Annotated in this window: 105 protein-coding genes and 4 tRNA genes (2 of these 109 cut by a window edge); 45 read left to right on the top strand and 64 right to left on the bottom strand. The window is 60.9% G+C overall.

The genetic code is table 11. The features are described 5' to 3' along the window. Window positions 1-248, top strand: the 3' portion of a protein-coding gene (locus K3136_RS13935; RefSeq protein ID WP_221430886.1) for a hypothetical protein. The gene continues 106 nt to the left of window position 1, outside the view; only the last 248 of its 354 coding nucleotides appear in the window; its start codon lies beyond the left edge, outside the window; its stop codon occupies window positions 246-248. A 3-nt stretch (window positions 249-251) separates the two neighbouring features. Here the strand turns inward: K3136_RS13935 and K3136_RS13930 are convergent, their stop codons facing one another. Together K3136_RS13930 and K3136_RS13925 are read right to left on the bottom strand one after the other, a co-directional pair. Then, window positions 252-1,760 carry a DNA polymerase Y family protein gene (locus K3136_RS13930; RefSeq protein WP_247711493.1) on the bottom strand — a complete coding sequence of 503 codons (1,509 nt, stop codon included), beginning with the start codon at window positions 1,758-1,760 and terminating at the stop codon, window positions 252-254. 71 nt (window positions 1,761-1,831) lie between these two features. After that, on the bottom strand, window positions 1,832-2,614 hold the full coding sequence (locus K3136_RS13925) for a hypothetical protein (protein ID WP_221430884.1): 783 nt from the start codon (window positions 2,612-2,614) through the stop codon (window positions 1,832-1,834). 145 nt (window positions 2,615-2,759) lie between these two features. Here K3136_RS13925 and K3136_RS13920 point away from each other — a divergent pair, with 145 nt between their 5' ends. Further along, window positions 2,760-3,245, top strand: a complete 486-nt coding sequence (locus tag K3136_RS13920) for a pyridoxamine 5'-phosphate oxidase family protein (protein ID WP_221430883.1) — start codon at window positions 2,760-2,762, stop codon at window positions 3,243-3,245. Between the two features lie 69 nt (window positions 3,246-3,314). Here K3136_RS13920 and K3136_RS13915 read toward each other — a convergent pair whose 3' ends face one another. Then, window positions 3,315-4,745, bottom strand: a complete 1,431-nt coding sequence (locus tag K3136_RS13915; protein WP_221430882.1) for a sodium-dependent transporter — start codon at window positions 4,743-4,745, stop codon at window positions 3,315-3,317. A gap of 122 nt (window positions 4,746-4,867) precedes the next feature. Here K3136_RS13915 and panB point away from each other — a divergent pair, with 122 nt between their 5' ends. Both panB and K3136_RS13905 read left to right on the top strand, forming a co-directional pair. After that, a complete protein-coding gene (gene panB, locus K3136_RS13910; RefSeq protein WP_221430881.1) occupies window positions 4,868-5,743 on the top strand; it encodes a 3-methyl-2-oxobutanoate hydroxymethyltransferase in 876 nt (291 codons plus the stop codon). A 15-nt stretch (window positions 5,744-5,758) separates the two neighbouring features. Continuing rightward, window positions 5,759-6,829: a DUF475 domain-containing protein gene (locus K3136_RS13905; RefSeq protein WP_221430880.1), complete on the top strand. Its 1,071-nt coding sequence runs from the start codon at window positions 5,759-5,761 to the stop codon at window positions 6,827-6,829. Here K3136_RS13905 and K3136_RS13900 read toward each other — a convergent pair. The 5 genes from K3136_RS13900 to K3136_RS13880 form a co-directional block, all read right to left on the bottom strand. Continuing rightward, window positions 6,759-7,763: a bile acid:sodium symporter family protein gene (locus tag K3136_RS13900; protein ID WP_221430879.1), complete on the bottom strand. Its 1,005-nt coding sequence runs from the start codon at window positions 7,761-7,763 to the stop codon at window positions 6,759-6,761. The genes K3136_RS13905 and K3136_RS13900 overlap by 71 nt on opposite strands. A 23-nt stretch (window positions 7,764-7,786) precedes the next feature. Next, window positions 7,787-9,154 (bottom strand): PEP-CTERM-box response regulator transcription factor, encoded by a 1,368-nt coding sequence (gene prsR / locus K3136_RS13895; protein WP_221430878.1) that lies wholly within the window; start codon window positions 9,152-9,154, stop codon window positions 7,787-7,789. Further along, window positions 9,154-11,262, bottom strand: a complete 2,109-nt coding sequence (prsK, locus tag K3136_RS13890; RefSeq protein WP_221430877.1) for an XrtA/PEP-CTERM system histidine kinase PrsK — start codon at window positions 11,260-11,262, stop codon at window positions 9,154-9,156. The genes prsR and prsK overlap by 1 nt, the downstream gene beginning before the upstream one ends. Before the next feature lie 213 nt (window positions 11,263-11,475). Then, the gene (locus tag K3136_RS13885; protein ID WP_221430876.1) at window positions 11,476-11,769 is read right to left on the bottom strand and encodes a hypothetical protein; all 294 of its coding nucleotides are present in this window, start codon (window positions 11,767-11,769) and stop codon (window positions 11,476-11,478) included. An 89-nt stretch (window positions 11,770-11,858) separates the two neighbouring features. Beyond that, on the bottom strand, window positions 11,859-13,241 hold the full coding sequence (locus K3136_RS13880) for a helix-turn-helix domain-containing protein (protein WP_221430875.1): 1,383 nt from the start codon (window positions 13,239-13,241) through the stop codon (window positions 11,859-11,861). 155 nt (window positions 13,242-13,396) lie between these two features. On the opposite strand from K3136_RS13880, the gene K3136_RS13875 reads away from it, so the two are divergent. Together K3136_RS13875 and K3136_RS13870 are read left to right on the top strand one after the other, a co-directional pair. Continuing rightward, on the top strand, window positions 13,397-14,995 hold the full coding sequence (locus K3136_RS13875; protein ID WP_221430874.1) for an isocitrate lyase: 1,599 nt from the start codon (window positions 13,397-13,399) through the stop codon (window positions 14,993-14,995). Between the two features lie 20 nt (window positions 14,996-15,015). Then, window positions 15,016-15,198, top strand: coding sequence for a hypothetical protein (locus K3136_RS13870; protein ID WP_006832439.1), 183 nt, complete (start codon window positions 15,016-15,018; stop codon window positions 15,196-15,198). A gap of 115 nt (window positions 15,199-15,313) precedes the next feature. Here K3136_RS13870 and K3136_RS13865 read toward each other — a convergent pair whose 3' ends face one another. From K3136_RS13865 to efp, 7 genes are all read right to left on the bottom strand, one after another. Next, complete coding sequence (locus K3136_RS13865; RefSeq protein ID WP_221430873.1) at window positions 15,314-16,657, bottom strand: amidohydrolase; 1,344 nt, start codon at window positions 16,655-16,657, stop codon at window positions 15,314-15,316. A gap of 124 nt (window positions 16,658-16,781) precedes the next feature. Continuing rightward, on the bottom strand, window positions 16,782-18,581 hold the full coding sequence (locus K3136_RS13860; protein ID WP_221430872.1) for an SLC13 family permease: 1,800 nt from the start codon (window positions 18,579-18,581) through the stop codon (window positions 16,782-16,784). A 44-nt stretch (window positions 18,582-18,625) separates the two neighbouring features. Next, window positions 18,626-19,225 (bottom strand): hypothetical protein, encoded by a 600-nt coding sequence (locus K3136_RS13855; RefSeq protein ID WP_221430871.1) that lies wholly within the window; start codon window positions 19,223-19,225, stop codon window positions 18,626-18,628. A 91-nt stretch (window positions 19,226-19,316) separates the two neighbouring features. After that, window positions 19,317-19,401 (bottom strand) — tRNA-Leu (locus K3136_RS13850). A gap of 41 nt (window positions 19,402-19,442) precedes the next feature. Continuing rightward, window positions 19,443-20,264: an inositol monophosphatase family protein gene (locus K3136_RS13845; protein WP_221430870.1), complete on the bottom strand. Its 822-nt coding sequence runs from the start codon at window positions 20,262-20,264 to the stop codon at window positions 19,443-19,445. A 9-nt stretch (window positions 20,265-20,273) separates the two neighbouring features. Continuing rightward, the gene (locus tag K3136_RS13840) at window positions 20,274-20,627 is read right to left on the bottom strand and encodes a hypothetical protein (RefSeq protein WP_221430869.1); all 354 of its coding nucleotides are present in this window, start codon (window positions 20,625-20,627) and stop codon (window positions 20,274-20,276) included. Between the two features lie 27 nt (window positions 20,628-20,654). Then, window positions 20,655-21,218: an elongation factor P gene (gene efp, locus K3136_RS13835; RefSeq protein WP_221430868.1), complete on the bottom strand. Its 564-nt coding sequence runs from the start codon at window positions 21,216-21,218 to the stop codon at window positions 20,655-20,657. A gap of 140 nt (window positions 21,219-21,358) precedes the next feature. On the opposite strand from efp, the gene K3136_RS13830 reads away from it, so the two are divergent. After that, entirely contained in the window at window positions 21,359-21,721 is a 363-nt protein-coding gene (locus K3136_RS13830; protein WP_221430867.1) for an elongation factor P, read from the top strand. Here the strand turns inward: K3136_RS13830 and K3136_RS13825 are convergent. The 3 genes from K3136_RS13825 to thiE are packed head-to-tail and all read right to left on the bottom strand — an operon-like array spanning window position 21,718 to window position 24,336. Beyond that, window positions 21,718-22,407, bottom strand: a complete 690-nt coding sequence (locus K3136_RS13825) for a M23 family metallopeptidase (protein WP_221430866.1) — start codon at window positions 22,405-22,407, stop codon at window positions 21,718-21,720. The two genes, K3136_RS13830 and K3136_RS13825, sit on opposite strands and share 4 nt — an antisense overlap. A gap of 17 nt (window positions 22,408-22,424) precedes the next feature. Continuing rightward, complete coding sequence (locus tag K3136_RS13820) at window positions 22,425-23,648, bottom strand: L,D-transpeptidase family protein (RefSeq protein WP_221430865.1); 1,224 nt, start codon at window positions 23,646-23,648, stop codon at window positions 22,425-22,427. A gap of 55 nt (window positions 23,649-23,703) precedes the next feature. Beyond that, window positions 23,704-24,336 carry a thiamine phosphate synthase gene (thiE, locus tag K3136_RS13815; protein WP_221430864.1) on the bottom strand — a complete coding sequence of 211 codons (633 nt, stop codon included), beginning with the start codon at window positions 24,334-24,336 and terminating at the stop codon, window positions 23,704-23,706. Between the two features lie 77 nt (window positions 24,337-24,413). Here thiE and K3136_RS13810 point away from each other — a divergent pair, with 77 nt between their 5' ends. Then, window positions 24,414-24,803, top strand: coding sequence for a hypothetical protein (locus tag K3136_RS13810; RefSeq protein WP_221430863.1), 390 nt, complete (start codon window positions 24,414-24,416; stop codon window positions 24,801-24,803). Window positions 24,804-24,821: 18 nt separating this feature from the next. On the opposite strand, the gene K3136_RS13805 is transcribed toward K3136_RS13810, so the two are convergent. Further along, window positions 24,822-25,709 carry a fructose bisphosphate aldolase gene (locus K3136_RS13805; RefSeq protein WP_221430862.1) on the bottom strand — a complete coding sequence of 296 codons (888 nt, stop codon included), beginning with the start codon at window positions 25,707-25,709 and terminating at the stop codon, window positions 24,822-24,824. A 125-nt stretch (window positions 25,710-25,834) separates the two neighbouring features. On the opposite strand from K3136_RS13805, the gene K3136_RS13800 reads away from it, so the two are divergent. Then, entirely contained in the window at window positions 25,835-26,593 is a 759-nt protein-coding gene (locus K3136_RS13800) for a flavodoxin family protein (RefSeq protein WP_221430861.1), read from the top strand. Here K3136_RS13800 and K3136_RS13795 read toward each other — a convergent pair. From K3136_RS13795 to tkt, 4 genes are read right to left on the bottom strand one after another with little or no spacing between them, the layout of a single operon-like run. Further along, on the bottom strand, window positions 26,590-27,231 hold the full coding sequence (locus tag K3136_RS13795; RefSeq protein WP_221430860.1) for a 2OG-Fe(II) oxygenase family protein: 642 nt from the start codon (window positions 27,229-27,231) through the stop codon (window positions 26,590-26,592). The genes K3136_RS13800 and K3136_RS13795 overlap by 4 nt on opposite strands. Before the next feature lie 4 nt (window positions 27,232-27,235). Then, window positions 27,236-28,435 (bottom strand): phosphoglycerate kinase, encoded by a 1,200-nt coding sequence (locus K3136_RS13790; protein WP_221430859.1) that lies wholly within the window; start codon window positions 28,433-28,435, stop codon window positions 27,236-27,238. Window positions 28,436-28,448: 13 nt separating this feature from the next. After that, window positions 28,449-29,456: a type I glyceraldehyde-3-phosphate dehydrogenase gene (gap, locus tag K3136_RS13785; protein WP_221430858.1), complete on the bottom strand. Its 1,008-nt coding sequence runs from the start codon at window positions 29,454-29,456 to the stop codon at window positions 28,449-28,451. Between the two features lie 15 nt (window positions 29,457-29,471). After that, window positions 29,472-31,451 (bottom strand): transketolase, encoded by a 1,980-nt coding sequence (gene tkt / locus K3136_RS13780; RefSeq protein WP_221430857.1) that lies wholly within the window; start codon window positions 31,449-31,451, stop codon window positions 29,472-29,474. 180 nt (window positions 31,452-31,631) lie between these two features. On the opposite strand from tkt, the gene K3136_RS13775 reads away from it, so the two are divergent. The 5 genes from K3136_RS13775 (at window position 31,632) to K3136_RS13755 (ending at window position 34,678) form a co-directional block, all read left to right on the top strand. Continuing rightward, window positions 31,632-31,826: a hypothetical protein gene (locus K3136_RS13775; RefSeq protein ID WP_221430856.1), complete on the top strand. Its 195-nt coding sequence runs from the start codon at window positions 31,632-31,634 to the stop codon at window positions 31,824-31,826. Next, window positions 31,823-32,149, top strand: a complete 327-nt coding sequence (locus K3136_RS13770) for a cell division protein ZapA (protein WP_221430855.1) — start codon at window positions 31,823-31,825, stop codon at window positions 32,147-32,149. The genes K3136_RS13775 and K3136_RS13770 overlap by 4 nt, the downstream gene beginning before the upstream one ends. 257 nt (window positions 32,150-32,406) lie before the next feature. Then, entirely contained in the window at window positions 32,407-32,979 is a 573-nt protein-coding gene (locus K3136_RS13765; protein WP_221430854.1) for a 5-formyltetrahydrofolate cyclo-ligase, read from the top strand. Beyond that, window positions 32,976-33,191 (top strand): DUF2842 domain-containing protein, encoded by a 216-nt coding sequence (locus tag K3136_RS13760; protein ID WP_221430853.1) that lies wholly within the window; start codon window positions 32,976-32,978, stop codon window positions 33,189-33,191. The genes K3136_RS13765 and K3136_RS13760 overlap by 4 nt, the downstream gene beginning before the upstream one ends. Window positions 33,192-33,241: 50 nt before the next feature. Next, window positions 33,242-34,678: an MFS transporter gene (locus tag K3136_RS13755; RefSeq protein ID WP_221430852.1), complete on the top strand. Its 1,437-nt coding sequence runs from the start codon at window positions 33,242-33,244 to the stop codon at window positions 34,676-34,678. A gap of 43 nt (window positions 34,679-34,721) precedes the next feature. Here the strand turns inward: K3136_RS13755 and K3136_RS13750 are convergent. From K3136_RS13750 to thyA, 6 genes are all read right to left on the bottom strand, one after another. Then, window positions 34,722-34,798, bottom strand: a tRNA-Asp gene (locus tag K3136_RS13750). A gap of 335 nt (window positions 34,799-35,133) precedes the next feature. Further along, window positions 35,134-36,438, bottom strand: coding sequence for a dihydrolipoamide acetyltransferase family protein (locus tag K3136_RS13745; protein WP_221430851.1), 1,305 nt, complete (start codon window positions 36,436-36,438; stop codon window positions 35,134-35,136). A 5-nt stretch (window positions 36,439-36,443) separates the two neighbouring features. Further along, the gene (locus tag K3136_RS13740; protein ID WP_221430850.1) at window positions 36,444-37,505 is read right to left on the bottom strand and encodes an alpha-ketoacid dehydrogenase subunit beta; all 1,062 of its coding nucleotides are present in this window, start codon (window positions 37,503-37,505) and stop codon (window positions 36,444-36,446) included. After that, window positions 37,502-38,335 (bottom strand): alpha/beta hydrolase family protein, encoded by an 834-nt coding sequence (locus tag K3136_RS13735; protein ID WP_221430849.1) that lies wholly within the window; start codon window positions 38,333-38,335, stop codon window positions 37,502-37,504. Before K3136_RS13735 ends, K3136_RS13740 begins: the two co-directional genes overlap by 4 nt. Further along, window positions 38,332-39,648 carry a 3-methyl-2-oxobutanoate dehydrogenase (2-methylpropanoyl-transferring) subunit alpha gene (locus K3136_RS13730; protein ID WP_221430848.1) on the bottom strand — a complete coding sequence of 439 codons (1,317 nt, stop codon included), beginning with the start codon at window positions 39,646-39,648 and terminating at the stop codon, window positions 38,332-38,334. Before K3136_RS13730 ends, K3136_RS13735 begins: the two co-directional genes overlap by 4 nt. A 91-nt stretch (window positions 39,649-39,739) precedes the next feature. Then, window positions 39,740-40,702 carry a thymidylate synthase gene (gene thyA / locus K3136_RS13725; protein WP_221430847.1) on the bottom strand — a complete coding sequence of 321 codons (963 nt, stop codon included), beginning with the start codon at window positions 40,700-40,702 and terminating at the stop codon, window positions 39,740-39,742. Between the two features lie 120 nt (window positions 40,703-40,822). Here thyA and K3136_RS13720 point away from each other — a divergent pair. The 4 genes from K3136_RS13720 (at window position 40,823) to K3136_RS13705 (ending at window position 43,616) form a co-directional block, all read left to right on the top strand. After that, window positions 40,823-40,899, top strand: a tRNA-Pro gene (locus tag K3136_RS13720). Window positions 40,900-41,012: 113 nt separating this feature from the next. Then, on the top strand, window positions 41,013-41,486 hold the full coding sequence (locus tag K3136_RS13715; protein WP_221430846.1) for a low molecular weight protein-tyrosine-phosphatase: 474 nt from the start codon (window positions 41,013-41,015) through the stop codon (window positions 41,484-41,486). Then, on the top strand, window positions 41,479-42,810 hold the full coding sequence (locus K3136_RS13710; RefSeq protein ID WP_221430845.1) for an ABC1 kinase family protein: 1,332 nt from the start codon (window positions 41,479-41,481) through the stop codon (window positions 42,808-42,810). The genes K3136_RS13715 and K3136_RS13710 overlap by 8 nt, the downstream gene beginning before the upstream one ends. After that, the gene (locus K3136_RS13705) at window positions 42,807-43,616 is read left to right on the top strand and encodes a fructosamine kinase family protein (RefSeq protein WP_221430844.1); all 810 of its coding nucleotides are present in this window, start codon (window positions 42,807-42,809) and stop codon (window positions 43,614-43,616) included. The genes K3136_RS13710 and K3136_RS13705 overlap by 4 nt, the downstream gene beginning before the upstream one ends. On the opposite strand, the gene K3136_RS13700 is transcribed toward K3136_RS13705, so the two are convergent. Together K3136_RS13700 and recG are read right to left on the bottom strand one after the other, a co-directional pair. Next, entirely contained in the window at window positions 43,613-44,194 is a 582-nt protein-coding gene (locus K3136_RS13700) for a hypothetical protein (protein ID WP_221430843.1), read from the bottom strand. The genes K3136_RS13705 and K3136_RS13700 overlap by 4 nt on opposite strands. Window positions 44,195-44,249: 55 nt before the next feature. Further along, window positions 44,250-46,313: an ATP-dependent DNA helicase RecG gene (gene recG, locus K3136_RS13695; protein WP_221430842.1), complete on the bottom strand. Its 2,064-nt coding sequence runs from the start codon at window positions 46,311-46,313 to the stop codon at window positions 44,250-44,252. A gap of 56 nt (window positions 46,314-46,369) precedes the next feature. On the opposite strand from recG, the gene K3136_RS13690 reads away from it, so the two are divergent. Then, window positions 46,370-46,648 carry an FAD assembly factor SdhE gene (locus tag K3136_RS13690; protein ID WP_221430841.1) on the top strand — a complete coding sequence of 93 codons (279 nt, stop codon included), beginning with the start codon at window positions 46,370-46,372 and terminating at the stop codon, window positions 46,646-46,648. Window positions 46,649-46,684: 36 nt separating this feature from the next. Next, window positions 46,685-50,176, top strand: a complete 3,492-nt coding sequence (mfd, locus tag K3136_RS13685; protein WP_221430840.1) for a transcription-repair coupling factor — start codon at window positions 46,685-46,687, stop codon at window positions 50,174-50,176. Between the two features lie 8 nt (window positions 50,177-50,184). Here the strand turns inward: mfd and K3136_RS13680 are convergent, their stop codons facing one another. Continuing rightward, window positions 50,185-51,495, bottom strand: coding sequence for a bifunctional diguanylate cyclase/phosphodiesterase (locus K3136_RS13680; protein ID WP_247711376.1), 1,311 nt, complete (start codon window positions 51,493-51,495; stop codon window positions 50,185-50,187). Between the two features lie 137 nt (window positions 51,496-51,632). Between K3136_RS13680 and K3136_RS13675 the strand changes: the two genes are divergently transcribed. After that, window positions 51,633-52,415, top strand: coding sequence for an NAD kinase (locus K3136_RS13675; protein WP_221432343.1), 783 nt, complete (start codon window positions 51,633-51,635; stop codon window positions 52,413-52,415). 96 nt (window positions 52,416-52,511) lie between these two features. Then, window positions 52,512-52,586 (top strand) — tRNA-Asn (locus K3136_RS13670). A gap of 465 nt (window positions 52,587-53,051) precedes the next feature. Here K3136_RS13670 and K3136_RS13665 read toward each other — a convergent pair. After that, window positions 53,052-55,667 (bottom strand): AMP-binding protein, encoded by a 2,616-nt coding sequence (locus K3136_RS13665; RefSeq protein WP_221430838.1) that lies wholly within the window; start codon window positions 55,665-55,667, stop codon window positions 53,052-53,054. A gap of 354 nt (window positions 55,668-56,021) precedes the next feature. Here K3136_RS13665 and K3136_RS13660 point away from each other — a divergent pair, with 354 nt between their 5' ends. Next, a complete protein-coding gene (locus K3136_RS13660; protein WP_282099967.1) occupies window positions 56,022-57,104 on the top strand; it encodes an acyltransferase family protein in 1,083 nt (360 codons plus the stop codon). Between the two features lie 37 nt (window positions 57,105-57,141). On the opposite strand, the gene K3136_RS13655 is transcribed toward K3136_RS13660, so the two are convergent. The 9 genes from K3136_RS13655 to K3136_RS13615 all read right to left on the bottom strand — a co-directional run bounded on the left by K3136_RS13655 (window position 57,142) and on the right by K3136_RS13615 (window position 66,369). Continuing rightward, window positions 57,142-57,810 carry an exosortase C-terminal domain/associated protein EpsI gene (locus tag K3136_RS13655; RefSeq protein ID WP_221430836.1) on the bottom strand — a complete coding sequence of 223 codons (669 nt, stop codon included), beginning with the start codon at window positions 57,808-57,810 and terminating at the stop codon, window positions 57,142-57,144. Next, a complete protein-coding gene (xrtV, locus tag K3136_RS13650; RefSeq protein WP_221430835.1) occupies window positions 57,800-58,708 on the bottom strand; it encodes an exosortase V in 909 nt (302 codons plus the stop codon). The genes K3136_RS13655 and xrtV overlap by 11 nt, the downstream gene beginning before the upstream one ends. Further along, complete coding sequence (locus tag K3136_RS13645) at window positions 58,698-59,378, bottom strand: CpsD/CapB family tyrosine-protein kinase (RefSeq protein WP_221430834.1); 681 nt, start codon at window positions 59,376-59,378, stop codon at window positions 58,698-58,700. Before K3136_RS13645 ends, xrtV begins: the two co-directional genes overlap by 11 nt. Before the next feature lie 38 nt (window positions 59,379-59,416). Further along, window positions 59,417-60,739, bottom strand: a complete 1,323-nt coding sequence (locus K3136_RS13640) for a GumC family protein (RefSeq protein ID WP_221430833.1) — start codon at window positions 60,737-60,739, stop codon at window positions 59,417-59,419. Between the two features lie 26 nt (window positions 60,740-60,765). Beyond that, complete coding sequence (locus tag K3136_RS13635; protein WP_247711492.1) at window positions 60,766-61,632, bottom strand: polysaccharide biosynthesis/export family protein; 867 nt, start codon at window positions 61,630-61,632, stop codon at window positions 60,766-60,768. Between the two features lie 10 nt (window positions 61,633-61,642). Continuing rightward, complete coding sequence (locus K3136_RS13630) at window positions 61,643-62,875, bottom strand: hypothetical protein (RefSeq protein WP_221430831.1); 1,233 nt, start codon at window positions 62,873-62,875, stop codon at window positions 61,643-61,645. Between the two features lie 75 nt (window positions 62,876-62,950). After that, window positions 62,951-63,940, bottom strand: a complete 990-nt coding sequence (locus tag K3136_RS13625; protein WP_221430830.1) for a Coenzyme F420 hydrogenase/dehydrogenase, beta subunit C-terminal domain — start codon at window positions 63,938-63,940, stop codon at window positions 62,951-62,953. A 227-nt stretch (window positions 63,941-64,167) separates the two neighbouring features. Further along, window positions 64,168-65,346 (bottom strand): polysaccharide pyruvyl transferase family protein, encoded by a 1,179-nt coding sequence (locus K3136_RS13620; RefSeq protein WP_221430829.1) that lies wholly within the window; start codon window positions 65,344-65,346, stop codon window positions 64,168-64,170. 72 nt (window positions 65,347-65,418) lie between these two features. Then, window positions 65,419-66,369, bottom strand: a complete 951-nt coding sequence (locus K3136_RS13615; RefSeq protein WP_221430828.1) for a peptidyl-prolyl cis-trans isomerase — start codon at window positions 66,367-66,369, stop codon at window positions 65,419-65,421. Between the two features lie 105 nt (window positions 66,370-66,474). Here K3136_RS13615 and welK point away from each other — a divergent pair, with 105 nt between their 5' ends. Genes welK through K3136_RS13595 form a run of 4 tightly spaced genes read left to right on the top strand, consistent with a single transcriptional unit; the run spans window position 66,475 to window position 71,037 of the window. Then, entirely contained in the window at window positions 66,475-67,485 is a 1,011-nt protein-coding gene (welK, locus tag K3136_RS13610) for a beta-1,4-glucuronosyltransferase WelK (protein ID WP_221430827.1), read from the top strand. A 44-nt stretch (window positions 67,486-67,529) separates the two neighbouring features. Then, window positions 67,530-68,507 (top strand): glycosyltransferase family protein, encoded by a 978-nt coding sequence (locus K3136_RS13605; RefSeq protein ID WP_221430826.1) that lies wholly within the window; start codon window positions 67,530-67,532, stop codon window positions 68,505-68,507. 9 nt (window positions 68,508-68,516) lie between these two features. Further along, entirely contained in the window at window positions 68,517-69,824 is a 1,308-nt protein-coding gene (locus tag K3136_RS13600; RefSeq protein ID WP_221430825.1) for a lipopolysaccharide biosynthesis protein, read from the top strand. Between the two features lie 52 nt (window positions 69,825-69,876). After that, window positions 69,877-71,037 carry a right-handed parallel beta-helix repeat-containing protein gene (locus K3136_RS13595; RefSeq protein ID WP_221430824.1) on the top strand — a complete coding sequence of 387 codons (1,161 nt, stop codon included), beginning with the start codon at window positions 69,877-69,879 and terminating at the stop codon, window positions 71,035-71,037. A 20-nt stretch (window positions 71,038-71,057) separates the two neighbouring features. Here the strand turns inward: K3136_RS13595 and K3136_RS13590 are convergent, their stop codons facing one another. The 8 genes from K3136_RS13590 to rfbA form a co-directional block, all read right to left on the bottom strand. Further along, window positions 71,058-72,326: a GumC domain-containing protein gene (locus K3136_RS13590; RefSeq protein ID WP_221430823.1), complete on the bottom strand. Its 1,269-nt coding sequence runs from the start codon at window positions 72,324-72,326 to the stop codon at window positions 71,058-71,060. Continuing rightward, complete coding sequence (locus tag K3136_RS13585) at window positions 72,323-73,903, bottom strand: O-antigen ligase family protein (RefSeq protein ID WP_221430822.1); 1,581 nt, start codon at window positions 73,901-73,903, stop codon at window positions 72,323-72,325. The genes K3136_RS13590 and K3136_RS13585 overlap by 4 nt, the downstream gene beginning before the upstream one ends. Window positions 73,904-74,114: 211 nt before the next feature. Beyond that, window positions 74,115-75,938 carry a right-handed parallel beta-helix repeat-containing protein gene (locus K3136_RS13580; protein WP_221430821.1) on the bottom strand — a complete coding sequence of 608 codons (1,824 nt, stop codon included), beginning with the start codon at window positions 75,936-75,938 and terminating at the stop codon, window positions 74,115-74,117. A gap of 313 nt (window positions 75,939-76,251) precedes the next feature. Further along, window positions 76,252-77,211, bottom strand: a complete 960-nt coding sequence (locus K3136_RS13575; RefSeq protein ID WP_221430820.1) for a sulfotransferase — start codon at window positions 77,209-77,211, stop codon at window positions 76,252-76,254. Beyond that, window positions 77,183-78,229, bottom strand: a complete 1,047-nt coding sequence (rfbB, locus tag K3136_RS13570) for a dTDP-glucose 4,6-dehydratase (protein WP_221430819.1) — start codon at window positions 78,227-78,229, stop codon at window positions 77,183-77,185. The genes K3136_RS13575 and rfbB overlap by 29 nt, the downstream gene beginning before the upstream one ends. Beyond that, window positions 78,229-79,074, bottom strand: a complete 846-nt coding sequence (gene rfbD / locus K3136_RS13565; RefSeq protein ID WP_221430818.1) for a dTDP-4-dehydrorhamnose reductase — start codon at window positions 79,072-79,074, stop codon at window positions 78,229-78,231. The genes rfbB and rfbD overlap by 1 nt, the downstream gene beginning before the upstream one ends. Then, window positions 79,071-79,616, bottom strand: a complete 546-nt coding sequence (rfbC, locus tag K3136_RS13560) for a dTDP-4-dehydrorhamnose 3,5-epimerase (RefSeq protein ID WP_221430817.1) — start codon at window positions 79,614-79,616, stop codon at window positions 79,071-79,073. Before rfbC ends, rfbD begins: the two co-directional genes overlap by 4 nt. After that, window positions 79,613-80,491 carry a glucose-1-phosphate thymidylyltransferase RfbA gene (gene rfbA / locus K3136_RS13555; protein WP_247711491.1) on the bottom strand — a complete coding sequence of 293 codons (879 nt, stop codon included), beginning with the start codon at window positions 80,489-80,491 and terminating at the stop codon, window positions 79,613-79,615. Before rfbA ends, rfbC begins: the two co-directional genes overlap by 4 nt. 332 nt (window positions 80,492-80,823) lie before the next feature. Between rfbA and K3136_RS14105 the strand changes: the two genes are divergently transcribed. The 3 genes from K3136_RS14105 (at window position 80,824) to K3136_RS13540 (ending at window position 82,568) form a co-directional block, all read left to right on the top strand. Then, window positions 80,824-81,315: a PEPxxWA-CTERM sorting domain-containing protein gene (locus K3136_RS14105; protein WP_247711374.1), complete on the top strand. Its 492-nt coding sequence runs from the start codon at window positions 80,824-80,826 to the stop codon at window positions 81,313-81,315. After that, window positions 81,308-81,949, top strand: coding sequence for a L,D-transpeptidase family protein (locus K3136_RS13545; RefSeq protein ID WP_221430815.1), 642 nt, complete (start codon window positions 81,308-81,310; stop codon window positions 81,947-81,949). Before K3136_RS14105 ends, K3136_RS13545 begins: the two co-directional genes overlap by 8 nt. Before the next feature lie 76 nt (window positions 81,950-82,025). Further along, window positions 82,026-82,568, top strand: coding sequence for a CAP family protein (locus K3136_RS13540; protein ID WP_221430814.1), 543 nt, complete (start codon window positions 82,026-82,028; stop codon window positions 82,566-82,568). A 93-nt stretch (window positions 82,569-82,661) separates the two neighbouring features. Here the strand turns inward: K3136_RS13540 and K3136_RS13535 are convergent, their stop codons facing one another. After that, a complete protein-coding gene (locus K3136_RS13535) occupies window positions 82,662-83,255 on the bottom strand; it encodes a PEPxxWA-CTERM sorting domain-containing protein (RefSeq protein ID WP_221430813.1) in 594 nt (197 codons plus the stop codon). A gap of 261 nt (window positions 83,256-83,516) precedes the next feature. On the opposite strand from K3136_RS13535, the gene K3136_RS13530 reads away from it, so the two are divergent. The 7 genes from K3136_RS13530 to K3136_RS13500 all read left to right on the top strand — a co-directional run bounded on the left by K3136_RS13530 (window position 83,517) and on the right by K3136_RS13500 (window position 88,378). Then, window positions 83,517-83,963, top strand: a complete 447-nt coding sequence (locus K3136_RS13530) for an acyltransferase (protein WP_221430812.1) — start codon at window positions 83,517-83,519, stop codon at window positions 83,961-83,963. 102 nt (window positions 83,964-84,065) lie between these two features. Continuing rightward, a complete protein-coding gene (locus tag K3136_RS13525) occupies window positions 84,066-84,242 on the top strand; it encodes a hypothetical protein (RefSeq protein ID WP_221430811.1) in 177 nt (58 codons plus the stop codon). 147 nt (window positions 84,243-84,389) lie between these two features. Next, window positions 84,390-84,629, top strand: coding sequence for an XrtV sorting system accessory protein (locus K3136_RS13520; RefSeq protein WP_221430810.1), 240 nt, complete (start codon window positions 84,390-84,392; stop codon window positions 84,627-84,629). Window positions 84,630-84,759: 130 nt separating this feature from the next. Continuing rightward, window positions 84,760-86,115 carry an AAA family ATPase gene (locus K3136_RS13515; RefSeq protein ID WP_221430809.1) on the top strand — a complete coding sequence of 452 codons (1,356 nt, stop codon included), beginning with the start codon at window positions 84,760-84,762 and terminating at the stop codon, window positions 86,113-86,115. A gap of 203 nt (window positions 86,116-86,318) precedes the next feature. Further along, a complete protein-coding gene (locus K3136_RS13510; RefSeq protein WP_221430808.1) occupies window positions 86,319-86,816 on the top strand; it encodes a CatB-related O-acetyltransferase in 498 nt (165 codons plus the stop codon). Then, the gene (locus K3136_RS13505) at window positions 86,813-87,688 is read left to right on the top strand and encodes a glycosyltransferase family 2 protein (RefSeq protein ID WP_247711373.1); all 876 of its coding nucleotides are present in this window, start codon (window positions 86,813-86,815) and stop codon (window positions 87,686-87,688) included. Before K3136_RS13510 ends, K3136_RS13505 begins: the two co-directional genes overlap by 4 nt. 165 nt (window positions 87,689-87,853) lie before the next feature. Continuing rightward, window positions 87,854-88,378 (top strand): FxDxF family PEP-CTERM protein, encoded by a 525-nt coding sequence (locus K3136_RS13500; RefSeq protein ID WP_221430807.1) that lies wholly within the window; start codon window positions 87,854-87,856, stop codon window positions 88,376-88,378. A 366-nt stretch (window positions 88,379-88,744) separates the two neighbouring features. Here the strand turns inward: K3136_RS13500 and K3136_RS13495 are convergent, their stop codons facing one another. Beyond that, window positions 88,745-90,547: a calcium-binding protein gene (locus tag K3136_RS13495; protein WP_221430806.1), complete on the bottom strand. Its 1,803-nt coding sequence runs from the start codon at window positions 90,545-90,547 to the stop codon at window positions 88,745-88,747. A 999-nt stretch (window positions 90,548-91,546) separates the two neighbouring features. After that, window positions 91,547-92,284, bottom strand: coding sequence for a sulfite exporter TauE/SafE family protein (locus K3136_RS13490; RefSeq protein ID WP_221430805.1), 738 nt, complete (start codon window positions 92,282-92,284; stop codon window positions 91,547-91,549). Between the two features lie 65 nt (window positions 92,285-92,349). On the opposite strand from K3136_RS13490, the gene K3136_RS13485 reads away from it, so the two are divergent. Beyond that, the gene (locus K3136_RS13485; protein ID WP_247711372.1) at window positions 92,350-92,964 is read left to right on the top strand and encodes a GNAT family N-acetyltransferase; all 615 of its coding nucleotides are present in this window, start codon (window positions 92,350-92,352) and stop codon (window positions 92,962-92,964) included. A gap of 28 nt (window positions 92,965-92,992) precedes the next feature. On the opposite strand, the gene secA is transcribed toward K3136_RS13485, so the two are convergent. Together secA and K3136_RS13475 are read right to left on the bottom strand one after the other, a co-directional pair. Continuing rightward, the gene (secA, locus tag K3136_RS13480; RefSeq protein WP_221430804.1) at window positions 92,993-95,755 is read right to left on the bottom strand and encodes a preprotein translocase subunit SecA; all 2,763 of its coding nucleotides are present in this window, start codon (window positions 95,753-95,755) and stop codon (window positions 92,993-92,995) included. Between the two features lie 95 nt (window positions 95,756-95,850). Continuing rightward, window positions 95,851-96,132, bottom strand: a complete 282-nt coding sequence (locus K3136_RS13475; protein ID WP_221430803.1) for a hypothetical protein — start codon at window positions 96,130-96,132, stop codon at window positions 95,851-95,853. A 101-nt stretch (window positions 96,133-96,233) separates the two neighbouring features. Between K3136_RS13475 and argJ the strand changes: the two genes are divergently transcribed. From argJ to K3136_RS13455, 4 genes are all read left to right on the top strand, one after another. Continuing rightward, window positions 96,234-97,460 (top strand): bifunctional glutamate N-acetyltransferase/amino-acid acetyltransferase ArgJ, encoded by a 1,227-nt coding sequence (gene argJ, locus K3136_RS13470; RefSeq protein WP_221430802.1) that lies wholly within the window; start codon window positions 96,234-96,236, stop codon window positions 97,458-97,460. 29 nt (window positions 97,461-97,489) lie between these two features. Next, window positions 97,490-98,254 carry an inositol monophosphatase family protein gene (locus tag K3136_RS13465; RefSeq protein WP_221432340.1) on the top strand — a complete coding sequence of 255 codons (765 nt, stop codon included), beginning with the start codon at window positions 97,490-97,492 and terminating at the stop codon, window positions 98,252-98,254. Between the two features lie 150 nt (window positions 98,255-98,404). Next, entirely contained in the window at window positions 98,405-100,540 is a 2,136-nt protein-coding gene (locus K3136_RS13460; RefSeq protein WP_221432339.1) for an RNA degradosome polyphosphate kinase, read from the top strand. Next, window positions 100,537-102,069, top strand: coding sequence for a Ppx/GppA family phosphatase (locus tag K3136_RS13455; RefSeq protein WP_247711371.1), 1,533 nt, complete (start codon window positions 100,537-100,539; stop codon window positions 102,067-102,069). Before K3136_RS13460 ends, K3136_RS13455 begins: the two co-directional genes overlap by 4 nt. A gap of 9 nt (window positions 102,070-102,078) precedes the next feature. On the opposite strand, the gene K3136_RS14150 is transcribed toward K3136_RS13455, so the two are convergent. The 6 genes from K3136_RS14150 to K3136_RS13430 form a co-directional block, all read right to left on the bottom strand. Further along, window positions 102,079-102,207, bottom strand: coding sequence for a hypothetical protein (locus K3136_RS14150; protein ID WP_282099960.1), 129 nt, complete (start codon window positions 102,205-102,207; stop codon window positions 102,079-102,081). Window positions 102,208-102,283: 76 nt separating this feature from the next. Then, a complete protein-coding gene (gene apaG, locus K3136_RS13450) occupies window positions 102,284-102,682 on the bottom strand; it encodes a Co2+/Mg2+ efflux protein ApaG (RefSeq protein ID WP_221430801.1) in 399 nt (132 codons plus the stop codon). Window positions 102,683-102,769: 87 nt separating this feature from the next. Then, window positions 102,770-104,632 carry a prolyl oligopeptidase family serine peptidase gene (locus K3136_RS13445; RefSeq protein ID WP_221430800.1) on the bottom strand — a complete coding sequence of 621 codons (1,863 nt, stop codon included), beginning with the start codon at window positions 104,630-104,632 and terminating at the stop codon, window positions 102,770-102,772. 92 nt (window positions 104,633-104,724) lie between these two features. After that, window positions 104,725-106,680: an alpha/beta hydrolase family protein gene (locus K3136_RS13440; RefSeq protein ID WP_221430799.1), complete on the bottom strand. Its 1,956-nt coding sequence runs from the start codon at window positions 106,678-106,680 to the stop codon at window positions 104,725-104,727. Window positions 106,681-107,078: 398 nt separating this feature from the next. After that, window positions 107,079-107,690, bottom strand: coding sequence for a 2-hydroxychromene-2-carboxylate isomerase (locus tag K3136_RS13435; protein ID WP_221430798.1), 612 nt, complete (start codon window positions 107,688-107,690; stop codon window positions 107,079-107,081). Then, complete coding sequence (locus K3136_RS13430) at window positions 107,674-108,528, bottom strand: hypothetical protein (RefSeq protein WP_221430797.1); 855 nt, start codon at window positions 108,526-108,528, stop codon at window positions 107,674-107,676. The genes K3136_RS13435 and K3136_RS13430 overlap by 17 nt, the downstream gene beginning before the upstream one ends. A gap of 106 nt (window positions 108,529-108,634) precedes the next feature. Here K3136_RS13430 and K3136_RS13425 point away from each other — a divergent pair, with 106 nt between their 5' ends. Beyond that, window positions 108,635-108,958, top strand: a complete 324-nt coding sequence (locus K3136_RS13425; RefSeq protein WP_247711370.1) for an excalibur calcium-binding domain-containing protein — start codon at window positions 108,635-108,637, stop codon at window positions 108,956-108,958. Here K3136_RS13425 and K3136_RS13420 read toward each other — a convergent pair. Both K3136_RS13420 and K3136_RS13415 read right to left on the bottom strand, forming a co-directional pair. Further along, window positions 108,955-110,160, bottom strand: a complete 1,206-nt coding sequence (locus K3136_RS13420; protein ID WP_221430796.1) for a trans-sulfuration enzyme family protein — start codon at window positions 110,158-110,160, stop codon at window positions 108,955-108,957. The two genes, K3136_RS13425 and K3136_RS13420, sit on opposite strands and share 4 nt — an antisense overlap. A 40-nt stretch (window positions 110,161-110,200) precedes the next feature. Continuing rightward, complete coding sequence (locus K3136_RS13415; RefSeq protein ID WP_221430795.1) at window positions 110,201-110,740, bottom strand: TetR/AcrR family transcriptional regulator; 540 nt, start codon at window positions 110,738-110,740, stop codon at window positions 110,201-110,203. A 67-nt stretch (window positions 110,741-110,807) separates the two neighbouring features. Between K3136_RS13415 and K3136_RS13410 the strand changes: the two genes are divergently transcribed. Together K3136_RS13410 and K3136_RS13405 are read left to right on the top strand one after the other, a co-directional pair. Further along, on the top strand, window positions 110,808-111,197 hold the full coding sequence (locus tag K3136_RS13410; RefSeq protein ID WP_221430794.1) for a hypothetical protein: 390 nt from the start codon (window positions 110,808-110,810) through the stop codon (window positions 111,195-111,197). A gap of 43 nt (window positions 111,198-111,240) precedes the next feature. Beyond that, window positions 111,241-112,512, top strand: coding sequence for a phospholipid carrier-dependent glycosyltransferase (locus tag K3136_RS13405; protein WP_221430793.1), 1,272 nt, complete (start codon window positions 111,241-111,243; stop codon window positions 112,510-112,512). A 3-nt stretch (window positions 112,513-112,515) separates the two neighbouring features. Here K3136_RS13405 and K3136_RS13400 read toward each other — a convergent pair whose 3' ends face one another. After that, window positions 112,516-113,370, bottom strand: partial view of a glycosyltransferase gene (locus K3136_RS13400; protein ID WP_221430792.1) — the 3' portion only. Its footprint extends 237 nt past the window's final position; only the last 855 of its 1,092 coding nucleotides appear in the window; the start codon falls outside the window, past its right edge; the stop codon is at window positions 112,516-112,518.

The following is a 113,370-nucleotide window of genomic DNA, read 5'->3' as shown; positions in this document are numbered from 1 at the left end:
CCGAGCGCTGCGTGCCAGCGACCGCGCTCGTCCCGCCGTTCAACAATTCTCCCGGTGCGCTCGAGCAGTCGCGCGTTGCCGCCACGACGGTAGAGAACATCCGCGATCGTCGCGGCGAGGCCGCGTACCGCGTCTGCGGCAAGAGCGCTGTGGCGCCCGAGCTTTCCGAGATCGAGGGCGTGGAAGAAGAGCCGCTCACCGAAGAGGAAATGCGCGAACTCGACCCCGAAACAGCCCCCGAAGGCTGAGCCTCACGCAGATAGCCCCTGCAGGTACCAGTCGGGTGCGCCGCCGCGCCCGTCGCCCACGATGCCCAATCGGTAGATCCAGTAGCGCCTGCCGCGCTGGTCCTCGATCCTATAGTAATCGCGCAGCCGCGTGGCACCGCGTTCGCGCCACCATTCAGGCGCTATGCGCTCCGGGCCTTCGACACGGTTGACCTCATGCACCTCGCCGCGCCAGCGGAAGCGCTGCGGATAGCCGTCCGGCGTGGCATAGAGCACCGCAATCCGCTCCGCCTTGTCGAGCAGCTTGAGCGGCCGCTTGTGAAAGGCCAGCTGCCCCTGGCTCGCCGGTTCCGGCTCGAGCGGCGGCTGCCAGCGCTGCGCACGCTCGGGGATGTGGCTGGCAAAGGGGACCGGGCGCGTGACGGCCTGTGCGCCGAGGCGCACGGCCAGCCGGTCGACCAGGGCGGACAAGGCAATCCCGTGGGTCTCTGCCGCCGCCTCGATATCCCCCTGGTCCAGCGCCAGAGGTTCGGCCCAGCTGGCCCGCAGGCGCAACATCTCGATGCCGAAGCCAGCGTCGATGTCGTCGAGCTTGCTGGCAAAAAGGCGGACGATATGCGCCGCTTCCCGCGTTGCGGCCGCAAGTTCGAGACGCCGCACGGTAACTTCGCCATCGACGCGCCACAGGCCGATTTCGAGCCTGCGCGCGCCTTCGCCCCGCCCTTCCAGCTCGCGCGCCATGTCGTCGGCAAGATCGGACACCACCTGGTCGAGCAGCTGGCGATGGCGGATCGGTTCGAGCAGGCGGCGCTGGACCAGCGGCATCTGCTGCGGAACCACCGGGAGCAACGGCTCCGGCACGAGGCCGAGCAACTGGTCGAGCCGGATCAGCGGATTGGCTGCGGGCGACTTGCGATTGCGGAAGCGCCGCTGGATCGCATCGCGCCCGATCGTGGTCAGCTCCCCCAGCTTCTTGAGGCCGAGGCGGCGCAGGACGGTGACGACATCCTGGTCGAGCCGGAGCGCGGCCACGGGAAGTTCGCCCAGCCGCGCCTCGGCATCGTCGCAGGCGCCAAGGATCGTGCCCGAGGCGGCATAATGCGACAGCGCCCAGGCCGCACCGGCTGTGGGAGCGATGGCGCAGCGCACTGCCAGCTCGCGCCTTGCGAAAGCGGCTGCGACGTCTGCGACCAGCTTCTCCTCCCCGCCGAAGAGATGCGGCACTGCGGTGACATCCACCAGCAAGCCGTCGGGGGCATCCATCGCGGACCATGGCCCCCAGCGCTGTGCCCAGACGGCGAGTTTTTCGAGGAAGGCGAGATCCCCTGCCGGATCGGACGGGGCAGTCGCGATTTCAGGACACAGCGTTCGCGCGTCGGCAAGCATCATGCCCGCCCTCGCCCCTGCAGCAGCGCCTGCACGATTGGCGGCCTCGATCCGCGGGCCATGCGCAGTGTCGGCGATCAGGACCAGCGGCGTCTCGTCCAGCTGGCGCCGTTCGGGCGCGCCCAGCCGCCAGCGGTCCATCGCCATGGCCGGCAACCAGATCGAGAGAATGCGGCGGGCCTGCGACGGCGGATGGAATTTGCCCGCCGCCCAGGTATTCACGCGCGGCGGGGCATGCGGCGATGCTGCAGCCCCGCTGTCCAGTTTGCGACCGCACGATCGGCATTTTCGCGGGTCTTTCCGGCCGTGAGCTGCGCGTCCTTCTCGGCAAGGATCCATTCGCCCGGCGCGTGGCTGCGTGCCCGGAAGAGTTCGGCCTTCCACGCCGGATCGCCCGGCGCCTGCGCATTCCATTCGGGCGCAGCGGAGGGCGCGCAGGTCACATCCCAGCGCATCCGTGCCGAAGACAGGTCGCGTGTGGCATCGATGCGCAGCAGGAACAGCGGTACACCATGTTTCTGTGCCGTGAGCGTCAGCCGCCGCGAGGCCGTAAAATCGAGCGCCTTGGGATTGCCCGCAACCTCTCCGATCACGAAGGCGAGTTCGCGGCACCGCAGGCCCTCCTCCAGCGCGAAGAGCGCATCTTCCGCCTTCTCCGCCAGCACGTGGATCACCCGCCCCTGCAGATCCTGTGGCAGTCCGGCACGGTAGGGTCGCCCGCCGAGCCGCGCAGCTTCACGCGTCTGCACCCACAACACACCGCGCCGGTCTTCTGCTTCCTGTCCATCGGCACGGGGGGCACAGCGCCAGTCGTCGAGGGCGAGCGCCAGTGCCGCCCCTGCCCCCGCAGCCTCGCGCGATGAGGCGAAGATTTCGCTATGCAGGGCCTTCCCCTGCATTGCCGCCAGCCCCGGACGCCAGCGCGCGCTGCGCCGCGCAGACAGCGTGGCGACGTCTTCGAAGGCCGTGATCGGCAAGGAGGCAAGATCGGGTTGGGTCATGGGGAATCGACTCGTTTGTTCCCATTATGTTCCAACTGCCGATGATTCGCAATTCATCCTTTCACAGCTGCGGTTTGGCGCAGCGATGGAACAGCGGGCCTTCGAAGTCGTTGATCGGACAAACGCAATTCAGAAAGGCACCGACATGAAATACGCCGAAGGTAATCCCGACGCCCTCAAGAAGAAGTTCTGGCTGGCACTCTCGGACTCGCCCTTCCTCTTCCTCGAGCTCGACGGCCGCTCGGACACCTCGGTGCCGATGACCGCACAGCTCGACAAGGACGCCAACAGCTCGATCTGGTTCTTCACGCAGAAGAACTCGACCTTCGCCCAGCTCGGCAAGGTCAAGGCGAGCTTTGCCGGCAAGGACCATGACATGTTCGCGCGTTTCGACGGCACGCTCTCGGTCGAAAACAGCAAGGAGCGTTTCGACCATTTCTGGAACAACTTCGTCGAAGCCTGGTACGATGGCGGCAAAAACGATCCCGATATCCTCTTCCTGCGTATGGACCTCGGTGATGCCGAGATCTGGAGCGGTGACCTCGGCCTGCTCAACACGGCCAAGATGGCGCTCGGAATAACTGTCCACGACGAGGCGGAAGAACGCCACGTGGACTCGGTCGATATTTAACTCGACCCAATAACGACAATATGAGTCGCGAAGGGCCGCCCCCTCACGGGGGCGGCCCTTTTTTTTGCGTCAGTTCGGCAGAAGGCCGGGGAAGATCCCGACGATCAGAATCCCCGTCAGTGCCAACGGGCAGAGCCAGCGCACAAGGAACAGCCAGAAGCGGTGGAGGCCGCCCGACAAGCCGTTCTCGTTGTCGACCAGACGGCGCTCTGCAATCCATCCGATGAAAATCGACACAAGCAGCGCACCGATCGGCATCAAGAGTTTGGACGTCACACTGTCGAGCGCGGAGAAAACGCCCTCACCCGAGAACAGCGGGATAAAACCGAGCGGATGGAAACCCGACAGCGCATTGAAGGAATAGGCCGAAACCACGCCCAGCAGCGCCGCTGCGACCGCAATGATCGTGGCCGTGAGCGCGCGGCCCATGCGGAACTTGTCGATCGCCCAGGCGGTCGGCACCTCCATCAGTGAAATCGAGCTCGTCAGGGCGGCGAACCCCACCATGATGAAGAAGGCCAGGCCGATCAGCGTGCCGAAGGGCATGGACTGGAAGGCATGCGGCAAGGTGTCGAACATCAGGCCGAGCCCGCCATCCGAGCTCAGCCCGGCAGCCAGCACGATCGGGAAGATGCACAAGCCGGCAATCAACGCGACCGATGTGTCGGCGAAAGCGATGGTCGTGCTGGTCTTGGCGAGGTTCACGTCGCGCCCAACATAGGAGCCGTAGGTAATCATGCCCGCAACGCCCAACGACAGCGAGAAGAAAGCCTGCCCAACGGCCGCCAGCATGACCGGACCGGTCAGCTTGGATGCGTCGAAAGTGAAGAGGTAGGCAATCGCCTCTGAAAACGCGCCAGTGAATGCGCCATAAACCGTAATACCCAGAAGCAGGACGAAAAAGGCGGGCATCAGCCATACAGATGCCTTTTCGATACCGCCCGATACGCCGCGCGCCACGAACATGAGCGTGACTGCGACGAAAATGACGTCGAGGACGCTCATGGTGAAGCCGTCCTGTTGCAGGTTAGGAAAGAGCGCCTTGATCTCCTCCGCAGTCATGTTGGTCAGCGCGCCGCCGGTCACTCCGGACTGCGCGATATCGGCCGCGAACAGACCGATGTAGTAGAGCACCCACCCCCCGATCACACAGTAGAATGCGAGGATCATGAAGGCAGAAACCACGCCCAGCCCGGCGATCCCACCCCACCATTGCGATGCTCTGGATTCCGCGGCCATCCGCTTCACGCTTTCGACGGCGCTCGCCTGTCCATGGCGACCGATCAGCGTTTCGGAGAGCAGAACCGGCAGGCCGATCAGCAAGATGCACGCGATATAGAACAGCACAAATGCGCCGCCGCCATTGTTCGCTGCTTCTGCAGGGAAGCGCACGAGATTGCCCAGTCCGACAGCCGCCCCCACGGCAGCCAGAACGAATGCGGAGCGTGAGGACCAGCCCTCGCGCGGCGTGATCCCGTCGGATCCGGTGGTAATCGGCATATTTGTATCCTTGATCCCGTGTCGGCGCTCCCCGCGCCCGATGCGCGCCTTCCTGCAATGATTTCGCGCTCGCGTCGAGTGCGCTTTGCCTTTGTCCCCACAGCGCGCTAGGCGCTTGCCCCATGTCGACGACTTTCCAGCTCGATACGAGCACCAGCCGAGCCAATCCTACGCCGCAGCCGATGAAGCGGCTGACGGTCCCCAAGATCCGCGCGCACAAGGCGGATGGGGAAACCAAGGACCCGCTCGTCATGCTCACCGCATACACGGCGCGGCAGGCCCAATTGCTCGACGCGCATTGCGATCTGCTGCTGGTGGGGGATTCGCTGGGACAGGTGATCTACGGCCTGCCCTCCACCATTCCCGTCACGCTCGACATGATGGCAAACCATGCGGCTGCCGTGGTCCGCGGAAGCTATCACTCGGTGGTCGTGGTCGACATGCCCTTCGGCTCTTACGAAGGCTCCAAGGAACAAGCCTTCGAAAGCGCGGCGCGCCTGCTCAAGGAAAGCGGTGCGGCTGCGGTGAAGCTCGAGGGCGGCGAACAGATGGCCGAGACCGTCTCCTTCCTCAACCAGCGCGGCATACCGGTGATGGGCCATGTCGGCCTCACACCGCAGGCCGTAAACGTGCTTGGCGGCTACATGGCGCGTGGGCGTGATGGCGCAGAAGCGGAAAAGATCGTCGGGGATGCGAAGGCACTCGATGAAGCAGGCGCTTTCGCCATCGTGCTCGAAGGCGTGCTCGAACCCATCGCGATTGAGGCGACCAAGGCGGTGTCCTGCCCCACGATCGGCATCGGCGCTTCTGCGCAATGCGACGGGCAGGTACTGGTCACCGAGGACATGCTCGGCATGTTCGAACGCGTGCCGCGCTTCGTGAAGAAGTACGAAAACATCGCCGAAGTCATCGAAAAGACCGTCGCGCAATATGCCGAGGAAGTGCGCGGGCGCAGCTTCCCTACCGCAGACCAGACTTACCAGCCCAAGAAGGGCTGAGGGACCCCCACACCCATGGAAACCATCCGCAAATATTACACCTTTTCGTTCGCCTTCACGGCGATCTGCTTCGGCCTTGCTGCGTGGTATGGCTGGGCGAGCACGGGTTCGCTTACTGCGACGCTCGGCATCCTCTGGATCGTGCTCGTGCTGTCGATCCTCGAGGTGTCGCTCAGCTTCGACAATGCGGTGGTCAATGCCACCGTTCTGCGTGACATGGACCCGGTCTGGCAGCAGCGCTTCCTGACCATCGGCATCCTCATCGCCGTGTTCGGCATGCGCATCATCTTTCCGATCGCCATCGTTTCGATCGCGGCGCAGGTCGGCCCTATGGAGGCTATCTCGCTTTCGCTGAACAACCCGGCGGAATACGAAAGGATCGTTTCCGATGCGCATATCGGCATTGCCGGTTTCGGCGGTGCCTTCCTCGCGATGGTGGGCCTGACCTTCTTCTTCGAGGAGGACAAGGACGTCCACTGGATCGCCGCGCTCGAGCGCACGATCAACAAGTTCTCGACCGTCCCCGCCGTGGAGATCGGACTGGTGCTGATCCTCGTCTATTCGGTGTCGACACTGCTTTCGCCCGACGACGCGATCACCTTCCTGACCGCAGCCATACTCGGCCTCGTCACCTTCATCGCGGTCCACGCCATTGCCGCGATTATCGAGGCGCGCGAAGCACGCAAGAAAGCGGCCGGAGAGATCGTGAAGTCAGGCCTCGGCGGGTTCCTTTATCTCGAAGTGCTCGATGCCAGTTTCAGCTTCGACGGTGTGATCGGCGCCTTCGCGTTATCGAACAACATGGTGATCATCGCGCTGGGCCTTTCGGTCGGGGCAATGTTCGTCCGCTCGATGACCATCCACCTCGTGAAGACCGGCACTCTGGCGCAGTACCGCTATCTCGAACACGGCGCGTTCTGGGCGATCATCGTGCTCGGCATCATCATGCTGCTGTCGGCGCGCTGGCATATTCCCGAAACGATCACCGGCCTGCTCGGAGCGGTCCTGATCGGGCTCAGCTTCTTGTGGTCGGTGCGGCATAATCGCCGCCATCCCGAAGATGCGTCGCTGACGACAGACGACTAGCCAGCGGCGCTGCCAGCACCAGCTGGAAGAAGTGGTAGAGCAGCAGGGGCAGGACGACGAAGCCTGCCTCTGCCGGTGCGAACAGGATGGTGGCCAGCGGCACGCCGACTGCGGCACTCTTCTGGCCCCCTGCAAAAAGGAATGCGATCCGGTCGCGGCGGGGCAGCCTTAGCGCGCCAGAGGCTGCCCAGGCCCCCGCATTGCCCACACCAAGGAACAGCGCGATGCCGACGGCAAGCATGCCCCATGCGAGCGCATCGAGCTTGCCCCAGATGCCCTGATCCACCGCCCCCGAAAAGGCGACATAAACCGCCAGTGCTATGACCAGCCGGTCGAGCCAGACGATGCGCATCTTGTGGTGGGCCACCCATTCGCTCGTCCAGCCCTGCACCAGCTGGCCGATCACGAAGGGCAGGAGCAGGATCAGCGCGATCCGCTCGATCGTTCCCATGCCGATCGCGACTTCGCCCGTCCCGCCCAGCAGCAGGAAAATCGGCACAGATACGAAGACGCCGAGGATGTTGAGCAGTGCGGCACAGATGACCGACAACCCGACATTGCCGTCGGCCAGCGTCGTGTAGGACGTCGCCGACTGGACGGTCGAGGGAAGCACCCCGAGATAGAGAAAGCCGGTGGCGACCAGCGGCGGCAGGCCGAACGCAACCAGCTTGCTGAGACCCAGGCCAGCGAGCGCCATCGCGCCGAAGACCCACAGGACCATCGGCAGGATAAAGCGCCAGTTGAGCAGCCCGCGCCCGATTTCGGAGCGTGACACGCGCATGCCGTTCAACAGGAACAGCCCGAAGATGCCGACATTGGAAACCGATTGCGCAACACCCGAATGCGCCGCCGGGATCGGCAGGATTGCGGCCAGCATCACTGCTGCAACCAGAAGGCGCAACATCGGGTCGGCAAGGATCGTACGGAGCGCCATCGGCCAAGCTCCTAGCGCGCGTCCTATCCGGGCTGCAAATCGTATTGCTTGAGCAAGTCGTAAAGCGTCGGGCGGCTGATGCCGAGCAGCTTGGCCGTCATCGAGATATTGCCTTGGCTGCGCGCCATTGCCTGCCGGATCATGCGCCGGTCGGCTGCTTCGCGCGCCTGCTTGAGGTTCAGTGCCATCTCTTCCTCCTCGCTCCCGTCACCGAGATCGAGGTCTTCGGCCCCCACCAGCTTGCCATCGGCCATGATCACCGCGCGCTTCACGCGGTTCTCCAGCTCGCGTACATTGCCCGGCCAGTGCCAGGCATCGATGGCCGCCAGCCCGTCGGGCGCGAAGCCCTTTACCTGCGGGTTCATCTCCTTGGCGAAGCGGGCGAGGAAATGCTTGGCGAGAAGCACGCTGTCGCCCGGCCGCTCGGCGAGCGTGGGGATCTTCACCACGACTTCGGCCAGGCGGTAGAACAGGTCTTCGCGGAATTTCCCCTCGCCGATCATGCCCTCGAGGTCCTGATGCGTGGCGCAGACGATTCTTGTGTCGACAGAGATCGGCTTGCGACCGCCGATGCGCTCGATCACGCGTTCCTGGAGGAAGCGCAGCAGCTTCACCTGTAGCGGCAACGGGATATCGCCCACCTCGTCGAGGAAGAGCGTGCCGCCATCGGCCATCTCGATCTTGCCCTCGGTAGTCTTCACCGCGCCGGTGAAGGCACCCTTCTCGTGCCCGAAGAGCTCGCTTTCGAGGAGGTTCTCCGGAATCGCGGCGCAGTTGATCGCGATGAAAGCGCCATTGCGGCGGTCGCTCGCTTCGTGGACACCCTTGGCCAGCAGCTCCTTGCCCGTCCCGCTCGCGCCCAGCAACATGACCGAGACATTGGTCGGGGCGACGCGCTCGATCGTGCGCGCGACTTTTGCCATTTCCGGCGCAGCGGTGATCATCGTGCCGAGCACGGTCTGGTCCTCGCCGACCTTCTCCGACAGGCGGCGGTTCTCGCTCTCGATCCGGCTGAGCTTGAAGGCGCGCTCGACGATCAGGCCGAGCTTCTCGATATCGACCGGCTTCTGGTAGAAATCATAGGCCCCGCGCTCGATGGCCTGCAGCGCGCTTTCCCGCGCGCCATGGCCGGAAGCGACCACCACCTTGGTGTCGGGCTTGATCTGCATGATCGCGTCGAGGACGGCGAAGCCCTCGGTGGTTCCGTCCGGATTTGGCGGCAGGCCGAGATCGAGGGTCACGACCGCGGGCTCCTCGCTGCGCACGGCAGCAAGCGCCTGGTCGCGATTGCCCGCGATGATCACTTCGTAATCGTCATAGGCCCACTTGAGCTGGGCCTGCAGGCCCTCGTCGTCCTCGACGATCAGCAGCTTGGGTTTGGCATCTGCCATCAGGCGGGTTCCTTGTCTTTTGCGGTACCGTTTCCGGTAATGATCGAGCGGGCGGACTTGAGCGGGATCTTAATGAGGAAGCGCGTGCCGAGCCCCTCGCGCGATTCAACTTCGAGGCGTCCTCCCATCGCGCGGATCATCTCGCGCGCTTCGAACGCGCCGATGCCGAAACCGCCTTCCTTGGAAGAGACGAAGGGTTTGAACAGGCTGTTGCGTACGAAGGCGGGGCTCATGCCGACACCGCTGTCGAGGACCTGGATATTGCCCGACAGCCCGTCGCTGAAGGTTTCGACCTGCACTGCCGAACCGTCTTCGCTCGCATCGATGGCATTCTGGACGATGTGGAGGAGAGCCTGCTCGAGCGCTTCGGGCTGGCCGGAAACGATCACCGGCTCGTGGCGCAACAAGTCCACCTGATGACTGGTGGACAACCGCTCGACCACCGCCCCGGCGATGCCGCCAAGGTCGAAATCCTGCAGGTTCTCCACCGAGCCCGTTCCATAACGCCCGAGACGTGCGAGAAGGATATTCAGCTTGTCGGAGCTGTTCTTCAGCGTGACCAGCATGTCCTTGCGGAATTCCGGCTTTTCCGCGTGCTTTTCGGCGTTACGGAGCAGGAGCGACATCTGGCTGGAGAGGTTCTTGATGTCGTGCATCACGAAGGCCATGCGGCGATTGAATTCATCGAAGCGCGAGGCTTCGGACAGCGCTTCCTGTCCTGCCTGCTCGGCCAGATAGCTCGCCAGCTGCTGGCCGACGATGCCGAGAAGGTCGAAATCCTCCCAGTCGAGCTTGCGCTGCTGGAGCGGGCGGGCGAGGACGATCACGCCCACGAGGCGATCGAAGTGGATCAGCGGCACGGCAGCCCAGGCGCGCGTTTCCTCGCGCAGCCACGGGGGGACGAGCGCATTCTCGCCGTGGTAGTCGATCCCCTCGCGGACTTCATCGAGGTCGAGGATCAGGCCCTCACGCTCCATGATGGCGCACAGCTCGAGCGGGAAGGCATCGGCCGGCACCGCCATTTGCGGCCAGCGCCAGTGCGCCGCCAGTTGCAGCGCGCCTTCATCCTCTCCGGACATCAGGAGGCCCGAAGGACTGTCGGTAATGTCGGCGAGCGCCTTGATCACGCGCTGCTGGAGGCTGGCATCGTCGAGACCGGCGCGGCCGATCGTGTGGGTGAAGCGTATCCACTCGTTCCGGTAGTCGTAGCGATGTTTGAAAAGGTGCTTGATCGCCGTCACGCGCAGCCAGCCGCGCAGCTTGTTCGACGGGAGCCAGATCAGCGCGAGCGCTCCGGCGGCGATCACCAGGCCCACCTGCGTCAGCCGCGCTCCGCTGCCCGTCAGGATGTCGAGCCAGCTGGCAAGGCCCAGCATGACGAGAAGGTATCCGCCGATCACCAACAAGGAGAGGAAACGGAAGGTAACCGCTCGCGATGGGCTGAAGGTCAGCCCTGCCGCGCGCTTGGCGAAGCCCAGTGCGAAGGGGATGGCCACCACAGCCAGCGCAAGGCCGCGGAAAGCGAACATTTCCGTCGGATAATCGCCGGTGAGATAGGCGATCGTGTGATAATTCAGGGTGAAGGCCCAGAGGCCCGCAAGCCCGGCAGCATTCCAACGAAGGATCCTGCGGGAAGATGGCGATGCGCCGACGTAGAGGTTGTGCAGGAGCACGAGAGCCCCGATGGAGACGAGCACCCGGAACAGGTTCGACGTCTCGAAGGTCAGCAGGGCAAGATCGGGCGTCACGGCATAGCGTTGCTGGATGATCAGCAGGACGAATTGCAGGCTCTCTACAAAGCCGAGCGCGATTACCGCAGGCCGGACAATTCGCAGGCTTTCGTCCCGGCCATCATTGGCGAACAAGCGGAAGAGGACGTAGATCCAGCCGAGATTGGCAGTCAGTTCGGTGAACTGGACAAGAACATGATCGGCCGAGAAGCTGGCTGCGGCAAAACACCAATTCGCCGTCAGAGCGAGCGCCACGACGCCGGCCCAGCGGTCGGTACGATCCTTGGCCCCGGCCCTTGCGATCCACAAAGCCGCAAGACCGCATACGATCGCGCCCAGCGAATAGGACAGGTAGGAAAGCGAGCTCGCCCAGGCCATCAGGCACGGCCTCCACGTCCGGGCACCACAATCGTCGGGAACTGGTAGCAGGCGCGGGTCATTGCGAGCGTCCGGAAGGTTTATCGATACCCTTCCTTAACTACCCGCAAAGGGTGAACTGTCGGTAAATTTTACAGCATTTGAATGCAGAAAGGGCGACCCTCCCCTAGGAAGCGTCGCCCTGCCTGACAGTTTTTGCCGATTTCGTGTCGATCAGTTCTCGACCGCTTCCTCGACAGCTTCGCCGGCATTCTGTGCAGCGTCGCCAACCTGGTTGGCAGCCTCGCCGACCTGGTCTGCTGCACCGGCCACGGCGTTGTCCTTGGCGATTTCGGCATCGCTCATCTGCGAGAAGACGACGATAGCGCCGATCGCAAGAACGATGAGGATGATAATCAGACCCCAGGAAGTGCCGCCGCTACGCCCATCGTTATCGGTGACCACGGTATGGGTCGTGTGGGTATTGCCAGCGGTATCGGTAGTCTCGGTAATACGTTCTTCAGTCATGAGAAAATTCCAGTTCTGAACCCTTGAATGTGGCAAAAACGCGGCGTCGGGCGTTCAGGTTCCGGGTAAAGAAGGTTAACGCAGAAAAATCATCGCTCGCCGAATTCGAATGGGGAAGTTCCGCGACGCATCCGGTCGAAGTGCAACTTGCGTCCGCTCGGTGGCAGTGAACGCTGCGAACAGCCCTCCCTGAAGCAGGCAGCACAGCCCGGGCCGATGCGCTGGGCGTCATTGGGCCGCAAGGAAAGGCCGCGCGCCTGCGCAAGATCGCTAGCGAGCACTGCTTCTATCCCGATCGCCACCACGAACCGCGCTTCGCCCGGCGCCCCGCTGCCCTCGACGCTGCGCATCATGGTGAGCCAGCCACCCTGCCCTTCGCCGGCATCGTCGAGGCTCACGTATTGGACAACGAGTTCCCCGCCCCTCTCGAACGCGCGATGCGCATCCCAGAGCGGGCAGGATACGTCTTCCCTTGCGAAGCGTGCAGTACTTGCGCCCATGAAGCTCTTCGAGAACTGACCCGCACGGTCGAGCCGGACCATGAAGAACGGCAGGCCGCGTTGCCCCACTCTCTGCAAGGTCGTCAGGCGGTGCGCGAGTTGTTCGAAACTGACCGAAAAGCGCCGTTCCAGGACCGGCAGGTCATAGCCAGTGGCATCGCAGGCCCTCAGGAACCGGCCATAAGGCATCAACAAGGCGGCCGCGAAATAGCCGTCGAGATGGCGTTTGAAGAGCGCGCGGGCGGCCTCGTCCCCGAACTGCGCCCCTTGCGCGATCGACTGGATGTCGTCGGCCTTCTCGAGCTGCGCGATCTGGAGTGCGAGCTGGAAATTGCGCGATGCGGGCCCCAGCATTTCGGAAAGCTGGACCTGGCGTGCGTGCAAATCGAGCCGGCTGAGGCTGTCGGGCAGGACCTCGCGCGGCAGGATCCGGACCGAGAACTGGTGGCGCTCGCGCAGCCTTTCGGTAAGCGCCAATCCGATATCACCGCGCGACAGGCGCATCTCGTCGGCCAGTTCCTCTGCCGCATGGTCGAGATCGGCGAAATGATTGCGCCATTTCTCGATCTCGCGCCGAGAAGCCGCGAGCGCGCTATCTTCTTGCCGCGATGCACTTCCCGCATTGTCATATAGCCGGGCAAAGGCGGCCGCGACTTGCGGCGAGGTGGCGAGAAATTCATCGAGCTCGTCACGGTCCACCGCGAGGTCCGCGAAGCGTTCGTCGGCAAAGCGGCGGGCCAGTCCGTCGAGCCCCCCGATGGCTTCGTCCTCGCGGATGGAGCGCGGATCGAAATCGAACTGCTCGACCAGCGCCATGACCACCCGCGCGCTGACCGGACGCTGGTTGCGCTCGATCAGGTTGAGATAGCTGGGCGAAATGGACAGCCGGGCGGCCATCGCCGCCTGGGTCAGATTCTCGCGCTTGCGGAGCCGCTTGATCGCAGGGCCTGCGCGGACGGCATCTTTGGCCATTTGTAAATTCCTTTACATCTTTACAGCCGGAATACGCCCAACCCGGGCTTTCTGACAAGATATTTTGTAAATTTCCCTGCCCGAATCGCTCCCTGAAGCGCATTGTCACTGCAACAGCCCGCCAATCGCGGGGCGACACGGACAGGAGACTACCCATGACCTACCAGAGCCACATCGCGCAGATGAACGAAACCATCGCCAAGAACGGCGACAGCTGGGCTGCCATCGACGCTGCCAGCGCTGCCCGCATGGCCGTGCAGAACCGCTTCCCGACCGGGCTCGACATCGCGCGCTACACCGCGAAGATCATGCGCGAGGACATGGAAGCCTATGACAAGGATCCGGCGAACTACACCCAGTCGCTCGGCTGCTGGCACGGGTTTATCGCGCAGCAGAAGATGATTTCGATCAAGAAGCATTTCGGCAGCACCAAGCGCCGGTACCTCTACCTCTCGGGCTGGATGGTTGCCGCGCTGCGCAGCGAATTCGGCCCCCTGCCCGACCAGTCGATGCACGAGAAAACTAGCGTGCCCGCGCTGATCGAGGAGCTCTACACCTTCCTCAAGCAGGCCGACGCACGTGAGCTGGGCGGATTGTTCCGCGAGCTCGACGAAGCCAAGGCCAAGGGCGATGCGGTCAATACGCACCGCCTGCTGAAGGAAATCGACGACCACCAGACGCATGTCGTGCCGATCATCGCCGATATCGATGCCGGTTTCGGCAACGCCGAGGCGACCTACTTGCTCGCCAAGAAGATGATCGAGGCCGGTGCCTGCGCGCTGCAAATCGAGAACCAGGTGTCGGACGAAAAGCAGTGCGGCCACCAGGACGGCAAGGTTACCGTTCCGCACGAGGACTTCCTCCAGAAGATCCGCGCGATCCGCTATGCCTTCCTTGAAATGGGCGTTCCCGACGGCATCATCGTCGCCCGCACCGACAGCCTCGGTGCCGGCCTGACCAAGCAGATCGCCTTCTCGAAGGAACCGGGCGACCTCGGCGACCAATACAACGCCTTTCTCGATTGCGACGAAGTCGATCCGGCCGACATCACCAATGGCCAGGTCTTCATCAGCCGCGACGGCAAGCTGCTTGCACCCAAGCGCCTGCCCAGCAATCTCTACCAGTTCCGCGCCGGAACGGGTGAAGACCGCTGCGTGCTCGACTGTATCACCGCGCTCCAGCACGGCGCCGACCTGCTGTGGATCGAAACCGAGAAGCCGCATGTCGAACAGATCGCCGGCATGGTCGACCGTGTCCGCGAAGTGATCCCCAACGCCAAGCTGGTCTACAACAACTCGCCCAGCTTCAACTGGACGCTCAACTTCCGCCAGCAGATTTTCGATGCGTGGGAGAAGGAAGGCAAGGACGTGAGCGGTTACGACCGCGCCAGGCTGATGAGCATCGACTACGACGGCACCGAACTCGCCGCCGAAGCCGACGAGAAGATCCGCACCTTCCAGGCCGATGCCGCGAAGCGTGCCGGTATCTTCCACCACCTCATCACGCTGCCGACCTATCACACGGCTGCGCTGAGCACCGACAATCTCGCCAAGGAATACTTCGGTGAGCAGGCGATGCTTGGCTACGTCAAGAACGTCCAGCGCGAGGAAATTCGCCAGGGTATCGCCTGCGTGAAGCACCAGAACATGGCCGGCAGCGATATCGGCGATGACCACAAGGAATACTTTGCCGGCGAAGCGGCCCTCAAGGCCGGCGGCAAGGACAACACCATGAACCAGTTCGCTGCGGCGTAAGGAGAGGAAGGATGACTACGATGACCGAAGACACTCCGAAGACCGAACCCGGACGCGCACGCGCCCTGTTCTCGACCGCCGATTTCCGCCTCCTGCGCACCGCTCTCACCAGCTACGCGCGCCAGACGGAAGACCGCGAGGAGCTGGCGAAGATCAACGCCCTGCACCACCGGCTCGGCACATACGTCCCTTCGGACGGCTAACCCGAATTTCCGCGCTCAAGCAGCGTAGCGATAGCGCGGAAGATACTTTCTCCTGGGGAGGAGAAACGGCTGCCGGAGTGCCCCAACACTCCGGCAGCCGTCAATTTATCCGGCCTCAGCCGCCGTTCGCAGGCATCAGGTCGAGCGCGGCGCTCGCCATCGCCTCGGCGCCGGTTTTCACCACCGCTTCCGCATCGGGCGCCCAGAAGGGCGAATGAAGCGAGGGCAGAGGCTTGCCTTCCTCCTCCAGCGCGGTGAGCATTTCGGCAGGGGTTCCGCTGATCCAGAAGATCATGGATTTCACGCCTTCGGGATCGGCCCGGCGGAACTGGCTGAAGTCCTCGCCGCCCATCACCGCAGGCCACTGCATGACGCGATCCTCGCCGAAGCGGGCGCGGAAGGCTGCTGCGCGTTCTTCGCTGAAACCAGGATCGTTGAAGGTCGAAGGCGTATAGGGATCCTCGACCGTGATGACCGGCATGAGTTCTGCCGGGAGACCGGCCGTAATCGCCTCGCCCTGAGCCACGCGGCGGATGCCGTCGAGCAGGAGCTTGCGGCTCTCGTCCGAATAGCTGCGCACAGTCAGCTGCAGCTTGGCCTCGTCCGAAATGATGTTGTGCTTGGCGCCTGCATGGAAACTGCCGACCGTGATCACCGCCGGGTCGAGCGGCGATGAGTTGCGGCTCACCACGGTTTGCAGCTTCATCACGATCGCGCTCGCAAGCACGATCGGATCGACCGTCGTGTGCGGATAGGCGCCATGGCCGCCAATGCCCTTCACCGTGATATCGACGCTGTCGACATTCGCCAGCGCATAGCCGGGCGTATAGCCGATCGTCCCGGCAGGGGCCGGTGCCGCCGCGTCATGGAAGGCAATCGTGTAATCCGGCTTGGGGAAACGCTCGTAGAGACCGTCTTCCAGCATGGCGAGCGCGCCCAGCCCAAGCTCCTCGGCTGGCTGCAGGATCATCACCAGCGTACCCTGCCATTCGTCCTTGCGCTCGGCGAGGAGCTGTGCGGCACCGATGAAGCCGGCCATATGCGTATCGTGACCGCAGGCATGCATGACGCCGGTCGTCACACCGCTGGCGGGCGTCGCAGTACGCTTGCTCGCATAGGGCAGGCCGGTCTGTTCGATGACAGGCAGGCCGTCCATGTCTGCGCGAAGCATGACGACCGGGCCGTCACCGTTGCGCATGACCGACACCACGCCGGTCTGGCCGACGCCTTCGGTCACTTCGAACCCGAGCGCGCGCATCCTTGCAGCGAGCTTGGCTGCAGTCTCGTGTTCCTCGAAGCTGAGTTCCGGATTGGCATGCAGGTCGCGATAGAGTTCCATCAGGCCGGGCATGTCTTCTTCGAGACTGGCGCGCAGGTCGTTCGCCTGTGCAGGGCTGGCAAAAGCGATCGCTGCAGCGGCGCAGGCCGTCGCAAGGTATGTAGGACGCAAGTAGGACATCGTCTGGGCTTCCCCCTCAGGATGGAACACATGGAACCTGGTAAAAGGGGAGGAGCCCCCCGCCCCGCTGATCCCGGTCGTTTCGCGCGAAGACTGGCACGGTCACCGCGAATTGGAAAGCGCCCTAGAGGCTGTAAGTGATCGCGAGGCCGGCCGACAGCACCGTCACCATGATCAGCACCAGTGGCACGCCGGTCTTCACATAGTCGCCGAAGTCGTAACTGCCTTCGGACATGATCAGCATGTTCGTCTGATAGGCAATCGGCGTCGCATAGGAGAGGTTGCATCCGAACAGCACGGCCAGCACCAGCGGCTCCGGCGGCAGGCCGAGCTGCGCTGCGACCGCGAAAGCGATCGGGGTGCCGACCGTTGCTGCGGTCGCGTTGGAGGCGAAATTGGTGAGCAGCGTCACGAAAAGCATGATCGCAGCGAGAACTGCTGCCGGGGAAAGGTGGATGAGGCCCAGTGACAGCAATTCCCCGAGCCACCCCGCCGCACCGCTTTGAAGGATGATGCGCCCGATGGCGATACTGGCGGCCACGAGCACGATGACCTGCGCGGACAGCGCGCGGCCGACACGGTCGAACTTCACGCAGCCGGTAAGGAACATGAGGATCGCGCCTGCCAGCGAAGCGATGGCGATCGGCAGCAGTCCGACCGAGGCCAGTGCCACGCTGCCGCCCATGATACCTGCGGCGAGCCATGCCTTGGAGCGGCGCGGAAGCTCGCGGCGCCCTTCGAGCATCAGCAGACTGTCCCCATTCGCGAAGGATTCGAGGTCATGCTGCAGGCCCATGACGAGCAACACATCGCCTTCCCGCATGCGGATATCGCCGACGTCGCTGTACTGGTCTTTCTGGCCGATCAGCGTTTCGGGGCGATGGATGCCGACCACGGCGACACCATAGAGGTCCGCGATGCCTGACGTCGGAAGCGTTCGGCTGATCAGGCGGCTGTCGGCGGTGACCGTCATTTCGACGACCTGGATATCCTCGCCGGTCTCGTTATGGGCGCGATTGATACGTTCGAGCACCCAGCTCGGCGCAGCCTCGCCGCGCATGACCTGGATCCCCTCCTCGATCGCTTCGTGCGTACCCGACACCTTGATGCGTTGACCCGGCCGGAAAAGGCCCGGTTTCACGTCATGGAATTCGATACCGGCGGGAAGGCGCGAGGCGATTTGCGAGAGTTCGCGGCCGTTGAGCAGGCTGTTTTCCGTGACCCTCAGCCGGGTGAAGAACTTGCGCGATTCGTGCACCAGTTCGACGCGGTTGTCGTCGAGCATCTTGGGCATGGCCAGCCAGATATAGGGCAAGGCTACCAGCGCCGCGGCCAGCACGATGGGGGTGAAATGGAACACGCCCATCATCGGCATGCCGAGGTCGACCGCGATCGAAACGACAAGGATATTGGTGGAGGTGCCGATAGTCGTCGCCAGGCCGCCGATCAGCGAAGCGGCATTCAGCGGCATCAGCGTCTTGGAGGCAGGCATTGCCCCGCGCGCCGCCAAGGTCACGAAGATCGGGATTAGCAGGACCAGCACCGGCGTGTTGTTGACGAACATCGACAGCACGAAGGCCAGCACGAGCGAAAACAGCAGGCCGACCTGCAGGTTGAATTTGAAGATCCGCTCCAGGAACCGCGCCGCAGGTTCCAGCGCGCCCGTTACCACAAGCCCCCTTCCGAGGATCATCAGCGCGCAGATGGTGATCAGCGCGTAGTGTCCGAAACCGGAGAAGGCGAGCGCGATCCCGTCTGTCGGTTGGTCGCCTGCCAGCGGGAAGAAATACAAGCCCACCGCGATAACCGCGATGGTCAGGAGCGAAATGATTTCGATGGACATGCGTCCGCGCGCAAAGGCGACGAACATTGCGACTGTGACGGCCATTGCCGCCATCGCGTGATAGGATGGGATCCCGATCATCCGGAGCGGTAAGTCTCACCACTCGGGCGGAATATCAAGGAGTTTCAGCCCTCCGCGGTGCTTTGTCCCGGCAGAAGGAACAGCACGAATGCCAGCAGTGCAGTCACCGCCGTGCCCGCTGCACCCGCTGCGAAAGTCCAACCTTCGGAATCGATCATGGCCAAGAAGGACAGGACGATGGCGGCAAGGCCTGCCGCAATGGCGAAACCGCCGGATGCCCTGGAAACCAGTCCCCCGGCCCGGACGGCCTGGAAACCGAGGATGATTGCTGCGACCCCGAGCAGGAACTTGGCGAGGAAATAGAAGAAGAAGGCGCCGGCGAGGATCGCGAGGAAAAGTTGCGGCACTGCTTCCTGCGCCTCCATCGCGGGCGCGAACATCGACAGGCCCATTCCGACCTGGACGACGTTGAGGATGCCGGCGAGCGTAATGATCGACCAGGCAGCGGCCTGCACCGGGCGCCGTGCAGCCAATGCGAGGGCAAAAACAACGGATGCAGAGAAGGCGAAGAGCTCGGTAAACCACGTCGCCGGGCGGAGGATCTCGTTGGGCGATCCTGACACGACCGTGATGTAGAAAATCTGGCTCGCCACCGTCACGAGGAGTACGGCGGCAAGCCCCTTGATGAGGCCGCGATCGGTCATTGTCAGTCCCTTGTCTGGTTGGTGCAGGATGCACCCTTGAGCCCCAATTCGAAAGGGGGCGGCAAAAGTTACACAGGGACTGGAAAAGTGGTGGTACCCCCGGCCGGACTCGAACCGGCACTTCGTAAGAAACTCGATTTTGAGTCGAGCGCGTCTACCAATTCCGCCACGGAGGCACGTGTTGGAGCGCGGGAGTTAGCCGCGCTCCGGAATTGCATCAACCCTTCAATGCGCCAGCCAGCATCTTGTGGAGGCGCGAGTGAAGCTGGTCGTTGGCAGCGAGCACCTGCTTGGAATGGATCTGCTGCGAACGTCCACGGAAATCGGAGACGAAGCCGCCGGCTTCGCGGACGATCAGGCAGCCTGCAGCCGTGTCCCAGTCGTTGAGGCCGCTTTCCCAGAAGCCGTCGTAACGCCCGGCCGCCAGCCATGCGAGGTCGAGCGAGGCGGCGCCAAAGCGGCGGATACCGGCGACATTGGGGCCGATCGCATTGAAGATCTTGGACCATTCGGCAAAGTCGCCATGGCCGTGGAACGGTATGCCGGTCGCGATCAGTGCTTCGGACGGATTGCGGCGCGACGAAACACGCAGGCGGGCATCTTGCAGCCACGCGCCGCGGGACTTTTCGGCCCAGAAGGTTTCGTCCGTGATCGGATTGTAAACGACCGCGGCCGTGACATCGCCCCAGTCATCGCTGCCCAGCTTGCGCTCCTGCACGGCGATGCTGATCGCGAAATGCGGGATGCCGTGGAGGAAGTTGCTGGTTCCGTCGAGCGGGTCGACGATCCAGCGCGGCATGTCGTCCGCGCCTTCGATCGTGCCGGCTTCTTCCATCTCGAAACCCCAGTCGGGGCGTGCGGCGAGAAGCTCGTCATAGATCGTGCGTTCTGCGCGGAGGTCGGCTTTCGACACGAAGTCGGCGGGACCCTTGCGGCTCGCCTGCAAGTGTTCGATTTCGCCGAAGTCGCGGCGCAGGCGTCCACCCGCCTTGCGGGCGGCCTTTTCCATTACGCGGATCAGTCCGGATATTGCGGCCATTATAGTCTCTTACTCGGTGAGGACGCGGATCGAACGCGCCTGGAGGTGGATGTCGCCCCACTCGCAGGCCATGTCGAACCTGGTGCCCTCGATGTTGAATGTCTGAATCGCAAAGCGACGCTGCATCTTTTCGCCTGCAACTTCGCGGCGGTCGAGCTGGAGCTTGCTGATCCCGGCGAACTTCAGCAGGCCGGGATGCCAGCAGCAGTCCTCGCCTTCCAAAGGTTGCTCGTAATCCTCGTGCTCGGGCTCGAGGCAGAAATCCATCTCCAGCGTAAGCTCGTCGTCGTTGATGATGACGGCACGCAAGGTGCTCTTGGCAATGTCGATATTGTCGAAACGACTGGCGATGGATTTGCCCATGGATGCGACCCTTTTGCTTGACGATGCTTAGCTGGCTTTGCCGACGTAGGTCTGTTCGTAGACGTCGACCACGATACGCGTGCCGCTTTCGATGTGCGGCGGGACCATGATGCGCACGCCATTGTCGAGCACGGCGGGCTTGTAGCTGGACGAAGCGGTCTGGCCCTTCACCACGGCATCGGCCTCGACGATTTCGGCTTCGATGTGCTGCGGGAGTTCGACCGAGATCGGCTTTTCTTCCCACAGTTCCAGTTTCACCTGCATGCCGTCCTGGAGGAACGGGCGTGCATCGCCGAGCAGGTCGCTCGGCAGGGTGATCTGCTCGTAGGTATTCTGGTCCATGAAGACGAGCATGTCGCCGTCTTCATACAGGAACTGGTAGTCCTGTGTATCGAGGCGCACCTTCTCGACCGTGTCGGCGCTGCGGAAGCGGACGTTGGTCTTGCGGCCGTCCTGCAGGTTCTTCATCTCGACCTGCATGTAGGCGCCGCCCTTGCCGGGCTGGGTGTGCTGGATCTTGGCGACTTTCCAGATGCCGCCTTCGTATTCGATGATGTTGCCCGGACGGATGTCCACGCCGCTGATCTTCATGGGAATAAGCCTCGATGTGAAAGAGCGCCACTGCATGCCAGTGGCCGTGTGGAGCGCGCCTTACAGGCTGGCGGTGCCCACGGCAAGGCGGTGGAAATTTTCACCCCTCTCCTCTATATCAGGTGACTGGAGGGTAAGACATGAAACCGGTTCGTTACGCAATCCTGGCAGCTGCGGCCCTCGCCGCTACGCCGTCGCTCGCGCAGGGCCGCCTCGGCCTTCTGCCGCAGGGCGAATATGTGTGTGCGCTGCCGGGTGTTGCCGATGGAGCGGCCTGGAACGAGGTCGAGGGGCACGGCTTCTCGATCACCGGCGCATCCAGCTACACGACCGACAAGGGATCCGGCACCTACCTCCTCGAAGGTCGCCGGGTGACCTTCACCCGCGGCCCGCTCAAGGGACACAAGATGATGCGTGTGTCCTCCGGCCTGCTCCAGGAGCTCGACAGGGACGGCAAGCTTGGCCGCCTGCGCTGCCACCGTGCCGGTCCGGTCCGCGACTAGCGACTGGTCAGCAGCGGATAGGGATTGACCGCATTGGCGGGCTCCCACCATTCCGCATCGGCGGAGGTCTGCAGGATAGCGAAGTGAAGGTGCGGCGCTTCTTCCGAAGCATTGCCCGAAGATCCGACCGTGCCCAGTCGCTGGCCGCGGCGAATCTTCTGCCCTTCCTTCAGGCCCTGTGCGTACTCGTCCAGATGGGCGTAATAGTGGATCGTCTCTCCGTCGTTCGAGCGGACGTAGATCGTCAGCCCGCCAGCATCCGACCGGAACAGCTTTTCTACCGTACCCGGCGCTGCGGCGACTACGCTGGTGCCCTTGGGCGCCATGATGTCGATCGCTTCGTGCAGCCGCTGCCCGCCAGCACGCGAATCGCTGAAGGTATCGGTGAGATCGCTTGCCCTGATGTTCTTGACCGGGATCATTAGCTGGCGCGTCTGTGCATCGCTCGGCGCGGAGACGTCGGACGTGTCCAGCGTGCCCGCATCGGGTACGTCGGTCGCCGCGTCTGCGACGCCGGACGCGGTTTCGCTCGGCGACGGGCTTGGCGCAGCTTCCGCAGGACGGGTAGCCTCGCGCTGGCTGTCGGCAGTGGCGTTTTCGATCAGCGATCCGCCCGCCACGATCCAGATCGCGCTGGTGATCGTGGCGGTGATGACGATGGTGAGCAGTCTGTCGACGAAGTTCATGTCCCCTCCCTAGCCTCTCAGGCCTCGAAAATCACCTGCGTCGACTGGGACACCATTCCCGCAAGGCGGGCAGCATCCCAGTTGGTGAGGCGAACACAGCCACTCGACTGCGCGCGGCCGATGGTCTCCGGGTCCGGCGTGCCATGGATGCCGTAATGCTCCTTGGACAGGTCGATCCAGATCACCCCGACGGGAGAATTGGGTCCGGGCGGCAGCGTATATTCCTTCCCGTCTTCCTTGCCTCCGGAAAGAACTGCGGGATCGTAACTGTAGGGCGGATTATACGCCTCACCCACGATGTCCCATTCGCCCAGCGGCAGCGGGAATTCGCTCGAACCGGAGCTGACGGTGAACAAAGCGACAAGCTTGTCGCCCTGGTAGGCCTTCAGCGTCTTGCCCGCCTTGCTCACGACGATGCGATCGACCTCGGGCTGGTCGCTACCGACACCAAGGCTTGCCAGCGTACGCTGCCAGTCGCGATCGCCGATCTTGCCCTTCTCGATCCGGTCGCCCCCAATGTTGGGTACGCGGATCTGCTGGCCAGCGGTGAAATAGCTCGCCGACTTGTCCTTAGACTGTTCCTTGTCAGGCGTCGGTGTGGCGCTCGGCTCGTCCTGCGCGGAGGTTTCCATCCCCGCCGGACGGCCATCGGGATTGAGCTGCTTCAACACCTCCACGGTCGTATGGAAACGCTCGGCCAGCCGCTCGTCGAGCGATTTGTACCCCATCCGCTCAAGCTCGGCCTTGGCGGCGGTTTCTTCGGGAATGTCGACATATTCGGCTTCAGACCAGCTCGCCGGAATGGTGACCACGCGCGTTGCGGGGATCGAATCCCAGTTGGACAGCGCGGTCTTGGTGGCTTCGTCCAGTTCGCCGGTCACATCGAGACCGTTGGCTTCCTGGAAACCGTTCAACGCGTTCTCGGTGCTCATGCCCATCTTGCCGTCGATGACGCCGGGGCCGAAGCCGATGCGATCGAGCACGACCTGTGCCTGCATCACCGGGCGCTCCTGACTGTCGGGAATATCCTGGTCTTCGCGCGCGACACTGTCGCCCATGCCCTGCGCGTCGTCATTCGAGGCCATCGTATCGGCGAGATTGTTCTCGTCGTAGGTCTCGTAGCCATAGTCTTCGGCAGGCTCTGCCTGCGCGGTGGCGGTGGAGGTATCTTCCTCTGCATCATTGCTGCCACAGGCGGCGAGCGCGAGTGACGAGACGGCGACAAAAATAAAGCTGCGCATTGGGGATCTCTCCTGAATTTCGGGGAGGCGACCCGCCCCGTACAGGAAAGAGAACTCACGCCGAGGCGATTTGCTCCGCAAAGTCTTTGACAACAGCAACTTCGTCACCCGACCAAACCGCACCGGACACGGCAAGGAAGTCCGCGCCCGCATCGATCAGCGGACGACAGTTGTCCGGCGTGATCCCACCGATTGCGACCGAGGGGATCTCGACCATCTCGTGCCACCATTCGAGCAGGTCGGTTTCGGCCTGGTGCTCGGTTTCCTTGGTGTTGCTGGGAAAGAATGCGCCGAAGGCGACATAGTCGGCACCTGCCTCACCCGCTTCCAAGGCCAGATGGCGCGAAGCGTGGCAGGTTACGCCGATCTGCGCATCGCGGCCCAGTTCGTCGCGGGCTTCCTGGACATCGCCATCGCCCTGCCCGAGGTGGACACCATCGGCCCCGAGACGCTTGGCGAGCGCTATCGAATCGTTGACGATGAAGGCCACCTCATGGCGCGCGCAAATTTCCTGCAACGGTTCTGCCAAGGCTGCTGCGTCATGCTGGTTAAGGCCCTTCACGCGGAACTGGAAGGCGGTCAGCACGCCCTTGCCCGCTTCGAGCGCGCGTTCGAGCCTCTTGGGAAAATCACCCGACACGTCGAGCGGCGAGATCAGGTAAAGCTGGGTGGGAATTTCTTCGGCCATATTCGCGCCTTATCGCCTCGTCGCGTCTTCGTCACCCGTTCAGCGATACGAAAGCGCGACACGCGTCTAGCGGGGCCATGAAAACGCTCCTCGCTTCGTTCGCCCTCCTCTCTCTTAGTGCCTGTGCGAACATCCCCGATACGCCGCGGGTCGGGCAGGAAGCTGCTTCGCAAGGAACGGCGGTCGGCCTTGGTAAGGCGGTCTGGGCAGGCGATGTCATCCTGACCCCGCAGGCCGTGAAAGAAGACAGCCGTTGCCCGGCCGACGCGACCTGCGTCTGGGCAGGCAAGCTGACGGTGACGACGCGCATCACGGCGACTCACTGGGCGCAGACCGCACAGATCACACTCGGCGAACCCTACGAGGTCATGGGGCGCACATTCGTGCTCGCCTCCGCCACGCCCGAAAAGCGCAGCGAAGGGACGATCCCATCCGGTGATTATCGCTTCGTCTACGAGCGGCGCTAGGCCGCTCGCAGCCTAAGGTCAGGCCACGCTGGCGGCGTGGATCTGGTCGATCGCGCCTGAAAGCGTGCCGTCGAAGTCGTTGTCGCTCTGCGTTTTGCGCAGGTCCTGCAGCAGGCCGCGGCTGAAGCTGGCGATCATGCCGGGGTTCTTGGCGAGTTCGCTGCAAGCTTCCTCGGTCGAGTAGCCGCCGGACAGGGCGACCACGCGCAGCACCTTGGGGTGCTTGGTCAGGCCTGCATAGAGGCCGGCTTCCTTGGGAATCGAGAGCTTGAGCATGATCTGCTGGCCCTCGGGCAGCGCGTCGAGCCCTTCCTCGATGGCTTCGAGCATGATCTTCTCGCCTTCGGCGCGATCTGCGGCGGTGATGTCATACTCGGGCTCGAGCATCGGCATCAGGCCGCAGCTGAGGATGCGCGCACCTTCGGCAAACTGCTGGCGGACGCATTCCTTGATGCCGACCGGATTGGCCGACTTGATCACGCTGCGCATCTTGGTGCCGAACACGCCCAGTTCCTTTGCTCGGGCGCACATGGCTTCGAGGTTCGCGTTGGGCTTCATCAGCTGCGCGCCTTCACGTTCGTCCTCGAGACCCTTGTCGACCTTGAGGAAGGGCACGATGCCGCGCTCTTTCAGGCGAGCAGGCACGCTCTTGCCGCCGCTTTCGCCTTCCATGGTCTTTTCGAACAGGATCGCGCCGATGACCTTGCCATTGCCGAAGCAGGGTGCCTCGATGATGCGCTGGCGCATTTCGTGGATCAGGCCGAACATCTGTTCGTCGCCTTCCCACTCATTGTCTTCCACACCGTAGCCGCGAAGCGCCTTGGGGGTCGAACCGCCCGACTGGTCGAGTGCGGCGATGAAGCCCTGTCCGGTTGCGATCCGCTCGCGCATTTCATCGAAAGTCATGTGAGAATCCCTTGGGTCGTGCATTCGTATGCGCGGCCCATACAAAAGCCCCTTCGCACCTGCAACAGCGGGGGTGTAACTATTCAGCCCATCGTGCGTATCTCTTGTTGAGCACAGGAGAGACCATGCTGGATGAGACCCAGGAGAAATTGTGTCAGGATAACGAAACGGATTTCTCCGATCTCAGGGCGCTGACCATCAATTGCACGCTCAAGCCCTCGCCCCAGGGGTCGCATACCGACAAGCTGCTGGGCGTGGTCGAAACCATCCTCGTGCGAAACGATGTTCAGCTCGATCAGGTGCGACTGGTCGATCACGACATCGCGCCCGGCGTCTATCCCGACATGACAGAGCACGGCGCGGATCGGGACGACTGGCCCCAGATATGGGAAAAGGTGCAAGCAGCCGACATCCTCGTGGTCGGAACGCCGATCTGGCTGGGCGAGAAGAGCTCCGTTTGCCAGCGCCTGATCGAGCGGCTCTATGGTCATTCCGGCCAAACGAACGACAAGGGTCAGTACGTTTTCTACGGCAAGGTCGGGGGCTGCATCGTCACCGGCAATGAAGACGGCATCAAGCACGTCGGCATGGGCGTCCTCTATTCGCTCCAGCATGTCGGTTATACCATCCCGCCGCAGGCTGATGCGGGATGGATCGGCGAAGCTGGCCCGGGCCCGAGCTATGGCGATGCGAAGGAAGACGGGGACGGATATGTCGGGTTCGACAACGACTTCACCCGCCGGAACACGACATTCATGACCTGGAACCTGATGCACATGGCGCGCATGCTCAAGGACGCAGGCGGCATCCCTGCGTGGGGCAATTCAGTCGAGCTCTGGAAGGAAGGCCGCCGCTTCGACGCGCCGAACCCCGAATATCGCTAGTTCGGCCTTTTCAGCACCGCGACGAGGTTGATCGCGATCGATATCCGCGTCCCCTCGCCCTTGAACGGACGCACTGCATGCTGGAGCCAGCTGGGGAACATCACGATCATGCCCGTCTTGGGACGCAGCGAAACCTCGCTGTGCATCGGCTGGCCGTCGGGCTGCTTGAGCCGGAGATCGGGGGCGCCCATGCGGATCATCGGCATGCGCGGATCCTGTAGCTGGAGCTCACCGCCAAGACCCGGATCGGGATCGCCGTCATAGCCATCGTCGATATAGGCAACCGCCGACCAGAAGCTGCCCGGGTGGAAGTGGTACTGGTTGGCCGCGCCCTTGCCGCTGACGTTGGCCCACATTTCGGGGTGCCAGGTGAAGCGGCTGAATTCCGGGCTCCGGTTGTCGATCGTCTGCTCGTCGGCCATCGTCATGGCCTTGTGCGCCAGCGCCCTCGCCGCCTCGCCGCCCCAGTCGAGCATCTGCGTGTTCGAATGCCAGCCGCCGATATTCGAGATATCGATCCCGGCAGCATCGCGCGCCCTTTCTTCCTCGATCGCATTGCGCAGCATGCGCATCCCCGGCTCGCTCTGCAGCGTGTCGGCGACAAAGGGGGTGGAGAAGAGGTGGCGCGTGGTGGCCATCGGCTCAGGCCGTAAGCGCAGCCACGCCAGGAAGCGCCTTGCCTTCCATCCATTCGAGGAAAGCGCCGCCTGCGGTCGAAACAAAGGTGAAATCGTCCTTCACGCCCGCGTGTGCCAGCGCGGCGACGGTATCGCCCCCGCCTGCAACCGAGATCAGCGAGCCGTCCTGCGTCAGCGCCGCGGCCGTCTTGGCAAGCGCCACGGTGGCAGCATCGAAAGGTTCGGTTTCGAAGGCGCCCATCGGTCCGTTCCAGACCAGCGTGCGGCAGGTCTTGAGCACGTCGCCCAGCGCTTCGACCGCCTGCGGGCCGACGTCGAGGATCATCTCGTCTTCGGCGACCTCATGGACGTTGCAAACGCGCATGCTGGGCGGGTTCGCGGCGAATTCCTTCGCCACCACGACATCGTAAGGAAGGTGGACGGTGCACCCCGCGTGGTCGGCCTGGTCCATGATGCGGTTGGCGGTGTCGGTGAGGTCATGCTCGCACAGCGACTTGCCGACATCGACCCCGCGCGCGGCGAGGAAGGTGTTGGCCATGCCGCCGCCGATAATGAGGTGCTGGACCTTGCCGACGAGGTTTTCGAGCACGTCGAGCTTGGTCGAAACCTTCGCTCCGCCAACAACCGCTGCGACCGGCTGCTCGGGCGTGCCGAGCGCGGCCTCGAGGGCCTTGAGTTCCGCTTCCATTGCGCGCCCGGCATAGGCTGGGAGGTGGTGCGCCAGGCCTTCGGTGGAGGCATGGGCGCGGTGCGCGGCGGAGAAGGCGTCGTTGACGTAGAAATCGCCGTGAGCCGCAATGCCCTTGGCGAATTCAGGATCGTTCGCCTCTTCACCCGGCCAGAAGCGGATGTTGTCGAGCAGGCCGATATCGCCGTTCGAAAGGATGCCGATCGACTGTTCGACCACCGGCCCCATCACTTCGGGGATGAACATGATTTCGCGGTCGAGCACGCGCTCGATGTCGCCCTGCACCATGCTGGTGCTCATGGTCGAATGGCGCTGGCCCTTGGGCCGGCCGAAATGGGCGAGGAGGAGAACCTTCGCGCCCTTGTCGGCCAGCTCGAGGATGGTGGGTTTCACAGCTTCGACCCGGGTGACATCGCTGGCGCGACCTTCCTGCATCGGAAGGTTTAGATCGACGCGCACGAGTGCGACCTTGCCGGTCACATCACCGAGGTCATCCAGGGTCTTGAAGCTGCTCATATCAGGGCTTTCCTTAGAGGAATTTCGCCATCACGCCGGCGGTGTCGATCATGCGGTTCGAGAAGCCCCATTCGTTATCGTACCAGCTGACGACGCGGCAAAGCTTGCCTTCCATCACGCTGGTTTCGAGGCTGTCGATGGTCGAGCTGGCCGGATAGTGGTTGAAGTCCGAGCTGACGAGCGGCTGGTCGGTGTAGTCGAGCACGCCCTTCATCTTGCCTTCTGCAGCAGCCTTGAGCGCAGCGTTCAGTTCCTCGGCGCTGGTGTCGCGGCCTGGGGTGAAGACGAGGTCGACGAGGCTGACGTTCGGCGTCGGTACGCGGACCGAGCTGCCGTCGAGCTTGCCGGCGAGTTCGGGCAGGACGAGGCCGACCGCGCGGGCTGCACCCGTGGTGGTCGGGATCATGTTCTGCGCACCGCCGCGGGCACGGCGCATGTCGCTGTGCATCTGGTCGAGCATGCGCTGGTCGTTGGTGTAGCTGTGGATCGTGGTCATGAAGCCGCGCTCGATACCGACCGTGTCGTGCAGCACCTTGGCCATCGGCGAAAGGCAGTTGGTCGTGCAGCTGGCGTTCGAGACGATCACGTCGTCGGCGGTCAGCGTCTCATGGTTCACGCCGTAAACGATGGTCGCCGAAACGTTCTTGGCCGGAGCCGAGATCAGCACGCGCTTCGCGCCTGCCTTGAGATGAGGCTCGGCAGCTTCGTGGCTCTGGAAGAAGCCGGTGCATTCGAGGACGATGTCCACGCCCTGGGCTGCATGCGGCAGATTGCCCGGATCACGCTCGCTGGTGACGGCGATCGACTTGCCGTTCACGATGATCGCGTTATCGCCCACTTCGACGGTGCCGGGGAAACGGCCATGCGTGCTGTCGTACTGGAACAGCAGCGCGTTCGACTTGGTGTCGGCGAGATCGTTGATCGAAACGAGGTCAAGATCGTGGTCGTCACGCTCGAGAATCGCACGCGCCACGAGGCGTCCGATGCGTCCGAATCCATTGATTGCAACCTTGGTAGCCATGCGAAGAGCTCCTGCTTATCCGTTCAATTTGTTCATGATTTGCGGAACGATGGCGTCCGCCGTGAAACCGAATTTCTTGAAGAGATCGCCCGCCGGCGCCGATGCGCCGAAGCTGTCGATCCCGATGTTGAGGCCGTTTTCGCCAGTGTAGCGTTCCCAGCCGAAGGTGGTGCCCGCCTCGATACTGACGCGCAGGCTCGATGCCGGGATCATGTCCTTGCGGTATGCCTCGTCCTGCTCGTCGAACAGCTGGGTGCAGACCATCGAGACCACGCTGGCGCCCACGCCCTGCTTTTCCAGTTCATCGGCGCAGGCAAGCGCGAGATGCACTTCCGAACCACTCGCAACGAGCGTGACCTTGTGTGCGTTACCCGCCTTCTTGAGGCGATACGCGCCCTTCGAGGACATATCCGTCTCTTCGGGATGGTTGCGCACCTGCGGCAGGTTCTGGCGGCTGAGGGCCAGCACCGCGGGGCGGTCCTTGCTACGCAGCGCGATGTCCCAGCACTCGGCCGTCTCGACCGCATCGGCAGGGCGCATGACGAGCAGGTTCGGGATCATGCGCAGGCTCTGCACATGTTCGACCGGCTGGTGCGTCGGGCCGTCTTCGCCAAGCCCGATGCTGTCATGCGTCATGACATAGATCGCGCGGACCTGCTGGAGGGCCGAAAGGCGGATCGCGGCGCGGCAATAGTCGGTGAAGACGAGGAAGGTGCCGCCATAAGGGATCACGCCCCCGTGCAGCGCCATGCCGTTCATGGCGGCCGCCATGCCGAATTCGCGGATGCCGTAATAGATGTAGCGGCCCGAGTAATCGTCTGCCGTGAAAGGGCCGATGCCGCCGGCCTTGGTGTTGTTCGAACCCGTCAGGTCGGCGCTGCCGCCCATCGTGTCGGGCAGCATCGCGTTGATCTTGTCGAGAGCCATCTCGCTCGCCTTGCGGGTGGCGACCTTGACCGGCTCCTTCATCAGCGACTGGATGTAGTTGTCGAGGCTGAACTTGGCGGGCAGGTCGCCCGACATGCGGCGCTCGAATTCGGCGCCCTGGCTGTCGGCGGAAAGGCGCTCGCTCCATTCGCCATGCGCCTTTGCACCTGCATCGGCGGTGCCGCGCCAGTCCGACAGGACCTGCTCGGGAATTTCGAAGGGCTTGTAGTCCCAGCCGAGCACGTCACGCGCAGCCGAGATTTCCTCGTCACCGAGCGGTGCGCCGTGGGTGGCGCTGGTGCCCTGCTTGTTGGGCGCGCCCTTGCCGATCACCGTGCGGCAGGCGACCAGCGACGGACGCTCGTCTGCCTGCGCTTCATCGAGAGCGCGGCGGATATCGTCGAAATCGTGGCCGTCGCAGCTGACCACGTGCCAGCCGGTCGCCGCGTAACGGGCCTTGATGTCTTCGCTGGTCGACAGTTCGGTACCGCCGTCGATGGTGATCTGGTTGTCGTCCCACAGCACGTTCATACGGCCGAGCTTGAGATGACCTGCAAGACCGATGGCCTCGTGGTTGATGCCTTCCATGAGGCAGCCATCGCCTGCGATCACCCAGGTCCGGTGATCGACCAGTCCGTCACCGAAATCGGCGTTCAGCTTGCGCTCCGCAATTGCCATGCCGACTGCCATTGCAAGGCCCTGCCCCAGCGGGCCGGTGGTCGATTCCACGCCGTCGAGGAGGAAATTCTCAGGATGGCCTGCGCACGGGCTGCCGAGCTGGCGGAAGTTGCGGATGTCGTCCATCGTCGGCGCCGCATATCCCGACAGGTGCAGCAGCGAGTAGATGAGCATCGAGCCGTGGCCCGCGGACAGGACGAAGCGGTCGCGGTCGGCCCAGTCGGGCGCTGCCGGATCGTGCTTGAGGTATTCGCTCCACAACACGGTTGCCACATCGGCCATGCCCATCGGCATGCCTGGATGCCCAGAGTTCGCTGCCTGCACCGCATCCATCGAAAGTGCCCTGATGGCATTGGCCATCTGGACCATGCGAGCAGTGTCGAGACTCATGGGGATTATTCTCCGAAAATGTGTGGCGATTCGACGCGTGGGAACCCTTCGCGGAGGGCGCGCGCAAGGTCAACCCGAGTGGCCGAGTGATCTGCGCCTTCATCGTCTTGGTGCAATTTATCAACAGGAGAGCCCAAGCCTTTGCCGTTGCGGGCCAATCTTGGTATTTGCGTAAGCCTGATGAGTGAAACACGTATCCACGGCGCGCTGGAGCGGCTCGAAAAAGCCCTCGCGCGTATCGAAACACAAGCCGCGCTACCGCGATCCGCACCTGCGGACGACAGCCGACTGGCAGAGGCGCACGAGGCGTTGAAGTCGCGTGTCGCGAGCAATCTGCGCGAACTCGACACCCTGATCGAAAGGCTCGAGCAATGAGCGACGTCAAGCTGCAGGTCGGCGGTCGCGTCTACACCGTCTCGACCGCCAACGGGCAGGAAGACAAGGTGCGCGGCCTTGCGCAGATGGTCGACGAGAAGATCAGCGGCATGGGCAAGAACGCGACCAGCAACGAAGCGAAGAACCTGCTGTTCGCCGCGATCCTGCTCGCCGATGAACTGACCGACGCGCGCAATGCCGCGCAATCGCACCCGCCCGATCCGGGAATCGACACCGATGCGCTGGCGAACAGGCTGGAACGCGTCGCAAATGCGCTCGAAGGTGCCGCTTCTGCACTTGAGGGAGAGGCCTCGGCCTCCTAAGTAAGTGCTCGGCGGGGCTGCTCGGCACGAGCCGCATGAATATCCCTGAGGCTATAAGCAATCCAAGGGAGCTGTCCCTACCGGGTTGGCGGGTTCGTCCTGGCGATCTGGATATACGGCGCCCACCTGACGTGAAGGCGTCAGAGGATTTTCCGGAAACGACCCATAGTGGTCCCGCCACAATCTTTTCGCGCTAACGCTTCGCTGCTTGAGCGCGGTGGCCGAGCATCGGCAATCATTGCGGGAGCAGGCAAGGCGTGACGAAGGACCAACTCCGGAAAATTCTCCGCAGCATGCGACGCGATCATGTTGCACAGCTGCCCGACAGCATGCGTAGGCTGGTCTTCCACCGCCCTCCGGCGCCCCTGCTGGATCTCGTGCCCGAAGGCGCGACCGTTGGCCTCTATCGCGCCGATCCGTTCGAAGCGCCTGCGGCCTCCTATGCCAGGTTCTTTCTCGAACGCGGCCACGAGATTGCCCTTCCCCGCTTCGAGACCCGCAATTCCGCGATGGAATTCGCACAGCATAGCGACCCGTTCGACGAGGAAGACCTCGAGGTCGGCCCCTTCGGACTGCTCCAGCCATCACCCGAAGCGCCCGTCATGGAACCGCAGGTCCTGCTGGTCCCGCTCGTGGGTTTTACCGCCAAAGGCGACCGTCTCGGTCAGGGCGGCGGCCATTACGACCGCTGGCTCGAGAACCGCGAGGATGTTACGGCTATCGGCCTTGCATGGGATTGCCAGCTGGCGGAAGACCTGCCGGTCGAGCCGCATGACCGCCGGCTCGATGCCGTCGTGACCCCAACCCGCCTCTACGGACCGTTCGCATGAGAGAAGAACCCACCTGGCGCATACCGGTCGGCCTGCTGGGTCTCCTGATCGGGCTCCTGGTTTACGGTATCGTGATCGCGCGATACCTGCCAGGTCTCATCGGCGACTGGCCGGCACTTGCGCAGACCGTGATCTACCTTTTCCTCGGCCTCGTGTGGCTGCTGCCCTTGGGCCGCTTCCTGAAGTGGATGGAAACCGGCAACTGGCGCTGATTGCCAAGCGGCCAAGTCATCCCTAGCCTCCCATTCCCAAGGGAGAGAATATGGCGACCATTGCGGGGGTATCCGACAAGCCATCGGTCGGCCTGAAGCTTGCGCACGGTTTCGGTGCGGCGGCTTTCGGGATCAAGAACAACGGCTTCGATTACTTTCTCCTGCTGTTCTACGGCACGGTGATCGGTCTCGAGCCGGGTCTTGTGGGTCTCGCGATCTTCATCGCACTGGTCTTCGATGCCCTCTCCGATCCACTGGTCGGCTATTGGTCGGATAATTTCCGGAGCCGCTGGGGCCGTCGCCACCCCTTCATGTATGCAGCTGCCCTGCCGGTGGCGCTGAGCTATTTCCTGCTGTGGAACCCGCCCGACTGGGGGCAGACCGAACTGTTCCTCTACCTGACCGGGCTCGCGGTGCTGATCCGCACCTTTATCACCTTCTACGAGACGCCCAGTTCCGCGCTCATCCCTGAACTGACGTCGGACTACGAAGAGCGCACCAGCCTGCAGTCCTATCGCCTCTTCTTCGGCTGGACCGGCGGCAGCATGATGAGCATCATCATGTTCGGCGCATTGATGACCGGTCCACAAGGCATGCTCGATCGCAATGCCTATGCGACCTACGGCATCATCGCATCACTGCTTATCTTCCTTGCGATCATGGTTTCGGCCCTCGGCACCCACCACCGCATTCCCTACTTGCACCGCCCTGTTGCAACGGGCGAGCGTTTCGGAGTTCGGCGTATCTTTCGCGAAATGATCGAAACGCTCAGCGAGAAGAGCTTCATCGCCCTGTTCTTCGCCACCGTCCTGTTTGCGATTGCGTCGGGCCTCGCGGCGGCCCTGTCCTTCCTCATGCTGCGCTACTTCTGGGGCTTCGAGGAAGTCCAGATCTTCATCTGGACCTGCACCGTCCTTTTATCCGCGCTGTTCGGCTTCCTGATTGCCCCGTGGAGCGTGAAGAAATTCGGCAAGAAGCGATCGGTGATCGGTCTTGGATTGCTGGCCTTCACCATCCAGCCTGCGCCGGTCCTGCTGCGGCTTGCAGGCCTTATGCCGGAGAACGGCGATCCGATCCTCTTTCCGCTGGTGATGACCATCAACGTGATCGACCTTGCGCTGATCATCGCAACGCAGGCTGTCGCCTATTCGATGATCGCCGACCTGGTCGAATCGAACCAGGTCAGGACCGGACGGCGCAACGAGGGCGTCTACTACGCCGCGTCCACCTTCACGCGCAAAGTCACGCAAGGCATCGGCGTTGCGGCGGCAGGCGCGATCCTGTCGATCGTCGCCTTCCCCGAGGGCGCCGAGCCGGACACGGTTTCGAGCGACACGCTGTGGATGCTGGGCGCCTATTACGCCCCCACCCTGCTGCTGCTCTATCTGGGCGCGCTCTACTGCATCTCGCGCTACCGGATCGACAAGTCGGAACACGAGAAAAACCTGCGCAAGCTGGCCGAAGCGAAGGCCGGATCGCAGGCATGAAAATAGCCGCCCGGAGGCGGCTTTTCGAAGAATAATCCCAAGGTGGCGCGAGTGACGGGACTCGAACCCGCGACCCTCGGCGTGACAGGCCGATACTCTAACCAACTGAGCTACACCCGCGCATTGCGCTGTAGCGCCCCCTTGGGAGCCGCGCATCTAGTGGAGGCTCCGATTCCTGTCAACGCAAATTGAGCGCCTTTTTTCGCTCTTTTTTTCAATGCCGCGCAGGAGGCTGGAATTTACCCGAAATTTACCTTTCGGGTCGAACCTGAACATCGAAATCACGTGGGGCAAACGGGGGTTTCGATATGTTGCAGACAGCATTTCTCGCTGCATCGCTCGCCATGTTGGGCGGCGGCGCAATCGCGGCCAAATCGGCAATCGATATCCAGGAATCGGTGTCGGTCGAACAGGTCGCCGAATAAAAACTCCCGCCGGAGCGGGAGTTTCATAGATCAGTCGACGAGGATAAGCGCTGGCGTTTCCAGCAGCTTCTTCAACGCCTGGATGAAGCTTGCTGCATCCCAGCCATCGACCACGCGGTGATCGCAGCTGATCGAGATATTCATCAGCTTGCGCTTCTCGATCCGTTCGACACCATCGCTGCCGGTGACGTACATCGGGCGCTCGATAATGCGGTTCGGGCCGATGATAGCGACTTCGGGACGGTTGATAACCGGCGTGGTAGCCACGCCGCCGAGCGGTCCGAGCGAAGTGACGGTCAGCGTGCCGCCTTCCATCTCTTCCTTCTTCGCCGTGCTGTTGCGTGCGGCATCCGCAAGGCGCGAAATCTCGTTCGCCAGCTGCCACAGGTTCTTCGCCTGCGCGTTCTTGATGACCGGCACCATCAGGCCCGCGTCGGTCTGTGCGGCCATGCCCATGTTGACCGAACCGTGGCGCGTCACAACGCCAGCTTGATCGTCATAGCGTGCGTTGATCATCGGAAAGTCGGGCAGCGTCTTGCAGATCGCGGTGATCAGCAGCGGCAGGATCGTCAGCTTGGGCTTGTCCCCGCGGCTGGCGTTGAGCTGTGCGCGCAGCACCTCGAGGTCGGTAACATCGCATTCCTCGACATAGGAGAAATGCGGGATGTTGCGCTTTGACGCAGCCATGTTCTCGGCGATGCGGCGACGCATGCCGATGACCTTCTTTTCCTCGTCCTCGCGGGTCTTGGCAGCAGCGCCATAGCCCGAGGTGTAGGAAAGGAACTGGTCGAGATCGCCGTGACGGATGCGGCCTTCTTCGGACGGCTTAACCTGGCTGAGGTCCACGCCGAGTTCCTTGGCGCGCTTGCGCACAGCAGGGGTCGCAAGGACCTTTGCCTGGTGCTTCGGCTCGGGCGCCGGCGTCGGTGCTGGCAGCGGCTCGGGATCGGGGTCGGCAGCGAGTGCATCGTCGGCATCGCTGGCGTCCGAAGTCTCGACTTCGATACGCTCTTCGACTTCTTCCGCCTTGGGAGCCGGTGCGGGCGCAGCAGCAGGAGCAGGAGCCTCCTCGGCAACGTCTTCAGGCACTTCGCCCTCGACCTCGATCACGACCAGCATCGAACCGATCGAGACCATGTCGCCTTCTTCACCAGCGATCTCGAGGATCTTGCCGTCGACCGGGCTTTCCATCGGCACGGTGGCCTTGTCGGTCATCATGTCGACGAATTCCTCGTCTTCCTTGACCGTGTCGCCGACCTTCTTGTGCCACTGGACGATTTCCGCCTCGGCAATGCCTTCGCCGATGTCGGGCATGTTGAATATGAACTTTGCCATGGGGATCAGTCCTTGAGGATCTTGTCGAGGGCCTCGCCGATGCGGATCGGGCCGGGGAAATAGGCCCATTCGAGGCTGTGGGGATAGGGTGTGTCGAAACCGGTCACGCGTTCGATCGGAGCTTCGAGGTGATAGAAGCAGCGCTCGGTTACCAGCGCGGAAAGCTCCGCGCCGAAACCGGCGGTACGGGTCGCTTCATGGACGATGAGGCAGCGGCCGGTCTTCTTGACTGATTCCTCGATCGTTTCGATGTCGACGGGGACGATGGTGCGCAGGTCGACGATGTCGGCCTCCACGCCCTTCTCGCGGCAGACCGCCTCGACCACGTGAACCATCGTGCCATAGGCGAGGATGGTGAGCTCATCACCCTGCGTCGCATAACGCGCCTTGCCGAGCGGGATTGTGTAATGACCCTCGGGCACAATGCTCGCATCGAAGCGCTTCCAAGGTTCGACCGGCTTGTCGTAATAGCCCGAGAACGGGCCGTTGTAGATGCGCTTGGGCTCGAAGAAGATGACCGGGTCATTGTCTTCGATGGCGCTGATCAGCAGGCCCTTCGCGTCATAGGGTGTCGCCGGAATGACCGTCTTCAGGCCGGAGACATGGGCGAAGATCGCCTCGGGGCTCTGGCTGTGCGTCTGGCCACCGAAGATGCCGCCGCCGAACGGGCTGCGCACGGTGATCGGCGCAGTGTACTCGGCTGCCGAACGATAGCGCAGGCGCGCCGCTTCGGAGATCAGCTGGTCGAGGCCGGGGTAGATATAATCGGCAAACTGGATTTCCGGCACCGGACGCAGGCCATAGGCCCCCATTCCCACTGCCGCGGCGATGATGCCGCATTCGGAAATCGGCGTGTCGAACACGCGGCTCTTGCCGTATTTCTGCTGGAGACCGGCGGTGCAGCGGAACACGCCGCCGAAGTAGCCGACGTCCTCGCCCATGATGACGATGTTCTCGTCGCGGCCCATAGTCACATCGAGCGCGTCGTTGATCGCCTCGATCATGTTGAGGCGGCGTTCGGTGCCCGCTTCGCCTTCGCTGGCGGGTTTGTCTTTCACCTCGGTCATTCTGCGTCCCCTTTGCGGGCCGTCGAGGGCTTTTCGAGTGCATGTTGCATGAGCGCGGGCGTCTCCGCCTCGCCCAGCACGTGGGTTGCGATGAAATCGGCAACGGCAGGCCAGACCTGCGTCACAATAGCCTCGTCGCCAACCAGTTCGTGATCGCCGCCGGATACGGAAATGGCATAGGACGGGCCGGCCACACGTTCTGCGTAGATCAGGTGATCGGCAGGATCGGCGACATAGCCGGGTACGACATCTTCGTCGCCGGTCACCAGCATCGTCGGCAAGGCAACAGTAGAGAACGCGTCATCGCCGACCAGTCCGGGGATCTTGCCCGGGCTGGAGAAGGCAAGGACTGCGGAAACCCTGTCGTCCGTCGGAGCATCGAAGCCGGGCAGTCCGCCAGCTCGCACCATGGCATCGAGCGTGCCGAAGGAATGTCCTACCGCCAGCACCGGAAGTCCTTCGAAGCGCTCGCTCACGAAGTCCGCAGTGAGCGCCATGTCGATCATCCGCGATGCAAAGGCCTGCTCTGGTGCAATCTTGCCCTCGACCGACGAGCGCATCGAATCTGGGTGCAGCGGCGCGACAACTGCAAAGCCTTCACCGTTGAGCCGCTCGACAAGCGCTTCGTAGGCAGAGGGCCAAGAATTGTAACCATGCGAGAACAACGCGACACCGCGTTTCTCGACTTGTGGAAGCCAGACGCGAACCGGAAGGACACGCTCATCGGGCGTGGCAATCTCCACCGTTCCCGGCTCTGCGAGCGGACCGGCAAAAGCCGGTTGGGCGGCCAACGCCAACGCCGCGAGGCCGAGTGCAAATGCGGACCTCATGCGCCCTTCCCTCCGTTCGGGAGTCCTTCGGGGAACTTGGTCTCGCGTTCGTGGATCGCCTGCTGCGCCTGTTCCTTGAGATGCCAGGGCAGCTCTTCGAACACGTCTTCGAACATGGTGCGGAACGGGTGGTGGAGGCCGTGGCCGAGAATGCCGTTCTCTTCGGCTTCCTTGGTGGTCTTCTTGACGTATTCGGCCGCCTCGAGGTCCATCTTTTCCTGACGCTCCTCATCCCACTCGCCGATTTCGATGAGGTGGTTCTTGAGGCGCATGACGGGATCGCCGAGCGGCCACTCGTCACGCTCCTGCGCGCTGCGATAGCCGCTGGGGTCGTCCGAGGTGGAGTGCCCTTCCGCGCGGTAGCTGAAGAATTCGATCAGCGTCGGCCCGGCATTGGCACGCGCGCGGTTGGCGGCCCACTGCTCTGCTGCATAGCAGGCAAGCGGGTCGTTACCGTCGACGCGCAGCGAGGCGATGCCGTAGCCCACTCCGCGCGCTGCGAATGTCGCACGTTCGGCTCCTGCAAAGCCGCTGAAGCTGGAAATCGCCCACTGGTTGTTGACCACGTTAAGGATGACCGGAGCGTTATAGACGGTTGCGAAGAGGCAGGCCGAGTGGAAGTCGCCTTCCGCGGTGCTGCCCTCGCCCACCCAAGTCGCGGCAATGCGGCTGTCGCCCTTGATCGCCGATGCCATCGCCCAGCCAACCGCCTGCGGGGTCTGCGTGGCGAGGTTGCCCGAGATGGTGAAGAAGCTGTGCTCCTTAGAGGAGTACATGATCGGCAGCTGGCGGCCCTTCAGCTTGTCGCCCCGGTTCGAGTAGATCTGGTTGATCATCTCGATCATCGGATAGCCGCGCTGGATCAGGATGCCCTGCTGGCGGTAGCTCGGGAAGACCATGTCGTCCGCCGCGAGCGCCATAGAGGCAGAGACGCTGGTCGCCTCTTCGCCGGTGCACTTCATGTAGAACGAAGTCTTGCCCTGCCGCTGGCCGCGGAACATGCGCTCGTCGAAGGCGCGCGTCATGGCCATGTGGCCAAGCATGGTGCGCAGCGTTTCGGGGTCGAGCTTCGGGTCCCACGGACCATGCGCCTTGTTGTCCTCGCCCAGTACGCGGATCAGCCCGTGGGCGAAATCCAGCATGTCCTTGGGATCGGTGGTCTCGTCAGGGCGCGGCTGCGCGCCTGCTTCGGGCACCTCGATGTGCGAGAAGTCGACCGCATCACCGGGCCGGAATTTTGGTTCGGGTACGTGAAGCGAGAGCTTGGGGCGGTTATCGCCAGCTTTCGCGGTACCTTGAGGCCTGTCGGCCATAGAATCGTCTCCCAGACGTAATCTTACGCTTGCGCGTTATTTTATTTCGCGCGGGAGAAACGGTCAAGTACGCCTATGCATACGATTTCGGTCACACCGCGACGGGGGCCTTGATGGGCTCGTGCGGCGTGTAGTCGTGAACCGCGAAATCCTCAATCCGGTAGTCGAAGATAGTCGCCGGACGCCGCAGGATCTCAAGCCGCGGGTGGCCTTGCGGTTCCCGTGAAAGCTGCTCTTTCACAAGGTGTTCGTGGTTGAGATAGAGGTGCGTGTCGCCTCCCATCCATACGAATTCGCCCGGCTCAAGCCCCGCCTGTTGGGCAAGCATGCGCTGGAGCAGCGCCGCCGACCACAGGTTGAAGGGCAGGCCGAGCGCGACATCGCAGCTGCGCTGGTAGAGCAGGCCATTGAGGCGCGCCTTGCCGTCGCTGCCCTCGCTCACGTGGAACTGGTAGGTCTTGTGGCAAGGCGGCAGCGCCATGCGCGGCACGTCGGCAACGTTCCAGCCTTCGATGATGTGGCGACGGCTGCCGGGATTTTCCTGCAGCGATTCGACCACTTCGGCGACCTGGTTGATGCCCCGCCCCTTGCGGAATAGCCCGCCTTTCACCGGCTGGAAGGTCGGCCAATCGACCCACTGCTTGCCGTACACCGGCCCAAGGTCGCCCCACATGGCCGCAAAATGCTCGTCATCGGCAATGCGCTGCACGAAATCGTCTAGCGAAATCTCGTCGCCCGTCTGTTCGACATATTTCGCGTGTGGCCACTCGTTCCAGATCTTCACGCCCTGCAGCACGAGCGGACGGATGTTGGTGTCGCCGGTAAGAAACCACAGCAATTCGCGCGTTGCGGTTTTCCAGTACACGCGCTTGGTCGTGATCAGCGGCATCGCACCATCGGAAAGGTCGAATCGCAGCATCGCGCCGAAGACAGAGCGCGTCCCGATACCCGTGCGATCGCGCCGCTCGTCGCCTTCGAGCCAGATGCGCCGCATCAGCTCGAGATACTGGGTTTCGAAATGTGTTTCTGGCACCGGCTCTTGATCGCTTTTCATTGCTTTGCGGTCCTAGTCCCAAATTAACGCAAAAGCCCGCTTGCGCCTACCGCAATCCACACCTATAGGGCGCGCCTTGCTTCGCTCCCGCAGCGTTTCGACGCAGCGGGCCGATCCGGTCGGGGAGTAGCTCAGCCTGGTAGAGCACTGTCTTCGGGAGGCAGGGGCCGGAGGTTCGAATCCTCTCTCCCCGACCATTTATTCTCTTGCATTCTGACGAGCCGCGCATTGCGCGCGCTCCGGAACAAGCGCAGTTTCGGGCGATTGAATGGCGGAACCCTTCCGTCCTCGCTGAAAGACCGCTTTTCCCATGTCCAAGCCTTCTGTCCTGTTCGTCTGTCTCGGCAATATCTGCCGCTCACCGCTGGCAGAGGCGGCGTTCCGCAAGGCTGCCGAGGAGGCCGGGCTGAATGTCGAGGTCGCTAGCGCGGGCACGGCCGACTATCATGTGGGCCAGCCGCCCGATCCGCGCAGCATCGACGAGGCGGACCGAAACGGGATCGACATCCGCAGCTATCGCGGACGCCAGCTCAAGCAGCAGGATTTCCACGAATTCGACTACATCCTCGGCATGGACCGGTCGAACATGGCGAATATCCGCCGGATCGAACCCGATGGCGGCAAGGCCAGGGTCGCCATGCTGCTCGACCTCGTGCCGGGCCAGCATGGCCGCGAGGTCGGTGATCCCTATTATGGCGGCGAAGAAGGCTTCGCGATTACCTGGAGCGAAGTGGACGCGGGCGCACGGGCGCTGGTCGCCGTCATGATCGACGAACATGGCTGACGACAAGCCTTCGCGGCATCGTTCCGTCCCCTCGTCCCGCATAGGGCGGCTGGGTGGCTTCACGCGGCTGGCCGGAGGTCTCGCCGGCGGCGCATTGAGCGAAGGCGCGAGGCGGCTGGCAAATGGCGAGCGACCGCGCCTCGACCAGATCCTCCTGACACCGGGCAAAGCCAAGCGGCTGACCGACCGGCTCGCGCATCTGCGAGGTGCCGCGATGAAGCTGGGGCAGATGATCTCAATGGATGCAGGCGACCTGCTTCCGCCCGAGCTAGCAGAAATCCTCGCCCGCCTGCGCGACCGGGCCGATTTCATGCCCCCGCGCCAGCTCGACAAGGTGCTGGCTGCCGAATGGGGCAAGGACTGGCGCAAGCAATTCCGCCGCTTCGAACCGCGCCCGATTGCGGCAGCCTCGATCGGGCAGGTCCACCGCGCCATGCTGCCGGACGGACGTCTCTTGGCGATCAAGGTCCAGTACCCGGGTGTTGCGCAGAGCATTGATTCCGACGTCGACAATGTCGCAAGCCTGCTGAAACTGACCGGCCTCCTGCCGAAAGAGCTCGATATCGATCCGCTGCTGGCGGCGGCCAAGGAACAGCTGCGCGAAGAAGCGGACTACAGGCGCGAGGGCGCGATGATGACGCGCTTTGGCGAAATGCTCGCCGGGCGCGAGGAATTCGTCATCTCCAGGCTGGAAACCGAACTGACCACCGACCGGATCCTCGCAATGAGCTACGAGGAAGGCTCGCCGATAGAAGACCTCGCCTCGCAGCCGCAGGACTTGCGCGACCGCGTTGCCGCAGAGCTGATCGAACTGGTCGCGCGCGAGTTGTTCGACAGCCACCTGATGCAGACCGACCCCAATTTCGCCAATTATCGCTGGCAGGCAAAGACTGGCCGGATCGTCCTGCTCGATTTTGGTGCGACGCGCGAAGTCTCTGCCGGTATTTCGCAGGACTATCGCAGCTTGATCGAGGCAGGCCTCGAGCAAGACCGTGAAAAGGTCATGGACGCGGCGATCAAGGCCGGTTTCATCAACCCGCGCGCGCTCGAACGGCACCCCGATGCCATGCGCCATGCGGTCGATATCGTCGTCACCCAGATGTCGAGCGATGAGAAACTCGACTTCGGCGACCGGGCATTCGTGCCGGAAATCCGCGAGACAGTGATGCCGATCGCCCGCGACCGCGAAAGCTGGCACCTGCCACCTGCCGAAACTCTTTTCGTCCAGCGCAAGGTCAGCGGGACTGCGCTGCTCTGTGCGCGTCTGGGCGCGCGTGTCAATGTGCGCGGCATCGTCAGCAAGGTGCTGGCGGAGACGGCATGAGCCAGGATCTTGCCGGATTTGCAGAAGCGACCTGCGGGTCGAAACCAATCGCTGTAACGCGCGTCGCCGGCGGGGACATCTCGGGCGCTTCGCTGATCGAGTTTGCCGATGGCTCGAAAGTCGTTGGCAAGACCGGCCCTGTTGTGGCGGTCGAGGCGCGAATGCTCGAAGCGATGGGGGAAAGCGCCGCTCCCTCCCCAAAGGTCATCGGGTTCGACGAGCGCCATCTTGTGATCGAGTACCTGCCCTCCGATGGCATGCTCGCAGGCAATGCATGGGTTTCACTTGCTGGGGCGCTGGACGCCCTCCATTCCATGCAGGGCGATGCATTCGGTTGGCAGGAAAACTACGCTCTCAGGCATGTGACCGTGGAGAACCAATTCACGGAGAACTGGCCGCAGTTCTGGGGCGAACGCAGGCTGCTGTGCCACGTCCCGCATATCGCAGCCGATCTCGGCAGGCGGATCGAGGAACTGGCAAAAGGTCTGCCCGACCTGCTGCCGGCTGTGCCCAAACCGGCACTGGTGCATGGCGACCTATGGGGCGGGAATGTGCTCGTCTCCGGCGAGCGGATCAGTGGGCTGATCGATCCATGCGCGTGTTATGGAGACCGCGAAGTGGACGTCGCCAGCCTGACGGTATTCGACGCCCCGACGCCTGCCTTCTTCGATGCGCTCGAACTTGAGAGGGGTTGGCGGAACCGGCTTCCCATCTATCGCCTTTGGATGTGGTTGCTGCACGTGCGCCTGTTCGGCGAAAGCTACAGGCCTGCAGTCGAGCGGGAGCTTGCGGCGCTCAGCTTTTAAAGTCCCTTGCGACCGAAACCGCCCGCGCGCATCTGCGGTGCTGCGACGGGCTGTTCGCCGATGACGCCGGTCGACCTCGTATCGGGCATGACACTGCCGAAACCGGTCTGCCGCACAGGCTGCTGCGGGGCGACCTCGGGCGATTCCAGATAATCGGTGATCTGATCCAGCAGCTTGCCGATCGGGCGATGCTTCTTCGCGAGCAGGCGCTCGGTCATGCTGGCATAGCCGAGGAAAGAAAACGGCCCCTTGATCTTGAGGAAGCGGTTCTTGGCGACCCAGTTGTAGGTCTGCTCCTCGATCTCGATGCCGGTCACCTCATCCCAGCGAAGGCGGGTGGTCGAAAGTACGCCGTGAAACGTCACGAAGGTGCGATCATATTCAAGGATCAGCCCGCCTCCCAGCAGGTAGCGCGCCATGGCTGGCAGGCCGCAGATGCCGATAATCGTGAGGATTGCTCCGGCAAAGGCGCCCTTGCCGTAGAGCCCGCTCCACATGAACACACCTACGACGATGAAGCCGAGCATCGCGATGCACATGGCGAAAACGCGAGCGGTCGAATAATGAACAGTCTGCATGAAGTCCCCCTGTTGCGCGGGGGTCTAGCGCCTAATTCTTAGCAAATTCCTAGAATTAGCCCCCACGCAGGGTCTTCACTCCGAAGTCGCGTTCGAAAAGGTAAAGTAAAATGCGGGCCGCTTCGCCGCGCTTTCCCTCCAGCCCGCCATCGCGATCCATCAGCAGACGGGCATCATCGTGGGCCTTGGGTAGGAGCTCGGTGATCTGCTCGAAACTGGCAACGGCAAAGGGCGTATCGCCCGACTGGCGCGTGCCGAGAAGTTCGCCGCCGCCGCGCAGCTTCAGGTCTTCTTCGGCCAATAGGAACCCGTCCTGGCTCTCGCGCATCAAGGCGAGGCGTTTCTGGGCGGTTTCGGACAGGCTTTCACCGTGGAGGAGGACACAGAAACTCTTCTCGCTGCCGCGCCCGACACGTCCGCGAAGCTGGTGAAGCTGGGCGAGACCGAAGCGCTCGGCCTGCTCGATCACCATCAGCGTGGCATTGGGAACGTCGACCCCGACCTCGATCACGGTCGTCGCCACCAGCAGCCGCGCATCGCCGCGCGCGAAGCGCTCCATCGCGGCGTCTTTCATTTCGGGCGCGAGCTGGCCGTGGACCATGACGACATCGTCTCCGAACCGCTCTTTGAGCGAGGCATAGCGCGCTTCGGCTGCAGCGATCTCTTCCGGCCCGTCCATTTCGCGTACCATCGGGCAGACCCAGAAGGCCTGCCGTCCCTGCTCGAATTGCGCAGCCAGCCGTTCGACGAGCGGAGCAACCTTGTCCTGCCCCATGACCACCGTGTCGATCGCCTGCCTGCCGGGAGGAAGCTCGTCGAGCTTGCTGACGTCGAGCTCGCCATATTGCGCCAGCGTGAGCGTGCGCGGAATGGGCGTGGCGGTCATTGCGAGCACGTGCGGTGCGCGCTTGCCCTTGCTCGCCAGCATCAGGCGTTGGCCGACGCCGAAGCGGTGCTGTTCGTCGATCACCACCATGGCGAGGTTCTTGTAGGCGACCTTGTCCTGGAAAATCGCATGGGTGCCGACGACGATATCGATACTTCCGTCGAGAAGCCCCATCAGCGTGCCCTCGCGCGCCTTGCCCTTGTCGCGGCCGGTCAGCAGCGCGACCTGCGCGCCTGTCGGCTCGGCCATGCGCCGCAGGCTCTCGAAATGCTGGCGGGCGAGGATTTCGGTCGGGGCAAGCAGCGCGGCTTGCGCCCCTGCCTCCACCGCGATCAGCATCGCTTCGAGCGCGACCACGGTCTTGCCTGCCCCCACATCGCCCTGCAGCAGGCGCAGCATGGGCGCCTCCTGCGCCATGTCGCCTTCGATTTCGGCAATCGAGCGCTTCTGCGCGCCAGTCAGCGGGAACGGCAGGTCGAGCTTGCCGCGATAGCTGCCATCACCCTGAAGCGGTTGCCCCCTGCGCTTGCGATTGTCCGCCCGCACCAGCATCAGCGCGAGGCTGTTGGCCAGCAGCTCGTCGTAGGCCAACCGGTCGCGCGCCGCCTTGTGTTCGCCCTTGTGAGCACTGCGAAGCGCATCGCGCCAGCAGGGCCATTCGGCTTTCTCGACCTGCGTCGGCTCGATCCATTCGGGCAATTGCGGCAGCTTCGCCAGGACCTGGTCGACAAGTCCGGCGACGCGCGGCTGCGTGAGGCCTTCGGACAGGCGATAGACCGGCTCGCACAGGCGCTGCAGAGTATCGCCGCCCTCTTCCACCACGTGATCGGGATGGACGATCTGGAGCATGTCTCCATAGCGTTCGAGCTTGCCCGCCACCCAGCGCGTCTCGCCGACCGGCAGCTGCTTTTTCGCCGTATAGGACGCCCGGCCGAAATAGGTCAGCGCAAGGACATTGCCCACGCTATCCTGTGCCAGCACCCGGTAGGGCGCGCGTGGAGAGCGTCCTCCCCGATGTTCGGTGACGGTCAGTTTGAGGACGATATTCTCGCCCTCGCCCGCTTCGTCGAGATTGTCGACAGCACGCCGCGTCACGAACCGATCGGGCAGGTGATATGCAAGGTCCCGCAGCCGTGTCAGCCCCAGCTTGTCGAGGGGCTTCTTCAGCTTCGGACCCACGCCTTCCAGCGTCTCGGTCTCGGCAAACAGGGGATTAAGTATGTCGGGCCGCATGCTGGGCAATGCTATAGCCGCTTGCACGGCTTTGGCGAGTGCCCTACCCGCGCCCAATGCCCGAAATGCTCACAACCGAAGGCCGTCTCTCGCGTGCCAAGTTTCGCAGCTGGCACCGCGGTACGCGCGAAGCCGATTACATGATCGGCGGCTTCTTCGATCGCTACCATGCCGAATGGGGCGCGGAAGAACTCGCCTGGTTCGAAGCCCTCCTCGAGGAAGACGACGTCGATATCATGGCCTGGGCGCTGAAGACCCAGCCGACCCCGCCGCGTTTCCAGGGCGAATTGATCGAGAAGATGCAGAAGCTCGACTACGTCGACATTCCGCGTTGACGGGAACAGGGGGAGCGTTACGGCGCTGACCCCATAATGCCCGACCTATCCCGCATCCTCAAAGCCGATACGCAACTCACGCTGGCGCAGATCGCCCGCGGCGCCCAGCCGTTGGTGATGGCCGACCTTGCACGCGCCGGAACCGGCCGCGCGGTCTTCATTGCGCCCGACGATGCGGCGATGCGCTCGGTTGCCGATGCAGCTCAGTTCTTCGCGCCAGAACTGGAAGTGATCGAATTTCCCGCCTGGGATTCGCTCCCGTACGACCGCGCAAGCCCCGCGCTGACGGTCAGTGCGAAGCGCCTCGCCGCCCTGTTCAGGCTCCAGACCGGCAAGGCGAAGGCGCAGCTGGTGGTCACCACCGCCAATGCGGTGCTGCAACGCGTGCTCACCCCGTTCCGCATTCGCGAAAGCGTTCGAGAGTTCAAACCGGGCACCGAGATCGGGCGCGAGAGCCTGTCGCTTTTGCTACAGAAGCAGGGCTACAGCCGCACCGACACGGTAATCGACAAGGGCGAATACGCGATCCGCGGTTCGATCGTGGACGTGTTCCCCTCCGGGCTCGACGAAGCGCTCCGCCTCGACTTCTTCGGCGATGAACTGGAATCGCTGCGCAGCTTCGATCCCAACACGCAGATGAGCACCGGCAGGCTCGACAATCACTTGCTGCTTCCCGCCAGCGAGGCGCTGCTCGACGAAGACAGCATCAAGCGGTTCCGCAGCCGGTATCGCGAGATGTTCGGCGCCAATGCCACGCAGGACCCGCTCTACGAGGCGGTGAGCGAAGGCCGGCGCCTTGCAGGCATGGAACACTGGCTGCCGCTGTTCGAAGAACGGCTGGTGACACTGTTCGACCATCTGGACGACAAGGACACGGTGGTCATCGACAACGCCAGTCTCGCCGCGGCGGACGAGCGCATCAAGGACGTCACCGATTACTTCGACCAGCGCAAGGCGGCGAGCGGACAGGCCAAGGGCAGCTACCGCCCGCTGAAACCCGACGCCCTCTATCTCACGGAGGAAGAGTTCAAGTCGGCGCTGGTCGATGCGCCCGCCCACCGCGCCACCACATTCGATGAACCGGAAAGCGACACTGTCATCGACTTCGGCTTCCGCTCGGGCCGGGATTTCGCGCCAGAGCGTGCGCGCGGCGACAATGTCTATCCGGTGCTTGCCGATCACCTCAAAGCGCTGGGCAAGGCGGGCAAGCGCCCGTTGCTCGCGGCCTATTCGACCGGCAGCCGTGCGCGTATCGCGTCGATCCTGACAGAGGCCGGTGCAGATGTGCAGCTGGCGGACAGCTGGCAGGAAGCGCTCGGCCTATCCGCCAAGGGCAAGCCCGCCGCTATGGTGCTGCCGCTCGAAGCCAGTTTCGCCAACGACCAGATGGAACTGCTTACCGAGCAGGACATCCTCGGCGACCGTCTCGTGCGGCGCAAGAAGAAGCGCAAGGATGCAGACGCCTTCCTCGCCGAACTGCAGGCGCTCAGCGTGGGCGATCTTATCGTCCATACCGAGCACGGTATCGGCAAATATCTCGGGCTCGAACCGGTCAGCGTGGGCAAGTCGAAGCACGACTGCGTACAGCTCGAATACAAGGGCGGCGACAAGCTGTTCATCCCGGTCGAGAATATCGACGTCCTTAGCCGCTATGGGTCATCCGAAGAAGCGGTCATGCTGGACCGGCTTGGGGGCGAAGCCTGGCAGAAACGCCGTGCGCGCCTGAAGGAACGTATCCGCGAAATTGCCGGCGAGCTCATGCAGGTCGCCGCCCAGCGTGCGCTCAGGAAAGCGCCCGTGCTCGAAGTGGACGAGCCGACTTACAACCAGTTCCTCGACCGCTTCCAGTACGAGGAAACGGACGACCAGGACCGCGCCATCGCCGATGTCCTGTCCGACCTCGAAAGCGGCAAGCCGATGGACCGGCTGGTCTGCGGCGACGTAGGCTTCGGAAAGACCGAGGTCGCATTGCGTGCTGCCTTCGTCGCAGCGATGAACGGTCAGCAGGTGGCAGTGGTCGCGCCCACCACCCTCCTCGCCCGCCAGCATTTCGAGAACTTCAGCCAGCGCTTCAGCGGCTTCCCGCTGAAGGTCGGGCGCCTTTCACGCCTCGTTTCCGCCAAGGAAATGAAGGAAACGCGCGAAGGCCTGGCCTCGGGCGATGTCGACATCGTCGTCGGCACGCACGCCATCCTGTCGAAACAGACCAAGTTCAAGAATTTGGGTCTCGTCATCGTCGACGAGGAACAGCGCTTCGGCGTCACCCACAAGGAGAAGCTGAAACAGCTTCGCGCCGATGTGCACATGCTCACGCTGACCGCCACGCCTATCCCCCGCACCCTGCAGATGGCGATGACGGGCCTGCGCGAACTTTCGACGATCCAGACCCCGCCGGTCGATCGCCTCGCGGTGCGCACCTACGTCATGGAGTGGGACGACATGGTGATGCGCGAGGCGCTGCTGCGAGAGCATCACCGCGGCGGGCAGAGCTTCATCGTGGTCCCGCGCATCTCGGATATGGAGCAGATATCCGACTGGCTGCACGAGAACGTGCCCGAAGTGAAATTCGTGGCCGCCCACGGCCAGATGGGCGCAGGCGAGATCGAAGAGCGGATGAGCGCTTTCTACGAGGGCAAGTACGACGTCCTCCTCGCCACCACCATCGTCGAAAGCGGGCTCGACCTGCCGAGCGCGAATACGATCATCATCCACCGCGCCGATATCTTTGGCCTCGCCCAGCTATACCAGCTGCGCGGACGCGTGGGCCGCTCGAAACTGCGCGCCTATGCCTATCTGACCTACGAAAAGGACGTGGCGCTTTCGGAAGTGGCGGAGAAGCGCCTCAAGGTCCTCGGCGACCTCGACAGCTTGGGCGCAGGCTTCCAGCTTGCCAGCCATGACCTCGACATCCGCGGCGCGGGCAATTTGCTTGGCGACGAGCAGTCGGGCCACATCCGCGAGGTCGGTTTCGAACTTTACCAGTCGATGCTAGAAGACGCGATCCTCGCAGCCAAGGCCGGTGAACTCGGCCTCGAGGCCAAGCCGGAAAAGGTCAGTCCCCAGATCACGGTCGATGCGCCGATCATGATCCCGGAAGACTATGTCCCCGACCTCGCCGTGCGCATGGCGCTTTACCGCCGCCTCAACGACGCGGAGAGTCAGGGCGAAATCGAATCGCTGGCCGCCGAAATGATCGACCGCTTCGGCCCGCTGCCTTCGGCTACCGAGAACCTCGTGCGCCTTATCCAGATCAAGCTGCAGGCAATCGAGGCGAACATCGCCAAGATCGATGTCGGCGCGGCAGGTACGCTCGTCACGTTCCATAATGACGACTTCCCCGATGGCCCCGGCCTGATCGCCTATGTCGACCGGTTGCAGGGCACGGCAAAGCTGCGTCCCGACATGAAGCTGGTTATCAGCCGCGCGTGGAATTCGCCGGAGAGCCGTCTCAACGGCCTGTTCCAGCTGACCAAGGGTTTGTCGGGGATCGTCAGGAAGGCGAAGAAGCGGCAGAAGGCCGCAGCCTGAGCGCAGGACTAGCGTGAGGCGAGATTGACGAAAGCGTGCGGCGTCATCGGTTCAGCGCGCAGGAAGCCCTGGTAGAACTCGCAGTCCTCCGCCGCACAGAAATCGCGCTGGCGTTCGGTCTCGATACCTTCGACCAGAACGCGCAGGTCGAGCGCCTTTGCCATCCCCATGATCGCGCGGAATATCGCACGATCGCGCTCATCCTCCAGCACGCCTTCGACCATCGACCTATCCAGCTTGATGCAGTCGATCGGCAGAACCTTGAGATAGCGGAAGTTGCAGAAGCCCGCGCCGAAATCATCGAGCGCGATTGTAACGTCGAGAACCTTGAGCTGCTGGAGCACGCGTCCGACACGTTCGAGGTCTGCAAGCAGCACCTGCTCGGTGATTTCCAGCGTAATCCGGTTGAGCGAGAACCCGATCTTCTCGGCAAGGCGCGCGAATTCGATCGCGAAATTCTCTGCCGCCAGGTCCGTGGGAGTGATGTTGAGCGAAAGCTTCATGTTGGCAGGCCAGCGCGTGGCATGCTCGAGCGCGCGGCGGGCGATATGGCGCGACAGCTGTGCGATGTGGTCGGCCCGCTCGGCAATCTGGAACAGCGTACTCGCGCTGATCTGGCCCACGACGGGGTGGTGCCAGCGCGCCAATGCCTCGGCACCGACGATACGGTCGTCGACCAGCGAATATTGCGGCTGGAAAAGGATTTCGATCTCGTCGCGATCGATTGCGGCAAGCAAGTCGGCTTCGAGCTCGATATTGGAGCGCGGCGATGCATCCACGACGCCGCTGGACCAGTCGATACGGCGTCCATGCGACATCCGCATGCGCGAGGCGACTTCGGCCAGCCGGTCGAGAATACTGTCGGCATTGTCGTTTTCGCCCGAACGCATCAGCGAGATACGCGGCCACAGGCGCAGGCTGCTGCCGCCATCGGGATTGGCGATGGGAGCTGCCAGCGCATCGGCAAGCGCCTCGGCCAGCCATTGCCAGCGTTCGCGCGAACATTCGCCCATCGATATCAGCATGAAGCTGCTGCCCGAGAGTCGCGTGGCGAGCCAGGCGGTGCTTTCCAGTTCGTCGGCCGCGAAATGTCGGATGCGCTGGGCGACTTCGACAAGTGCGCCGTCGCCGGCATTCTCGCCGAATGCGACGTTCACGGTTTCCATCCGTCCGAGGGTGATGAGCATCGCGTGGATCGGACAGGGGCCGGAATCATCCGGCCATTCCGCGCACCAATTGGCGATCGTGCGGCGCAATTGCTGCACATCGCCAAGCCCGGTCAGGGCGTCACGCGAATCTCTATCCACAGTGTCGGGCATGCTTGCCATCGCCCTCCCTTAGCATCGGTTAACGAAATGTTAGCCATGTTTTACCATTTGTTGCCAAATGGGACAGCGGTCCATAGGGATTAGCGAGGCTCCGCAAAGGTGGTGGGGCAACGCAGACGGAACGGATGATGTCCGAATTTGAACGACTGGCGCTGCTCGTATCGGATTCCGACCGCGCACAGGAAGCGGCGGAAACCGTTTTTCGCCCCCTAACCGATTGGGTTTCCTTGGAAGATGCCGATGCCGTGGTGGTCATCGGCGGCGATGGATTCATGCTCCAGAGCCTGCATGCCATGCTCGACGAAGGGCGCATCCTGCCCGCTTATGGGGTGAATCTCGGCACGGTCGGCTTCCTGATGAACAAGAACCGCCAGCCGGACAAACTGCTTGGGCGAGTCGCTCGCGCCAAGCCGCACACCATTGCACCGCTTGCAATGGAAGCCGTCACGCAGGACGGTGAAACACATCGTTTCTGCGCTATCAACGAGGTCTCGCTGCTGCGTGAAACACGTCAGACAGCGAAGATCGAAGTATCAGTGGACGACAAGGTCCGCATCAAGGAACTGGTCTGCGATGGCGTGCTGCTGTCGACCCCTGCCGGCTCGACCGCCTATAACCTGTCGGCGGATGGTCCGATCCTGCCGCTCGATTCCCAGTTGCTGGCCCTCACGCCGATTTCCGCTTTCCGCCCTCGCCGCTGGAAAGGCGCGATCCTTCCCGATCGCAGCCGCGTGACCTTCCGCGTGATCGAATCCGACAAGCGCCCGGTCTCTGCGGTGGCCGACCAGCGAGAATTGCGTAACATCGCCGAAGTACGCCTTGAAATTGCGCGCGAGAACGAGCTCACCTTGCTTTTCGACCCCGGTCACGCACTCGACGAACGGATAGTATCGGAGCAGTTCGTGGTCTGATTGCAACGCTGTTGCCGCGACCACCCAAATTTTTCCAAAAGCCCGCTTGCAAAACCCAAATCACGTCCATATACGCGCGGCCTGCCTTCGGGTTGCTCCCCGATAGCTCAGCGGTAGAGTAGGTGACTGTTAATCACTTGGTCGTTGGTTCGAATCCAACTCGGGGAGCCATTTTTCCAGGCAGCAACCCAAACCAACAAAACGCAGAATTTTCGACATCTTGCCAGCATGGTGAGGTTGGGCGCCTTGTATTCTCTCGGCAGGCTGAATGGCGGCAGGTCGTACTTGCAACGAGCTCACGCTGGGTGCCCTTGAAAAGGCGGAGAGCGGCGCCCGCTTTTGCCCGAATTTTCGGGAGGCCCAAATCGCATGTTCACGGCTGCATTCTTGATGGATCCGCACATGAGATCCGGATCATCTTCCACCTGCCTCGTTCGAGTGTAATCGCAAGCGGAACCCAGCGGGAAATCATGACTGGTCAAGAGATGGGTGAGCCGATACTGCTCTCAACGTTGACATAGCGAAATGTTGCAGCACCGGCTCGACGCTGGGATAGCGCGATGTTCGTCAATGCGAAGGGCAAAGCTAGCGGCTGTCTTGAAACGAAACACAATGCCGAACGACGGACTTTGGCTTTCATACGAATTTTCTTCCGTCCGCTTTAGCTGACGACTTTGCGTACCAGCGGGAGCCAACCACTCCAGACTCGACCGCCGCAAAAATCTTCTGTGCGACGACGGCGACGAAGAATGACACTGCAATTGCTATTGCTACGCGACTTATTTCCGAAAACTGCAGACCATTCGTGATGTAGACCACTACAGGGTGGAGCAGATAAACGAAGAGCGTTGCCGAGGCCAAGGTCGCTGCGTTGCGATACCACGCAAATGGCAATCGGAGCTTTAGCGGGTGCCATATCGCGACGAACGTCATGGCCAGCAGGGCAATCTTCAAGAGCCCTCCGACCACCAAGTAGAAATAGACAATATACGCAGCCGCCAGCAGGAGGGCGACAGTTGCGGACCGATTGCTGCTCGCTGCACTGAGGCACCAGCCGATCAGGAAGATGGGGAGGCATTGGAAGAAGCCGTGCGATGCGATGAATTTGACCGGCCAGACGATATAAGGACCATTCCGCAAGCCGCTCAGGAGATCGAAAATGGCGATGCCGACGATGAGGAAAAAGGCCATCGTGGCGTTCGCTATGAAAGGTGATTTCGCGAAAACGGACCGCAGCTTCGGTATCGCCGCGATAAGTGCGAGCAGGAAAACGACCTGGGCATAGAAGCTTACGAACCAGTACGCTGTGAGGAGGCTTCCCTTTGAGAAAACATAATAGTTGCCGACCAAGAACAGGTACTCGAGCGGCACCTCCGATCGCATCTGCGAGTAAAGCAACAGCAGCAGGAAATAGGCAGGGATGATTGGGTAGAGCATGCGCCAGGCCAGAAGCAGAGGCTTGCCTTCCACCATATGCTTTTTCTGGAATCGCTCGGCCGAGGCGCCCATGAGGGCAATAAGCATCCAGACGCCGCCATAGAGTGGCAGGTTCGATGCATGCTGGGCGACGACCAGAGTGATGGCCAGAATTCGCAGGACGATGTCGAATGGCACGGAGGTAAGCTGGCCAGAGCCGCCTGACTGTTCCGTCGCCAAGGCTTCCAACTGCTCGAGCGTCATGTTCGCCCAGTCATCCGGTACTGATGACAGATTTTCTTCGAGCGTGAGCTGCATCTGGATGTAACTGAGTGAATCCCCGCCAAGTGAATTGAAACTGTCACCCGGCTCGACGGCGCTCTGTTTCGTCGCCCTGGCAAGCGCCGTGCGGATCGATTGATCGCCCACGGCGGTAACTTCCTTCTCGCGGACTACCTGCTCCGCGATCGCGGCCATTGCACGCATGTCGGGCTTGCCGGATGGCGCGAGGGGAACTTCATCAATGTGGGCCGAGAGCACCGACTCAGTGGGCAGCCCGTACGCACCTTCAATCTCATGTCGAGCCTTGGGCCCGTCCTGAGCTTCGCGATGCAGGACTACCAGCGACTCATCGACCGCGATCACGAAGGCGGGGATGCCCTTTTGGCGAAGTATTTCCTCGGTGCGATCAAGGCTGATGCGAAGTCCGAACAGTTTCGCAAATCTCTTCTTGCGGCCGACGATGCGGAAAAGCCCGTCCTCAGTCAGTTCCGCAATGTCGCCGGTATCAAGGGCGGAGACCTCCTTGTCCCTAGCAAGGTCCTCGCGACGCTCGGCATAGCCCATCATGACATTGGGTCCGCGGTAAACCAGTTCGCCAGCCACATTGGGCTCGGTGATCGCCTTGCCGCCAGGTCCGATGAGATCGATCTTGCCGCCCGGAATGGGGATCCCGATCGTGTCGCTAGCCTCGGGAAGCATTCGAGGCGGGACGTAGGACATCCGGGGCGAGGCCTCGGTCTGTCCATACATGATGAAGAGGTCCCACCCATGGCATTGGCCGACCTCCCACATGGTCGTAGCGCTTTCCGACGAAAGTTTTCCGCCCGCCTGGGTAACGTATCGAAGCGAGGACAATGCCAGCCGATCGAGATTCCCGGCAGCAAGCAATTCCACCTGATGCGGGACGAGCGCCAGACTGGTCACCCCCCTGCTCTCGCAAAGCGACCAGAACTCAGGATCAAGAATTTTTCGATCAGTCAGGACGATCGTAGCGCCGACCTGGAGGTACGAGTTCAACACCGACAAGCCGTAGGAATAGAACAGTGGCAGGGAGGTTATCGCACGATCGCAACCGGTTATTCCGAGGTATTCGACGATCGCTTCTGCATTGGAAGCGATGTTCCCGGCTGACAGGCGCACCAGCTTCGGATCGCCGGTAGTGCCTGAAGTCGACAGCAAGAGGCTAAGTTCGGGATGAATTGCGCCCTCATCCTTCTTGTCACGGTCAAGCTTGGGAGACGCAACGATTTCCCCTGCTCTCACGATGATTTCCGGTTGCCAGAACTCTGCAATCCGAGATTCTTCAGTTTCGCGTGATGGCTCGAGAAGTAGAACTGGAATGCCCGCGCGAAGTGCACCTAGATAAGCGCCGATGGACTCCGGTGTGGGTTCGATTTCGACCGCAACGATGGCAGATCGCGTTCCTGCGGTCGATCGCAGTCGATCCGACCAGTCATCCGCCCTGGCGGAGAGTTCTGCATATGTGACGCAGCTCCCGTCTTGGGCGATCAACGCGATCGCGTCCGGGTGCGCTCCCTTAAGTTGCCAAAACATGCCAAGCCTAGATTGAATGTCCCGCCAGTATCGACTGCAAGCTTCGCCAAATAAAGCAGTCGATGCGAAACAAAGTTCTTCGGTGCCACCACACTCGCGTCAATCACAAATTTGAGCAGTTCCAATATGAAACCATCGATGTAATCTGTTCTTGACTGAACTTAACCTCTCAGCATCCAAGCTGCTGAGAGCGTTACCATCGGCAATCGGACTTTGCGTAAATCTTGGCTAAGCCGGAAAAGGTCCGAAGAGTGCGCTGACAACAGCGTCCTGAAACAGGACAGTATTCGGTTCTGATGTCGTCCGGCGGAAAAACGATGTTGCGGGCTATTGTCCCCATGCCTATCGAGGCGTGTGCGAACAGCTGAGCGAACTTCCCAAGCCATTGAGATTGCAAGGATCACTTGCATCTTCTTCGTGATGTATGTTCACGTAGTGTCCGGTTCGAGCGGCTTTCCGGTGACCGGTCAATTCTCGGCCGATGACGTACTTTTCCGGGTTTTCGCTACTACATTGGGGCAGGCGTCTGTTCCGCTCCTGACGGTTTTGTCGGGATGGCTCGCCTACTCGACCACCAAAGCCTATCCCGAGATGTTGCGAGGCAAGGTCGGCAGACTGGTTGTTCCGCTCATCCTCTGGAACGCCGTAATGCTCTTGCTGATGGTTGCCCACGAATTGGCTGGAGGCCGCGAAGACCTGCCGCGCACGTTGAGGGACTGGTTTACTGCGTTGTCGGGCATCGGTGGAAAGCCAGCAAATATCCCGCTCGGCTTCCTTCGTGACTTGTTTCTGACTTTTGCGATCTTCCCGCTGCTTCGCTGGATTGTCGACAAGTGGGGACCGTTTGCGGTCCTGTTAGCATTTGCTTTCACGATCATCGTGCCGACCACGCCGGTACTGCAACGGACCATGATCTTGGCATTCTTCACTTTGGGCCTATGGCTGCGCTCGGTCGAGATATCCAAGATCAATTCGAAGACAGTCGCACTCTGCGCGATCTGGGCTGTCACTTCGCTCAGCTACGAATTCTGGTCGCTAGCGACAACCGAGCCTGCAGCGACCTCCCGCTTGGTACTTGTTGCAGACCGGGTCGCCATCGCAGGTATCATGTGGGCGCTGTGCTACCGGATAGCAGGCACCAGTTTGGGGCAAAACCTCACCAAGATTTCACCCATCGCATTTTTCCTGTTTTGCGTGCATTTCCCTTTGTTCAGGGTGCTGGCCGTGCCGCTCCAACCGATATTCGGAGAGCTTGGTGAACCACTCTTTCCGATATACTTCATGATCCAGCCGATCCTCGGGCTGATTGCATGTTTTCTTATCGCAAAAGTTGTGCAGCCATATGTCAGCCTGCAGAAAATCCTCAATGGAGGACGCCCGATGACGCTTGGGAACTCGCGGACCGGCTCGAAGCGGTCCGAACCGGTTTCTCCCTGACTTGAATGGCGGGAGGCACTGTCCTGTCGTACTATTGCTAGGCGAGTAGGACGCGCGCAGCTTCCCCATCAAGGCTATTTCCCAGATCGCTCAAAAAGGAAGACAGTCTGTCGCTGTCCTGGTCTGGGCTATTAGACACACTCGATGCACGAATGAGCGCACCATCAGGGATGATGCCCCTGAATGCGAACTGGAGCTTGTCATCTCTTTGCGCTGAAGCGGAAGTAGGGAAGCGGTCGCCAATCCGGCTCCAATAGAGAATTCTCTCATATCGACCAGGCGCATGAGCGAGGAGCGACACGCAAGGGATTTCGCGGTCCGCGATCTCGATGGTTTTCAGTTCCCGGTCTAGGATTCGCATACCGACCGCCGGGTAGCAGCTCTCCGGACGATGGATCTGGAGGTCGTCGGTCTGGCTGCCTCCATAGGCAATCAGCAGGAAGATCTCCTCGCGCGAGGATTCATTGCGATAACGCCGCATGAGAAGCTGGTCGTAGAGTCGATCAGTCAGTCCACCTTCCGTCGGTGGCACGATTAGCGTCGGGTCATGTTCCGAGGCCCATGAGCCGAAAGCTTCCGGCACCAGGTCCGCCAATTCCCTGTCCCCGGCCATCTGCATGACCTGTTTCGGACGCAGGTATTCGGCAAGTCCGAAAGCTGTTGCGAATGCAGCGCCAGCAAGGAGGCTGCGGCGATCAATCTGCATTCTTGCCCCCAACCCAAACTCTGCGAAGCGCAGCATCGACCATGAAGGTTATCAATAGCGCCAATGCGAACAGCACCATGCCCGCGGTATTGTGGAACACTCCTTGTGCGATGGCGTCGCCGAAGTGATAGGTCACCAAGATCAGAACCATCACGCGGATAAAGTTGACGAAAATCGCGATCGGCAGGATCAGCATTCCAAGCACCAGTGCATATCGCCAAGTCGCGCGGTGCAGGATGTAGATGTAGAATAGCGTCACCGCGATCAGGCCCAGGATCGAGTTCATTCCCGAACAGGCTTCCTCGACAAGCATGCGGTACTGGGCGACTTCGATCGCGACCCCGCTTCTCATCACGGGGTAGTCGAAGAAGCGCAGGATCTCGGTAGCAGCGTAGGAGATCAGGTGCTGCAGTGGACCGGTGACATAATCGATAACCCAGCCGGGGGGCGGCACAAGAAACGCCATATAAAGCAGCGGGAATGCATTCCGGATCAGGACCCGGTATCCCAGCACGACCATGAGCAAGCCGAGGATTGCGCCAAAAACTCCCGCAGCTTCGAGGGCGAGGAAATCATACGCGCGTCCGAACACATAGACGGCAAGCGATATGATGATCCCCAGCGAACCGAGAATATGGTCGACCATCCTTCCGGTCGGCCCCTCGTGAGACGAAGTCCAATCACAGCGCGACAACAACCACAGCCCGGTCAGGAGCACGATGGGGCCATGGGCACCGATTTCGAGGGTCCAGGATTGCTGAGCCAGCCGGACAATGGTTGGTGCCGCAAACGCAGCACAAACGAGAGCTAGCAACCAGCTTTTGCGAAGGGCGCCCAGTGTCTCCTTCTGGAAGCGGTTATCGTCCAGGATTGAATCGGCTGCTACGTCAGTAGTCATTGAGATAGGTACCGAGCACCTCGCCGCGGTTCTGCTGAATGTCCGCGATCAGTTTGCGCAGATCATCCAGATAGGACTTGTTCTTGCGTGCCAGTACAAGCGCATAGCGGACCATGTTCGCAACGCGGATCGTATCGGCACTCTGGCTCGAAGGCGCAGTGTCGACGATCGTCAGATCGTAATTGCGCAAACACTCTGCAAACAAGGCCTTTGCCGGTTCCGAGGAAAGCAGACCGGCCTCGCGGCTGGTTTCTCCGGCGAAAAGTACGGAGAGGTTCGGAATGACGTTGGTCTGGATGGCATCCGAAAGTTGAGCGGTTCCCTCCAGGACATGAAGAAGCCCCGGAACTTCGCGTTCAGGCCGGAAATATGTCTGTATCTGCGGATCGCGGAAATTCGCGTCGATCACCAAGGTACGGACACCGCCAAGCGCCATCGCGGCGGCAACATTGGCAGCAAGGAAACTGCATCCAGTGTCGCTCGATGGGGCGCAGAACGCCAATCCACGGCGGGCAGCCTGCACGTGCTTGGCAAGAATCTCGGAAACCAGCAGCGAAACGCTTTCGGCTGCGAGCGAGTCCCTGTCGAAAAGCAGCACAAGCTTGTCCGAAAGATCGAAGCTTGCAGGACCTTCCTGGGCATCGCCGCTTTCTGGGATCGAGGGTGCCATGTCTTTTTCTTGATCCGAGACCGGATGGCCAACTTCAGTCACTGGGCTACTGCCTCTCTTTTGCGCCATGGCAATTCGAATATTTGCCGCGCGTTTTTGTTTGTCGGCTCGCTCATCGCGCCAAGAATCGGTGTATCCAAAAGCTTCAGATCGTCGACGACACGTACCCTCCGCCAGAGAAATTCAAGCATGAGGGACAAGAATATCGCGAGCGCAAACCCTGCTGCCAATGCGACGGAAAATATGGCGGGATACCTAGGGAAGGAACGTGTCTGCGGGGCGATCGCATCGCCCAGCAAGGTGAGGCCGCTCTCATTAGACTGGGCCTCCTGCTCAAGCTCCGCAGCTCTCGCAGCTGTCTTTTGGTACTGGTCCCGCAACACAAGGACATCCGTTGCCAGCCGACGCGCTTCACCAGCGGCACCGGCGTTCTCGAGAACCTTTGCCTGTTGCGCGCTATAGAGAGCACCAAGCGAGGGGCCACTGTTCACCAGTCGAGGCTGAGCAGCAGTTTCGCGGGCTACCGCGCTTTGGAGCGCAGCACGCTGGTTGCGGAGCTGCTGAAGGTCCGGATGATTGGGTCCCAGTGTACGGGACGCGCCAGCTATTGCGGCGTCGATTTGAGCGAGTTGTCCCGAGGAAGGAGCAACGGCACCGCCCGCGATGGTTTGCGAAGCAATGGGCGGCGGGGAACTGGCGAGTGCGCGCAATCTGGCTGTGTCGGTATCAACCAGATCATCGGTAAGGATGACTCCGTTTTCGCGTTCGAATGCAGTCTTGCGTTCCTGCGCGGCAGTCAATTGTTCCCGGATCTCGTCGGTCTGCTCTTCAAACCACTCAGCATTGCGTGCCGCAGCTTCCCGGCGAAAGGATAGTGTCTGATCGACGTAGGCGTCGCGGACAAGATCGGCTAGCTTAGCAGCAGGTTCCGGCGATGTGCTGGAGTATGTAATCTCAAGGATGTTGCTGCCAGCGACAAGCTGTGCGTCGGTATTGTCTATAATGCGTTGTGCGAGCCACCGACGGAAATCCATATCGTCGGCGGCACCGCTCTTGCGGTATTCTTCTGCAAGCTCCGCAGATTCGAGCCAGCCTGCTTCATCAGCAGCCTTTCCTGCAACCCGATAGTCGCGGATCAGTTCGATCTGTGTCTTCACATAAGCCCTCGCCCACTGTGAGGCGATGACCTCGCCCGTAACCGGATCGGGCTTCACAATATCCAGCATGACGCGCGAAGTCGCTTCGTAACGTGGCGGCATCACCCAGGACACGAAAAGCGCCATGAATACTGCAGCAGCGGTAGTCACCCCGATTAGGATGCGCCGTGCCCACAGCATTCGGAAGAACTGATTGATACTCATAAGCGCTTGTTGCCCCCAATAGCACCTCAGAAGAAGCGCTGGCCGACCTTGATTACATCGCCAGTACGAACAGTCTGGGAGAGATCCAGCTTGCCGATATCTTCGCCTTCGCGGAATACCTTGACCTTCTTCTCCGAGCCAAGCTTCGTCAAACCTCCGGCGCGGGCGATCGCCATACGCAGCGACATGTTCTCACCGACTGGATAGCAACCTGCACCATTAACCTCTCCGTAGATGCAGAAGGTCGGGCGCTCGCCCTCTTCGACACGATCCACGAAGATCTTGTCACCGGCAGCCACATATGGATCGGCAGCATCACCCCCGGTAGCCATCTGCTCGAGCGTCACATTGAGCTGTTCACCGTTGACGCGCGTAAGCGTAACCGATTCCGATCCATTCGGGCCAATTCCGCCGACCCGGGCAATCACTTCGGAAAGCCGGTAATTGCGATCGATCGGAAGCAGTCCCGGAGTGCCGACCTGTCCCAGGACCACCACATAGCGACTGGCGTATCCGGCAACCATCACGCTCACGACTGGATCGGTGTAGTATCCTCCAGCCTTAAGGCGCGCTGCGACATCATCCTGCAATTGTGCAATTGTCCTGTCAGCAGCCACCACATCACGAATGAAAGGAAGCTGGACAGTTCCGTCAACCTGCACCTGCACCCGAGCCTTGTACTCTTCGCGGCCGACGACTGCCACTTCGATGATGTCCCCGGCACCGAGAATGTAACCTTCGGCGAGCGGAGGGCGCTCGGGAGTTTCAGTCAACTGAGCAGGGGCATTTGCGGCAGCCACCTGCGCCGAAAGCGCAGGGGCCGCAGCAAGCGCGAGCATCGCAGCGGCAATCGTTGCAAATCTCGCATGTACCATTTTGTGCATTCCAATCACTTCCAACTTGCTAGCGCGCCAGAATGTAGCGCAGTTTCAGGCCAACGAAAAATCCGTCGTAGTCGTAAAAATCGTCGTTCGCGTCGCGATTTTCGTATCCACCATAAAGACTTCCACCAAGTCCGCCTTCCGATTGATAGTCGATCGAACCTCTTATGAGGTGAAGTCTGTCTCCCAAGAGCGGGGCAATATCGCTCGGCGGCGTCAATTCGGAATAAACGTAATCGCGCTCACGCATGGAATACGCGAGATTGGCGGAAATCGTCTCACTCATGGCGTAGGAAACATCTCCGCCCCAAGTCTTGGCTTTCGAGTAAAGCGCTTCGTTGTTTAGCACAGGCTGAACGTCCCGGCCGAGATTGATCCCGGCCTTCACGCGAGGTCCAAGCGTGGCAGACAGGTCGAAGTCCCAACCGGCTCCCTGGAATTCCGAACCAACCCCGCCCGGCGTTTCGAGATCGATAAAGAATCCCTCGATCCGTCCGCTGAGGTTCGCTCCTATATCGCGTTCGAAGGACCCGCCGAAGCGCCTGACATCGTACCGGTCCTGTATTCCGTTGACGATCCTGTTTTCATATTCGGTTTCTTCGTGAGCGGCATAGACCTCGACGGTTCCGACAGAAGGATGCTCGTATCCTACCCCTGCCGTGTAAACGAAGCTGTCATAGTCCGAAAACTCGCGAAATTCGTTGCTGTTCTTGCCGGATTGATAGCTAACACCGCCAATTGCTCGCAGTCCGATTTCCTTGCCGCACCGAACATCCACCCGATACTCTTGAACGGTCTGGACGTTATCGGTTGTTCCGTCTGGATCGACGACAAGGAAACGATCTCCGAGCTCGGCCTGCCTGCGCTGAAACGAAGCGCCGGGCTCGATGTCGCAGACCACCACGCGCGTGAGGGCGGAAAGCTCGGCCTGAATACGCTCGGCGTTGAGCTGGCTGTTTTCCATGTAAATGTCGTAGCCGACTGACGCCGAACCACGCAGCCTAGTATCGCCGAAACCCCGGTCGAACGCCATGAATGCAGAAGGCGTTATGATCTGGTCCGATTGAGTAATCCCACGCAGTTCTGCATCGTCGGGCGAGACATTCGACACATTGCTATCGTGTCGAACATCTATCTCGACCCCCAGCTGGAAGCTGTCATCTGACGTGTCCTGCGCCTGAAGTGGTGCGTGCAAGGCTGCCACCGCCAGGACGAGACAGGATGATCGCGTGAACGCATTGGTAATTCGCGGCATTTCGACCAACCTCGCACCTAAGACTCTCGTTTCATGAGAGTTAACCGATGAATGCTTCTCAAATCCAGTAGGAAATCAAATTCGTCCCTGCACGATACGCCTAATCGTACCTGCAAATTCTTTGAGTAGCGCGACGCTGGGCGATTTTTGCGTTGCGCTACCCACCTCGAGGCCGCGCATTTCGGGCGTCGGGCGACCAGCGAGCCTCCATGCGGCCATCCTCGCCGCAATCAGTCGCTTTCGCCGTGCTTGAGCCGGCTGCATAAGATCGATTTCCCGCAAGGCCAGCTTTTCAAGCTCGATCGCACCTTCGCGCACCGCCATGCCAAGAAGTTCTGATCCTGGCCCCGTTCGAGCAAGGACGAGGCTCCGCCCGTCTGCCTCCTCGAACTTCGGATATCCGCTTTCACCCCCATACCAGGCATCCGCGCAGGCAATATCGGCCACCCCGCCGACCGGGTCCGGGCATATCTTGCACCGGAACTGCACCTCACTCGACAGGTGCCTGCCCCAGCTTTCTTCGTAGGACATCTCAGCCCTTTTTCCCGCAGCGTCGCTTACCTGCGTTCGCCCCGGCCAGCCTTCGCCGCGATAGGTGAAGCTTTCTACGTCCTGCGGATCGTAGCCGAGCGATCGCGAAATCCGATCCGAGCCGTGCAGGCTGGGCACCCCTCCGCAAAAGAAGGACAGCTTGTAGGGGAAGATTTGATCGACCCTCGAATCAATCGCTGCATACCTGCGCAAGGCGGAAACATCGCAAGGCTTGCCGATGAAGAGCGATTTCTTGCGAGCGGCCAGCAACTTTTCCACCTCGGCCAGAGGAGATGACGGCGCATAACGAGAGCCGGCGCCGGACAATACCTCATCCTTGGTGCGAGAGATGATCGTTCGGTTGGCCGCAGGGCGATCGGGATCTGCCGCGACATGCACGACCTGTTCTACAAGTCCCCTCTGCAGCGCGAAGATGGCAAGCGAGGAAATCGCGCCACCTGAAGAACAGGTGTGCCGCACACGCGCGTCGACGGCATATCCCGTATGACACTCTCGCCATGGCCCCCAGTACATGTCCAGATGCGGCGCATCCGAAGGCTCCCAAGGTTCGACCGTCAGGCCGGGGCAGGCTTCTTCGATCGCTCGCTCGGCATCTTCCGGGAGCCCCGCGGTCTGTCGAGGCCGCGCAAACCCGTCAGGGGATGTGACCATCTCTACCGCATCGCCAGCGATGCCGGCGCACAGGCCGCATCCCGAGCACAACGAGCCCTTTTCGACTGTCCGAAGCGCCCTCGACGGCTTCATCCGGCCTGTCCGGGCAAGCGCTGGAATAGCGAAGACAGAGTATCTCGGTACGCCGCCAGCATCTCATCGACACGCTGCAAAGCTGCCCCTTCGGCCTCCTTCATGGCCGCGAGCTCTTCGAAGCTTTTCACGATGTAGTTGAAGGCTTCATCCTCGTCCCATCCTGTCACAGGCGTGAGCCAAGGGTATTCGAGGAGGCCGAACAGACCGGAAAATTTCCGGCTATAGGAGATGGGTATCACAGGCGTTTCCGACGAAAACGCAGCGATGCATGCATGCATCCGGCCCGCCACGAGGAAATCGAGGCTCGAGATGAAGCTCTTCGCTTGGCTGGGACCTGCAAAATCCGGAACACGCGTCACGGCGGGAAATTCGCGCGACAGCCGGTCCGCACGCGTCCCGTCGTCGTCCCCTGTATCGCCTGCGCTGTTCGCATGTGTCACGAGGAACACTTCGCAATCGTCGCGCGAAGAGAAATGGTCGATCAGCCGGCGGTGCAATGCGAGGTAGTCGAACGACAGGCCGAAACGGTTCTCGCCGCTTTCGGCCTGCCGGCATAGCAGGCCCGAGGCGTTTATCCCGATCCTGTATTTCCGACCGGTGCAGTCGCTCGACTGGTCGTCGAACGGAAGCTTGAAGGCGACGTCGACGGCTAGTGCGCTCCTGGCAGACGGCGCCAGTTCCTCAATTGCCGCAAGCGACTGTTCATCGCGTGCGACGACGCATTCCGCACGACGCATGATGCGCGATGCCAACCAGCGATAGGGTTGCCGCGTAAATGGTCCGATGGTTTGCGGAGCAAGGATCAGGGGTTTGCCGCGATCGACCGCAAACTTTTTGGTGAGGTAGAGGAAAGCGAAGCGCTTCGCTCCATAGATATCGGCGAAACTGTCGCCCGCACCGATGTCGATGACGCAGTCAAGCGTATCGACCTTCGCCCTGAACCCGTCCGGCGAGAACAGACGCCGCGTGTCGATTTCGTATTGTTCGATCCCTTCGGCAATCGGATCGGTCGAACTTTCGCGCATCGAGAGCACGACGAATTCGACATCGACGCCTGCCGATGCGGCCACTTCCCGTATGATGGCGATATTGCCGAGCGTGAGCGCACCGACACCCAGATTCCCAGCCCTGAGCGAATGCCAGAGCAAACCGACGCGCAAGCGTTTCAACATAGCCCCCTTGGCATTATTTCCGAACTCAAACGGCGGTCCCGCCGCCGGTGTACGATTTCGAGAGCGGCAACCCTATTCGCTCGCGGCGCCCGGCTGGGCAGATCCATTCGCTTCGCCATTGGGCTGCGACGGTGCTGCAAATTCCTCAGAATATCTTGCACCTGCCTTCTTCTCGGTCAAAATACTGCGGAAGACATCCTGTGCCTGACCTTCGGACCTTTGCTTTGACACCAGCTGGCGTCCCAGCTCGAGCGCTTCGCTGCCAGTGATCGGATAGTTCTGTTTCGAGATGACAGCATTGATCCTTGCTCCATCACCTTGAGGGATGATGTAAACTTCACCCACTCCCAGATCTACGATCTGCTGGGCGATCGCTGGCGGCACGGTCAGCGAATCCACGCTGCCCATGGTGGTCTGATAGGCGATATTCTTGCCATCGAGCGCCGCACGAACCTCATCCAGGGTATTGGCTGCCTCGAGTGCGTCGAGATCGGACCTGGAAAGTTTCGGCACTACCACTTGCTCGACGATGCTGACGAAGCGGTCGGCGAAGAGCGCCGGATTTGCCCGGATGAATTGCTGGGCCTCCTCATCGGAAAGGGAAGGTGCTTTCGACTGGATGTCGCGGCGCAGCAGCTCGACCAAGGCCACTTCTTCGGCACGCTTGAGCGTCAGCGCCCCTCCCGGTGTCTTGTCGAGACCCCGGCTTCGTGCCTCTTCTGCAAGGATCGACCGATTGATAGCTGCATCGAGGGCCCGATTTGCGAGCTCCTTATCGCGCACATCCGCACCGATTCCCGAAGCCGAGAGCTCCGCGTTAACCTGGCTGACCGTGTACTCCTGCCCGTCGACGACTGCGGCGACCTGACCGGTCGGCGCCTCTGCAGAATCGCAAGCAGCCAGAAGGATTACGCTGGCAAGGAGAAGGGGGCGAATCGACATGCTGAATTCCTCAAGATTGTCATTTGCGGCCGTTATAGGGCGCATTGGTTCGTCGGCTAGTGACCGTTTCAAGAAAGGCAACGGAAAAGCTTGAAGTGTCCCAATAAGGTATGTAACGAATTAACCACTGTATTTTCCAGCGTTTTCCGTTGACATGGCACGCAGGCTATTTGCGCGGAATGACTAATGACACAAGGTTCAAAACTCAGGATTTGCCTTGCCGCTTCCGGCGGGGGGCATCTGCGTCAGTTACTTGACCTGGAGAGCTTCTGGGGCGGTCACGACTCATTTTTCGTTACGGAAGATACGTCGCTTGGGCGGTCAATCGCGCGCACCCACGAAACATACTTCGTTCCTCACGTAGCGCTCGGTCAAGCGAGGCTTGGCCATACTGCCGCAATGTTCAAGAACGCCTCGCAGAGCGTTTACCGCTCTCTGGAGATCATTCGCCAGACCCGTCCGGACATCGTCCTGACCACGGGCGCTGGCTCAATGGGCTTCATAGTACTTTGGGCAAGGATGCATGGTGCGCGCGTGATCCTTGTCGATTCCTTCGCCCGGTTCGAGGGGCCCTCGAAGTTCGCCAAGCTGGCAGGGCCATTGGCACATCTCAAGATCGCACAAGCCCAGAAGGTTGGCGAAAAGTGGAAGGGATCGCTAACCTTTGATCCTTTCAGAGTTATCGAAGAACCAAGGCCCGAGAAGGAATCACTCCTTTTTGCGACCGTCGGGGCGACTCTGGCATTCCCGAGACTGATCGATCTCGTCTTGCGTGCCCAGCAGGACGGCTTGTTCAAAGAAAGACTTGTCTTGCAGACCGGCAAAGGCGCCACCCCGCAAGCGCCCCAAGGCGTGGAATGCAGCGAAACCTACACTTTCGACAAGATGCAGGAAATGCTTCAGCGCGCGGACATTGTGGTTTGCCACGGCGGCACTGGTTCGCTGATCACGGCTCTCTACGCCGGCTGCCGCGTTATCGCTGTTCCTCGCCGGTGCGAACTTGGCGAGCACTACGACAACCACCAGGCTGAGGTGACCGAGAATCTGCGACAGCGGGGTCTGATCGAGGTTGCGGACACGCCGAACGAGTTCGCCAGCGCGATCAAAAGGCTTCGTAGCCGCGAGCCCATTCGCGCCACTACGGATTATTCAGAGCTGGCAGGCTATCTTGGATCGTGGTCCGGGAGCCCTGCTTGATGAATCATTGCCCTTCGCCGAGCGATGAGCTGGCGATTGTTTCAGTGAACTATCGTTCCGCCGCCGACACGATCGAGATGATCGAATCCGTGTTGGCAGGCTCGGTAATTCCGAGACTGATCGTAGTCGACAACGACTCGGGTGATGACTCGGTCGAAAGAATTCGGGCCTGGGCCGATGCGTATGCAGGTTCCGCTGAATGGCGCGCTATCGAGGCACACCTCGGCAGCGAGTCCTCTCCATTCTTCGAATTCAGGGGACCGAGCTCGGAGGTGCAATCACCGAAGGCCCTTATAACCTTGGTCGCCAGCGGAAAGAACGGGGGATTTTCCTACGGAAACAACGTTGGTCTGCGCATTGCAATGCAGAACCCGGCAGCTTCGTTTTTCTGGCTTCTGAACAACGATACCACCATCGATACTGGAGCCAGTGTCGCGATCATCCAGAAGTGTCGCGAAGTTGCTGACATCGGAATGGCCGGAACACAGATAAGGCTCTATCACAGGCCTTCCGAATTCCAGCTGCTGAACGGAATGCGCTTCAACAAATGGACTGGAGCGGCCGCCGGCATTTGCGCGGGTGAACCGGTGACGAAGAGCTTCGATCCGCAATCGGTGGAGAGCGAAACCGATTTCATTTGCGGCGCGTCCCTGGTTCTTTCGCGCGACTACATCCGGCGTTACGGTCTGCTGGAAGAAAAGTTCTTCCTCTACTATGAAGAGATCGATCTCGCGATGCGGTCCAAGGGCGTGCTTGCGAATGTCTTCGCTTCGGACGCGATAGTATACCACAAGGAAGGCGCAAGCGCCGGTTCGGCCAGCCAGCTTTCCAACAGGGCTCGGTCACCGTTGTCGGAATACCATCATATCCGTTCGAAAATGATCTTCGCACGGAAGCACTTCCCGATGATGCGCCCGCTCTACTTTTTGCAGAACCTGGCCATCGTGATGCGACGTCTCCTTCGCGGTCATCGTCCCCAAGCGGTAGCCGTAGCTCGTGCAACCTTCGGGTTGCCGCTATAGCGACCCCAGATGGCGCAATCGAAGAAACTGATCGACTACCTGAATTCCCACCGCGCTTCGCTCATGTCGATCGGGGTCAGGGGGCTCACGGTCCTTGCCGGCTTCGCGATCGCTTTCCTGATTGGCAACCAGCTGGGGCCGTCTGCGCTGGGAACATATGCGCTAATCACGCAGACCGCGATGTTCCTTTCCATAATTGCCGTTGGCGGTCTCGATCTTGCTGTCGTGAAGCATTATTCGGTTGCTCGCACTCGTGGCATCAAGCCCTCCCGGATCTCTGCCGGAAGGCTGCTGGTCGCGGTGCTGGCCGTTTGCGGACTGATTGCCGCGCTCCTTTCGTGGCTGGGGCCGCTCTACTTCGCGCAGTTTGACGGTGGGAACACCGATGCCTTCTCGCTGACCATTCTCGCACTGATCTTTCTAAGCCGAGCCTTTACTCGTCTCACCAGCTCGTTCCTGCGCTCACAACACCACTATGTATTCTCGCAGATCGTGGAAGGCCTGCTGATCCCACTTCCAGTACTTGCATTGATTGCGATGGGATGGCTGCAGAGCGTCGAGGCGGTCTTGCTGGCAACCGCTATTGCGGGACTGGCAGCTATAGCGATCGGCATCCTGAGCAGCCTGCGCGACACGTCCACCGACAACACGGCCTTGGTTGTTTCGCTTAAAGCGACCTTTGAAGCCTCCCTGCCGCTGCTGGTGGTGGCAATCGTCAAGAATTTCGGCGACTGGTACGGGCTTTCCATTGTCGGATCGCAGCTCTCAGTGGCAGATGCAGGTCTTTATCGGCTGGCAACTCAGATCGCATCCGCCATTCCGATCATCACGATCGGTATTTTCGGGGTATACTCGCCAAAGATCGGCTCGGCGCTGAGCGAAGAAGACTTCGAGGAAGTCGCGCGGCTTGGACATGCAGCAACGAAGCTGTCGGTTGTACTTGTGATTCCGTTGATCACCGTGCTGGCGGTACTGGCCAAACCGCTCCTTTCTGCCGTCGGCACAGAATTTGTGGGTGCCAATTCTGCCCTTCTTATCCTGCTGGCAGGCCAGGCGATCTATGTTGCAACTGGCCCTTCAGGCCTCATCCTTGCCTTGTCGGGCAACCAGCGCATCAATCTGATCTTCGCCTGCATGGCGATGGCAGTGATGCTGATCGCCTTTCCGATGGCAGTTGCCCAACTGGGTATCATCGGTGCGGCAATGGTTCTTTCGATCGTCACCGTGGTTCAGAATGTGGCATACCTGATGGTCGTAAGAAGGACTTTGGGTATCGACCTCATTTCGGGCCGGTACGAGGGTCAAAAGGCTCGCTGAACACCGCGCGGGCCATTGCCTATCGCGGATGAAACGAAGGACTATGAGACCCATGAAACTGTTCTTGCTCGCGGCACTTGTTTCAGTCGGGATTGTCCTGCCGGTCTTCGGCCTCGGCGGACTAGGGGAACAAGCGCAGGAAGAAAATGGCGAGGTGGTCGCTGCTTCCTCGTTGAAGGAACTCGAAACCAGGCTTGAAAACGCACGCGGTCCGATCACGATCGCTTTGGCGCCGGGACGTTACGAGGCACTGCGGCTGCGCGGCCTCAGCTTCGCTGCCGGGACAACCATTACATCGCAGTCGGACGAGAATCGTGCGGTCTTGGCCGGGCTGGTCCTTGACGATGTTGCCGGACTTGCGGTGACCAATCTGGACATTCGTCCAGGCGACGCTGGTCCCGTACGTGGAAGCCGATACGCGTTGCTCGTGCTGAACAGCAAAGCGGTGCGGATAGAAAAGGTCTCGATAGTGGGGACGGACGGCCCAGCCGACCGCCGCTACGTCGCAGGTGTAATGTTGCGTCAGAGCCAGGACATTCACTTGCTCCGATCCTATATCGCCGGGTTCCGCCATGGCATCGCCATGCTCGAGGTTTCCGACACGGTCATCGAGCTGAATGAACTGGAGCGACTACAGACGGATGCAATTCGTGGTGGCGGAGTTGATAGACTGCGCATCGCGTTCAACGTCATGACCGATTTTTCCCCTGCGGAGAAAGACCATCCGGACGGCATCCAGCTCTGGTCGACCAACCAACCGCAACCCGGTCGCGACATCGAGATAGTCGGCAACTTGGTGGCTCGCGGGAAAGGTGGCGCCACGCAAGGTATATTCATCCGGGACACTCATCGACAGATGCCATTTGAAGGTATCCGGATCAGAGGGAACCTTATTCTGGGTAGTCGCTACAACGGTATCACCGTTGCAGGTGCCAAGGACGTGTCGGTCGAAAACAATCGTGTGGTTGCCGAGAGCGACAGGAAAAGTTGGATAAGGCTGACGAGGATCGAAGGCTACGCATCCCGCGGGAACGAGGCGATGCAATTCATCTACAAGGACGTAGGAGGTGAAGAATTCGCTCCACAAAATCGCGTGATCGAACCGAGAGACGGGGCTGCGCCGGAGCTGATCGGGGCGTGGCTGGAAACACAGAGTGGCTTCGGAAGCGACCGAGGGCCAGTGCTGGCGCGCTTGCTGGAAAGCGGTCGATAGCCGCCGTCTCTTAGCCGATCCTAGCTCGCCATCGCCGTCGGGGTTCGCGTTCCCAACACATCGACGCCAAGAAGGTCGAGATCCCTCGTCGACGTAGCCTTCAATTGGAGCAGAGAGAGAAAAAGGCCAAGGAGCGCCGCAAGCAGCGCCCCGAAACCCGCTCCAACGGCAACGGCCAATCTACGGTTTGGAAAATAGACCCCATCGCGCGAAGTCGCTTCACCAGTACTGATCGCGTCTGCCTGAAGGCTCTGACTGTCGAGATCAAAATTCTCGCGCATCTCCGTCAGTTCTGCGAATTGGTCGCGAAGGACATCGAGCTCGTCATGATACCGCTTGGCCTGAGCAATTGCGCCAGCCTTGGCCATGACTTCCTGTGAGCGAATTTGCATGATCGCGGCATTCGAGGGACCGGTAGGCATCTGCGGGATGCTTGCGGCCGATGCTGCTGCACTACGCAACTCATCACGCTGCTCGGTTAGTTCGCGGATGCGGGGATGATTGGGGCCCAGATCGACCGACAGGCGTGCAAGCTCGCTTTCGACTTCTCGCAGCTGGTTTTGCTGTGCGCGAGGCACATCGGCGACCACGGTGCTACCTTGATGAGCCGGTTCCGATGAGGCCGCGGCAAGCCTTAAGCGGATTTCGCTCATCGCCTCGCCATCCTCGTTGATCACTATGTCGTTCGCACGAGCAAATTCGGCGTTGCGCTCTTCCACCCGCTCCATCCTTGACCGCAGTTCCGCGATCCGTTCATCGATGCGCCCGGCGTTCTCCTCCGCTTCCAGCCGGCTGCGATCGCGTCGATAGGCAAGAAACTCGTCGCGGATCAGGCCGGCCATGTAGCGGGCTTCCTGAGGGGTGAAACCGGCATAGCCGATCTGAAACGTCGGACTTCCCTCTTCGAACTGCAGCGAGATGCTGTCGCGGACGCCTCGAGCCAGCCAAGAGCGAAAGTCGAGACCGGTTTGGGCACCGACCTCGTTGTAGCGTTGCGCAAGCTGGTAACTACCGGTCCAGCCCAGCCGGTCGACGACCCTTCCGGTCACCCGGAAATCGCGCGCCAATTCAGCCTCTGTCTGCACGTAGGTGTCGATCTGCTTGTTCGAAATCGAATAGCTGCCCGCTGTCGCATATACGACATTGTTGAACTGCACTCCGGCCTTGCCGAGATACTGGTTGGGCAAGAAGCTTGCGATCGCATAGGCACTGCCGCCGCAGATTATCGCCGAGATGACGATTAGGACCTTGAAGCGCCAAATGCGGGTAAGGATCTGACGAATACTCATGACTGCTCCGTCCGATCTTGCACCGATCGCATCTGCCAACAAATGGCGACGAGCATGCCTAGGAAAATGAATACGAGCGGATGGTTCTCCTGCTGCGCGAAGACCGATTTCACGACGATGAAAATCGAGATCGCGATCATCACAGGTATCAGCAGGACCGCCTTTCGATCCTCCGATTTGAGGAGGTAGTAAAGACCATACGCGAGGGCCGAGAGGAAGATGCCGAAATATACCATGAAACCGAGGACACCGAACTCCAACCCCACCGCGAGATAATAGGTGTCGATCGTCAGCCCTCCCGCCAGATTGCGATATCCAAGCTCGGATGCCGCGCGGCCGATTCCATGCCCCCAGGGCTCGGACCAGATCATCGGCATTCCCATGTCGATCTGCTCCTCGCGGGCTTGGCTACTGAAGGATTGCGCCTTCGTTCCCCAAACCATGGCCCTCAGCCTTCCGACGAAGAATGTTGCCGTCAGGAACCCCGCCAGAAGCACCGGATAGGAAATTGTCACGGCCGGGCCGAATATGCTTTCTCTTTTCTGCGCCCACTGGCGCAAGGCCCACAGTCCGAGGAACAGGAGGAAGGTCATGCAGAACCCGACAAACCCAAGTCGGGAGTCGGTACGAATGATCGACAAGAGGATGAGCGGAAGAGAGCCCATCGCCGCCAGCTTGATCAGCCAATTGCGACCGTAGACTGCGAAATAGAGAATGAATGGCGATGCGAAAGCGAGAAACTCCGCAAACCCCAGCGGCGTCGTGAACTTGCTCTGGACGCGGTAGATGCCTGTCGTCGCACGTGATTTTGCCGACAGGATGTTCTGAACCGCGGGATCCTCGATAGCCAGGAATGAAGGGATGGATCCCGCCCAAGGGATCATCTGCAGCCGCCACTCCTGCAAGCCAATCAGGCAGGTAACGATGGCAAAAGCCCAGATTAAGCCTGCAAAAACGTTCGGGTTCCGACGATGCGAGAAAACCCAAAGAGCTGCGAAGAATGTCAAAAGCCAATAGAGGCCGGCAACCACCAATTTGTTGAGCGAAGCCTCCGGATCGGCCGAAAGCAGCACGCTCATCGTAGCAATGCCGAAGAATAGCAGCAGCAGGACAATCGTCACGGGCGCTACGGAAAGCCGGTCTCTGATCGCCTGACGGAAGCTGGAGGACACCGATATGCTAATCAGGAATACTGCCGCTAGCGGGACTGCAAACAGTCTCAATGCGGTTATCCAGGGCAAGCCGGGAAGGTCGAAGGCCAGATAGTCCGGCCACAGCAACAATGCCACGATGAAGCAGAAAAGTAGCCGCTGCACCCAATTCGTAGGAGGATTGCGGCTATCGGGAAGCGCCCAGATGATCAGAAGAGCAAGAAGTGCCAATGGCACAGCAAGAAGCATGAGAGCGCGCGGACCGAGAAAAACGACTGCAGCCGCCGCCGTCAGCAATGCCGCGAAGTAACCGATCGCCCAGAGCCAAGCCCGGTTACGGTAGAAATCGCGCCTCTGGTATCCAGCCAGCGGCGCGAAGTTTGGCGAACCAAGCCCACGCATTACAGTGTCAAGAAAGCGCGCCACCCGCTCGCTCCTAGGTCCGCACCGGGCAAACGGGCGGGACCGCAGGCAAGAAGTTAAAGCTGAGAGAAATCATGCCGCAAGGATAGCGAGTGCAGCGATTGCTGGGCAAGCTAAATGTCTCGCAATTCCGGGACAGGCCGCAAACAAATCGAGGCCTGTCCCGGTACGGGATTACGCGCTAGCCCGCCGCAATCCCGATCGCATGGCTGTCTCAGAACATGAAGTCCGTGGCCTGGAGGTCGTCAACCCCCTCGACCAGGATTTGCAGGTCGGCCACCCCGTCGCCGTCGATATCGCCTTGGATCACGATGCCGTTTGCGACGTGTTCCAACCTCAGCTCACCAGCCGTGCCGCTAAACGCAGCGGTGCTGATGAAATTGAAGGCATCATTGCCCCAGGTGCCGGAATTGGCGTCGATGTCCTTAAGGTTGATGAGGTCTGCACCAACTTCGAAGTCCAGGATGGTGTCGAAACCGAAATCGCCGGACTGGCTCTTTTGGAACACGAACTGATCCGCACCCAAGCCCCCGATCAGGATATCATTACCCTCGCCTCCCACAAGTCGATCGTTTCCGTCGCCGCCGAACAGGATGTCGTCACCGAGCCCGCCAAACAGCTTGTCATCGCCTTCGGAACCCGAAAGGTCGTCGTTCTCGCTGCCACCGAAGAGCAGGTCGGCACCCTGCCCGCCAACGAGGACGTCATCGCCGGACTTGCCCAAGAGCTGGTCGTTGCCGGTGTTCCCGAAAATCGTATCGTTGCCGCTGGACCCGTTGAGATCGTCATTCCCTGCATTGCCCCGGAGGATATCATCTCCCCAGTTTCCGAGCAGGATATCGTTGCTTGCGGAGCCATCGATAACGTCGTTTCCGTCCTTGCCGAAAACCTTGCTGCCGCCTGGCGCGGCGGTGAGAGTGTCATCGCCCCACGTACCGACTACGGTCGTGAAAATGCCGGATGCTGCTAGCGAACCCGCCAGGTTCGCAACGCTTGTATCAATAATTGGCGCACTGCTCAGGAGCATTTCAGAAAGGTCGGAGAGATCATTCGTCTCATCGCTCGACCATATCGCGTATGCGTCCTGAGCAAAGGTCGTGCCCTCTTCGATCTCGTCATTCAGTCGACGCCGCCATTCATCGCTATCCTGCAGCGAATAGGCAGTTGCAGCATTTTGAGCGACGACAACATTCCAGGCATCGCCAAGCCTGATCCATGAACGCTGGTCTTCGTAACCAGCGACGATGTTGTTGGTGATTTCGCCGCCATTCACACCACCGACGCTGATCCCGTTGTAGAGACCGCCCAGGACGACGTTGCCGGTGATCGAGACATTCTCGAACGGCAGGTTGTCAAAGGTATCACGGATGAAGATGCCCTGGATGGGCGCCCCGTCACCGCGCACGATCAGGTTGTCGGAGATGATGAGGTTGCGCCCCGGCTCATCCTGATTGGTGGACCAGAACTGGATTGCATCGGGGTGATCATTGCCGATCGGGTGGAAGTCGGTGAAGAAATTGTTGGTTATCACCGCATTCGATACACCGCCACCACGAATACCGTCGGTGCGAATATCGTGGAAGTGGCTGCCCGTGATGACGATGCCATCGATATCGAGCAGCTTCACGCCATGCCAGACATTGTAGAATTCGGAATCGACAATGGTGATGTCGCTGCTGGAGCGGATCAGGAGCGGAGAGACTTCATTGCCGGATCCGAGATTGTCCGGGCCGCGGAAAACCACGCCTGAGAATGTGATGTCCGAAACGCTAGAAAACTGGAATGCGTTGGTCACGTCGGCCGGCGACTCGAAGATAACCTCGGAGAACCTCACACCGCTGGTGTCCGACATTGTAAAGCCGGTCAGGATTGCTGGGTTGTCGGGGTCGAGCGACGTGACTGTGACGCCGACGTTCCCGAGACTGCGGACCAGGATACTGTCATAGGTGCCGGGTGCGAGATAGATCGTATCGCCTTCTTGGGCAGTGCTGAGGCTCACCAAGAACTGGGCAGTATTGGTAACGGTATAACTGGTCATCGCTTGCCCCTAAAGATTAGAGAGGATCCGAAACCTGCCTCGGCAAGTTCCGACCTTCCGTCTGAGGAAGCGTAATAGGGCGTGATGGATAGGAAGGGCTCAACAAGCTTGGTTAAGCGCGCAAGCGGACCCGCCCCCCTCCAGAGGCAAAAGTCATGAATAAGCATTTGAATGTTTTGAAAAAAACCTTTAACTGAAATTTAGGCAAGGTTGCCAGAGCGATCCCGGACGATGTTCGTAGGCCAGTTAAAAAACCGACGACATCGTCACATCCGCATGGCTAGCGCACTGCCGTTTTGCAGTTCAAGGGCCGTCAACTCGATACGTCGTAGCCCAAGGGCGTCAGGTCGATTGGACAGTATTTCTGGAGATTGCGGTTCGAGTTCGCAAAGCGGTTCGAGCATTTCTCACGGACAATTTGGCCGAGATTTCCCGATTTCGAATCGCTCCGCCCTTCCAGGCGATAGGAGAGCGACCTGAGCCCTCTCCCCAAGCTTGGGAGCGCGATTGCGGGACGGGGTTGAAACGGTGTGCTGTCGAACAAATTCGCCGCCCTCAACAAGGCAAGCCCGGCTTCGGGCGGGCTTTTGCCGCGACTTCCCTCGTACCCTCCTTCGGGTGGTGAGCCCGCGACGCCCGCGAATTCGAATAACAGTGAGAGGAACTTGCCCTGGTCCTGGCGCAGCAGTTCTTGCGGCAGCACGAGAATGTTTTCCCGTCCGAAAAGCGATGCATACTCATCGACAAGCCGGTCGAAAGAGAGCACCCCTATATCGAACCTGTCGTATCCCGGCTCGGCATTGAAATCGAAGAATTGCGACGGCTTTAACCGCCCTCCCCTCTTCGCATACTGGAGGTACGCCGACTTCATCAACGCCGGCTGGTTACGGACCGTGAAGAGTATCTTCGCGCTCGGAAAAACAGAATGGAGGCGCCGCGCAAGCGTCCGCGAGTCCCTCGCCCCGGTAAGGATGTTTCCCGAAAGCGTCTCGGAACTGAGTACAGGCACCAATGAATTCGGGACCGGATCCATCCGCCTCGCAATCTCTTCGCGTGGCAATGCTTCGTCGAACTCGAGATCATGCGGGCGCAAGAGCAGGCGATCCACGTCACCATGATCCAACAACGAGCGAAAATAGCGCTCATCGGAAAACACGCATTCCTGCAGGAATGTTGTACCGGTCTTGTGGAAACCCGGATGGATCAGGATTTCGCGCGAAGGCTCGGGAGAAGTCATCGATCGATTATGCCAGCTTTCGCCACCAGTCTTCATTCGACAGGTACCACGAGAGAGTCTGCTCGAGACCAGTGTCGAAATCGCGTAGGGGTTTGTAGCCGAGTTCTTCGCGGGCCTTGGTTTCATCTATGGCATAGCGGCGATCATGCCCTGCGCGATCCGTGACGTAGGTCTTGAGCGTTTCAGACGGAACGCCCCGGCTGGCGGGAGCATCCGGATATCTCTCGGCAAGCGCCGGGTTTTCCTCGAAGGCCGCGTCAACGGAACGGCAGATCCGATCGATGACGTCGACATTCGGCAGTTCCTCTCCGCCGCCGATGCAATAGGATTCGCCGATCGAACCTTTGCCCAGGACCGCCTCGATACCACGGCAATGATCTTCCACATGTAGCCAGTCGCGCACGTTCATACCGTCACCGTAGATCGGCAGCGGTTTGCCGGACAGGCAGTTCAGGAGGAACAGCGGGATGAGCTTTTCGGGAAACTGGTATGGGCCGTAGTTGTTCGAACAATTGCTCGTCGTAACCTCCAGCCCGTAGGTGTGGTGGTAAGCGCGGACGATGTGATCGGATGCCGCCTTGCTCGCCGCATAGGGTGAATTCGGGGAATAGGGCGTCGTTTCCGCAAAGGCGGGATCGTCCGGCTCGAGCGACCCAAAGACCTCGTCAGTCGAAACGTGGTGGAAACGATGCGGGCGCCCATCGCCTTCGAGGAAGACGCTCCGCGCCGCCTTCAGCAAGCTGTGCGTCCCGATTATGTTGGTCGAAAGGAATGCATCGGGCCCGGAAATCGACCGATCGACATGACTCTCAGCAGCGAAATGCACCAGCGTTGCGATGTCGTGCTTGCGCAGAAGCTCCTCAACGAGCGGGGTATCCCCGATGTCGCCTCTGACGAGTTCCACTCCCTCACGGCCTTCGACATTTTCAGCGACCCCGGCATAGGTGAGCGCATCGAGTACGATGATACGGTCTTCTGGGTGCTCCCTGCGCCAGTAGTGGACGAAGTTGGTGCCGATGAAGCCGGCGCCTCCGGTAACAAGCATATTCGACATCAGGAGGGCTCCAAAGCTGTCCTGAGAGCCGCACGCCAATGGCGGGCCGGTTCGCCAAGCAGTTCATAGGTAGTGAAACAGTCGAGAACGGAAAAGGCCGGACGACGAGCGGCTGTGGGGAATTCCTCGGTCTTTATCGGCCGTATGATCACGTCCTTCTTGAGCGTTCCGGAATCGGTGGCTTCCTCGAATATAGCGACGGCAAAATCGTACCAACTCGCTACGCCCGCATTGGTATAATGCAGAGTTCCTTTCGCATCGCATGCGATCAATCGCCACAAGGCGTCGGCGAGATCGTTCGCGAAGGTGGGGGTGCCGATCTGGTCGCAGACGACGCCAAGCTCTTCTCGATCCCGCATCAGCCCCAGCATGGTCGTCACGAAGTTGCGGTTCTTCCCATCATATACCCAAGCTGTGCGCACAAGGAGATCTTCCGGGCCCAACTGCAATTCGCCGGCACGCTTGGTACCCCCGTATACGTTTACCGGTTCAGTCGGGTCGCCGGGAGAATAAGGTCGCGAAGAGTGACCATTGAACACGAAATCGGTCGACAGATGAACGCATCTGGCTCCCGTTGCGTGAGCCGTCTCTACAATCTTGCCCACTGCCTCGCAGTTTATGGCGTGGGCGAGACCCGGGTCGCTCTCTGCGTCATCAACCTTGGTATAGGCGGTGCAGTTGACGACGACATCCGGACCGATCTCATGCATTGCCCGCGCCAATCGGTCGCGATCAGTGACATCGAGCGATCGGCGATCGAAGCCGGTAATCGATACTGAGGACGGAGACCGTCCGACCATGGCGCTTCCGACCTGGCCTCCGGCGCCGAGAACAAGGACCTTCATGCGAAAGTCTCGGCATTGGCCAATGGCCGACCGGCGCGATCCTTTTCCGACAGCACCGGTTCCATGTCACCGAGCGGCCACTCGATCCCGAGTTCCGGATCATCCCACAGGAGCGAGTGCTCGTTGGCAGGGTCGTAGAATGCGGTACATTTGTAGAGAAAATGGGTCGCGTCTTCGAGTGTGAGGAAACCATGCGCGAGGCCGGGCGGAACCCAGAGCATGCTGCGATTTTGCCCGCTCAACTCAAAGCCCGCGCTCTTGCCGAAGGTGGGCGAGGAGCGGCGCAAATCGACGACCACGTCGTAGACGGCACCATGTGTTACACGCACGAGCTTGCCCTGCGGATTCGGCTTTTGATAATGCAGTCCACGCAGCACTCCAGCCGACGACATGCTGTGATTGTCCTGCACGAATTCGAGATCTAGGCCGGCTGCCGCAAAACTGCGCTGGTTCCAGCTCTCCATGAAGAACCCACGATCGTCGCCGAAAACTCTCGGCTCAATCAGGAGGCAATCCGCAATCCCTGTTTCCTTGACGTTCAAACGCCTTCTCCGCGGACCAATCCTGCCAGGTATTCTCCATATCCGGACTTGAGGAGCGGCGCAGCGAGCTCTTCCAGCTGCTCGGAATCGATGAAGCCCATACGCCACGCAATTTCTTCCGGACAGCAGATCTTCAGTCCCTGCCGTTCTTCTGTGATGCGCACATACTCCGCAGCCTCAAGTAGGGAGGCGTGTGTCCCGGTATCGAGCCAAGCATATCCGCGCCCCATCAGCTCGACGTTCAGCTTGCCTGCGTCAAGATAAAGCCGATTCAGATCGGTAATCTCGAGTTCGCCGCGTGGTGACGGTGCGAGATCCTTCGCCAGCCTCACAGCATCGCCATCGTAGAAATAGAGGCCGGTAACCGCGTAGTTCGATTTGGGGCTCTTCGGCTTTTCCTCGATTGAGGTAGCATTTCCAGCGTCATCGAAGCTGACCACGCCATACCGTTCAGGATCCTTGACGTAGTAGCCGAAGACCGTAGCGCCGTCTGTCTGCGAATAGGCAGACTGCAGAAGCTGGCTCAGACCGTGGCCGTAATAGATGTTGTCCCCCAGAATGAGGGTCGAAGGTGCGTCTCCGACGAAATCTGCACCGATGTGGTAGGCCTGTGCCAGCCCCCGTGGCTCGGGTTGGATTGCGAAGGTCAGTTGAATGCCTAGTTCCGAACCATCGCCCAAAAGCTGCCGGAAGGCTTCCTGGTCCTGGGGGGTGGTGATGATCAGGATATCCCGGATCCCGGCCAGCATCAGGACCGAAAGCGGGTAATAGATCATCGGCTTGTCGTAGACAGGCATCATTTGCTTCGAGACCGCTTTCGTGAGCGGCCAAAGCCTCGTGCCCGAGCCCCCTGCCAGAATAATTCCTTTTCGCACTAATAACCCCTTGAAGAAAAACAGCAGTGTGGCTTTGGCTTCCGGTGACACGAATTGCAACCGCGCTTGGACCGTTCGAGCCCAATGACTGGCCATAATTTCCAACCCGTTCCAATTCGGAACAAGGCTGACTTCTACGGCGTTTCCGACACAGAAAGCCTTTTAATTTTCCAGAAGCATAAGATACAGTGCCAGTTGTAATGGTTATGCGACAGTTAACGAATCGTCTCACTGGGGGCAGGAAAGCGTGGGCAATGCTAGCGCTGTTCTGCGTCAGTGCGACTGGCGTTCTGGTTGCATACCCTGAAACCGCAGATGTGCCCCTTAGGCTGATGCAGCAAACGCAAGACGCGCTGGACGAATTCCTTGGAAGGTCGCCTGGCGAGCGTGGCGATGCGTCAATCATGAAGGGTAAGGGCAAAGGTAAGAGTGGCACTTTTGCCGATGCCGAAGTTGCGGCCGGCGCGCCTGAGCAGCAGGCACTTGGCAAAGTGTTCGAAGCTCCGAGCGAAGACCCGGAAAGCCTTCCTGGAACCGAACCGGTCGAAACCGTGGCCGCCGATCCCATCGCGCCAGTCGCGGCTCAGCCGGCGGTGCTGGCTCCCCTCGCCTTCACTCCGTTCGGCGGTGGTGGAGGCGGCCTCATTGGTGGTGGCGGCGGAGGCGGCGGAGGCGGCGGAGGCCCCGAACCTCCAACACCCAATCCTCCGGTCGGGCCGGTTCCAGAGCCCTCCACTTGGGCGATGTTCCTCCTTGGATTCATGTTCATAGGCCACGCGCTTCGTCGTCGCAGGAGCGTCCTGACCGGACTGGTCCGTGCTTAAGCTAACCCTCCCGCTCTGCTTTGCTGGCCTTGCCGGTAGTCTTGCCGTTGTTGCATTTGCTGCCTCGCCCGGAGATGATCCGGAGCCGATCGGTGACAAGCCCGGGCAGTCCGTAGCCGCCGAGCAGGCGAGCGAAAGCAAATCCGTTCGATTGCAGTTGTCTCCCGAGGCACTGGAACGCGCGCAGTCGCGTGATCTTCTTCCTGCCGGAGTGAAGTCGCTGCTTAGGGTACCGCGATCTCTAAAGCACGGCGAATACGTGTGGAATGACGACGGCATCCCGGAAGGCGAGATGAACATCCACGTGGATCTTCGTCGACAGATGATTTCGATTTTCCGCGACGGTCACGAAATTGGGACTGCGGTAATCGTCTATGGCGGTGATGGGTATGAGTCGCCCACCGGGACCTTTCCGATACGCTCAAAGCATCGTGACTATCACTCGCGCTCCTACGACGCGCCGATGCCCTACTCGATGTTCATTACCACAGACGGTGTGGCTCTCCACGGCAGTCCCATGTCGGAATTTCGTGCCACCCACGGGTGCATTGGCCTGCCGCTAGAATTCGCCCGCCGGATATTCGATGCGATGGAAAAGGGCGACACCGTTCGGATCGTTCGTTCGACCAACTGACCAGAACGCCCCCTGTAGAGCAAATCCGATTATCCAACGAACCAATCCTTAAGGGTTGGCGACTATTCCTCGGGCTATGCCTGAGAAATCCATCCGCTTTGCGACATCATCGAGGCTGGCCAAGTGTGGTCTGGCCTTGGCCGCATTTGCGAGCCTCACCGGCATGCAAGGCCGTCTGTCGGATTTCGATGACCGGCTGCTCGCCAGTCACAACCGGGAACGGGATCTGCACGGCGTCCCCGCACTTGTATGGGACAACAAGCTGGCGCGCGGCGCTGAGCAATGGGCCACGCATCTCGCGAGAACCGGAAAGTTCGAACATTCGCCCGACGATCCAGAACGCAAGCCCGAAGGCGAGAATATCTGGGGCGGCACGAAGGGGGCATTCGACCCGGAAGCCATGATCGGACTATGGGTCGCTGAAAAGAAGCACTTCCAGCCTGGCCGCTTCCCTTACAACAGCTTGACGCAAAACGTTGCCGACGTGAGCCACTTCACTCAGGTTGTCTGGCGGAAAACAGGAAAGGTGGGTTGCGGTCTGGCGGCAAACGAAAAGCGCGAGATTCTCGTCTGTCGTTATAGCCGTCCCGGGAATATTATCGGGCGTGACGTATTCTGACAGGTAGCGGCGCAGAAGGTCACCGCCTTTTCCAAGAAAAAAGGGCCGTGGTAAATCCCCGGCCCTTTTTCAATCTCACTTCTGCAAAAGCGCTCAGGCAGTAGCCAGTGCGCCCTTGGTCTTCCGGCTGCGCGAGCGCATCGCTGCACCGATCGCGGCAAAAGCCAGGATGAACAGCAGCCAGGTTGCAGGTTCTGGCACCGCCCCGGTGGTGTAAAGGACAGCATTCGAGAAGCCCTGGATATCGTTCAGAACGACGCCGTTTGCACCTTCCGTACCGAAGTCGAAAAGGTAAAACACGGTCACGTTGCCAGCCGAGCCGGCGACATTACCGAAGTGGGCACCAATCACGGTAAGGCCATAAAGCGTGGTTCCGAAATCCAGAACGTTGCCTCCGATAAGACCGGTAATCTTCGTCGGATCGACCGCACCCCAATTGCCATCGAAGGTGTAGGCCGCACCCAATGCATCCACGCCCGCAATCTGAGCGGCAATCTGGGTGCTGCTGCCGCCAAGCAGGTTGCCGCTATAGTAACCGGAACATGCCTGCGCTGTCGGATTGACGAGGGCGGGATCGCACGGTTCGACGACTTGGGCAGCGGAAGCGACTTGCGGAGCAGCAGAGAAGCCGACTGCTGCAAGCAAGGCCGAGAACGCAATCCCGAAACGCTTGAAATCTTTAAACATAATTACCCCCATTGGGAGGCTCGAGGTTCTCATGGGCTAAATGTCCTGAGCGCCCTAAGCATCAATTTGTCGTCAACGTTTGAGTGAACCGATTCGCGGTTTCAAACTACTTAACCGCTCAACGAGAAGATTGGAAGAGAATACACTACCCATCCACAAGTGTTCGATTCTGGCACAGAAGTGTGGTTCCTTGCCCTACCCGCCTAGAAGGGCCGGAAACAACGCGCTACGGAAGCGCCGATCGGAAAAGGGAAACGCAGGTTGATTGCAGACCGTCTAAAGGTGTTGCGGACTTCACTTCACAGGAGAATTGCCGGGGCGCGGCGCACCTATCTGCGATCGGTGTGGGGAATGAATATCGGCTCAGGCGCACGTATCTCCTTAAAGGCGAGGCTCGATTTCACGAACCCTAAAGGCGTGCACATCGGCGAAAATACTATCGTCACTCCATCAGTACAGATTTTCACACACGATTTTGTCCGGGCAAATCACGTCGATACCTTTATCGGCTCCAACTGCTTCATTGGCGCAGGCTCCATTATCCTCCCGGGTGTCCGGATTGGGGATCATTGCATCATCGCAGCCGGATCGGTCGTGACCAGCGACGTTCCCGATCGCTCGATTGCAGCTGGCAATCCTGCTCGCGTCATTAAGAGCGGGATCCGGACGGGTCACTACGGAATGCTCGTGGGCCCCACGGTCAGCTGAGACACACGCTTCAGACGTCACTTGGGCTAGGTAGTGACACTTGCCAATCGGCAAGGATTCGTTAACCTTTTCTCTGCATCCTTGGAGGGAAGGAGTTTTCTGATGAATCTGGCAAACCGTAGCCGCCAATCAGAGGTCGTCTCGCAGGAGACTGCTAACGAAAACGAGCGGGTTCCGAAGACATTTGTTGCGGGTGGTCAGGTGGGTTCGCTCCACGCGCGCTTGCAGCAGGAACTCGGCCTCGACTGGGACGATCCGGTTGCCTCGATGACAGAATAGGCCCCGCCTATCCCGCATCCAGATGCGCGACTGCGCATTTGATGTCCCGAAAAGGGTCATCACACATCGCTCCCCTGTATTCCTTGTTTGGTCTGAGTATTGCGCTAGACCGTCTTTTCAGGTCTGGAGTTGCAGGGGCAGAATACGATGGAAACGGTCTATGACTGGGTTACGGTCCTGATTTTCGCAGGATTAATAACCCTATTTCTCCAGCGCTCGGCGATGGATGAGCCGCCCGACACGATCTGGCAGTATCTTCCGGCTGCTGTGGGCTGTGCCGTGGCCAACTATCTCGGGAACGAAGGGTACGACCTGCTTGCGGTCGCCGCGATACTCGGGGTGCTTGCTTACACTTACGCGATCCTCAAACCATTCCGCCCCGCCTGACCTCGCCCGTTTCGGTTATGTAAAGTTAATGCGAAGCATGTCACTTTGGGACATCAGCATCGAAAGTGCACCATTTCCTAAGAGTTCAATGGTATATGCCCGCGCATAACTTACGTATTGGAAGGCAGCGATGAGCTATTCCGAAAAGCCCGGTTTTTGGTCGAGACTACTCGGCAGGGCGCAGTCCGACCGCATTGAAGAAGGCCATTCCGAGGTCGCAGAGACGTCGAATATCCGCGGTGCGGCCGCCTCCGCCCGCATACTGAGGCTGTCCGGGGAAGCTGACGACGATACGGGTAACGATCCCCTCCCGAGCTTCTCAGGCGGACGGAACAGGGCGAGCGGGACCCCCTTCGCAAAGGCCATCATGGGCCAGCTGCGCAATGCCTTCACACCATCGCACCCCGTCTCGAACGGAAAACGATTTGCCGGGCGGCGGGCTCTCCTCCAACGGATCATCCGTTTGCTCGAGGACCAGCATCTTCACCTGGTGCTTTACGGAGACAGGGGTATCGGCAAGACCTCGATCATGCGGGTCCTTGAGGAGCAGGCTTCTGGCGCAGGATATCACGCCAGCTACAACTCCTGTGGCTCCGACACGACATTCGACTCCCTGATCAGAAGCTTCGCGAGGGAAATCCCGCTGCTATTCCATTCAGGCTTCCAGCCTACGGATGTTGAAGTGGAGCGAGGTGACAGCTTCAACGCACTGTTCGGTGCCAGCCCGGTCACGGTGGCAGATGCCACTACGGCATTCGAACACGTGGAAGGCGCGAACTTCCTGCTCCTGGTAGATGAATTTGACCGTGTTTCGGATGAGGGTGTCCGCGAGCAGATGGCTGAATTGATCAAGAACCTCTCCGATCGCGGCACCCCGATACAGTTCGTGATTGCGGGCGTGGCATCCAACCTCACCGCACTGTTCTCGCATATCCCGTCGATCCGCAGGAACCTCATCGGATTGCCGGTCGGCAGGCTTTCGGAAGACGAGACCCAGCAATTGTTAGATCTCGGTTCGAAAACTGCTTCGCTCATCTTCGATGCTGATGCGAAGGACCTGATTGCTCAATGGTCGCACGGCCTCCCTTATCTGGCACAACTGCTGGCACTTCACTCCAGCTTTAATGCTGTTCGAGGTGGTCGGGCGAAAGTCGGCCTGGACGACGTTCACAGGGCCGGTCAGGAAGCCGAGGAAGAAATTGGCCTCAGGCTGTCAGATCAGGCGCGCGAAACGATCACCCACGAATGTGTGGAAGGGAATTTTGCGGCCCTTAGCGCTCTTGCCAAAGGGGCGCTTGATGGAGCTGAAACGCTGGAAACCGAACCGCTTGATCGTGTGACGCCACAAGTGCGGTCTGCGCTGCTCGTCGAGAAAAACGATCACGTGGTTTTCAAGGAAGAAGCCAGCATCTCCTACATTCTCTTGCTAGGACGGCTTTTAAAGCGTGGTGAAGCACAATTGATCGCCGCACCGGTAGGGCGATAGCAACTGCGGCCAGCAAATTGCGGGCACGGTCGTTAAGTCGCCTGTCAGGAGAATTCTGAATGTTTTCTAGGTTGCTGAACAAGGCTCGCGTTTGGGCCTGGCTTCGGAATCAGGCGACTAGCATTCCGCTCCGGGATCATTTCAGCCGACGTCACCGTGTCGACGTAGGCCTCTATTCCTATGGCTGCTTCGACGAGTGGCGCATGCCCGGACCGATCAAGGTCGGCAGATATTGCTCGATCGCAAAGACCGTTCGCTCGGTACCGATCAACCATCCCTATTCCGCGCTCACGACGCATCCGGCGCTCTATGAACGAAAATTCGGCGTGGTCGACCAGGATATCACGTGGGATGACGCCCTGATCATCGAAGACGATGTCTGGATCGGGCACTACGCGGTCATACTGCCAAACTGTAAGTTCATCGGCAGGGGATCTATTATTGGCGCGGGCGCGATCGTGACAAAGGATGTCGCTCCTTATTCCATCGTGGCCGGAAATCCCGCATCCAAAATCCGCGACCGCTTTTCGCAAGACTTGCAGGAAGCGATAGAGGCCTCCCGGTGGTGGGAACTCTCCACCGAAGCTCTGAGGGAGCTTATTGGGCGCAGCCCGGAAGCCGTATTCCAACCGACACCGGAAAATCTGCGAAAGATCCAACTGGCAAAGCCCAGGCGAGATCCGGAAGTTTCAGCACAGTGAAGCCCGAAGTCAGCATCATCGTTCCGCACTATGACGATCTCCAGAATCTGTCGGCATGCCTGGATGCGCTTGAACGACAGAGCCTGAATGACGGAAAGACGTTCGAAGTTATCGTGGCCGACAATTGTTCGCCGATAGCCGAGCACGAAATTCTCGAGGTCATCGCCGGTCGCGGACGGCTGGTCAGGGTCGAGGAGCGCGGCGCCGGTCCGGCCCGGAATGGCGGGGCGAAACTTGCGCAAGGAGAGGTGCTGGCTTTCACCGACAGCGACTGCATCCCCGATGCCGCTTGGTTGCAACAAGGGGTCGCCGCCCTAGCAAATTGCGATGTCGTAGGCGGAAGAATGGAAGTTCTGGTCGGCAGCGAGAAAAGCAAGAGCGGGGCCGAAGCGTTCGAGCAGGTCTTCGCCTTCGACAACGAGAAATACGTTCACAGTCATGGCTTTACGGTAACGGCGAACCTGTTCTGCCGCGCCGCGACATTCTGGGATGTTGGGGCGTTCCGAACCGGGGTTTCCGAGGATGTGGAGTGGTGCCGTCGCGCCACCTCAAAAGGCTATAAGCTCGCCTATTGCCAAGGTGCGCTCGTCGGCCATCCTGCCCGCAGGAACTGGGATGAGCTGGTGCGCAAGTGGCGCCGACTCGACGAGGAAAGCTTTGCTTTGCACCGCGACGAAGGGAAGTCCGGCCTGCGATGGCTTTTGCGAGCAGGAATGGTAGCATTCTCTATCTTTCCCCACGCCTTCAAACTGGCCATCGCGCCGGAATTGCGAGGGTTCGGCGAACGTGCAAGGGCGTTTGCGACCTTGGTCGCGATCCGACTTTGGCGCGCCATCCACTACGTGCGCTTGGCGATATTACCCAAAAGCTGATCCAATTTCGCACAGTATAAAAAAATCGCCTTAGATTCGGAACTTAGTCCTTGCGTCGTGGTTTCTGATTGGTTAACCACCTCAACGTTGACATAAATTTTTAGTTTATGGTGTGCGCCGGACGTCCCGGTTAAGTCGCTCCAATATTGAAGCGGGGATGAAAGCATGAAGAAACTTGCATTGGCCCTAGCCGGAGGCGCAGCGTTCGCTATTGCTGCGCCGGCTCAGGCCGCCACTGTTATCGATCTGGAAGGTGACGGTTCGGGTACACTGACCGGTGAGTTCACCGGCTCGGTCCGTACTGCGGGCGCGTTCAGCCAGATGTTTACCTTTTTCCTTCCGGAAAATGGCTTCACCGCATCGTCGATCACTACCATCGCCATCACCATGGCAGGTAACATCGACTTCACTTCGGTGACGCTCAACGGCCAGGAATTCACTCTTTCGCCGACCGGATTTGTTGAGAATGGATTCATCCAGCTCTTCACCCGCGCGGGCGAACAGACGCTGATCGTCAACGGCATTTCGGGTACGAATGCTGGTTTCAGCGGCGTCGTCACCTTCACGCCGGGCGTTCCTGAGCCTGGCATGTGGCTGCTCATGATCCTTGGTTTCGGTGCAGTCGGCGGCGCAATGCGCTACCGCCGTCGCCAGAACCACAAAGTTTCGACGAAGTTCAGCTTCGCCTGATCTTCTTGCGACACTATTTCGAAAGGGGAGGCCTCGGCCTCCCCTTTTTTTGTCTACTTTAGGTCGCGTGCTCGGCAGTCTCGTTGAGCAGATATGCTGACTGCAGGGTCCGCGCTACAAATCATTCATCGGCGCGTGCGACGACGGGTCCTGCAAACAGATCTGCCAAGGGCTATCATGAATGGTCCCACGGCAACCGTGGTAACAAACGGCTCATGCATTGCCCGAGGCAGGATGTGTCCTTCGACAGTGGATCAACAACAGTAGTCGATTGGTGCCGCGATGGAGGCAGCATCTCTTACGCACAAGAAAGGGTGCGAAGAGCTCATCTTCGCACCCTCTTTGATAAGCCGAACCAGTTGCCGATTAGAAGATGGCGAGTTCGCTACTCGCCAAATCCTGGACCGGAGCCCACAGGGACTTGTCTGACATCTGGGACTGGCCAGCCGAAATCTCGATGTCGGAGGCCGCGAGAACTGTACCTGCGCCAAGATTTGCGAAGAGCACCTGTTCCTCGGCACCATTGCCGTCTGGATCGTAGTAGAGATCACCGGTTGCCTGATCGTAGATCAGTCGGTCGTCGGCGTCGTCCGCTTCGGTCCCCAGCTGGAACTCATTTGCTTGAAGAACACCCGTATAACCCACCGAGAATATCCATTCTGCAAGAACAAGGCGATCGGCGCCGCTCACGAAGTCGGTAATGTCATCCACGCCGCCGCCCAGAGCATCTTCGAAGGCAAAGCTATCGAAACCTGACCCGCCAGTCAGCGTGTCCGATCCGTCGCCGCCATAAAGGGTGTCGTCGCCGGCACCCCCATTAATGATGTCCGTGTCACGAAGACCATAGATGACGTCGTTGCCGTCACCGCCTTCGAGTTCATCGTCCCCAAAGTTGCCGAAGATAAAATCGTCACCGGCACCGCCCGAGATGAAATCGTTTCCGCTCTCGCCCCAGAGGACATCGTCATCGTCTTGCCCGAAGATCTCGTCATCTCCGGCGCCGCCGAAAATATGGTCCTGGCCAGTGCCACCTTCTACGCGGTCGGCATCGTCCCCAGCGAACACGTCGTCATCGCCAGCACCTGCGAAAATCAGGTCCGATCCGGCGTCACCATTTATCGTGTCGTTCCCCAAATCTCCGGATATCTCGTCATCACCTTCACCACCGTAGATCAGGTCGTCACCCTCATTTCCATTGAGGGTGTCGTTCCCCTGTTCGCCATAGATGGTATCAGCATCGCTTCCGCCGCTGATGAGGTCGTCGCCCCAGCCACCAAAGACCGTATTCAGTCCGGCACCGGCATCGATGACGTCGGATTGTCCGTTACCATAGATGACATCGTTTCCATTCCCGCCAAGAATCGAGTCCACCCCTTGGCCGCCGGAAATGGTGTCATCACCTTCACCGCCATCGATGAAGTCATCATCGTCACCACCGTTGAGCGTGTCATCGCCCAGATGACCATAGAGCGCATCGCTCCCGGCGTCGCCGTTGAGCGTGTCGTTTCCGTTCTGGCCCTCTACGATGTCGTTCCCATTGCCACCCGACAGCGAGTCCCAACCGGCGCCGCCATAAATTGCGTCGTCCCCTTCGCCTCCGTCAGCGACATCACTTCCATCGCCGCCGATCAGACGGTCATTGCCCCAGCCGCCATACATACGATCTACATCGGCACCGCCATAAATGATGTCGGCTCCGCCTTCGCCATAAATGATATCGTTGCCCTGTTCGCCGCGTAGCTCGTCGTCTTCGCTGCCACCGTAGAGCTGGTCATTATCGGTTCCACCGCGCAGCTCGTCCATGCCCGCGCCGCCACGCAAGATATCGTTGCCGCCATTGCCGAAGAGCCGGTCATTGCCTTCGTTTCCCTCGACGGTATCGAAGCCATTGCCTCCATGAATCACGTCATCGCCATCGCCGCCGTAGAGACGATCGTAGTTGCCCTGACCGAAGATGGTATCATCTCCGGCTCCACCGAAGATCGTGTCGTCGTCGAGCCCGCCGTAGACCGTATCGTTACCATCAGCACCGTCGATGCTGTCTGCACCGGCGCGACCAGTGATGGTGTCGGCATCGGGAGTTCCAAGAATATCGTCTGGACCATCCGTTCCGTCGATATCCTGAAAGGACGGCTTCTCTGCTGCGGCGATGAGGCTTCTGAATTTCATTGGAAGGGACCCTTTGAATAACGTCCCCTCCAAATTGCATCAAAAGTAACCGGAGTCCAATGTTTTACCGTTCTGTCGTCCCTAAATGGGACGGTTGCTCCTGAATACTCGCCAAGGCGAAACTTCAAGTCTCGGCGAGAAACCCGATCTTATCCCAAGCCTCCTTCGAAAGACTGTACATCATGCCACTCCCCCAATCCGGCGAAGAAGGCTCAATGAGGTCCAAATGACCTTGAGCATGCAAACGCCTAAGGCTCCGGCACAAGGACGAAGCTGCACTTCGCGATTGCTCCATCTTCAATCCAGCCAATACGTCGCCAAGCCTGCAGGGATACGTGGACTCAATGCCGTGTGCTGACAGCATTTTTTGTTTTGTGAGGAATGCCATGATAAGGCGATCCCGAGGTGCGTCGCCCACCGGAAATCCATCCAAATCAAACTTCATGGAAATTCGCGCCCGTTCTTGCTGTTATCTTTTGCCACCCGACCCGCTCAACGATTAGCTCTAGGAAGTCTCTAGACCTGTTCCGCCGAAAATTTGTATGGCACCCCCAACATCGATGTCTTGCTGACAGAGCTGTACCATCTACGAGCTGAGCTTTTGACCGCACAAATTAGACTAGGGGGTATTGTCCTATCCGGATCCCACTGGAGCAGCAAGTAATATCAAGTCCCTTCAACACGAGCCCTTATGTCCCCGTTTGTTCACTACCAATATTATGGCACGGAACAGACGCATAGGAACGTCGTCGAGCTTGTTTGCGCGATTGGTCGTCTCTCGCAAATCCGCGTCATCCTGTCAGCATGTCTCAAGAGCCAATCACTTCCGAAAAGTGTCGCGTAACGGACCGTTAGAAATAGCGCAAAACGGATCGTGAAAGGTTAGACATCAGCCCAAGGACACGGCGGAAACTCGTGGCGCAATTTCGGGGGGTTAGACCAATTTTCCCGCAGAACTCCGTCATTGTGACGACCCAACTCGGGGAGCCATTTTCTTTCCTACATCGCAAGCAGCAGCCTCAGCCCCACCCATGCGGTGAGAGCGGCCGTACCCACGCGAATCCAGCGCTGCGGCATGAATTTGAGAGCCAGCAGGCTGCCGATCTGCCCCCCGATTGCGACGGCTATCAGAAGCGGCAATCCTGCGTCGATTGCGGCGAGCACGCGCCCCTCCCCGCCTTTCAGGATCTGGCCGGCAATGCCGAAGGCCGAGTTCACCAGAATGAAGAAGCTCGCCGTCGCCGCGATGGCGCGCGGATTGTCCCAGCGGGCAAGGTGCAGGATCGGGGCAAGGAAGATGCCGCCGCCGATGCCGACCAGTCCGGCCAGATACCCTAGCGGAGCGGCGAGGAACGGAATTGCGCGCGCCCAGCGAAGCGGCTCTCCTTCGTGCTTCGCTATCGGCAGCAGCATGGTGACCGCTGTCAGTGCAAGACTTGCGCCGAGCAGGTTCAGGAACGCTCCCTCGCCTATCGGTGTCAGCCCCCCGAGAAGCGCGGCAGGGGCGGCCAGCGCGGTCAACGTGACTGCCCCGCGCCAGGGGGTCACCTTGGCACGGGCGAAACGCAGCGAGCTTCCTGCAACCACAACGATGTTGCAGCTCAGCGCGATGAGCGGGAGGATGCGATAATCGATCCCTGCCAGCGCCAGGAGCGCATTATATGTGGAGCCTCCGCCGAAGCCCACGCTCGCGTAGAGCAGTGCCGTGATAAGGAAGGCGACTATGAGTAGCGGCATCCGGCTTCCCTAGACCGCGTGCCAGCCTGCCGCTAGCCTTGGCGATGCAAGGGAGGCCAGGCGCTGTGGACGATGCGGAAATCACTTTACCGGAAGGGTTCTCGCAGGCCGGCAAGGAAGATGCCTTCGCCATCGGCGAAATCACCGCGGACGCATTCCGCAACGATCCCTTCAACCAGTGGCTCTTCGGCAATTACAAGGGCATCCGCTCGCTCTTCCATATGCAGGCGCGGCGGATCTACGTCCCTCGGGGATTTGTTTACAATATCGGCGATCAAGGGGCGGCAATGTGGATGTTGCCGGGCGGCGATGCCTCGTTTTCGCAGCTGGACTATGCCGCATTCGCGCTGCCGACAGTCTGGCACTGCGGACTGAAAGCGGTGAAAAAAGGTATCAAAACCGGCGAGGCGATGGAGCGCGCGCACCCCACCTTCGAACATGCCTATCTCTTCAGCATCGGCGTCAGGCCATCGCAGCAGGGCAAGGGGCTAGGCCGGAAGCTCATCCAGCCTGTGCTGGACGCCTGCGACCGCACCGGCACCCGCGCCTACCTGGAGAATTCCAACCCCGCCAATACCGGCTTTTACGCCAGCTGCGGGTTCGAGGCGTGCGGGGAGATCCGGCCGACACCGGACGCTCCGCCGCTGGTCCCGATGGTGAGAGAACCGCGCCCGCTCTAAGGCTGGGCGCGGCTCCTTGAATGAGCGATCAGGCCTTGGCGCCGATCGCGCCGTGGCAGTGCTTGTACTTGTTGCCCGAGCCACAGGGGCACGGTGCGTTGCGGCTGATGTCCATCCCCGCATAGGGATTTTCATCGGCAGCGCCGCCCGGTCCCGCTGCAGCGCGCGCGCTGCCTGCAAGCGCGCCGAACAGAGCTTCGCGGCCGCGCGATCCGTCATTGTCGTCCGAATTGTCGACGCCGGTAAGCGGGTCGATATGGCCGGTGAGGAAATCGGGCAGCTCGGGCAGATCGATCCGCGGGAGCGGCGCCGGCTCTGCCAGCTCAATGCGCAGGAGCTTGGCGGTGATGTCTTCACGCAGCTTGTCGAGCATGCGTTCGAACAGGCCGAAAGCTTCCTGCTTGTACTCGTTGAGCGGCTGCTTCTGCGCGTGCGAGCGCAACCACACCACCTGGCGCAGCGCGTCGAGCGTGGCGAGGTGTTCCTTCCACTGGTGGTCGAGTTCCTGCAGCAGCAGGCTCTTCTCGATCCGGCGCCACATGTTCGGGTCGGCCTTCGCGATTTTCTCTTCCATCCGGCGATCCGCTTCCTCGCGGATACGCTCTTCGATGATTTCCGGCTCGATGTGATCTTCCTCAAGCCATTCTTCCATCGGGAAGCGCATGTCGAAGACTTCGTCGACCTTGGTCTTGAGACCTTCGATATCCCACTGCTCCGGATAGGAACCCGGCGGGCAGTGTTCGCCGACCATCGCGTTGATCGCATCGTGACGCATGTCGACCACGACGTCGTCGACGGCTTCGCTGTCCATGATTTCCGAGCGCTGCTCGTAGATGACCTTGCGCTGGTCGTTCATGACATCGTCATACTGCACGACCTGCTTACGCACTTCGTAGTTGCGCGCTTCGACCTTCTTCTGCGCGGTCTCGATAGCTTTCGAGAGCCACTTCGAACCGATCGCTTCGCCGTCTTCCAGGTTGGCGTTCATCATGCGGGCGAACAGCGTGTCCGGCCCGAAGATGCGCAGGAGATCGTCTTCGAGGCAGAGGTAGAAGCGCGACAGGCCCGGATCGCCCTGGCGGCCCGAACGACCGCGCAGCTGGTTATCGATGCGGCGGCTTTCATGGCGTTCGGTCGCAAGGACGAACAGGCCGCCCGCTGCGAGGACCTTTTCCTTTTCCGCCGCGACTTCGGCCTTGATACGATCGATCTCGAGCTGGCGCTTGGGATCGTCCTCGGCGAGGTCGGCAAGCTCTTCCTCGATGCGGAATTCGACATTACCGCCGAGCTGGATGTCGGTACCGCGGCCGGCCATGTTGGTGGCGATGGTGACGGCGCCGATACGGCCCGCCTGCGCGACGATGTGGGCTTCACGCTCGTGCTGGCGCGCGTTGAGGATTTCGTGCTTCACGCCTTCCTGGTCGAGGAAGCTGGAGAGCAGTTCGCTCTTCTCGATCGACACGGTGCCGACGAGGACCGGCTGGCCGCTGTCGTACTTTTCCTTGATCGCCTTGGCGATGGCTTTGAACTTGTCCTGCGTGTTCTTGTAAAATTCGTCTTCCTCGTCGACGCGCTGGACGGGGACGTTGGTCGGGATCTCGACCACGCCCATCTTGTAGATGTCCCAGAATTCGGCCGCTTCGGTGGCCGCCGTACCGGTCATGCCGGACAGCTTGGGATACATGCGGAAGTAGTTCTGGAAGGTGATCGAGGCGAGCGTCTGGTTCTCGGGCTCGATCTTGACGCCTTCCTTGGCTTCCACTGCCTGATGAAGGCCGTTCGACCAGCGGCGGCCGTCCATCATGCGGCCGGTAAACTCATCGATGATGACGACCTTGTCGTCCTTCACGATGTAATCCGTGTCCTTCTTGAACATGATGTTGGCCTTGAGGGCCTGGTCGAGGTGGTGGACCACCTGCGTGTTCTCGACGTCGTAGAGGTTGTCGGTTTCGAGCAGGCCGGCTTCCATCAGCCGCTTCTCGATCTCGTCCGTGCCTTCTTCGGTCCAGGTGATGTTCTTGGTTTTCTCGTCCGCCTCGTACCATTCGGGATCGATGTCTTTCACGATGGCATCGACCGCGACGTAAAGCTCGGACTTGTCCTCGGTCGGGCCCGAGATGATCAGCGGGGTACGCGCTTCGTCGATCAGGATGGAGTCCACTTCGTCGACGATGGCGAAGTTGAAGGGACGCTGCACCATCTGGCCGCGTTCGTGCTTCATGTTGTCGCGCAGGTAATCGAAGCCGAGTTCGTTGTTGGTCGCGTAAGTGATGTCGGCGCCATAGGCGTCGCGGCGGGCGAACTCGTCGAGATTGGGCACGATCACGCCCACGGTCAGGCCGAGGAAGTTGTGCAGCTGGCCCATCCATTCCGCGTCGCGGCGGGCGAGGTAATCGTTCACGGTAACGACGTGGACGCCCTTGCCTTCGATGGCGTTGAGATAGGTGGCGAGCGTCGCCACCAGCGTCTTGCCCTCACCCGTGCGCATTTCGGCGATTTCGCCGCGATGAAGGACGATACCGCCGATCATCTGCACATCGAAGTGACGCATGCCGAGGACGCGAACCGATGCTTCGCGAACGGTGGCGAAGGCTTCGGGAAGGATATCGTCGAGCGTCTTGCCGTCGGCGAGCTGCTGGCGGAACTTGTCGGTCTGGGCGCGCAGTTCCTCGTCGCTCAGTGCCTGGATCTGCGGTTCGAGCGCGTTGATCTGGTTGACGATCTTGCCGATCGATTTGACGTAACGGTCGTTGGACGAACCGAAGATGGACTTCATGATTGTATTGAACATGGGTGGGCGCGGGCCTCGGATAATACGGTGATATATGGAAAATGCCCGCGCACTTCGATCGTGCCGGGCATGAAACGGGGACTGGAAATGTCAGTCTATTCGTAGGCGCGATCGGCGCCGAACTGGACCGTGGGAAGGTAGATTACGACCGGTTCCTGCTTCTTGCAGGGGGTCACCTTTTCGCTGCGAAGCTTTTGCTTTCGCTGCTTTTCTTCACACGAGGACTTGGCTTCGCGGGCGTCGTTCGCGCCTGATGCGGCCTGTTCGAAACCAACGCCAATTTCACCGTCCAGCGCAGCATGCGCAGGCACACCCGCGGCAGCAAGGCCGGTCAGGAGTGCAAGGAGGGCGAGCAATTGACGTCGCATATCGGGCATCGAGATAGCGCAGAATACTTAAGGTTTAAAGTCAGGCGGACCATTTTTCCTGTACTTCGCCACGCTTGCGGCGAGCCCACGCGCGTTCTAGCTGCAAGCACATGGACCTCGAACGCTCCCCTCTCGCCCGACCATTCCCGCAAATGCCCGCGATCGACGGCGCAGTGCTTCGCGTTGCGCGCGCCCGCTACAAGAACTGGGACAGGGCCGACCTGACCTTCGCCGAACTGGCCGAGGGGACCAGCGTCGCAGGCGTGTTCACCAAATCGGCCTGCGCCTCGAGCGAGGTCGAGCTGGGCCGCGAACAGGTGAAGAAGGGTACGGCCCGCGCCCTCATCGTGAACGCCGGCAATTCGAATGCCTTCACCGGCATCCGCGGGCGCGAGGCGGTCGAACAGATCATGGCGCAGGTTTCCGACGCGCTGGGATGCCGCGCAGAGGAGGTTTTCGTCTCCTCTACCGGGGTGATCGGCGTTCCCCTGCCCAAGGACAAGGCCCGCGCCGGGATCGCTGCCGTACTGGAAACACAGCCCTGCGACTGGGAAGAGGCCGCGTCTGCCATCGGCACCACCGATACCTTTACCAAGGCCGCGGGCGCCTCTGCCATGATCGGCGAGACACGTGTCGAACTTGCCGGGATCATAAAGGGCAGCGGCATGATCGCCCCCGATATGGCGACCATGCTCGGCTATATTTTCACCGATGCGAAGGTAGAGCCCGCTTTCCTGCAGGAGATGCTGTCGAAAGCGAATGACGCGACCTATTCCTGCATCACGGTCGACGGAGACACTTCCACCAGTGACACGGTCCTCGCTTTCGCCACGGGCAAGGCAGGAAATGCCGCGCTCTCTTCATGGAAGGATGTAGGCGCGGATGCCTTCTACGCGGCGCTGCTGTCGGTTTGCCGCGAACTCGCCCAGCTGGTGGTTCGCGATGGCGAAGGAGCCCAGAAGTTCATCGAGATCGCGGTCAGCGGCGCAGCAGACGATGCAAGCGCCCGCCGCGTCGGCCTTTCCATCGCGAACTCGCCGCTGGTCAAGACGGCGATTGCGGGCGGCGATGCCAATTGGGGCCGCGTGGTCATGGCTGTCGGCAAGGCAGGCGAACCGGCCGACCGCGACAGGCTGTCGATCGGTTTCGGCGGCACCTGGGCGGCCAGGGACGGGCAGCCACTCGCCGATTATGACGAGGCCCCGGTTGCAAAGCATCTCGAGGGGCAGGACATCAGGATCGACGTCGATCTCGGCATGGGTGACGGCAGGGCGGTCGTCTGGACCTGCGACCTCACGCATGGCTACATCTCGATCAATGCGGACTACCGTTCGTGAGTGCACTCGACGCGGAAATCCTCGCGCTGATGCAGCGGGTCACCGAAGAAGCAATCATGCCGCGTTTCCGCAACCTTTCCGAAGGAGAGGTCGAGGACAAGGGCGGCAACGATCCGGTCACCATAGCCGACAAGGAATCAGAGGCGTTGCTGCGCGAAGGACTTGCGTCCATCGATGCGACCATCGGTTTCGTCGGCGAAGAAGCTGCCCATGCCGACCCGGCTGTGCTCGAGACGCTGGGCGAAGCCTGCTGGATCGTCGATCCCGTCGACGGCACGCGCAACTTCGCACATGGCAAGCCGCCGTTCGGCGTCATCATCGCGCGCGCAGATGGCGGTGTGGCCCAGTCCGGCTGGCTCTATGATTGCCTTTCGGGCCGGTTCTGCGCTGCCCACCGCGGCAAGGGCGCATACGTCGACGGCGAACGCGTCACCTCGCGAGCAACCGGGAAGACGCCACCGGTTGCTGCAATTTCGCTGGTCTTCATGGAGGAAGAGCGCCGACAGGCCACCCGTCGCCATATCTCGCCCAATTACGAATTGGTCGACATTCCCTTCTGCGCTGCCGAGCAATATCCGCGCCTGGGCCTGGGCCAGAACGACGTATCGATTTTCGAACGCACCCTTGCGTGGGACCACGCTGCGGGCGCACTCTGGCTGGAGGAAGCGGGCGGCAAGGTCGCTCGCCCCGACGGCTCGCCTTACCGTGTCGACGAGTGGGAAAGGAAGGGATTGCTCGGAGCGTCGACCCCGCAACTTTGGGACGAACTCTCGGCGCTCTACGCCAAATTGTGACGGCAGTCTGACAAGGCACGAAGGCCAGTGGCAGACGGAAACTCTTTCCAATAGCGACTTCGCGTCCTACCCTCACTTCGACTTAGAAAAGGCTGGCTCGTGACCCTAGGCAATGCGCCCGATACTGGCAGTGATAACGCCGGCGAGGAAATCGCTGCGGACGCCGCTGTGCCCCCAGAGGATCCGGCAGATCGCTACGTCAATCGCGAGCTTAGCTGGCTGAGCTTCAACCGCCGCGTCCTCGCCGAGAGCGAGAATACCGATTACCCGCTATTGGAAAGATTGCGCTTTCTCTCGATTTCGGGAAGCAATCTCGACGAATTCACGATGGTCCGCATCGCCGGCCTTGAAGGCCAGGTACATCGCGGCATCGAAACGCCGGGGATCGACGGTCGATCGCCGCGCCAGCAGCTCGACGCGATCCGCGAGCAGGTTCTGGCGCTCGAGGACCGGCAACAGGAAAGCCTCGACATCCTGCGCGGGCTCTTGCGCGACGAGGACATCCTCATCGCCCTGCCGGACGAGCTCGAAAAATCCCAGCAGGAATGGCTGTTCGACTATTTCGCCACCGACATCCAGCCGCTCATCACGCCGCAGGTCATCGACCCGTCGCACCCATTCCCCTTCGTCGCGAATGGCGGAATGGGCGTGCTGTTTCGCCTAAAGCGCGGCAAGCGGAAGGGCGAGCTTGTCGAGATGGTCCTGATCCCGGGCAACGTCCCGCGCTTCGTGCGCGTGCCAGGCGACAAGGCCATCTACGTCGCGATCGAGCAGCTGGTGACGCGCTTTGCCGACCGCATTTTCCCCGGCTTCAAGATCCTCGGCGACGGCATTTTCCGTGTCCTGCGAGACAGCGATATCGAGGTCGAAGACGAAGCCGAAGACCTCGTGCGTTTCTTCCGCACTGCAATCCAGCGCCGGCGCCGCGGCCGCGCCGTCCTGCTCGAACTCGACGACGAATGCGACGCATCGGCGGAAGCGCTGCTGCGCGACCAGTTCGATGTCGACGCCGCGATGATCGTGAAGACAGGCGGCATGCTGGGCCTACGCGACCTCGATGCGATCTGCAACGAGCCGCGTCCGGACCTCAAGTTTCCGCCCTTCTCGCCGCGCTATCCCGAGCGCGTTCTCGCCCATGATGGGAATGTCTTCACCGCAATCCGCGAGAAGGACATAGTCATCCACCACCCCTACGAGAGTTTCGAAGTAGTGGTCGACTTCCTGCACCAGGCCGCGATCGATCCGCTTGTCGTCTCGATCAAGCAGACGCTCTACCGCGCAGGCGACCAGTCTCCTGTCATCGCGGCGCTGGTCGAGGCGGCGCAGAACGGCAAGGCCGTGACCGCCGTCGTCGAATTGAAGGCGCGCTTCGATGAAGAGCGCAACATCCGCTGGGCGAACGAGCTGGAACGGGCCGGAGTGCAGGTGATCTACGGCTTCACCGAGTGGAAGACCCACGCGAAAGTCAGCCTCGTGGTGCGCCGCGAAGAAGACGGCTATCGCACCTATTGCCACTTCGGCACGGGCAATTACCACCCGATTAACGCGAAGATCTACACCGACCTCAGCTACTTCACGGCAGACCAGGCCCTGGGCCGCGATGCGGCGAAAATGTTCAACTTCATCACCGGCTATATCGAGCCCGAAAAACTCGAGAAGATCTCCATTTCTCCGCTCGGCATGCGCGACATGCTGGACGAGCTGATCGATGTCGAGATTGCCAATGCCAAGGCAGGCAAGCCGGCCGGCATCTGGGTGAAGCTCAATTCGATCACCAACAAGGCGATCATCGACAAACTCTACGAGGCCAGCCAGGCGGGTGTGGAAATCCGGATGGTCGTGCGCGGTATTTGTTCGCTCAGGGCCGGTATTCCGGGACTGTCGGAAAATATCAGCGTCAAATCGATTATCGGACGCTTCCTCGAACACACGCGCATGTGGGCCTTCGCCAACGGCAAGGAACTGCCCAGCCGGCAGGCGAGGGTGTACCTCACCAGCGCCGATGCCATGAGCCGCAATCTCGATCGCCGGGTGGAAGTCATGGTCCCCATCTCCAACAAGACCGTCCACGACCAGCTTCTGGGACAGGTGATGCTGGCGAACATCCTCGATGTCGAACAGAGTTGGTGGCTCGATCCCGACGGGCAGTATCGCCGGATGAGCGATGGCTCGGACGGCTTCAATTGCCATGAGTACTTCATGTCCAACCCCTCGCTGTCGGGCCGCGGCTCGGCCTTGAAAACGCAAGAGGTCCCGCGCCTCAGCCTGTACGGAAACGATAAGTGAGCGGGCAGAAAGTGCGCTCCTCGCGCTGGCAGCGGCGGCTGATCCACCCTCCCCGCGCCGTTGTCGATATCGGCTCCAATACCGTGCGCCTGGTCATGTACGAAGGCACCGGTCGCGCGCCCGAGGTGGTTTGGAACGAGAAAGTCGCCGCACGTCTGGGCCGTGACTTGTCCGAAACCGGCCGCATTCCCGAAGAAGCCGAGCGCGAGGCGCTGGAGGCGCTTGGGCGCTATCGACTGCTGATCGAGGACCGGGGCATCGAGGATGTCCAGACCGTGGCAACGGCCGCTGCGCGCGATGCCGAGAATGGCGCGGATTTTCTCGCCAAGGTGGCCTCGCTGGGCCTTGAGCCGCGCCTGCTTTCGGGCGAGGAAGAGGCCTGCGCTTCTGCTTTCGGCGCGATCGGCGCATTTCCCGGCATGAGCGGCATGGTCGCCGACCTCGGCGGCGGCAGCCTCGAACTGGTCGCGATCGGTGACGGCGAATGCAAGGATGCAGTCAGCCTCCAGTTCGGCACCCTGCGCCTGCCGGCGCTGCGCGCAAACCGCCCCGATTTCGCAGAAACAGTTCACGATGCTGTCTCGAATGTGGGCTGGGCCAAGTCGCACAGGGGACCGCTGTTCATGATCGGCGGGACTTGGCGGGCTCTCGCCTATTACGCGATGGCCGAAGCGGACTATCCGCTGACCGACCCGCACGGATATTCCATCTCTGTGGAGGAAGCGCTCGGCCTCGCCGCAAGGTTGGTCGATGCGAAGCCGGCAAAGCTGATGGAAATTTCTGGCATCAGCGAGATGCGGGCGCATTACCTGCCCGATGCAGCGGCATTGCTCGGCCCCATGCTCGCCGAACTCGAACCCGAATGCCTGATCTTCTCGAGCTGGGGTATCCGCGAGGGCCTGCTCTATTCGCGGCTGACCGATCTGCAACAAAAGCAGGACCCCCTGCTCTCGGGTGTCCATGCCTTTTGCGAGCCGCGCGATGCGCCGGTGACCGATGCGACCCGTGTGGCAGGATGGACCGTCGACCTCGCCAATGGGGGCGGAAAGCGTAACGAACGGTTGCGCCTTGCAGCGGCACAGCTGGCCGCAGCCCTGCAAAGGGTCGAACCCAACCTACGTGTAAATCACGCCACCGAATGGGCGCTGGACAAGCGCTGGATCGATTGCAGCGCGCGCGACCGAGCCATGATCTGCGCCGCGCTTTTCGGCAGCCTCGGTCGCACTGCCCTGCCCGCAAAGCTGCGCAAGATCGCGAGCGACGACGATTTGCGCGAAGGTGTGACCTGGGGCCTCGGTTTCCGCCTCGCCCGAAGGCTCGGAGCGGGCGCGCGCGTGGCGCTCAGCAACAGCAAGCTCAGGCTCAAGAAGAAGTCACTGGTGCTCTACATCGATGAAAGCCGCGCAGCGCTGGCGGTGTGGCCGCTGACCCGCGAGCTGGAAATGCTGGCCGACTGGCTGGGCAAGGAAGCCAAGGTCAAGGTCGGGGAATACCTGTTCGAAGAAGAAGCCGGAGAAGCGGGCATTTAGGCCGCAGGATCACTCGCTGGACGGCGGCTTTTCAGGGCGCTTCCAGTTGATCCCATCGGGCGGCTGCGGTCCCCACTCATTCGCGCCTTTCTCTCCCGGCATCAGCCCCTTCTCGATCCCGATCCGCGCGAGGATCAAGATCGCAAGCAGTAAGTCGCGCGATTGATGCGATAGCCAATAACCCGGTCGAGCAGGGTTTTCACCGCGAAGTGCCCTATTCCGCCGTAGCGGGTGCCGCGAGCGGGAAGAAGGGAATGCGTACTTCGAAGGGCGTGCCGTCTTCGCGATGGAACGTGTAGAACCCTTCCATCGAACCATGCGGCGTATCGAGCGGACAGCCCGACACGTAATCATGGCTTTCGCCCGGAGCGAGAACCGGCTGCTCGCCGACCACGCCATCCCCATCGACATGGGCCACCATGCCCGCACCGTCGGTGATCCGCCAATGGCGGGTCATCAGCTGCACACGCTCGTGCGAAGCATTTTCGATGCGGATATGATAAACCCAGAACCACTTGCCCGCCTCGGGCTGGGATTGCTCGGGCAGGAAATTCACCGACACGCGGACGGTAATGCCATCGGTCATGGCTGAGTGCTGGAATAATTCCTTCATGACCCCTCCAACCTAGGCACTTGTGACGGAGGAGCAAGGGCAGACCCTGCCTCACCCCCAAGAATTCACCGCTATGCGACGAAGCGTTCAGTCGGGCGGGTTGTGCTCTTTCAGGAATTCGTCGAGCGCTTCAAACCAGGCCTCACGGCTCGCAATTTCCGTGAAGCTGTGGCCGTCGTCCTCGATCAGCAGTTCGCTAGCCGGCACACCCTGTTTCTTCGCTGCAGCCAGCATCTGGTGATATTGCCCGACATTGACGATCCCGTCATCGGTCCCATGTGCCAGGAGTACAGGACGTTTGAGATTGCCTGCCTGCTGCACCGGTGAGACATCGGCAAGGCGGAAATCTTTGTCTTCCTTGCCCTCATATCTGTCGCGCCAGCGATTGGTGGTCTGCCGACTGAAGAACTGGCTGTCGTATCGCAGCATGGAATCCCAATCCATGACGCCCGCCCACGAAGCGGCGCAGCGGTAACGTTCGGGATTGCGGACGACGCCCCATATTGCCGCATAGCCGCCATAGCTGCCTCCTACGAGGCATACTCGTGCAGGGTCAGCGATACCCTGCCCGACCGCCCAATCCATTGCATCGTCGAGATCGTCCTGCATGCCGCGACCAATCTGGCCGTAACCCAAATCGAAGAAGGCATCGCCATATCCTCCCGAGCCCCGATAGTTGGGCTGGATCACCGCATACCCGCGATTGGCGAGCAACTGGGCTTGCGCGTCATAGGACAGCGTGTCCCTGATACCGTAAGGGCCGCCGTGGGGGTAGATGATGAGCGGCAAATCCTTTGCGGGAACGCCGCGCGGCAGGGTCAGATAGGCCCTGATACGCGTGCCATCGCGGGCGGTATAGGTAATCGCCTTGGGCTGCGCGAGATGCTCGAACGGCACCCCGGCACTCATTTCGCCAAGCGCCTCAAGCGTGCCCGCTGCAGGTGTGAAGACATAAAGCGCGCCAGGATCGGCGGCACCGCCCGTCTGGATGATCATCCGCTCGTCATTGTGCGAACGAGAGGCGATCAAGACTTTGTCTTCCTCCAATGCGCCCTCCAGCCCCTTCTGGATCGCGCCAAGCTGCTCATCGAGCCAGACCACGTGTGAGCTGTCGTCCGTATAGGTAATCGCAATCGGCTTGCCGTCACGCGAGAAGGCCACTCCATCGACATCATATTGCGGATGCTCGTAGAGCGTATCGACTATTTCGGAGCGGGCGAAATCATAGCGGCGCAAGCCGACCTTGCCTTCCTCGCTTTCCTCGAGGATGTAACCGACGTTCGTGCCCGGTTCGACGCCGAGGATATCGAGATAACGATAGGTATCGTTCTCTTTCTTCAGGTCATCCGTGTGGATCTTATCGACCATGTGCAGGTTTTCTTCGCCGGGACGCCGGTAGAATACGCGCAGTTTCTTGCGATAGAGTCCGGTCCCGATGCGGACGTTGCCTTCCCTGTCGGCATACCAGTTCCACACGCCGACACGGGAGCCCTGAACCTGCTCGCGCTTGCCATCCCGGGTGAGGTCGTAGCTGTAGACCGAGGGATAGTGACGCGGATTGGCCTGGATCGAAACGAGGACGGAAGAGCCGTCTTCTGCGACCCAGATAACATTGTCGCCATCGCGCACCGGCTCTTTCCGGCCAATCATGTAAAGTTCGCCCGTATCGAGTTCGACCACGAAGAGCCGCGTCCAGTAACGGTTGAACTTGTCCCATGCCGATGCGCTGACCAGCAGACGGCGATTGCCTGCCCAGCGCACCCAGTTCAGCCGGTTACCTTCGCCCATCGGGAAATTGCCAACAGGCTCGCCGGACGCTGCATTGAACAGCATGACGTAGTCCATGCCGTTTAAATTCGAGCGGCTGACAAGCTGGCTGCCATCGGGCGATATCTTCGCCCCGCTTAGCTGGCTGCGCGCAGCGAATGCCTTAGCAGGAATTTGCGGCACTGTAGCCGTTTCGGCTTGCTCCTGAGCGGCAGGGCTCGAGGGAATAAGGCCCAAAGCCGCAATCGCAAATAGAGTACGCAAATATCGCATTATCAATCTTTCTCGTCGGCCGGATTATGTGTGTCGAGGAAAGCCAGCAGCCCTTCGAGAAGGCGAGCTTCCTCGCTGCCGTCGGAAAGGTAGTGGTTGTCGGCCAGCTCCAGCATCTCGACCTCCTTACCTGCCGCATCCGCTGCCTCGGCCAGTTGTTCGTACTGGTCGAAGGGAACGCGCAAGTCGCGTGTGCCATGGGCGACGAACAGCGGCCGTTCGAGCCGCTCGATCTGGTCCGCGACCGAAATGCTTGAGAGGTCGAACTTGTCGTCACCGGTGATCCGCGGGGTCCAGACGTCCTTGTACCAGCGCTTCCGCACGCGCCCGCGGGCGAGGTACTGGCTGTCGTAGGCGAGCAGGTCTTCCCAATCGACCACACCTGCGAAGCTCGCGCCGCAGCGATAGCGTTCGGGATTGCGCAAGGTGCCCCACATGGCCGCGTAACCGCCGTAGCTTGCGCCGAACAGGCAAACACGTTCCGGATCCGCGAAACCCTGTGCGACCGCCCAGTCATAGGCGTCGTCGATATCGTCCTGCATTGCGCGGCCGATCTGTCCGTCGCCCAGTCGCTCGAATGCCTCGCCATAGCCGCCAGAGCCGCGATAATTGGGCCTGAGGACGGCATAGCCGCGATTGGCAAGCAGCTGCGTCCAGTCGTCGTAGACCATGGTGTCGCGGACGCCATAGGGCCCGCCATGCGGCATGATGATCATCGGCAACTGGTCACGCCCACGCCCACGCGGAAGGGTGAGGAAAGCCCGCATGTGCGTGCCATCGCGTGCAACGATATCGTGAGCCTCGGTTTTAGACAGCAGCCTTTCGTCCACATGCGGTCGCAGGTTGGCGAACAGTTCGAGGCTCAAGCGCGAGGGCGTGAAAACATAGAGTGCGCCCGGGTCCGCATCGCCCGCCTGTCGCACGAGCATCCGCTTCATGCCCGCCCTATCGATCACGCGCACCCTGCTTCCCGGCAGGGCCGCATCGAGCTGCGACTGCACAGCCGCCATGTCCTTGTCGAGCCACACGGTCCGTGGCTCGTCATCGGTATAGCTGACGCCAATCGGCCCCTCGCCCTTGCGGAACATCGCCTGGTCGATCCCCCATCGCGGGTTTTCGTAGACGATCGGACCGAGCTTGCCATTGGAATAGTCGATTTCGCGCAGGACCTTTCGACCATCGGGCGCATCCACCATCGCATAGCCCGTGTCGCGGCCCGCATAGATACCCATGACGTCCCAGGCATCGAGCGCCTCGTCATCGCCGCCCCTTACCTTGGTCACGCGCCTGAATTTGTCGTCAGGTCCAGAGCGGTAGTAGATCTTGATGTCGGCTTTCGACGTCCAGCTCATGCCGAGGCGAACCACGCCGGCATCGTCGGCGAACCATTGGTAGACATCCTTCTCCGGCCTCTGCACGAGGACGGCGGCCGATGCGCCCCTGCCATCGAGCGGGAAGCGCCAGACCGCTGGCGGGATGCCGCCCCTCTCGCTCAGCGAAAGAATCACATATTCGCCATTCGGGTCGGTGTGGAGCACATCGTCTCCCTCCCAGCCCTGATCCTCGAACCCGATGAAATGCAGCTGACGGGTAGGAATGTCGAAGGCGTGCAGCCGCGATTCCCCATAGCGGAAGCTCGACAGCTTCATCCGGTTGGAAATGAGGATACGGTCGTCACCCGCCCAGTCGAACCAGTTGAACCCATCACGCGGGCCGAGGTCGATGGCAAGCAGCGGTTCGAGCGTATCGGAGTCGTGGACCGCCAGCACCCTCTTGCCACCCTCGACCACGACGAACGCGAAGCGGGTGCCGTTTTGCGAAAGCTTGGCCGAATTGAGCTGGTTGCCGCCAGCAAATGCCGCGACAGGAATTTCAGCCGGACGCTCGGCCGGCTCTTCCTGCGCGTAGAGCGGCGCGTGAAACGCCAGGGCACAAGCTACAAAATGGATAAAACGCACAACGACCCCTCGAAATCCGAAGTCCCGATAGTATTGACCGCGGAAGTAATCGCAAGAGTGGAAGCCGGTTGTTTCAATAGTTTGCGTCTGCTTTGCCATCGCCGTCCAATTGCTTAATGCCGATTTACCTCGTTCGGCAGCACGCGGTTAGGCCCGATTGCTTAGAACCGCGAAAGGGACGCGCAAATCCGCCATCGGGATACGGCAGATTTGCAAGGGATAAACGACCATGCGCCGCGGGATCGGCGCGAGCCGGATGAGGAGGGAAAACATGCTGTTTCATTTCATCCGCAACCTGCGCCGCGACTGCAGCGGTTACGGCCTTATCGAGCTGGCGCTGCTTGCGCCGCAACTGACGATACTCGCCTACTACGCATTCGACCTTTGAGCAGGTTGCATCAGGGCTTTCCGCCCGTCAGGTAATCTTCGAGCTGGCCCAGCCGCTCCTTGCCGAACCACATCTCGTCGCCGACGAAAAAGGTCGGGATCCCGAATGCGCCGCGTTCGACGGCTTTTTCCGTATTGTCGGCCAGCGTCTGCTTCACTGCAGCGTCTTGCGTGGCCGAAAGGAGCCTTTCGGCATCGAAGCCGCCGCTCTCAAGCACTTCGCGCACCACATCTGCATCGCCGCAATCGATGTTCCGCTCCCACACGGCGGGCTGGAACAGGTCGACCAGCGCCTGCATCTCGTTCTGGTCCTTGGCCGCCACGAGGATGCGCTGCAGCAGGATCGAATTGAAAGGCAGGTCCGGATGCATGCTGAACCGGTCCATTGCATGCCGGTCGAGGAAGCGGCAGAACTCCAGCGCTGCATAGGGCACCTTCCCCTTCACATCCGCATCACGCATCATCGGCGGCGAATTGCCCGTTATCTTGTGCATGCCGCCAAGGAATACCGGAGTGACGACCAGCTTCGCGCCGGTCCGCCCGGCAATTTCCTTCAGCGGATACCAGGCGAGGTATCCATTCGGCGCTGCCAGATCGAGGATGAATTCAAGCGTTTGGCTCATCTTGCGTGGCTTCCTCCGGTACGTCCTGCTCGGGCAGCTCGAACATCGAGCGGTCGATCGGCGGGCACCCGAGGGTGTCTGCCGCGACTACGAGCATGGTGAACTGCGGGTCTTCATCCCACTCAACCGTCTCGGATTGCAAGCGCGCGGAGTAATTTTCGAGGTAATCCCTCTCGCGCTCGGTCAGCTCTTCGCCGTAAGTCGCGCCGGTGTAGTTGCACTGCGCCTGCTGGCTGCGCATGAATTCCTGCGCGTCGAAGGCAAAGCCCGCCACCTGCATCGCCGCGTTCACTTCCGCATCACTGGGAGAGATCGGCCACAGCAGGATGTCCTTGATGAAGCCGCCGCGGCGAGACCGCGTGGATGCCCAGTCGTCGTGGCGGAGTGTCTTTTCCAGCGCTTCCGCACGGGCGACCACACCAGCACGGCTTTCGAACGGATCGGACAGGTCGACATCGTTGTAGAACTTCACACCGAAATAGGCGGCGACCGCTATCACGCCGAGTGCGATCGGCGTGTAGCGCACCACCTTGCGCCAAGTCGGGTTCTTCTGGCTTTCCTGCTCGATGCGGGCGACAAGTTCGTCGCGAACGATATAGGCCGGCCCCGCCCAGCCCGGATTTTCCTCGGCGAGCGTGTCGAGATCGCTGACGATATTCGCCTTGATCTGTTCCGGATCGTCACCGGTTGCCAGCGCGTCGTAGACGAAGCGATTGCGGACGCCCGCGAAATTCGCCTGCACCTGCTGGCTGGCCTTCAGGTCATCCCCATCGAGGTAACCAGAATACTGTTCCATCTCGCCTGCTGCTTCGAGCAGTGCGTCGTAATTGTAATGCATGATGATGCGCCCCCAAATTCAGTCCGGTTCGAACCTACCCCGAATAACCATCGGAGCAATGCTTCCGAATACTTCCCCACAGTACAGTCGATGCTAGGATAGCTTCATGAAGAAAGCCTTCCTCCCCTCGACGATGCTGGCTCTTGGACTTTCGCTCCCCCTTTCCGCTCATCCGAGCGAGGAAGGCGCCGAGCGCTGCCATATGCACAAGGAAACCGGCGCGCTTCATTGCCCGAAACGCGAAGAAGCAGAGGCACCAGCGCCGCAAGCCCGCCCGATACGGTCGCGCGAGGTCTACTATCGTGGTTGCAGGGAAGCCCGCGCGGCGGGCGTCACACCGATCCGGCGCGGAGAACCCGGATACCGCGAGGGCCTCGATGGCGACAATGATGGCTGGGCGTGCGAGCGATATACTCGCCCGCGTCGCTAGAGAGCGGCGGCCTTCAACGCCCGGTCGAGGTCTTCCTTCACGTCCTCGACGTCTTCCAGCCCGACATTGATCCTCAGCAGCCCCTCGGTCACGCCCATGGCCGAGCGGTCCTCCGCTGTCATTCCGGCATGCGTGGTGCTGGCGGGGTGGCACATCAGGCTGCGCGCATCGCCGATATTGTTCGAAATATCGACCAGTTCGAGCGCATCGAGGATGGCGAAGGCGCGCTCGCGGCTCTCGACATCGAAAGCGAAGATCGGGCCGGTCGCGCTCATCTGTTCAAGGGCGAGCGCATGGCGCGGGTGGCTTTCCAGTCCCGGATGCAACATGCGGGGCACGCGGCTCTCGATGAACTGGCCAAGCTCGACTGCATTCTCACTCTGCTTGTGGGCGCGCAAGGACAGCGTTTCGAGACCTTTCAGGACGACCCACGCATTGAAGGGCGCGATATTGGGGCCGGTATTGCGCTGGAACGGCAGGAGGACCTCGTCGATCCATTCCTGCGAGCCGCAAACGGCACCGGCAAGCACCCTGCCCTGCCCGTCCATCAATTTGGTTGCGGAATAGGCGACGACGTCCGCGCCGAAATCCATCGGGCGCTGGAGCGCGCTGGTGGCAAAGGCATTGTCGACCACCGTGGTAATCCCATGGGCCTTAGCCACGCCGCAGACATGCGCGAGATCGACCACGTCGAGCGTCGGATTGGCGGGCGTCTCGAAGAAGAAGACTTTCGTATTGGGCCGAATCGCGGCTTCCCATGCGTCGTTGTCGGCGCTGTCGACGACCGTGGTTTCGATCCCGAAGCGCGGCAGCAAGTGGTCGAGCAGCCAGCGGCACGAGCCGAATGCCGCACGAGCGCCGACGACATGATCGCCTGCCGATAGCTGACAGAGCAGCGCCGTCGTCATCGCGGCCATCCCGCTGGCCTGTGCACGGCACGCCTCTGCGCCTTCCATCAGGGCGATGCGCTCTTCCAGCATCGCGACGGTCGGGTTCTGGAGCCGCGAATAGGTCATCCCGTGCGCTTCGCCTGCAAAACGGTCGGCGACGGTCTGCGCATCGTCGTAGGTATAGCCCGAGGTGAGGAACAATGACTCGCTCGTCTCGCCATGTTCGCTGCGCCAGGTGCCCCCGCGCACAGCCTGCGTGGCAGGGCGCCAGTTGGAAGTAATCGAGCGGTCGGTTCCGGTGGTCTTCTTCATGCGCCGACCGATAGCATGCGGAGGCGGCGCTTCAAGCGGGTCAGCCTTCCAAGGCGGCAAGCCCTGCTTCGCCCACCTCGCCAAGCCCGAGCGCATCCATCATCAGTGAACCTTCCACCGCCAGCGCCACCAGCCGCGCGCCGGCCTTCGGGTCCGGGTCGTCGGGCGGGAGATGCGCTTCGAACCACGCAAGCTGGCTGTCCATCATGGCAGCGGCGCTTGCTCGGTAGGCGGCGTCCCCTTTCGCCGCCCCGGCGACGATTTCCCACCACAGCCTCAGGAAGGGCACGAACATGGGCGCGCGGCCGATGCCCAGCAGCCTTTGCGCACATTCGCGGCGCGTAGCGGCTGGCTCGCTCGGCCATGCCATTTCGAGCGCCTGTGCATACATGCCCGCCACGTGCTCCAGCAATGCGGTGACGAGACCGTCCTTCGATTTGAAATGATAGATGAGCATGCGGTCGCTGGTCCCCGCAGCTTTGGCGAGCGGTCGCAGGCTTGCGCCCGCCAGGCCATGTTCGAGCACATGGGCGGCAAGCTTGGGCAGCAGGGTATCAGGGGACTGGCGAGGATTTTCCATTGACTATCTGTAGCGAGTGCTACATTCCGCTTGTGTAGCACTCGCTACATAACTTCGGGAGTTATCAATGACCACTCTGGAAATCCTCTTCCTTCTGGGAGCTGTCGGCTCGGCTCCCGCCATTCTTCTTCTGGCATTGCGCGGGCGAGTGCAAGAGAGCTGGTGGTTGGCCGCTGCCCTCGGCGCCGCCTTCATCGCCTTCAGCGCCATCCCCATCGCGCAGGAAGGCTATCTCGGCTTCCTGCCCAACCACACGCAAGACCTCTGGGGAACGCAGGTGTGGTACGACCTCGTCATCTGCGTTGTCATTTCGCTGGTCTTCATCGTGCCGCGCGCCAAGGCGGTCGGCATGCGTGTGCCCCTGTGGGTCATCGCTGTAGGCCTCACCGCCTCCATATCGCTGCTGCCGATGGTGGCTCGCCTCTTCTGGCTGGAAAGCCGCGCAAAAGCGGAGTGAACACGCTTGTGAGGCGGCGCGAGCTTTCCTAAGCATTCGCGCGATGAGCCGCGCGCCCGAGCAACCGCAAGACCCGATCCTCTGGTGCGCCGCGCTGGCGCTCGGTTTCTGGCTGCTGCTGGCATGGAACCTCGGCATCCCGACCAAGCCCTATTTCGACGAGGTCCATTACCTTCCCGCCGCGCGCGACCTGATCGCGCTGGACACCTTCTCCAACCGAGAACATCCGCTGTTCGGAAAAGAGATGATCGCGGTCGGCATCCTGCTGCTCGGCGACAATGCCTGGGGCTGGCGCATCATGCCCTCCCTCAGCGGCGCCCTGGCGCTGTTCGCGGTCATGCGCGCCGTCTGGTTCGGCACGCTCAGCCGCTATGCGACGCTGGTTTCGGGACTGCTGGTCGCAACCGGTTTTCATCTCTTCATCCATTCGCGCATCGCCATGCTCGACGTCTTCGCGATCGCCGCGCTGTCGGTAGCCTTCTGGCAATGTGCGGCGGCCATCCGCGAGCCGGAAAAGGGCCGCTGGCGCCTGGCCCTTGCAGGCATTGCGCTCGGTCTTGCCATGGCCAGCAAGTGGAACACGCTCATCATCGCGATGGTGCCCGGCCTCGCCTTCCTCGTGCTGCGCTGGTTTGCGGGCCGCCGCCGCCTGCTGCTGAGCCGGCGGGGTATGCCGGTACCGGGCATGACGCTGGTAGAGGCCTTCATCTGGCTCGGCGTCTTGCCCCTGCTTGTCTATGCCGCGACCTTCTGGCCTGCCTACCACTTCGCCAACCAGCCGATCACCGAGGGGTTGGTCGCGCATCACCGCTTCATGCTCGACCTGCAAACGCAGGTGCTGAAGCCCCACCCCTATCAGTCGAACTGGCCCGAATGGGTGATCAACTGGCGGGCGATCTGGTATCTCTACGAGCCCGTCGACGGCGCGCAGCGCGGGGTCATGCTGATCGGCAATCCGCTGACAATGCTCCTTGGCCTCCCGGCCCTGCTATGGTGCGCATGGCAGGGCGCAAAATCCCGCGCGCCGATGCATCGCGCCGTTGCGGTGCTCTATGCCATCAGCCTCGGCTTCTGGATCTTCGCCGCCAAGCCGGTGCAGTTCTACTATCACTATTTCCTGCCCAGCACCTTCCTGCTGGTGGCGCTGGCGCTGGCGCTGGACGATCTGCGCCAAAGTGGCAGGCGCAAGCTGGCGGCAGCCGTCATCGTCCTGAACCTGCTGGTCTTCGCGTTCTTTTACGAGATCATCGCCGCAGAATCGCTTGCACGGCCCAACAGCTTCATGGTCTGGACCTGGCTTGAAAGCTGGAAATAGGCCCTAGTAGCGGCCCCAGACGAAGCGGCTCGACAGCGCGTAGTTCCACACCGAGCCGATCCCGATCCCGACCACCGCCGCGAGCACTTCGTGCAAGCCGCGCACGTAGAGCGCGCTGGCGACCGCAACATTGGCAAAGGCGCCAACCGAACAGGCGGCAACGAAGCTCGCCCAGCCTGCAAGGACCTTGCGGACACTCGTCAGGCGGCGGTCGCGATAGGTGAGGAAATTGTTGAGCCAGAAATTGAAGGTCATCGCCCCGAGGGTCGCGACGGCCTGCGCCCATGTAAAGCCGGCACCGAAAGCCAGCAGGCACAGGTAGAGGATGCCGAGGTGTACCAGCACACCCAATGCCCCGACAGTGCCGAACAGCGCAAAACGGGTCGGAATGATCCGCCCGAAGCTCTTGTCGTAAAGCCCGGCGAGGAAATCGAGCGCGATGGCACGGTCGAGCTTGCTCTCGCCCGTTCGGCGAGCGGCGAAGTTCATCGGGAAGTCCTTGACCTTCAACGGCTTTTCGGAGGTCGCAAGCAGGTCGAGCAGGATCTTGAAACCGATACCGGACAAGCGCGGCACGAGGCTGCGCGCCCTGTCGGTGGAGAGCAGGAAATAGCCGCTCATCGGATCGCTGAGTTCTACCCCGGTCAGGCGGCGGGCGAGACCGTTGGCGAGCGAGGACAATTTCTCGCGATCGGGGCGGCCCCATTCTGCCATGCTCGCGCCTTCGGCGAACCGGCTCGCCACGGCCACGTCCGCTTCGCCCGAGCGGACGCATTCGAGCATGGGCGCAAGCAATTTAGGGTCGTGCTGGTGGTCGGCATCCATGACCGCGACAAAGGGAGCGGCGGTGGCGCAGAA

This window comes from Qipengyuania gelatinilytica (assembly GCF_019711315.1).
Classification (GTDB): Bacteria; Pseudomonadota; Alphaproteobacteria; order Sphingomonadales; family Sphingomonadaceae; genus Qipengyuania; species Qipengyuania gelatinilytica.
Note: the sequence above shows the minus strand (reverse complement) of the source record. Positions and strands in the feature narration are given on the sequence as shown.

Excerpts from the sequence above, each read along its gene's own strand:
- K3136_RS13680 (WP_247711376.1), bottom strand. The coding sequence starts at position 51,495 with ATGCCCGACACTGTGGATAGAGATTCGCGTGACGCCCTGACCGGGCTT.
- K3136_RS13525 (WP_221430811.1), top strand. The coding sequence starts at position 84,066 with ATGAATCTGGCAAACCGTAGCCGCCAATCAGAGGTCGTCTCGCAGGAG.
- K3136_RS13420 (WP_221430796.1), bottom strand. The coding sequence starts at position 110,160 with ATGAAGAAGACCACCGGAACCGACCGCTCGATTACTTCCAACTGGCGC.
- thiE (WP_221430864.1), bottom strand. The coding sequence starts at position 24,336 with ATGGCCGAAGAAATTCCCACCCAGCTTTACCTGATCTCGCCGCTCGAC.
- prsR (WP_221430878.1), bottom strand. The coding sequence starts at position 9,154 with ATGGCAGATGCCAAACCCAAGCTGCTGATCGTCGAGGACGACGAGGGC.
- K3136_RS13875 (WP_221430874.1), top strand. The coding sequence starts at position 13,397 with ATGACCTACCAGAGCCACATCGCGCAGATGAACGAAACCATCGCCAAG.
- panB (WP_221430881.1), top strand. The coding sequence starts at position 4,868 with ATGTCGACGACTTTCCAGCTCGATACGAGCACCAGCCGAGCCAATCCT.
- K3136_RS13830 (WP_221430867.1), top strand. The coding sequence starts at position 21,359 with ATGAAACCGGTTCGTTACGCAATCCTGGCAGCTGCGGCCCTCGCCGCT.
- K3136_RS13860 (WP_221430872.1), bottom strand. The coding sequence starts at position 18,581 with ATGATCGGGATCCCATCCTATCACGCGATGGCGGCAATGGCCGTCACA.
- rfbB (WP_221430819.1), bottom strand. The coding sequence starts at position 78,229 with ATGTCGAATATGCTTGTTACCGGAGGCGCCGGCTTCATCGGCACCAAC.
- K3136_RS13770 (WP_221430855.1), top strand. The coding sequence starts at position 31,823 with ATGAGCGACGTCAAGCTGCAGGTCGGCGGTCGCGTCTACACCGTCTCG.
- K3136_RS13905 (WP_221430880.1), top strand. The coding sequence starts at position 5,759 with ATGGAAACCATCCGCAAATATTACACCTTTTCGTTCGCCTTCACGGCG.
- recG (WP_221430842.1), bottom strand. The coding sequence starts at position 46,313 with ATGCGGCCCGACATACTTAATCCCCTGTTTGCCGAGACCGAGACGCTG.
- K3136_RS14105 (WP_247711374.1), top strand. The coding sequence starts at position 80,824 with ATGCAGCAAACGCAAGACGCGCTGGACGAATTCCTTGGAAGGTCGCCT.
- apaG (WP_221430801.1), bottom strand. The coding sequence starts at position 102,682 with ATGAAGGAATTATTCCAGCACTCAGCCATGACCGATGGCATTACCGTC.
- K3136_RS13425 (WP_247711370.1), top strand. The coding sequence starts at position 108,635 with ATGAAGAAAGCCTTCCTCCCCTCGACGATGCTGGCTCTTGGACTTTCG.
- K3136_RS13655 (WP_221430836.1), bottom strand. The coding sequence starts at position 57,810 with ATGCAGATTGATCGCCGCAGCCTCCTTGCTGGCGCTGCATTCGCAACA.
- K3136_RS13870 (WP_006832439.1), top strand. The coding sequence starts at position 15,016 with ATGACCGAAGACACTCCGAAGACCGAACCCGGACGCGCACGCGCCCTG.
- K3136_RS13600 (WP_221430825.1), top strand. The coding sequence starts at position 68,517 with ATGGCGCAATCGAAGAAACTGATCGACTACCTGAATTCCCACCGCGCT.
- K3136_RS13760 (WP_221430853.1), top strand. The coding sequence starts at position 32,976 with ATGAGAGAAGAACCCACCTGGCGCATACCGGTCGGCCTGCTGGGTCTC.
- K3136_RS13430 (WP_221430797.1), bottom strand. The coding sequence starts at position 108,528 with ATGCATTACAATTACGACGCACTGCTCGAAGCAGCAGGCGAGATGGAA.
- K3136_RS13675 (WP_221432343.1), top strand. The coding sequence starts at position 51,633 with ATGTCCGAATTTGAACGACTGGCGCTGCTCGTATCGGATTCCGACCGC.
- efp (WP_221430868.1), bottom strand. The coding sequence starts at position 21,218 with ATGAAGATCAGCGGCGTGGACATCCGTCCGGGCAACATCATCGAATAC.
- K3136_RS13810 (WP_221430863.1), top strand. The coding sequence starts at position 24,414 with ATGAAAACGCTCCTCGCTTCGTTCGCCCTCCTCTCTCTTAGTGCCTGT.
- K3136_RS13710 (WP_221430845.1), top strand. The coding sequence starts at position 41,479 with ATGGCTGACGACAAGCCTTCGCGGCATCGTTCCGTCCCCTCGTCCCGC.
- K3136_RS13805 (WP_221430862.1), bottom strand. The coding sequence starts at position 25,709 with ATGACTTTCGATGAAATGCGCGAGCGGATCGCAACCGGACAGGGCTTC.
- welK (WP_221430827.1), top strand. The coding sequence starts at position 66,475 with ATGACACAAGGTTCAAAACTCAGGATTTGCCTTGCCGCTTCCGGCGGG.
- K3136_RS13595 (WP_221430824.1), top strand. The coding sequence starts at position 69,877 with ATGAAACTGTTCTTGCTCGCGGCACTTGTTTCAGTCGGGATTGTCCTG.
- K3136_RS13575 (WP_221430820.1), bottom strand. The coding sequence starts at position 77,211 with ATGAAGACTGGTGGCGAAAGCTGGCATAATCGATCGATGACTTCTCCC.
- K3136_RS13500 (WP_221430807.1), top strand. The coding sequence starts at position 87,854 with ATGAAGAAACTTGCATTGGCCCTAGCCGGAGGCGCAGCGTTCGCTATT.
- secA (WP_221430804.1), bottom strand. The coding sequence starts at position 95,755 with ATGTTCAATACAATCATGAAGTCCATCTTCGGTTCGTCCAACGACCGT.
- K3136_RS13515 (WP_221430809.1), top strand. The coding sequence starts at position 84,760 with ATGAGCTATTCCGAAAAGCCCGGTTTTTGGTCGAGACTACTCGGCAGG.
- K3136_RS13855 (WP_221430871.1), bottom strand. The coding sequence starts at position 19,225 with ATGACCGATCGCGGCCTCATCAAGGGGCTTGCCGCCGTACTCCTCGTG.
- K3136_RS13930 (WP_247711493.1), bottom strand. The coding sequence starts at position 1,760 with ATGGCGATGGACCGCTGGCGGCTGGGCGCGCCCGAACGGCGCCAGCTG.
- K3136_RS13715 (WP_221430846.1), top strand. The coding sequence starts at position 41,013 with ATGTCCAAGCCTTCTGTCCTGTTCGTCTGTCTCGGCAATATCTGCCGC.
- K3136_RS13590 (WP_221430823.1), bottom strand. The coding sequence starts at position 72,326 with ATGAGTATTCGTCAGATCCTTACCCGCATTTGGCGCTTCAAGGTCCTA.
- tkt (WP_221430857.1), bottom strand. The coding sequence starts at position 31,451 with ATGAGTCTCGACACTGCTCGCATGGTCCAGATGGCCAATGCCATCAGG.
- mfd (WP_221430840.1), top strand. The coding sequence starts at position 46,685 with ATGCCCGACCTATCCCGCATCCTCAAAGCCGATACGCAACTCACGCTG.
- K3136_RS13745 (WP_221430851.1), bottom strand. The coding sequence starts at position 36,438 with ATGGCAAAGTTCATATTCAACATGCCCGACATCGGCGAAGGCATTGCC.
- K3136_RS13415 (WP_221430795.1), bottom strand. The coding sequence starts at position 110,740 with ATGGAAAATCCTCGCCAGTCCCCTGATACCCTGCTGCCCAAGCTTGCC.
- K3136_RS13840 (WP_221430869.1), bottom strand. The coding sequence starts at position 20,627 with ATGGGCAAATCCATCGCCAGTCGTTTCGACAATATCGACATTGCCAAG.
- K3136_RS13900 (WP_221430879.1), bottom strand. The coding sequence starts at position 7,763 with ATGGCGCTCCGTACGATCCTTGCCGACCCGATGTTGCGCCTTCTGGTT.
- K3136_RS13690 (WP_221430841.1), top strand. The coding sequence starts at position 46,370 with ATGCCCGAAATGCTCACAACCGAAGGCCGTCTCTCGCGTGCCAAGTTT.
- K3136_RS13925 (WP_221430884.1), bottom strand. The coding sequence starts at position 2,614 with ATGACCCAACCCGATCTTGCCTCCTTGCCGATCACGGCCTTCGAAGAC.
- K3136_RS13405 (WP_221430793.1), top strand. The coding sequence starts at position 111,241 with ATGAGCCGCGCGCCCGAGCAACCGCAAGACCCGATCCTCTGGTGCGCC.
- K3136_RS13865 (WP_221430873.1), bottom strand. The coding sequence starts at position 16,657 with ATGTCCTACTTGCGTCCTACATACCTTGCGACGGCCTGCGCCGCTGCA.
- prsK (WP_221430877.1), bottom strand. The coding sequence starts at position 11,262 with ATGGCCTGGGCGAGCTCGCTTTCCTACCTGTCCTATTCGCTGGGCGCG.
- K3136_RS13700 (WP_221430843.1), bottom strand. The coding sequence starts at position 44,194 with ATGCAGACTGTTCATTATTCGACCGCTCGCGTTTTCGCCATGTGCATC.
- K3136_RS13435 (WP_221430798.1), bottom strand. The coding sequence starts at position 107,690 with ATGAGCCAAACGCTTGAATTCATCCTCGATCTGGCAGCGCCGAATGGA.
- argJ (WP_221430802.1), top strand. The coding sequence starts at position 96,234 with ATGGACCTCGAACGCTCCCCTCTCGCCCGACCATTCCCGCAAATGCCC.
- K3136_RS13735 (WP_221430849.1), bottom strand. The coding sequence starts at position 38,335 with ATGAGGTCCGCATTTGCACTCGGCCTCGCGGCGTTGGCGTTGGCCGCC.
- K3136_RS13885 (WP_221430876.1), bottom strand. The coding sequence starts at position 11,769 with ATGACTGAAGAACGTATTACCGAGACTACCGATACCGCTGGCAATACC.
- K3136_RS13475 (WP_221430803.1), bottom strand. The coding sequence starts at position 96,132 with ATGCCCGATATGCGACGTCAATTGCTCGCCCTCCTTGCACTCCTGACC.
- gap (WP_221430858.1), bottom strand. The coding sequence starts at position 29,456 with ATGGCTACCAAGGTTGCAATCAATGGATTCGGACGCATCGGACGCCTC.
- K3136_RS13755 (WP_221430852.1), top strand. The coding sequence starts at position 33,242 with ATGGCGACCATTGCGGGGGTATCCGACAAGCCATCGGTCGGCCTGAAG.
- K3136_RS13820 (WP_221430865.1), bottom strand. The coding sequence starts at position 23,648 with ATGCGCAGCTTTATTTTTGTCGCCGTCTCGTCACTCGCGCTCGCCGCC.
- K3136_RS13490 (WP_221430805.1), bottom strand. The coding sequence starts at position 92,284 with ATGCCGCTACTCATAGTCGCCTTCCTTATCACGGCACTGCTCTACGCG.
- K3136_RS13740 (WP_221430850.1), bottom strand. The coding sequence starts at position 37,505 with ATGACCGAGGTGAAAGACAAACCCGCCAGCGAAGGCGAAGCGGGCACC.
- K3136_RS13880 (WP_221430875.1), bottom strand. The coding sequence starts at position 13,241 with ATGGCCAAAGATGCCGTCCGCGCAGGCCCTGCGATCAAGCGGCTCCGC.
- K3136_RS13825 (WP_221430866.1), bottom strand. The coding sequence starts at position 22,407 with ATGAACTTCGTCGACAGACTGCTCACCATCGTCATCACCGCCACGATC.
- K3136_RS13495 (WP_221430806.1), bottom strand. The coding sequence starts at position 90,547 with ATGAAATTCAGAAGCCTCATCGCCGCAGCAGAGAAGCCGTCCTTTCAG.
- K3136_RS13665 (WP_221430838.1), bottom strand. The coding sequence starts at position 55,667 with ATGTTTTGGCAACTTAAGGGAGCGCACCCGGACGCGATCGCGTTGATC.
- K3136_RS13465 (WP_221432340.1), top strand. The coding sequence starts at position 97,490 with ATGCAGCGGGTCACCGAAGAAGCAATCATGCCGCGTTTCCGCAACCTT.
- K3136_RS13410 (WP_221430794.1), top strand. The coding sequence starts at position 110,808 with ATGACCACTCTGGAAATCCTCTTCCTTCTGGGAGCTGTCGGCTCGGCT.
- K3136_RS13640 (WP_221430833.1), bottom strand. The coding sequence starts at position 60,739 with ATGAGTATCAATCAGTTCTTCCGAATGCTGTGGGCACGGCGCATCCTA.
- K3136_RS13775 (WP_221430856.1), top strand. The coding sequence starts at position 31,632 with ATGAGTGAAACACGTATCCACGGCGCGCTGGAGCGGCTCGAAAAAGCC.
- K3136_RS13845 (WP_221430870.1), bottom strand. The coding sequence starts at position 20,264 with ATGGCCGCAATATCCGGACTGATCCGCGTAATGGAAAAGGCCGCCCGC.
- K3136_RS13625 (WP_221430830.1), bottom strand. The coding sequence starts at position 63,940 with ATGTACTGGGGGCCATGGCGAGAGTGTCATACGGGATATGCCGTCGAC.
- K3136_RS13630 (WP_221430831.1), bottom strand. The coding sequence starts at position 62,875 with ATGCCGCGAATTACCAATGCGTTCACGCGATCATCCTGTCTCGTCCTG.
- K3136_RS13920 (WP_221430883.1), top strand. The coding sequence starts at position 2,760 with ATGAAATACGCCGAAGGTAATCCCGACGCCCTCAAGAAGAAGTTCTGG.
- rfbD (WP_221430818.1), bottom strand. The coding sequence starts at position 79,074 with ATGAAGGTCCTTGTTCTCGGCGCCGGAGGCCAGGTCGGAAGCGCCATG.
- K3136_RS13790 (WP_221430859.1), bottom strand. The coding sequence starts at position 28,435 with ATGAGCAGCTTCAAGACCCTGGATGACCTCGGTGATGTGACCGGCAAG.
- K3136_RS13730 (WP_221430848.1), bottom strand. The coding sequence starts at position 39,648 with ATGGCCGACAGGCCTCAAGGTACCGCGAAAGCTGGCGATAACCGCCCC.
- K3136_RS13795 (WP_221430860.1), bottom strand. The coding sequence starts at position 27,231 with ATGGCCACCACGCGCCACCTCTTCTCCACCCCCTTTGTCGCCGACACG.
- K3136_RS13620 (WP_221430829.1), bottom strand. The coding sequence starts at position 65,346 with ATGTTGAAACGCTTGCGCGTCGGTTTGCTCTGGCATTCGCTCAGGGCT.
- thyA (WP_221430847.1), bottom strand. The coding sequence starts at position 40,702 with ATGAAAAGCGATCAAGAGCCGGTGCCAGAAACACATTTCGAAACCCAG.
- K3136_RS13520 (WP_221430810.1), top strand. The coding sequence starts at position 84,390 with ATGGAAACGGTCTATGACTGGGTTACGGTCCTGATTTTCGCAGGATTA.
- K3136_RS13535 (WP_221430813.1), bottom strand. The coding sequence starts at position 83,255 with ATGTTTAAAGATTTCAAGCGTTTCGGGATTGCGTTCTCGGCCTTGCTT.
- K3136_RS13800 (WP_221430861.1), top strand. The coding sequence starts at position 25,835 with ATGCTGGATGAGACCCAGGAGAAATTGTGTCAGGATAACGAAACGGAT.
- K3136_RS13540 (WP_221430814.1), top strand. The coding sequence starts at position 82,026 with ATGCCTGAGAAATCCATCCGCTTTGCGACATCATCGAGGCTGGCCAAG.
- K3136_RS13580 (WP_221430821.1), bottom strand. The coding sequence starts at position 75,938 with ATGACCAGTTATACCGTTACCAATACTGCCCAGTTCTTGGTGAGCCTC.
- K3136_RS13645 (WP_221430834.1), bottom strand. The coding sequence starts at position 59,378 with ATGGCACCCTCGATCCCAGAAAGCGGCGATGCCCAGGAAGGTCCTGCA.
- K3136_RS13705 (WP_221430844.1), top strand. The coding sequence starts at position 42,807 with ATGAGCCAGGATCTTGCCGGATTTGCAGAAGCGACCTGCGGGTCGAAA.
- K3136_RS13510 (WP_221430808.1), top strand. The coding sequence starts at position 86,319 with ATGCCCGGACCGATCAAGGTCGGCAGATATTGCTCGATCGCAAAGACC.
- xrtV (WP_221430835.1), bottom strand. The coding sequence starts at position 58,708 with ATGACTACTGACGTAGCAGCCGATTCAATCCTGGACGATAACCGCTTC.
- K3136_RS13915 (WP_221430882.1), bottom strand. The coding sequence starts at position 4,745 with ATGCCGATTACCACCGGATCCGACGGGATCACGCCGCGCGAGGGCTGG.